Raw genomic sequence first — 114299 nt, forward strand, 5'->3', positions numbered from 1 at the left:
CTCGGTCCCTTTCTGTGGTCCTTTGTGCTTGAGCCGGACTCTGTCCGTCTCCCCGTCCGCTCCGCCACTACTTAAGAAGCCCAGTCGAAAGACTGGGCTTTTTTTCGTTTCACTTTCCCCGAATTGCCCCCTCTCTCTTTTATATCCCGCTGATTTATCACGTCATGGGGGTTGTGCCTCAAGCCTTTCCATCAGGGAGGGAGTTCGGCATACAATGCGCCTTTGGTGTCAGATGGGAGTCCCCCTATGTTTTGTCCGCGTTGTGGTTCCGGATCGCTGCAACAGCGCAGCGAGAAAGAGTTTGCCTGTGGCTGTGGTTTTCACTATTTCCAGAATGTGGCGTCGGCCGTGATGGTGGCGCTGTGCTGGCAGGACGAGCTGCTGGTCGCGGTGCGGGCCCGTGATCCCGGCCGGGGCTTGCTGGATCTGCCGGGCGGCTTCGTCGATCCCGGCGAATCGCTGGAGAAAGCCTTGGTGAGGGAGCTCAAGGAGGAACTGGGACTGGATCTGACGGGGGAGACGCCGCGCTACCTGGGCTCCTATGCTAACGTCTATCCCTATGACGAGGTGACCTATCACACCTGCGACACCGTCTTTCTGCTGGAGTTGGTAGACAAACCTTTGGTGGTGGCGGCCGACGATGTGGCCGCCTGCGAGTGGCGCAAGCTGGCCGGCCTTGCCCCTGCCGAGTTTGCTTTCCGCTCTACCGGCGCCGCCATCAGTCAATTGCAGCGGCTGCGGGGCTAACCGATAGCAGTGGTGACAGGGCGGAGCCGCTAGCCCGGCAGATGGAGGGTAACGATCAGGCCGCCCTCTTCACCGTTTCTGGCGTTGACCCGTCCGCCCTGGGCCTGGATCGCCTTGCGGGTGATGGCAAGGCCCAGCCCATAACCCTTGCCTGCGGCGGGGGAACCGATCCGCACGAAGGGATCGAAGATGCTGGAGAGCTTGCTCTCATCCACCCCCATCCCCTGATCCGCCACCTCGACGATGAACTCGTCGCCCTGCCGCATCAGGGTCAGGCGGATGGTCTGGCCCGTTTGCGAGAAGCGCAAGGCATTGCGCAGCACGTTATCGAGGGCCCGGCGGATCAGCTCCGCCTGTCCGCAGACCGTGTATTCCCGGGGTTCATCCACCCAGGTTTTGATCTCGACGCCCATGTGCTGCGCCTCGTAGCGGGCATCGCTCACCACGGCGTCGACCAGCCCCTGCAGATCGTAATACTCCTCGCCGTCTCGCTCGCCATGGCCGGCGCGGGTGAGGGTCAGCAGCTCGCCGATCATCTTGTCCATGCGCTGGGTCTCGAGCTGGATCCGCTCGAGGGATCCCTCGATCCTGGCCGGATCCTGCTGGGCGAGGCCGATGGCCAGCTGCAACCTGGCAAGGGGGGAGCGCAGCTCGTGGGAGACGTCGTGCAGCAGTTGCTCGCGGCTCTCCACCAGCAGTTGCAGCCGCTCGGCCATGGCATCGAAGTCGCGGGCCGCATCGCTGATCTCGTCGTGGCGCCGCCGCATGGCGGGGTAGAGGCGCACTGCCAGATCCCCTTGGGCGAGGCGCTCGAATCCCTGCCGGAAGCGGTTCATGGGGCGGGTCAGGTGCCAGGCGAGCAGGGCGCTGAAGAAGAGGCCGCCAAGTCCGCCGATCCACCACATGGGCGGTGGCATGTTGAGCCAGTTGCGGCGGGGCTGGGGCGGTGCCAGCAACTGCTGCAGGCCGGCACTGTCGTAGTCGAGCCGGTAGTGCCGGCCATCGGCTCCCAACAGGATGCGGCCGCCCTGTGTTGTGGATTGCTCTGCTGCGACCGGTTCAAGCTGCAGCAGCCTTCGTTCCCGGGCCGGCCAGCTGGCCTGCAGGGCAGCAACCGCAGCCGGTCCCTGCCGCTGCAACAGGCTGGCGGCGGCTGCCAGCTGACGCTCGGCCAGCTGGTTGGCCATCCGCTGCTCCGGCGGCCCTTCGTGGCGATAGAGGCTGAAGGCCACCCACAGCAGCTGGCTCATCATGATGATGGTGAACCAGAAGCCGAACAGGATCTTCCAGAACAGGCGCCCCTTGAGGATCATGCCAACCGGTATCCTATGCTGCGCACCGTCTCGATGCCGACGGCTTCGCCCGCCAGGGCCTGCAGCTTCTGACGGATATTGCAGATGTGCACGTCGACACTGCGATCATAGGGCTCGCGCGGGCGGCCGAGCCCGTGCAGGGAGAGCTCATCCTTGCTGACCACCCGCTCTGGGGATCGCAGCAGCAGTTCCAGCAGGTTGAACTCGGTGGCGGTCAATTCCAGCGGCTGCGCCTGCCAGTGACACTGACGGCTGGCGGGGGAGAGCACCAGCTCACCAAGGCGCAGACCCTGCTCTTTGCCCGGATGGGCGGGGGCAGGCTCGACCCGGCGCAGCACTGCCCTCAGCCTGGCCACCAGTTCCCGTGGGTAGCAGGGCTTGGGCACATAGTCATCGGCCCCCATCTCCAGCCCGATCACCCGATCGATGTTGTCTCCCTTGGCGGTGAGCATGATGACGGGGATCCGGCTGTCGCGGCGAATGTGGCGCAGCACCTCGCTGCCGTTCAGATCGGGCAGCATGATGTCGAGCACCACGGCGGCATAGTTGCCGGAGAGGGCGTGCTGCACGCCGCTCTTGCCGGTCAGCACATGGGTGGTGGCAAAGCCTTCGCCAGCCAGGTATTCGCTCAGCATGGTGCCAAGCTCCAGATCGTCGTCCACCAGCAGGATCTTCATCGCTCTTCTCCGTCTCGGGTTGGCGCCATTTTCCCGTGTCCGTCTCCACCTGACAGCTGCTTTTACGCAATCCTTACACTGCCCTGCAAGAGGCTTAACCGGACATTGGAGTAGATTGCCCGGGTCTGTTTTACCCTCTGTTTCAGCCAAGGATATCCGCGATGGCCCGTGCCCGTCTCCTCGTTGTTCGCCTGCTGCTGCCCGCCCTGGTGCTGGTCGGTGCCGGCTGGCTGTTGCTGCCCTCCACTGCGGCACCAACCGCCTCTTACATCACGGCCCCGGTCGAGCGGCGGGATCTGGAGCAGAGCGTGCTGGCCGACGGCACCCTGCAGGCCCAGAAGCTGGTGAGCGTGGGGGCCCAGGTGTCGGGGCAGATCAAGGCGCTGCACGTGGCGCTGGGGGATGAGGTGAAGCAGGGCGATCTGCTGGTCGAGATCGACGATCTCACCCAGCAGAACGCCCTCAAGGATGCCGACGCCGCCCTCGACAACGTACAGGCCCAGCTGGCCTCGCGCCGGGCAACTCTGCGCAACAACCAGCTGGCCTTCGAGCGCCAGCGCAAGGTGCTGGCCCGGGGATTGGGCAGCCAGGCCGACTACGACAGCGCGGAGGCGACCCTGACGGCCACCCGCGCCGACATCCGGGCGCTGACGGCGCAAGCGGTGCAGGCCCGCATCGCGGTCGACACCGCCAGAGTGAATCTGGGTTATACCCGCATCGTCTCCCCCATGGCGGGCACCATAGTGGCGATCCCGGTGGAGCAGGGGCAGACGGTCAACGCGGTGCAGAGTACCCCGACCATGGTCAAGGTGGCGCGGCTCGACACCATGACGGTGGAGGCGCAGATCTCGGAGGCGGACGTGATCAGGGTGAAGGCCGGCCTGCCCAGCTATTTCACCGTGCTGGGGGCACCCGAGCAGCGCTATCAGGCCCGTCTGCGCGCCATCGAGCCCGCCCCCGACACCATCAACGACGACACGACCAGCAGCAGTTCGACCAGCACGGCCGTCTACTACCACGGTCTGTTTGAGGTGGAAAACCCGCAGCGGGCCCTGCGCATCGGCATGACGGCCCAGGTGCACATAGTGCTGGCGACCGAGCGCAACGCCCTGGTGATCCCGGCCATCGCCCTGAGCGAGGGGCGGGTGCAGGTGGTGGATGAGGCCGGCCGCCCACAATGGCGGCAGGTGAAGGTGGGCCTCAACAACAAGGTGGATGCCCAGATCCTGGTGGGGTTGACCGCCGGGGAGGCCGTGGTGGTGAGTCAGCTGACGGCCCAGCGCCAGCAGAGCGGGCGAATGGGCCCACCGATGGGGATGTGACCATGAGGGAACCACTGTTGCAACTGAGCGGGATCCGCCGCCATTTTGGTGACGGGGAGCGACGCGTCGAGGTGCTCAAGGGGATCGACCTGACCATCGCGCGGGGCGAGATGGTGGCGATCGTCGGCGCCTCCGGCTCCGGCAAATCGACCCTGCTCAATATTCTGGGCTGCCTAGATCAGCCGAGCGAGGGTAGCTACCGGGTGGCCGGACGGGAGACGGGCCGGCTGACGGCCGATGCGCTGGCGACCCTGCGCCGCGAGCACTTTGGCTTCATTTTTCAGCGCTATCACCTGCTGGGGGATCTCAGTGCCCGCGACAACGTGGCGCTGCCTGCGCTCTATGCCGGATTGGCCGGCGATGCGCGCAAGGCGAGGGCCGAGAGCCTGCTGCAGCGGCTCGGGCTCGGCAGCCGGCTCGACTACAAGCCGAGCCAGCTCTCCGGCGGCCAGCAGCAGCGGGTCAGCATTGCCCGCGCCCTCATCAACGGCGGTCAGGTGATCCTGGCGGACGAACCGACCGGCGCCCTCGACAGCCAGAGCGGGGCCGAGGTGCTCGGTATCCTGGGCGCGCTCCATCGGCAGGGCCACACGCTGGTGCTGGTGACCCACGACATGGCGATCGCCGAACAGGCCGAGCGGATCATCGAGCTCAAAGATGGCGAGGTGGTGGCCGACCGTCGTCGCCAGCCGACACCGCCGTCCCCTGCGCCTACCACTCCCCGTACCGACACCGAGGAACGCGGCGCTCTGGCCGGGCGGCTCGGCGCCGCCTTCAAGATGGCGCTGCTGGCCATGCGGGCCCAGCGGATGCGCACCTTCCTCACCATGCTCGGCATCATCATCGGTATCGCCGCCGTGGTGTCGGTGGTGGCGCTGGGGCGTGGCTCCCAGCAGCAGGTGCTGGCCAACATCAATGCCATGGGTACCAGCACCCTGGAGATCTTCCCCGGCAGCGGCTTCGGCGATCGGCGGGCCGAGGCGGTCCAGACCCTCAGGGTGGAAGATGCCGAGGCCCTCGCCGGGCTCGGCTATGTGCACAGCGTGACCCCCAGTCTGGCCACCAGCGTCACCCTGCGTCGGGGCAGCCAGGCGGTGCTGGGTTCGGTGAACGGGGTGGGGGAGCAGTTCTTCCAGGTGCGCGGCTACCGATTGTTGCAGGGCATGCTGTTCGATGCCGCCAGCGTGACCGCTCTGGCGCAGGAGGTGGTGATCGACGAGAACAGCCTGGCGCGCCTGTTCAGTGCGGGGGAGTCGCCGCTCGGTCAGGTGATCCTGCTGGGGAGCCTGCCGTGCCGGGTGATCGGGGTGGTGGCCCGCAATCAGAGCGGCTTTGGCAGCGACGAGAACCTCAATGTCTGGATCCCCCATACCACGGCCATGACGCGGATGCTGGGCCAGAGCCACCTGCGCAGCATCAGCGTGCGGGTGCAGGACGAGGTGGCGCTGGCCGCCGCCGAGGATGGCATCAGCCGCTTGCTGCGTGAACGGCACGGCGCTCAGGATTTCTTCGTGCTCAACACCGACAGCATCCGCCAGGCGATCACCAGCACCAATGCCACCCTGACCCTCTTGATCGCCATGATTGCGCTCATCTCCCTGGTGGTGGGCGGCATCGGGGTGATGAACATCATGCTGGTGTCGGTGAGCGAGCGCACCCGCGAGATTGGGGTGCGGATGGCGGTGGGGGCCAGAACCGGCGACATACTGCAGCAGTTCTTGATCGAGGCGGTGCTGGTCTGCCTGCTGGGCGGGGCGGCCGGGGTGCTGCTCTCCCTGCTGATCGGTGTCTTGTTCGAGCACTTCAGCAGCCAGTTCACCCTGAGCTACTCCCTGGACGCCGTGCTGATGGCCTTCTTCTGCTCGAGCCTCATCGGCGTGCTGTTTGGCTTCTTCCCGGCACGGCGGGCGGCGCGGATGGACCCCATCCACGCACTGGAGCGGGAGTAGGCACTCTCTTCGGCGCCCGCGGCGCCACCCCATTCGCCGGCGCTGCCGAGGGCTCATCCCGCCTCGGTGGCCTGGCGAGTTGGCCGGACGGCACCCTGTGCCAGTCCGGCAGCCTGAACCGTGTCATCGACGTGACACAGCCTGCTCTGCGCGGGTTTTCAACCGGGCCCCTGGCCCGGTTCTTTTTCTCATGCGAAAAAAAGGCGCCACCCGAGGGGGACGCCTGAAAGGTCAAACCTTGCGGTTTGCGGACCAACGGAACCAAGATTTCACACACATCACACTCTCAGCACTTCTGGCAGGCTCAGCCCTGCCACTTGCCTCCTTCCACTATCACGTCGTTGGGATCGGTATCGGCGCTCAGTTTGTCGCGCACATACTGGTCGTAGAGTTTCAGCAGGTACTTCTCTTCCCCCAGCTTGGCGAGGCGGTCGTTGACCCAGTCACGCAGCTCAATATTGCCCTTCTTCACCGCCGGCGCGATGGGGTCTTCCGAGCCCAGCTTCTCGGGCAGCACCCGATAGCCCGGGTTCTCCTTGGCCCAGCTGAAGAGCACCAGGTTGTCCTGGGCATAGGCGTCGCCACGGCCCTGGGTCAGTGCCTGCAGGGATTCGGTGTTCTTCTCGAACTTGAGCACCTTCCAGTCCGGGTGGTTGCGGGTCAGCCAGATGTCGGCCGTGGTGCCGGTGGTGACGATAAGCCGCTTGCTGGCCAGATCATCCAGTTGCTTGGCCGGACTCCCTTGTGGCACCAGCACCTGTACCGCCACTCGCAGGTTCGGGTTGGTGAAGTCCACCACCTGCCGCCGCTCCGGGGTCACCGTCATGTTGGCGAGGATGAGATCCACCTTGTCGCTCTGCAGGAAGGGGATGCGACTGGCGGGCTCGACCGCCACGAACTCGACCTTGTTCTCGTCCCCCAGCAGATCCTTGGAGAAACGGCGACCGAGGTCGGTGTCAAAGCCGACGTAGTTGCCCTTCTCGTCCACATAGCCAAACGGGGGCTTGTCGGTGAAGACGCCGACGATGAGCTTGTCGCGCGCCTTGATCTTGTCGAGGGAACCGTCCGCCGCATGGGCGGCGCCGCTGGCGAGACCCAGTCCCAACAAGGCACTGAACAGAACCGAGGTGATTTTTTTCATGCTGACTCCTTTCGTTTGATGACATTTGTATAAGAAAACTTGGCGAGGAACTGGCGCGCACGCTGGCTCCTGGGATTGTCGAAAAATTGGTGGGGCGCGGCCTGCTCCAGGATGTGGCCGCCGTCCATGAAGACGATGCGATCGGCCACCGCCTGGGCGAAGGCCAGTTCGTGGGTGACGATGAGCAGGGTCATGCCGCTGCCGGCGAGATCGCGGATCACCTCCAGCACCTCCTGCACCATCTCGGGATCCAGCGCAGCGGTTACCTCGTCAAACAGCATCACCTGCGGGTTCATGCACAGGGCCCGCACGATGGCGATGCGCTGCTGCTGGCCGCCGGAGAGCTGGCGTGGATAGTCGTGGCGCCGCTCCCACAGGCCGATGCGGGTCAGCAGCTGCTCCGCCTGCAGCAGGGCCTCCTGCCGCTCTCGTTTTTGCACCTGAAGGGGGCCGAGCAGCACGTTCTCCAGCACCGTCAGGTTGGGGAACAGGTGATAGCTCTGGAACACCATGCCGATCCGCTGGCGTACCCGTTGCCAGTCGGTGCTGGCATCCAGCCGCTCTCCATCGAAGCGAATGTCGCCCCCCTGAATCGGTTCGAGCCCGTTCAGGGTGCGCAGCAAGGTGCTCTTGCCGCAGCCGCTCGGCCCCAGGATGACGATCACTTCCCCGGCGTTCACCGTGAGGCTGACCTCGTCCAGTACCCGGTTTTGGCCGAATTGTTTGCTGACAGCATTGAGCTCAAGCAGAGGTGTCATACCGCATTACCCCATTGTTGCTCCAGCCGGCGCGAGGCGAGCGAGAGCGGATAGCAGACCAGAAAAAAGAACAGGAACAGCAGACCGTAGATGAGCAGCGAGCCATAGGTGCGCTCGATGATCTGCTGGCCCACCTTGATCACCTCCACCACCCCGATCAGCACCGCCAGCGAGCTGGTCTTGATGATGCGGGTGTAGATGTTGATGGTCGGCGGCGTCAGCCGTTGCAGCGCCTGGGGCAGCAACACGTGGCGATAGAGCTGCCAGCGGGAGAGCCCGAGCGCCAGGCCGGCCTCCTGCTGACCGCGGGCGAGGGAGTTGAGGCCACCGCGCACCACCTCTCCCACCTCGCTGGCGCCCCACAGGGCCAGCACCAGCACGGCGCACCAGAAGGCCGGGATGTCCAGGCCGAAGAAGATCGGCAGCCCGAAGAAGAAGAGGTAGAGCCAGACCAGCACGGGCACCACCCGAAACAGCTCCAGATATACCCGCAACACTCCCCGAGTCAGCCTTCCCCCCTGCTGGGCCAGCACGCCGTAACCGACCCCGCCCAGGGTGGCGAACAGGATGGCGAGCAGCGAGATGGCAAGGGTCTGACCCGCGCCCACCGCCAGCAGCGGCAGCGCCTGAGTCAGCTGCTCAGTGACCGGACTGGCCATATTGAGCCCTCCTTTCTGGTGCATGGGTGGCGAACGGTAGCAGCAGGACGATCGCTGCCTGCATCAGTGGCTCAGTGACCGGACTGACCATATTGATCCCTCCTTTCCTGCACCTCGGTGGCGAGTGATAGCGGTAGCAGGACGATCGATGCCTGCATCAGCGATTCAGTGACCGAACTGACCATGTTGCAGCCTCCTTTCAACGACGCGCAGGGCGAGCGATAGCGGCAGAAAGATCAGCACGCACATCAAGGTCAGCACCGCCAGCATCTCGTAGGTCTTGTAGTAGAGGGCGATGTAGTTCTTGGTGGTGTAGAGCAGCTCCGGCACCGCCACCGCCGAGGCCACCGTGGTTTCTTTGAGCAGAAAGATGAAGTTGGCAAACAGCGCTGGCAGGCTGGCGAGCCAGGCCTGGGGCAACTGCACGTGGCGCAGCAGTTGCCAGCGGGAGAGGCCGATGGCTCGCCCCGCCTCCAGCTGGCTGGGGGGGACCGCCTGAATGCCCGCCCGCAGCGCTTCGGTCAGGTAGCCGCCGCCGAGGAAGGTCATGGCGATCACCGCCGTGGCAAAGCCCGACAGAGACAGGCCGAGCGCCGGCAGCCCGAAGTAGAGAAAGAACAGCTGGATCAAGAGCGGCGTGTTGCGGGCCAGCTCCACATAGGCGCGGATCACCCTGTTCAGCCAGGGCCTGTGCAGGCTTTGCAGCGTCACATTGAGCAGCGCCACGGCGAGCGAGGTGAGGATCACGATGGCGCCGAGCTGCAGGGTGATCCAGACCGATTGGCCGAACGCCGGCAGGGTGGTGAGAACAAAGGACCAGTCGAAGCTCATGCCGGGATCCTCCCGTCGCGGCGCAGCCGCTGGGGCACGACAGTGATGGCGTCCGGGTACTTGATGCCGGCGCCGGTGTTGAGCACCACCACCCGCTCGCCCCCCTGGATCCAGCCCGCTTCCCGCAACTGGCGGGCGGCGGCGAAGGCGGCCGCCCCTTCCGGGCAGACGAAGCAGCCCTCCTGGGAGGCGAGCTGACGCAGCTCACGCTGGATGGCGCCGTCTTCCACCGCAACGGCGCAGCCCTCGGTGCGATAGAGGGCATCCAGCACCAGAAAATCCCCCAGCGCCTTGGGTACGTTGATGCCGAACGCCAGGGTCTGGGAGTCGGGCCAGAAGCGCGACTCGCGCTCCCCCTGCTGCCAGGCCTGGACGATGGGGGCGCAGCCACTCGCCTGCACCGCCACCAGGCGCGGCAGCGGCCCCTGCACCCAGCCCAGCTCCTGCAATTCCCGCAGCGCCTTGTAGATGCCGATGAGGCCGACCCCGCCGCCGGTGGGGTAGAGGATGACGTCCGGCAGGGTCCAGCCGAGCTGCTCGGCGATTTCAAACCCCATGGTCTTCTTACCCTCGATGCGATAGGGCTCCTTGAGGGTGGAGGCATCAAACAGCCCCTGCTGCGCCACCGCCTCGGCCACCTGGCGACCGGCGTCGCTGATGAGGCCGTCCACCAGATAGAGGCGGGCACCGGCCAGGGCGCTCTCCAGCCGGGTGATGGCAGGGGCCGCCTGGGGCTGGACTATGGTGCTGCGCAAGCCGGCGCGGGCGCCGTAGAGTGCCCAGGCCGCGCCGGCGTTGCCGTTGGTGGGCATGGCGAAGTGGGTGACGCCGAGTTCGCGGGCGCGGGAGACGCCGACCGCGGCACCGCGGGCCTTGAAGGAGCCGGTGGGGGTGAGGCTCTCATCCTTCATCCAGAGATCCGGAATGCCGACCTGCTTGCCGAGGCGTGGCAGCGGCAACAGCGGGGTGAAGCCTTCCCCCAGGGTGACCACCTGGGCGGGGTCGCGCACCGGCAGCAGCTCGTGGTAGCGCCACAGGCTGGCGGGACGACCCAGCAGGGCGGCCGGATGCCAGGCCTGCTTCAGGGCCTCGAGGTCGTAGCTGGCCAGCAAGGGGGCGCCGACCGGGCTCAGCTGCTGGGGCTGATCGGCATCCACAATCTCGCCGGTCTTGCTGCAACGCAGATGTGATAGGTAGCTGTACGGCATGCTTTATCCTGAATGAGTCGAGATGGTCAGTCGCTTATTCCATCCTGTGACCCAAGTGCCGGATAACAAACAAAATAAACTGGCAAACCTAAGCGAAAAAATTCATATGACTCCGATTGTTCAGGGTTGTGGCGGTTGCCCGCTCATGTTGCCTGGTCACCCGCTGGGGGGTTGGGCCGTCCGGCACTCTTTGCTAACCTGCCCGCTTCACCCGAAATCGCAGGGAGCCGCATCGATGCGAGCCATTGTCAGCCTGCTGGCCCTGTCACTGCTGTGTGCGTGCAGTGGCCAGTCAACCAAAGAGGATGCCATGTCAGGGAAAGCGCGCCTTCACTACCCCGTCACCCGCCAGGGTGAGCAGGTGGATCACTACTTCGGCCAGGCCGTGGCCGACCCCTATCGCTGGCTGGAGGATGATCGCAGCCCCGAGACCGAGGCCTGGGTCAAGGCCCAGAACGCCGTGACCCGGGACTATCTGGCTGAGATCCCGTATCGCGCCGCCATCAAGGAGAAGCTGGCCGCCTCCTGGAACTACGCCAAGGAGGGGGCGCCGTTTCGCGAGGGGCGCTACCACTACTTCTTCAAGAACGACGGCCTGCAGAACCAGAACGTGCTGTGGCGCCAGCTGGAGGGCAAGCCGGCCGAGGTGTTCCTCGATCCCAATACCCTCAGCCCCGACGGCACCACGGCGCTGGATCAGCTGAGCTTCTCCCGCGATGGCCGCATCCTGGCCTACTCCTTGTCGCTGGCCGGCAGCGACTGGCGCGAGATCCACCTGATGGACGTACAGAGCAAGCAGCCGCTGGAGGCGCCGCTCAAGGACGTGAAGTTCAGCGGCATCAGCTGGCTCGGCAACGAGGGCTTCTTCTACTCGAGCTACGACAAGCCAGATGGCAGCGAGCTGTCGGCCAAGACCGATCAGCACAAGGTCTATTTCCACCGGCTCGGCACGGCGCAGGAGGATGACCGGCTGGTGTTCGGCGCCATCCCGGCCCAGCACCACCGCTACGTGGGGGCGACCGTCACCGAAGATGACCGCTTCCTGCTCATCTCGGCGGCGAACTCCACCTCCGGCAACCGCCTCTATGTGAAGGATCTGAGCCAGGAGAACGCGCCGCTGCTGACGGTGCAGGGGGATCTGGATGCGGATGTGAGCCTGGTGGACAACCAGGGCAGCACCCTTTACCTGCTGACCAACCGGGACGCCCCCAACCGCCGGCTGGTGACGGTGGATGCCGCCAACCCGGGGCCGGCCCGCTGGCGGGATCTCATCCCCGAGCGTCAACAGGTACTGACGGTGCACAGCGGCAGCGGCTATCTGTTCGCCGAGTACATGGTGGATGCCACCGCCCGGGTCGAACAGTTCGACTATGAGGGCAAGCGAGTGCGCGAGGTGGCGCTGCCCGGCCTTGGCAGCGTCAGCGGCTTCAACGGCAAGCACGATGATCCCGCCCTCTACTTCGGCTTCGAGAACTATGCCCAGGCGCCCACTCTCTACCGGTTCGAGCCAAAGAGCGGCGCCATCAGCCTCTATCGCGCCTCGGCGGCGCCGTTCAAGCCAGCGGATTATGTCTCCGAGCAGCGCTTCTACCAGAGCAAGGACGGCACCCGGGTGCCGCTCATCATCAGCTACCGCAAGGGGCTGAAACTCGATGGCAGCAACCCGACCATCCTCTACGGCTATGGCGGTTTCGACGTGAGCCTGACCCCGAGCTTCAGTGTGTCGGTGGCCAACTGGCTGGATCTGGGGGGCGTCTATGCGGTGGCCAACCTGCGCGGGGGCGGCGAGTATGGCCAGGCCTGGCACCTGGCGGGCACCAGGATGAACAAGCAGAACGTGTTCGACGACTTCATCGCGGCGGCCGAGTACCTCAAGGCCGAGGGCTACACCCGCACCGATCGGCTGGCGATCCGTGGTGGCTCCAACGGCGGTCTGCTGGTGGGGGCTGTGATGACCCAGCGGCCGGATCTGATGCGGGTCGCCCTGCCGGCGGTGGGGGTGCTCGACATGCTGCGCTACCACACCTTCACCGCCGGGGCAGGCTGGGCCTATGACTACGGCACCAGCGCCGACAGCGAGGCGATGTTCGACTACCTGAAGGGCTACTCGCCGCTGCACCAGGTGCAGCCAGGGGTCAGCTACCCCTCGACTATGGTGACCACGGCGGATCACGACGATCGGGTGGTGCCGGCCCACTCCTTCAAGTTTGCCGCCACCCTGCAGACCGACAATGCCGGCCCCCATCCCCAGCTCATCCGCATCGAGACCAATGCCGGGCACGGGGCGGGCACGCCGGTGGCCAAGCTTATCGAGCAGAGTGCGGACATCTATGCCTTCACCCTGTACGAGATGGGCTATCAGCAGTTGCCGCGTCAGCCTTGATCCGGGCGAGACGGGCGCCAGCCATCCACTATCATCAGGGCCCTGCGGGGCCCTTTTCATTGCCGCGCGTTGGCAGGGCTGCGCTGGCAGGACTCGCTGCGACCATCCCTGTCTCGCCGCTGGCCCGTTTTGGCAGACGGGCCCCATCTGTCATCCCCCCGGTGGTATAGTCAGCAACAAGATCCGCATTCAAGGAGTCCATCGTGAAGAAGATCATCTACATCCTGCTGGGGTTGGCGCTGGCGGCCGTGGTGGCCATCGCCGCCCTGGTGTCCCTCATCGATCCCAATCAGTTCAAGCCCCAGCTGGTGGAACAGGTGCGCAAGAGCACCGGCCGCGAGCTGGTGATACAAGGGGATATCGGCTGGCGTTTCTGGCCAAGCCTCGGCCTCTCCCTCGAGCAGGTGGCGCTGCGTAACCCTGCCGGCTTTGCCGAGCCCGACCTGGTGCGCTTCACCCGCGGGGAGGCCTCGGTGGGCCTGCTGCCGCTGCTCTCCCACAAGCTTAAGATCGGCAAGGTGACCCTGAGCGGCGCCCATCTGTTTATCCAGACCAAGGCTGACGGCAGCTCCAACCTGAGCGATCTGCTCAAGGCCTCCGCCGAGCCCAAGGGGGAGGCGACGACCTCCGAGCCTGCCGCAACGACGCCCCCGCCCGCCAGTGACAAGCAACCCTGGCAGATCAGCCTGCAAGGGGTGGAGCTGCAACAGGCCAGCGCCCTGCTGCAGGACGATCGCAACGGCACCGTCTCCCACCTCGAACAGCTGGACCTGAACCTGGGCCAGCTGGCGGTGGATCAGTGGGTGCCGGTGACCCTGGCCGCCAAGGGGGCCCAGGGTGAGCTGGCGTTTGATCTCAAGGGGTCGGCCCAGCTCAAGCTGGCGCCCGATGTCAGCCGCAGCGAGCTGAAAGACGTCGCGCTGGCGGGGAGTCTGAGCGAACCGACCCAGCGGCTGGATGCCTTCTCCCTCAAGGCCGACCGGCTGGCACTGGGACAGTGGAGCAGCCTCACCCTCAGTCTGCAAGGGGCCCAGGGGGCGGCGGACAAGCCGACCCTGGCCGGTACGCTGGAGGGAACCCTCAAGGCGCGGCTCGATGAGAACCGGCAACTGCTGGAGCTGTCGGATGCCGTGCTGGCCGCCAAGCTCAGCGGCGATGCCCTGCCGCGCCCGCAGATGCAGGTGAAGCTGGCAGGCTTTGCCCGCGCCGAGCTGGGCAAACAGGCCGTCACCCTCAGCAACCTGGTGATGGGAGTGGATGATGCCCTGCTCAGCGGCAACGGCAGCGTGCAGCTGGGTGCCGTGCCCAGGGTAGGGTTCGACCTCAAGGGGGAGAAGCTTGACCTGGACAGTTGGCTCGGTCAGCCGGCCAAGGCGGCGCCTGCGACCGCCACCTCGGGTGCTGCAGCGCCGGCCGGGGCGCCGGCACAGACCACCGCGCCCGCCGCCAAGGCGCTCTCAACGCAAGAGCCCGACCTGGCCGCCCTCAAGGCGGTGGACCTGGCTGGCCGGCTGCAACTGGGCAGCCTGCGATTGAAGGGGCTGGATCTGAGCGCTGTCGATCTGCAACTGGCCCTGGCCGGTGGCCAGCTCACCCTCAAGCAGTTCAGCGCCGGGGTGGCCGGCGGCCAGGTGACCGCCAGCGGCGTGCTCGATGCCCGTCAGCAGCCGGCCCGCTATCAGGTGCACAAGCGGGTGCAGGGGGTCGATGTGCGGCCGCTGCTGCAGACCCTGGCCCAGACCGATTTGCTGGAAGGCAAGGGGGATCTGGAGGTCGAGGCGCAGGGCTCGGGACTCTCCGAACAGGCGCTGCGCAGCCGGATGCAGGGCAAGGTGAGCCTCAGACTGAGCGACGGTGCCCTGCACGGCATCAACTTGGCGGAGATGATCCGCGAGGCGCGGGCCACCCTGACTGGCAAGGGGGCGGATCAGGTGAAGGAGGTGCGCAAGACCGACTTCAGCGCGCTCACCGCCAGCTTCCGGATTGCTGACGGGGTTGCCAGGAGCGACGACATCCAGCTGTTTGCCCCCGCCCTGCGGGTGAAGGGGCAGGGCCAGACCGCCCTGGTGCCGGAGACCCTCGACTTCCTGTTCCTCACCTCGGTGGTGGAGAGCAGCAAGGGGCAGGGGGGCAAGACGGTGGACGAGCTCAAGGACATCACCATACCGGTGCGCATCGGCGGCCACTGGCAGGCACCGAGCTACCGGCTCGACGTGAAGGAATTGCTCAGCAACAACAAGCTGCTGGAGGAGAAGGCCCGCAAGGAGGCCGAGCGCGGTCTCAAGAAGCTGCTGGGTGACAAGGCCGACAACGAAGGGGTGAAGGGGGTGGCCGATCAGCTGCTCAAGGGCTTGTTCAAATAGCCCCAGCCTTTCGCGTTATCGCCATGCAGAGCCCGCCCCGTGCGGGCTCTGTGCATTGTGGGCCACTGGCGAGCAAGGTGTCTAAGCGGGATGCTGCCGGCGTCGGCAGCAAAAGAGAGGGGTGTTTGGGCCGGACAAAGATGGTATCACTGTGGTTTTACCAAGGAGCAGATGAATGAGTCGAAGTGAAATCGCAAGAGAGATATCCCATCCGGACTGGCCACTGGTCTGGCAGATCTACGGCAGCAGCTTTCCCCGCTACGAACAGCGCCAGCCGCAGCATCAAGAGCTCAAGATGGGAGACTCCCGCTTTCACTGTCAGCTCTTTTATCAGGGCGAGCAGCTGCTCGGCTTCATCTTCTGGTGGGACTGCGGCGAGCAGATCTACATCGAACACCTGGCCATCAACCCGGCCCTGCGCGGCCAGAACCACGGCTCACGCCTGCTTGCCGCCTTCTGCGAGACAGCGGGGCGCCCGGTCATCCTGGAGATAGACCCGCCAGAGGACGAGATCGCCCTGCGCCGGCTGCGCTTCTATCAGTCACTGGGTTTTTGCCTGAACGAGCATGATCACGTGCACCCGCCCTATCAGCCGGATTATCAAGGCCATGCGCTGCGGGTGCTGAGCTATCCGGCCCCGCTCGATGAGCAGGGCTATCGGCGCTTCAACAAGGTGCTGGTGGAGACTGTGATGGATCACGGCCCGGCCTGACACGGCAGCCATCCATCTCGCAGTGCCACCATGCGCGACATGACCAGGAGGGTCCATGAACAAACGGGTGCTGATCACCGGCGGAGGCAGAGGCATTGGCGCCGCCACTGCCCGCCATCTGGCGGGGCAGGGCTATCATCTGTGCCTCAACTATCGCCATGACAAGGCCAGTGCCGAGGCGCTGGTGGCCGAGATCCTGGCCTCCCATCCGGTCCGCTGCATCGCGGTGCAGGCCGATGTCGGGGTGGAGGCCGAGGTGGTGCGTCTGTTCGAGGAGATGGACGCGCGGCTTGGCCCCGTCACCCATCTGGTCAACAACGCCGGCAGGTTGCAGCCGCAGATGCGGGTGCTGGAGATGAGCGCCGAGCGCATCAACCAGACCCTGACCACCAATGTCACCAGCTGCTTTCTCTGCTGCCGCGAGGCGGTGCGCCGGATGACGGCGGGAGGCGCCATCGTCAATGTCTCCTCGGCCGCCGCCCGGTTGGGCTCGGCGGGGGAGTACGTGGACTATGCCGCCGCCAAGGGGGCCGTGGACGTGTTGACCAAGGGGTTGTCGCTGGAGGTGGCGGCCCAGGGGATCCGGGTCAACGGGGTACGTCCGGGTTTTATCTACACCGACATGCATGCCGACGGCGGCGAGCCAGGTCGGGTCGACCGGGTGAAGGGGCAGATCCCGCTGCAACGGGGCGGTCAGCCGGCCGAGGTGGCTGCCGCCATCGCCTGGCTGCTGTCTGATGAGGCTTCCTACGTCACCGGCACCTTCATCGACGTGGCCGGTGGGCGCTGACCCCGACCCGATGATAGATACAACAAGGGGCGCCTCGGCGCCCCTTCGGTTTATTCCCCCAGCAGCTGTTGCCAGACCGCCAGCACATGGCCGCGCTCCGGCAGCAGCCTGTCGTCGCCCACCTTGCGAGAGACCTCGGAGAGGTTGAGGCGATGGCCGAGGTTGCGGATCTCCAGATAGGCGTGCTTGAGCCCCTCTGCCTGCTCCAGGGTCAGCACCCCCGCCAGCACGCACTCATCGAAGATGCGCACGTTATCGGACCAGCGGGTGAGCGCCTCTGGTTCGCCGCAGGCGTGGGCCAGCACCAGGTACTGGGCGATGAACTCGATGTCCACCATGCCGCCGGGGGACTGCTTGAGGTCGAACTCGCCGGCACCCGCTTTCAGCAGGTGATCCCGCATCTTGTGGCGCATCTCGCGCACCTCGCGAGCCAGGGTCGGCAGTTCGCGCTCCTTGGCCAGCACGGCGCGGCGAATACGGGCAAACTCGGCGATCACCGCCTCATCGCCATAGATGGGACGGGCCCGTACCAGCGCCTGATGCTCCCAGGTCCAGGCCTCGTTTTGCTGATACAACTCGTAGGCCGACAGCGACGAGACCAGCAGGCCTGAGTCGCCGGAGGGGCGCAGCCGCATGTCGATCTCGTAGAGAATACCGGACGGGGTGCGGGTGCTGAACAGGTGCAGGATCCGCTGGGCCAGGCGCAGGTAGAACTGGCGGCTGTCGATGGGCTTGCGCCCGTCGGTGTAGCTGTTGGGGTCGCCGCCGTGCAGGAACACCAGATCGAGATCCGAGCCGTAGCCGAGCTCGATACCGCCCAGCTTGCCGTAGGCCACCACCGCAAAGCCGCGCTGGCCGCTCACCGCCACCTCGGGTGGCACCCCGTAGCGCTCGCTCATCTGGGCCCAGGCCTGATTGACCACCTCTTCGGTGATCGCCTCCGCCAGCCAGGTGAGGTGGTCGCTCACCTTCATCAGCGGCAGGGCGCCGGCGATGTCGGCCGCCACGATGCGCAGCAGCTGCACCTGCTTGAACTGGCGCAGCGCCTCCATCTGCTGCTCTACGTCCTCTTCGGGGATGCGCAGCAGGAACTGGCGCAGTTGGGGCTTGTACTGATCGAGCGGGGTGGGGTGATAGAGGTGCTGGGGATCGAGCAGTTCGTCCAGCAGGATGGGGTAGCGGGCCAGCTGCTCGCTCACCAGGTGGCTGGCGTCACAGAGCCGCACCAGCTGGCGCAGGGCACCCGGGTTCTCCGCCAGCAGCTGCAGATAGGCACTGCGGGTGAAGATGCGGGTCAGCAGCTCGCACACCCGCTCGAACAAACGGGCGGGTTGCTCGCTGGCGACCACCAGGCGCAGCAGTTCCGGCATCAGCCAGTCCAGAGCGATGCGCCCCTGCGGCCCCACCTGACGGCGCTTGTACTCCTCCTTGAAGCGCAGCAGGGCACCGCAGAGCGAGGCGGGCTCGGTCACCCCCTGCGCGGTCAGCAGTTTTTCCAGCTCGGCGGCGTCGAGCTCGGTGCGCCACAGATCGAGCCAGAGCTGCTCCAGATGGGCGGGTGCCTCTTTCTCTTCCCCCACCACGGCGGCGAACTCCTGATGGACGGCGGCCATCTCCTCATCGAGATGAGCCATAAAGGCGCCCCAGTCGGCAAAGCCGAGGGCGGCGACGAGCCGCTGGCGATCCCGCTCTTCGGTGGGCAGGGTCTGGGTCTGCTGATCGCCGATCTCCTGCAATATGTTCTCTACCCGACGCAGAAAGCGATAGGCATCCAGCAAGCGATCGCAATGGGCGGATTCGAGGGCGCCACATTGGGCGATGGCAGCCAGCGCTTCGGGCAGGTGGCGCACCCGCAGCGCAGGTTCACGACCGCCGCGAATCAGCTGCAGCGCCTGGGCGATAAACTCCACTTCACGGATGCCGCCAGCCCCCAGCTTGATGTTGCCCTCCAGTCCCTTGCGGCGCACCTCGGCGGCGATCATCGCCTTCATCTGGCGCAGGCCGTCGATAACGCCAAAGTCGATATAGCGGCGAAACACGAAGGGGCGCAGCATCTCGGCCAGCTCGACCGCGTGTTCGCACTGGGGCCCCAGCACCCGCGCCTTGACCATGGCGTAGCGCTCCCAGTTGCGGCCGTGGTGCTGGTAATAATCCTCCATGGCGGCAAACGAGATGGCGAGCGGCCCCGCGTCGCCAAAGGGGCGTAAGCGCATATCGACCCGAAACACCTGGCCGTCGACCGTGCTCTGGTGCAGGGCGTTGATGATGCGCTGGCCCAGTTTGATGAAAAATTGCTGGTTGGCGAGCTCGCGCCGCCCGCCGACCGTGTAGCCGTTCTCGGGGAAGGTGAAGATAAGATCGATGTCAGAGGAGAAGTTGAGCTCACCGCCCCCCAGCTTGCCCATGCCGAGAATGAGCAGCGGCTGCGGATTGCCGTCGCCATCCATCGGGGTGCCCAGCTCGCCGCACTGCTTGGCGTAGAGCCAGTCGCGGGCCGCGCAGATCAGCGTATCCGCCAGTCTGGTCAGGTGGATAAAGCTCTCTTCCACCGCCGCGTGACCGAGCAGCTCGCGCCAGGCGATCACCAGCATGCGGCTGCGACGGAACTGGCGCAGGATGCGCTTGAGCGCCTCCTCGTCGTCCACCTCGGCCAGCAGAGCGGTCAGATCGCGCTGGTAGGCGGGCCAGCGTTCGGAGCGCTCCAGATCTCCGGAGGCCAGAAGTTGCCCCAGCAACTCCGGCTGTTTGCAAAGGGAATCGGCGACAAAATCGGAGAGACCGAGCAGGGTCAGCAGGGTCTGGCGCACCGACTCGGGCTGGTTGCCATAGTCGGGGGCCAGTTCAATCAGCCGTTGCCAGTGGCGCTGGGCCAGCTCCTGCAGCAGGGGGGAGAAGGCGGAGAAAGAGGGAGAGTGCTGGGCCACGGTTGCCGTCCTTGTGATTAACGAAACTGCCGGATAAAACGCTGGCTGCCAATCTAGCACTGTCGGGCCCCCGCGTCACAGCGCAGGGGCGAGAAGCATGATCCGGCGGGAATTATCGGCAGCCAGTGATTCAGGTGCGCTGGTAGATATCGGGGCGGTAGATCTCCATCAGGCTGCCGGGGCCGGCGGGCGGCACGAAACCGAAACCGGCGTAGAGGCCGTGGGCGTCGGAGGTGGCGAGGGAGAGGCGACGCAATCCCTGCAACTCGGGATGGTCGAGCATGGCCGCCACCAGCGCCTTGCTGTAGCCGCAGCCGCGATGCTCGGGCAGGACAAACACGTCGGCCAGATAGCCAAAGGTGGCCTTGTCTGTGATGACCCTGGCGAAGGCGACCTGCTGAGCGCCGAGGTAGCCGCCAAAACAGAGCGAATGGTTGATGGCCCGCTGCAGGGTGGCAAGGGGAATGCCGCGACACCAGTAGGCTTCCTCAGACAAGAAGCGGTGGATCAGCGGCACGTCGAGCCGTCCCTTGTCGGCGCTGATTTCAAGCGCAAGTTCTGTGGTCTGCATCCTGGCTCCTTGCCGCGATGAGAAAAGAAAGGCCCCTCGTGGGGCCTTCCAGTCTAACCGGATTGCGACGTTCAACAACAGCGGCCCTGTGTCAGGCCAGCTTGAAGGCCTGAATGATGAGTGCTGTCCAGGGGCTGGCCCATCTCTTCCTGTCTGTGAGATGGCGCCCGTCAGGCCAGCTTGAAGGCCTGAATATGAGTATCCAGGGTCTGGCTGTGGCGCTCCACCAGTTCGGAGGCCTCCTGCAGCTCGCGCAGGACGACCACGGAACCCTCAACCACCTGCTTGACCTGTTCCAGGTTGCCGCTCATCTCCTCGGCCACCGAGCTCTGCTGCTCGGAGGCGGCGGCGATCTGGCGGTTCATGTCGGCCACCCCCTGTACCCGCTGCACTATGGTGGCGAGCTGGTCGCCGGCCTGGGTCACCTGCTCCACCCCCTTGTCGGCCTGCTGCACGCTCTGGGCCATCAATTCGGCGGCCTGGCGGGCGTTGCCCTGCAGCTGCTCGATCATCTTCTGGATCTCGACGGTGGCGGCCTGGGCCCGGTTGGCCAGTTCGCGCACCTCGGACGCAACCACCGCGAAGCCGCGGCCGGCCTCGCCGGCGCGGGCGGCTTCGATGGCGGCGTTGAGCGCCAGCAGGTTGGTCTGCTCCGAGATGCCGCGAATGGTATCCACGACGGAGCCAATCTGCTCGACCCCCTGTTCCACCTGATTGACCACGGTGGAGGAGCGCTGAATGTTGCCGGAGAGGGTGTCTATGGTGTTGACGGTGGCGGCCACGCAACGGCTGCCCTCCTCGGCCAGCAGGCTGGTCTCGGCAGTGGCGTGGGAGGCCTGCTCCGCATGGGCGGCCACCTCGCGAATGGCGCCCACCATCTGGCTCATGGCGCTGGCCAACTGCTCAATCTGGGTGAACTCCTCGCTGATGGCCTCGTTGGCCTCCTCCATGCAAAGGGTGACCTGGGAGGCGATGTCGTTGAGCTCCTTGCAGGCGACGCGCTGGGTGCCGAACACCTCCTTGAGGTTCTCCTGGGAGTGGGCCACCGCCTTGGCGATGTCACCGAACTCGTCACGGGACTTGAGCAGCACCCGGTGGCTCAGATCCTTGCGGGCGAAGCGCTCCAGCAGGCCCACCAGATAGTGCACCTGCTTGACCATCAGGCGCGAGCCGGTCAGCAGCAGCACCACGAACAGCAGCCCCATGATGGCGGTCTCCATCAACCCGGTCCAGAGCAGGCTGTTGGCGATAGTGTCCGCCTTGTCGGGCGCGATGCCTTCGCTGAGCAGTGTGGTTTCCAGATTGCTGGCGTCGAACCAGAGCTTGACCAGCAGCAGCACAGTACTGAACACCATGAGCAGTACCACTTTGGGTACCAGCCGGATATTGCTCATTCGCCTCTCCAGCGGGTTTAACTGCATAATATTTCTCCTTTTAATGACCGGTTTTCCTTTGTCCTCAGGACTATCGGCATTATCTTCCTTTTTATTAATTCGCACCGTGCCTAAAGTGGGAAAATGTATGCGACATCACTTAACTCATCTGCGCGCCATGGATCTGCTGATGGCGTTTCTGTCGGTGATCTCGGTTTTGCTGGTCACGGCCCGCTGGTGGGGACATGCCCAGCTCACCCCCCAGACCCTGCAGCTGTTCTATGACGTCGACAGCCTGATCTGCTACTTCTTCCTCGCCCACTTCGCCTATGGCTGGGCCCGAGCCCCCGACCGGATGGCCTTCTTCAAGGCCAACTGGTTCTATCTGCCGGGCAGCCTGCCGATGGTGGAGCAGCTGCGCTGGGCCCGGCTGCTGCAGCTGTGGCGGGTCTATCAGCTGTTCAAGGAGCACCCGGACCTCTGGGCCATGTTCCGTCGCGAGCGCAACGAGACCACCCTCTCCGGCATTCTGTTCCTGTTCTTCCTGCTGCTGGGGGTTGGTTCCGGGGTCATGTATCTGATCGAATCGGGCCAGCCCGGCAGCCAGATCCAGACGCCCTACGATGCCTTCTGGTGGACGCTGGTGACCCTGTCGACCGTGGGGTACGGCGATCTGGTGCCCAAGACGGAACAAGGGCGTTTCGTCGCCAGCCTGCTGATCCTGTTCGGGGTCGGCCTGTTTGGCGCCATCAGCGGTTTCATGGCCAGCCTGTTTCTGCAGCCGGGGCGGGGGGATGGCGAGCTGGAGAAGTGGCGCCATCACCAGAGTGCACAGCAGGATCTGTTGTTGCAGGAGCTGCGTGCCCTGCGGGACGAGGTGAAGGCACTGAAACAGAAATAGGCAGCGGCGTCCGGAATGGTCGCGTCGCGGCGCAGACAAGTTGCGAGCCAGCTCTCAGCTCGGGGGGCGCCACTTTTCTTTGCTTGTCCTTTGACCCGCAGGCGGCTTAACATTCGCCAGTCACCTAACCAAACGAAGAGAACCGATCGACCATGCGCGCCCTTCTCGGGATCCTGATCTGCTTGTGTGCCCAACAGGCACTGGCCGATACCCGTTATGTTTCAGACAACATCTTTACCTTTATTCACAATGGTCCGGGTACCCAGTACCGGATCCTTGGCAGCGTCAAGGCGGGTGAGCCGCTGGACGTCAAGGCAGTGAACAACGAAGCCGGTTTCACCCAGGTGGTGGATGGTCGTGGCCGTGAAGGCTGGATCAAGAGCAGCGAGCTGCAGGGCGAGATCAGCCTGCGCGAACGGCTGCCCCAGGTGCAAAAAGAGCTGGAAGAGGCCAAGGCTCGTCTGCTGAACCTCAACGGTGACAATGAGAAACGCTTCACCGAGAAGGATGGCAAGATCGCCGAGCAGAGCAAGGAGATCGCCAGCCTGAAGGCTCAGCTGGCCAGCCAGAGCGAGGAGATGGGCAATCTCAAAGAGCAGAACGACGCCCTGACCCAGAGCTACGACAACCAGGAGCACGACATGCAGATGGACTGGTTCATCCGCGGTGGTGCCATGGTGGGTGGCGGTATCCTGCTCGGCATCCTGTTGCCCATGCTGCCCCGTCGTCGCAGCCGCGGCGATCGCTGGATGAACTGACAACGGCTGTCGGAAGCAAAGTGAAGGGTCGCCATGGCGACCCTTCTTTTTTGTCTGGAGTAAAATTGTATACAAAATAAGGCCATGAATTTTGTATGGTTAGCATATGGCGCCGATATCGTGCGTCATATGAGCCAATCAGCGATCTTTGTTAATAATAGGCAACAATTTCATTTCATCTATGGGTCGATATTGTATACATTATCGGCGTTTCGGCGGCACGGCCGCCTTCGTCGATATCAGCCCTAGGGCGTACAGGAAGACCCCATATGTTCAAAGCTACCCAAGTGCTTGCCGCTGACTATGTTCCCTCCGATCTGGCCGCCCTGCGCGAAGCCATCACCCAGAACTACGTGGTGGATGAAAATGCCTATCTGGCCGAGCTGTCGGCCATGCTGCCGGGGGATGGCGCCTCGCTGGAACGGGTGACCCAGCGTGCCCGCACCCTGGTGACTAAGGTGCGCAAGGAGAGCGGCTCCGGCGACGGCATCGACGCCTTCTTGCAGGAGTACAGCCTGGATACCCAGGAGGGGATCATCCTGATGTGCCTGGCGGAGGCGCTGCTGCGCATTCCCGATGCCGAGACTGCCGATGCCCTGATCAAGGACAAGCTCTCCGGCGCCAACTGGTCGTCCCATTTTCGCAAGAGCGACTCCACCCTGGTGAACGCCTCCACCTGGGGGCTGATGCTGACCGGCAAGATCATCAAGCTGGACAAGAAGCTGGACGGCAACCCGGCCAACCTGCTGGGCCGCATGGTCAACAAGCTGGGGGAGCCGGTGGTGCGCTCCGCCATGTACGCCGCCATGAAGATCATGGGCAAACAGTTCGTGCTGGGGCGCGACATGAAGGAAGCCCTCAAGGCGAGCCGCAAGTCCCGCGAGAAGGGTTACACCCACACCTACGACATGCTGGGGGAGTCCGCCCTGACCCTGGCCGATGCCGACAAGTATTTCGGTGACTACCAGCGCGCCATCGAGGCGGTGGGCAACGAGCGCATCAGCGACGGCGGCCCGGCCCCTTCCATCTCCATCAAGCTGTCGGCGCTGCATCCGCGCTATGACGTGGCCAACCGCGAGCGGGTGCTCGGCGAGATGTGCGAGCGGCTGGTGGGACTGGTGCGCCTCGCCCGTGACAAGGACGTGGCCATCAGCATCGACGCCGAAGAGATGGACCGCCTCGAGCTCTCCCTCGATCTGTTCGAGCAGCTCTATCGCTCCGAGGCGAACCGCGGCTGGGGCAAGCTCGGCATGGTGGTGCAGGCCTACTCCAAGCGCGCCCTGCCGGTGCTCTGCTGGCTCACCGGGCTGGCCCGCGAACAGGGGGACCTGATCCCGGTGCGGCTGGTGAAGGGCGCCTACTGGGACAGCGAGCTGAAATATGCCCAGCAGGCAGGCCTGCCCGGCTATCCGCTGTTTACCCGCAAGGCGGGCACCGACATCTCCTACCTTGCCTGCGCCCGCTACCTGCTGAGCGAGCCGACCCGCGGCTTCATCTCGCCCCAGTTCGCCACCCACAACGCCAATACCGTGGTCAGCATTCTGGAGATGGCCGGCGATCGCCAGTTCGAATTCCAGCGTCTGCACGGCATGGGGGAGGAGCTGCACAACGCCGTACTGAACGAGCATCCCGGCCTGCATTGCCGTATCTATGCGCCGGTGGGTGCCCACAAGGATCTGCTGCCCTACCTGGTGCGTCGCCTGCTGGAGAACGGGGCCAACACCTCCTTCGTCCACAAGCTGGTGGATCCCAACACCCCGGTCGACTCCCTGGCCGAGCACCCGCTGCGCACCCTCAAGCGTTACTCCAGCCTGGCCAACGATCGCATTCCGCAGCCGGTGAACCTGTTCAGCGACCGCAAGAACTCCAGCGGCGTCAACATGAACATCGTTTCCATCCAGCGTCCCTTCTTCGCCAAGCTGAAGGAGCTGGAGAGCAAGCAGTGGCTGGCGGGCCCCATCATCGATGGCGAGACCCTCAAGCGCAGCGAGGCCCGCGTGGTGCTGAGCCCGCAGGATGTGAGCCTGACCGTCGGCAAGATCCACTGGGCCGACGAGCAGGCGGTGGAGCAGGCGCTGGCCTCGGCCCATGCCGCCTTCCCGCGCTGGCGCGAGACCCCGGTGAGCGAGCGTGCCGCGGCGCTGGAGAAGCTGGCGGATCTGCTGGAAGCGAACCGCGAGCAGTTCATCTCCCTCTGTACCCGCGAGGCGGGCAAGCTGCTGCAGGACGGCATCGACGAGGTGCGCGAGGCGGTGGACTTCTGCCGCTACTACGCGGTGCAGGCTCGTGGCCTGATGGGGCAGGCGACCCTGCTGCCGGGTTACACCGGCGAGATGAACGAGCTGTTCCTGCAGGGGCGTGGCGTGTTTGTCTGCATCAGCCCGTGGAACTTCCCGCTGGCGATTTTCCTGGGCCAGGTCGCCGCGGCGCTGGCCACCGGCAACACCGTGATCGCCAAGCCGGCCGAGCAGACCGGTCTCATCGCTCACCTGGCGGTGACCCTGGCTCATCAGGCCGGCATTCCCGGCGACGTGCTGCAACTGTTGCCGGGTGACGGCGCTACCGTCGGTGCCAAGCTGACGGCGGATGCCCGCATCGGCGGCGTCTGCTTCACCGGCTCCACCGAGACCGCCAAGCTCATCAACATGACCCTGGCCCAGCGCGATGGCGCCATCCTGCCGCTCATCGCCGAGACCGGCGGCCAGAACGCCATGATCGTCGACTCCACCGCCCTGCCGGAGCAGGTGGTGCGCGATGTGGTGAGCGCCGCTTTCCAGAGCGCCGGCCAGCGCTGCTCCGCCCTGCGGGTGCTCTACCTGCAAGAAGAGATCGCGCCGCGGGTACTGGAGATCCTCACCGGTGCCCTGCAGGAGCTCAAAGTGGGCAACCCGGCCGAGCACAACACCGACGTCGGCCCGGTCATCGACGCCGAGGCCAAGGCTGGGCTGGATGCGCACCTGGTGCACATGATCCCGCGTGCCCGCCTGATCGCCCAGGCGCCGATGCCGGCCGTGACTTTGGGGGGCCACTTCGTGCAGCCGACCGCGCTGGAGATCGGCTCCATCCGCGAGCTGACCCGCGAGCAGTTCGGCCCCATCCTGCACGTGGTGCGCTACGCCGCCCGGGATCTGGACAAGGTGATCAGCGATATCAACGGCACCGGTTACGGCCTGACGCTGGGGATCCACAGCCGCAACGAATCCCATGCCGAGGAGCTGGCGAGCCGCATCAACGTGGGCAACGTCTACATCAACCGCAACCAGATAGGCGCCATGGTCGGGGTGCAGCCGTTCGGCGGGCAGGGCCTCTCCGGCACCGGTCCCAAGGCGGGCGGCCCCCATTACCTGAGCCGCTTTGTGACCGAGAAGACCCGCACCATCAACACCACGGCGGTGGGCGGCAACGCCTCCCTGCTGGCGATGGGCGATGCCTGATCGACCGTGACCAACATCAGGCCGCCTGCGGGCGGCCTTTTTCATGGGCGTTCTCATGAGCATTGAAAAGCCGCCATCTTGGGGTCGCCACCCGGCTTGCCGCGTCTTAATATGGTGGCCGGTTGTCGCTTTCATCCGTCACCGCCGCACACCCCCGGGCGCGCATCCCGACCGACGTCACAACAAAGAGTGCTGCATCTATGCCATTAACCGAACAGGCCCGCTGGTTCGTACTGGGGGGCGATCACCTCGTCCTGCTGGATGACCAGGGGCGCATTCCACAAGGCCCCCGTGCCTGTCTGCCCAGCCACTTGCAGCATGCCGCCTTTGAGCGCTTTGACGAGTGGGACGGGCTGCCCTGCCTGCTGCTGGATCTGGGGGAGGCGGCCGACACCGCGACCCTGACTCCCCTGCGCCAACTGATGGTGGTCGGGGATGAAACGGGCTTTCAGCTAGCCGGCCGCGCCTGGCAACTCGCCACCTTTCGCCGCACCCACCGCTTCTGCGGCGAGTGCGGCGCCCCCATGAGCCCGAAGGCAGGGGAGTGGGCACAAGGGTGCCGCCATGGCCACCTGGTCTATCCGCGCATCTCCCCCTGCATTATCGTGGCGGTGCGCAAGGGGCCCGCCATCTTGCTGGCGGCCCACCGTCGTCACTATCAGGCCGAGGATCCCATGTATACCGTGCTGGCCGGCTTCGTGGAGGCGGGGGAGAACCTCGAGCAGTGCGTGACGCGGGAGGTGTTCGAGGAGAGCGGCATCCGGGTGACCAATGTGCGTTACGTGGCGAGCCAGCCCTGGCCGTTTCCCCATAGCCTGATGATGGGCTTTACCGCCGATTATGAGAGTGGCGAGATCCGGGTACAGGACGAAGAGCTGGTGGCGGCCGATTTCTTCGAGGCCGACGGGCTGCCAAGGCTGCCGCCCCACGGCACCATAGCGCGGCGGCTCATCTCGCTCTGCCTCGACGAGCAAGCCTGAGGGATGCAAAGAGGGGCGCTTGTTTGCGCCCCTTCACATCTTTGCACTCCAACGGCGGCGGCAGGCGTTTGAGCCGCCCCCCGCCGCGCACAAAGTGGTATCATATCCGCCATTTTATGCTGGATATGACTCAGGAACTGGGATGAAAGAGCTGAAGAACGATCGTTACCTGCGTGCCCTGCTGCGCCAGGAAGTGGACATGACCCCGGTATGGATGATGCGCCAGGCTGGCCGCTATCTGCCGGAATACAAGGCCACGCGCGCCCAGGCGGGGGATTTCATGTCCCTGTGCCGCAACGCCGAGCTGGCTTGTGAAGTCACCCTGCAGCCGCTGCGCCGCTATCCACTCGATGCCGCCATCCTCTTCTCCGACATCCTCACCGTGCCCGATGCCATGGGGCTGGGTCTCTACTTCGAACAGGGTGAAGGCCCGCGCTTCGAGCGTCCGATCACCTCCATGGCCGACGTGCAGGCGCTGCCGGTGCCGGATCCGGAAGATGAACTCGGCTACGTGATGAACGCGGTGCGCACCATCCGCCGCGAGCTCAAGGGCGAAGTGCCGCTCATCGGCTTCTCCGGCAGCCCCTGGACCCTGGCCACCTACATGGTGGAGGGGGGCAGCTCCAAGGCGTTCACCAAGATCAAGCAGATGATGTATGCAGAGCCCATGACCCTGCACCTGCTGCTCGACAAGCTGGCCGACAGCGTGATTGCTTATCTCAACGCCCAGATCAAGGCGGGTGCCCAGGCGGTCATGGTGTTCGACACCTGGGGCGGCGTGCTCACCCCGCGCGATTACCGCGACTTCTCCCTGCAGTACATGCACAAGATCGTCGACGGCCTCATTCGCGAGCACGACGGTCGCCGCGTGCCGGTCACCCTGTTCACCAAGAACGGTGGCCAGTGGTTGGAGCAGATCGCCGCCACCGGTTGCGATGCGCTGGGTCTGGACTGGACCACCGACATCGCCGACGCCAAGCGCCGGGTCGGCGACAAGGTGGCGCTGCAGGGCAACATGGACCCCTCCATGCTCTACGCCAGCCCGGCCCGCATCCGTGAAGAGGTCGCCTCCATCCTGGCCGGTTTCGGTCACGGCAACGGCCACGTCTTCAACCTGGGTCACGGCATCCATCAGGATGTGAACCCGGAACATGCCGGCGTGTTCGTCAACGCGGTACACGAGCTGTCCGCCCAGTACCACGGCCGCTGAGCACCGCCGACAGTACAGTGAACAACGGGGCCTGCGGGCCCCGTTTTGCTGTCTGCGGCGGGGGCTGCATCCTGACCGCCGCTCGGGTTACACTGCAACCCGGTAGCGGGCGGTCGACGGCAGGCGGGCACGGCAAGGTGCACCCGGGCCTGACGCCCCAAGGTCATGGCTGGAGGCAGGATGAGCAACAGGTTGTTGGATTGGGGTATCGACCTTGGCGGTACCAAGTGCGAATGCGTGGTACTGGAAGGGGACGAGGTGCTGCTGCGCCATCGCATTCCCACCGAGCGTGCCGGCGGTTATGACCACATGATCGGCCAGATCGCCAAACTGGTGGCAGAGTGCGCCGACAAGATCGGTCAGCGGCCGACCCTCATCGGCATGGGGACGCCGGGGGCGCGGGATCCGCAAACCGGCCTGATGAAGAACTGCAACACCACTGAGCTCAACGGCAAGCCGTTCAAGGAAGATCTGGAACGCCGGCTCGGCGTGCCCGTGCTGATCGCCAACGACGCCAACTGCTTCGCGCTGGCGGAAACCCATCTGGGGGCGGTGCGTCAGCACCATCCTGATGCCAAGGTTGTGTTCGGCATCATCATGGGCACCGGAGTGGGCTCCGGCATCGTCATCAACGGCCGCATCCTCAACGGTCACCACGGCATCGCTGGCGAGTGGGGCCACAACGTGCTCTCACCCGACGGCCCCGAGTGCTACTGCGGCAAGCGCGGCTGCGTCGAGACCTTCATCAGCGGCCCGGCGCTGGAGGCCTGGTACGAAGCCAAGGCCAAGCGTCACCTCTCGCTGGCCAAGATAGCGGCGGCGACGGCTCACGACCACGTGGCCAAGCTCACCATCGACCGGCTGCATCTGCTGTTTGGCCAGGCGCTGGCCAACGTGGTCAACATCCTGGATCCGGATGTGATCGTCATCGGCGGCGGGGTCGGCAACGTGCAGAGCCTGTACAGCGTGGGACGGGAGACTATTTTGCCCTTCCTCTTTAATCCCCGCTTCGCCACCCCCATTATTGCTCCAGCCCTGGGGGACAGCGCCGGGGTATTCGGGGCGGCACTGCTGGCCCGCGGTGAATTTCAGGATGCTCTACTGTCGTGAGTCAGCCATCCGCTTGTCCCTTTGTCCCAGCTAAGGACCCAGAGTTTTCATGATCAAGATTGCCATCAACGGGTACGGGCGGATCGGCCGCAACGTGCTGCGGGCCCTCTACGAGAGCGGCCGCGACAAGAACATCAAGATAGTGGCCATCAACGAGCTGGCCGCCCCCGAAGCCATGGTGCACCTGACCCGCTTCGACACCAGCCACGGTCGCTTCCACCATCCGGTGCAGCTGGCCGGCAACAGCATGCTGGTGGGGGAGGATCTCATCTCCCTGTTCGCCGAGCGGGATCCGTCGCGCTTGCCGTGGCGGGCGCTGGGGGTGGATGTGGTGCTGGACTGCACCGGGGTGTTCGGCTCGCGGGCCGATGCCGAGCTGCATCTGGCGGCGGGGGCGGGCAAGGTGTTGTTCTCCCATCCGGCCGAGGCGGACGTGGACGCCACCATCGTCTACGGGGTCAACCATCAGATGCTGACCGGGCGCGAGCGGATCGTCTCCAACGCCTCCTGCACCACCAACTGCGTGGTCCCCGTCATCGAAACATTGCATCGAGAATTCGAGATAAATTGTGGTACTATTACGACAATTCATTCGGCCATGCATGATCAGCAAGTCATCGATGCCTACCACAGCGACTTGCGTCGAACCCGTGCTGCCAGCCAGTCCATCATCCCGGTGGATACCAAGCTGGCCAAGGGGTTGGAGCGGATCCTCCCCCACTTCGCCGGCAAGTTCGAGGCGATCGCGGTACGGGTACCGACCATCAATGTAACGGCAATGGATCTCAGTATTACTGTTCGTAAAAAAGTGACGGTTACTGACGTAAATCAAGCCCTGCAACGGGCATCCAGAGGTACATTAAGCGGTATTCTGGATTACACGGAAGAGCCACTGGTCTCCGTAGACTTTAATCATGATGCTCACTCCTGCATCATTGATGGTACCCAGACCCGGGTCAGCGATGCCAACCTCGTCAAGATGTTGATGTGGTGTGATAACGAATGGGGCTTCGCCAACCGCATGCTGGATACCACCCGGGCCATGATGGCCGCAGGCTGAGAGCCTGCACCGGGCGCAAGGTTACTGTTTTTAACATTACCTGAAAATATAGAGGACTGAATATGTCTGTTATCAAGATGACTGACCTGGATCTGGCGGGCAAACGCGTTCTGATCCGTGCTGACCTGAACGTGCCGGTAAAAGACGGCAAGGTCACCTCCGATGCACGTATCGTGGCGACTCTGCCGACCATCAAGCTGGCTCTGGAAAAGGGCGCCAAGCTGATGATCACCTCCCACCTGGGTCGTCCGACCGAGGGTGAATACAACGAAGAATTCTCCCTGGCTCCGGTTGTCAACTATCTGAAAGACGCACTGTCCTGCCCGGTTCGTCTGGCCAAAGACTACCTGGATGGCGTAGAAGTCGCCGCCGGTGAGCTGGTTGTGCTGGAAAACTGCCGCTTCAACAAAGGCGAGAAGAAGAACACCGAAGAGCTGGCCAAAAAATACGCCGCCCTGTGTGACGTCTTTGTAATGGATGCGTTCGGTACGGCTCACCGCGCCGAAGGCTCTACCTACGGTGTGGCCCAGTTCGCACCGGTCGCCTGTGCCGGCCCGCTGCTGGCGGGTGAACTGGAAGCCCTGGGCAAAGCCATGCTGAAGCCTGAGCGCCCGATGGTTGCCATCGTTGGTGGCTCCAAGGTCTCCACCAAGCTGACCGTACTGGAATCCCTCTCCAAGATCGCTGACCAGCTGGTGGTCGGTGGTGGCATCGCCAACACCTTCATCGCTGCTGCCGGTCACAACGTCGGCAAGTCCCTGTGCGAGCACGACCTGATCGACACCGCCAAGAAACTGGCTGCCGAAACCAACATCCCGGTGACCACCGATGTTGTTGTCGGTGCCGAGTTCTCCGAGTCCACTCCGGCCACCATCAAGTCCGTCGCTGACGTGACCGACGGCGACATGATCTTCGACATCGGCCCTGACTCTGCCAAGGCCCTGGCCGACATCATCATGAACGCCAAGACCATCCTTTGGAACGGCCCGGTCGGCGTGTTCGAGTTCGACCAGTTCGCTGAAGGCACCAAGGTGATCGCCGAAGCCATCGCTGCTTCTCCGGCCTTCTCCATTGCTGGCGGTGGTGACACCCTGGCTGCCATCGACAAGTTCGGCATTGCCGACAAGGTCTCTTACATCTCCACCGGCGGCGGCGCCTTCCTGGAGTTCGTGGAAGGCAAGGTACTGCCGGCTGTTGCGATTCTGGAACAGCGCGCCAAAGCCTAATTGACCCGAGACGGGGGGCAAAAGCCTCCCGTTTCGTTTATCATGTGCCCGCTGTGCCGGTTCATGATGAACCCCCCATTTTTTATTAACGGCATACGAGAACAGGACGATTAAACATGTCTAAGAAAATTTTCGACTTCGTAAAACCCGGCGTGATCACTGGTGATGACGTTCAGAAAGTGTTCGCCATCGCGAAAGAGAACGGCTTCGCTCTGCCGGCCGTCAACTGCGTCGGTACCGACTCCGTCAACGCCGTACTGGAAGCTGCCGCCAAGGTGAAAGCACCGGTTATCGTTCAGTTCTCCAACGGTGGTGCCGTGTTCACCGCCGGTAAGGGTCTGAAACTGGAAGGCCAGCAAGCTGCCATCATCGGTGCCATCTCCGGTGCCAAGCACGTTCACGCCGTTGCCGAAGCCTACGGTGTACCGGTCATCCTGCACACCGACCACGCCGCCAAGAAGCTGCTGCCGTGGATCGACGGTCTGCTGGATGCGGGCGAGAAGCACTTTGCCGAAACCGGCAAGCCGCTGTTCTCCTCCCACATGCTGGATCTGTCCGAAGAGTCTCTGGAAGAGAACATCGACATCTGCTGCGAGTACCTGACCCGCATGGCCAAGATGAACATGACTCTGGAGCTGGAACTGGGTTGCACCGGTGGCGAAGAAGACGGCGTCGACAACAGCCACATGGACCAGTCCGCCCTGTACACCCAGCCGGAAGACGTGGCCTACGCCTACGAGCGTCTGTCCAAGATCAGCCCGCGCTTCACCATCGCTGCCTCCTTCGGCAACGTACACGGTGTTTACAAGCCGGGTAACGTCAAGCTGACCCCGTCCATCCTGGACGCTTCCCAGAAGTACGTTTCCGAGAAGTTTGGCATCCCTGCCAAGTCTCTGGACTTCGTATTCCACGGTGGTTCAGGTTCCACTCTGGAAGAGATCCGCGAGTCCATCTCCTACGGCGTGGTGAAGATGAACATCGACACCGACACCCAGTGGGCGACCTGGGAAGGCATTCTGGGCTTCTACAAGAAGAACGAAGCCTACCTGCAAGGTCAGCTGGGCAACCCGGAAGGCGCTGACAAGCCGAACAAGAAGTTCTACGATCCGCGTGTATGGCTGCGTGCTGGCCAGACTACCATGATCGCTCGTCTGGAGAAGGCTTTCTCCGACCTGAACGCCATCGACGTACTGTAATTCGTTACGGTAGTTTGATTGCATGAAAAGGCGCCCTGCAGGGCGCCTTTTGCATTGCAGCATGGCGGGGTCGCCAGCGGACGTGAGCAAGGTGTCTTTCGAGGCACCTTTTGCATTTCTGTGATCCCTGCGGGCTGGATTGGCGGCGGGTGGCTGAGTATTATCGATGACAGGCCGTTTATTTTAGTAAACGCAACGCTATCAAGGCAGGATGCTGAGCATGCAGGCAGGAAAGCACTACCCCCATCAGGAGCACGTAGCCTCCTATTACGCGGCTACCCGCAACGACAATCAGCAGTGGCCTGAGCTCAGTGGCGAACTGAATGCCGAGGTCTGCATCATCGGCGGCGGTTTCACCGGTCTCAACACCGCCATCAATCTGGCCGAAGCCGGCTACAAGGTGGTATTGCTGGAGGCCAACCGCATCGGCTGGGGCGCCTCCGGGCGCAATGGTGGTCAGCTCATTCGCGGTATCGGTCACGACACCAGCCAGTTCGCCCGCTGGATTGGTGAAGAGGGCGTGCGCGAGCTCGACCTGATGGGGCTGGAGGCGGTCGAGCTGGTGCGCGAGCGGATCGAGCGCTTCAACATCGACTGCGACCTGCGCTGGGGCTACTGCGATCTCGCCACCCGTCAGCGCCATCTGGCCGGGTTTGCAGAGGAGGCGGCGCATCTGGCGAGTCTCGGCTACCGGCATGAGGTGAAGCTGGTGGCACGGGAGGATATTCACAGTGTGGTGGGCTCGGATCGCTACATCGGCGGCATGATCGACATGGGCTCCGGCCACCTGCACCCTCTCAACCTGGCGCTCGGTGAGGCGCGCGCGGCGGCCAGCCTGGGTGTGGCCCTGTTTGAGCAGTCCAGAGTGGTACACATCGACTATGGCAATCGGCTGCAGGTCACCACGGCCCACGGCCGGGTCAGCGCCGACTACCTGGTGATCGGCTGCAACGCTTATCTCAACGACCTCAACCCCGAGCTGGGGGGCAAGGTGCTGCCGGCGGGCTCTTACATCCTCGCCACCGAGGTGCTGGAGAAGCGGCTGCGCCAGCGCCTGCTGCCGCAGAACATGGCGGTGTGCGATCAGAACGTGGCGCTCGATTACTACCGCCTCTCCGCCGACGGCCGGCTGCTGTTTGGCGGTGCCTGCAACTATTCGGGCCGGGATCCTCGTGACATCAAGGCCTTCATGCTGCCCAAGCTGCTGCGGGTGTTTCCCGAGCTGGCGGATACCGCCATCGAATTCCAGTGGGGCGGCATGATAGGCATCGGGGCCAACCGGCTGCCCCAGATCGGCCGTCTGCCGGAGCAGCCCAACGTCTTCTATGCCCAGGCCTATTCCGGCCACGGTCTCAATGCCACCCACATGGCGGGCAAGCTGGTGGCGGAGGCGATCAAGGGGGAGAGCCGGGGTTTCGATCTGTTTGGCAGCGTGCCCCACATGACCTTCCCCGGCGGCCCGGCGCTGCGCTCGCCCCTGCTGGCGCTTGGCATGCTCTGGTACCGCTTCAAGGATTTGTTCTAAGGGGAGCAGGGTCGGTACACCAGCTGGCTTGATCCTGCAGCTTCTTGCAGGAATAGAGAGGGCAGTCAAACGATCAGCGTCCGCCCATCCCGTGGGTTGAACGGGGCTGCGCGCCGGATAGTGAGGGGGGGAGGGCGGATACCCAGGCCTGCGTCAGCCCGGGTTACCTGGCCGGTTGCGTGTCAGTGTGCGGGCTCGGCCAGACGCCAGCCCTGCTCGGTTTTCATCATCCACACTTCGGCCTGCTGCGGCAGCACCTGGCCCGCCTCGAACTCGCCGTATTTGCGTTCCAGCTCCATCAGCCCCATCTCCTGCTGGAAGGGGCCGACCCTGTCATAGACCAGATCCTCGTCGTGCAACACCTGCAGCTGTTCCATCCCCTGCTTGAAGTGGAGCTGGTAGCTCACCTTGACCAGATAGACTCCTTCCATGCGCTCTTCCTTGTCCAGGATGGCGAAATCACTGATCTCGAACAGAGTGGCGTCGGTGTCTGCCTGCAACTTGGCGGTGACCTGGGTCCGGATTGCCTCTTCACCTGGACCTGCGTAACAGCCATACAGCCAGAGGGCCAGCAGGGGGATGAACCACTTTTTCATCAAAACTCCGGACGAACGAGACGGGAAAGCGCAAATATTGCCACGCTGTCGATCATATACAAGGGATTGCCGGAAAAATGGCGGTCAAACCAGGGGCCCGCACGGTTGCACGGGCCACCCGGCCTCAGCGCAGCTTGTCCAGCTGGCCGAGAAATTCGGCGGGCCCCATAAAGCCGGTGACCCGCTGGCCGCTTACCTCGTTGCCGGCACGGTCGAAGAAGATCAGGGTCGGCAGCCCCAGCACGTTGAGGCCGTTGAGCAGCTCCACATCGGCATCGTCGTTGGCGGTGACGTCTGCCTGCAGCAGCACCATCTGGCCGAACCGCTCGCGCACGGCGGGGTCGCTGAAGGTCTTGTGTTCGAACTCCTTGCAGGCCACGCACCAGTCGGCATAAAGATCGAGCAGCACCGGTGTGCCGCGGGCGGCGGCCAGCTGGGTCTTGAGATCGTCCAGCGTCTTGATGCGAATGAAGGCCGGTGCCTCGGTCTGAGCGGCAGTGCTGGCACCCTGGGGTGGCAGCAGCAGATCCTTGCCCACCACCACGGCGCTGATCATGGCCAGCAGCAGTACGAAGCCGCGCAGGCTGCGACCCACCGAATGGCCCTGATGCTGGTTGTGATGATAGAGGTAGCCGCACAGCAGCAGCCCCCAGCCGAGCCAGGCCAGGGTGGTGACCTGATCGCTCCACAACCGTGACAGCAGCAGGATGGGCACCGCCAGCAGCGCAAACCCGAACAGCTGCTTGATCACGTCCATCCAGGCGCCCGCCTTGGGCAGCAGCTTGCCGCCCGAGGTGCCGAGCAGCAGCAGTGGCAGCCCCATGCCGAGCGACAGGGCGTAGAGAGCCGCGCCGCCGAGCCAGAGATCGCCGCTCTGGGCCACGTAGATGAGGGCGCCAGAGAGCGGCGCCGTAGTGCAGGGGGAGCAGACCAGGCCGGAGATCATCCCCATGATGCCGACCCCGAGCACGGAGCCACCCTGCTGGCGGTTGGAGAGGCCGGACAGCCGGGTCTGCAGGCTGCTCGGCAGTTGCAGGGTGTAGAGTCCGAACATGGAGAGGGCCAGCAGCACGAACATCACCGAGAGGCCGATCAGCACGTAGGGATGCTGCAGCGCGGCCTGGAATTTCAAGCCGGCCGACGCCACCACCAGCCCGAGCAGGGTGTAGGTGACCGCCATCCCCTGCACGTAGACGAAGGAGAGCAGGAAGGCGCGGCGGGTGGAGAGGTGATGGCCGGCCCCGGCGATGATCCCGGTCAGGATGGGGTACATGGGGAAGACGCAGGGGGTGAAGGCGAGGCCGAGCCCGAGTGCGAAGAAGGCGGCGACGCTGAGCCAGAAGCCCTGGCTGCCGAGGGCGGCCGCCAGCTGATCCTGCTGGCTGCTGGCCGGTGTGGGCTGCTCAGGTTGCTCGCTCTGCTGGGCGGTGAGCGGCTGGATGCTGATCAGCTTGTCGGTGGGGGGATAGCAGAGGCCGTCGGTACAGCCCTGATAGCTGATCTTGACGCTGGCCTGCTGGCCAGCCTCGGTCAGGGTGACGGGGATCTGCAGCTCCCGGTAATAGACCTGGGTCTTGCCGAAGAAGTCATCTTCATGCTCGGTGCCGGCGGGCAGCACCGGCTCCTCGAAGGCGAGGTTTTCCCCCTTGAAGCGAAAGCTGTGGCGATAGAGGTAGTAGTCGTCGGCGATGCGCAGGCGCAGCAGCAGCCGATTGCCCTGCTGTTCGCTCTCGAGGACGAACGCCTCGTCCACTTTCAGAAATTTGGGCTGGGCGCTTGCTTCGATGCCGAGGGCGCTCAGCAGATCCGTGCTGCTGGCGCGGGCCGGCAGTGAGCCCAGGCCGGCCAGCAGGGCACAGAGCAACAACAGGGGGAAGAGCAGGCGAGACGGAGTCATGAGGTTTCCTGTTTTATCCAGTCGAGATAGGGCTGATGGCCCTGGCTTGTGGGCAGCGCCAGGATCTCCGGCACCTCATAAGGGTGATGAGCAAGAATGCACTGGCGCAGCGGCTCGAACAGGGCGGCGTGCGACTTGATGATGAGCTGGATCTCCGTGGCCCGTTCGATCTGGCCCTGCCAGCGATAGACGGAGGTGAGGCCGGGCAGCTGGTTGATGCAGGCCGCCAGCCGCTGGTTCAGCAGTTGTGCACAGATGAGGTCGGCACTGGCCTCATCCGGGCAGGTGCAAAGCACCAGAATGGTGTCGGTCATGGTGAAATATCTCGTCCGATCGGGGCGGCTCGGCGCCCGTAAACCAGTGGCTACTATACCTAGCGACGGGTCAAATAGCATCTGGCGCACTTTGCGGCTGCGACATGAAAATAAGTGGGGGGCATGAGATAGACGCTGTCAGGGCGACAAGGCAGAATGAGCGGGCTTGTTCCCATTCGACGTAAGGAAATGTATGACCCAACAGAATGAGCAGCAGAGAAACCGCATGTTGAGCCTGTTGCGCGAAGGTGAGCGCCGTATGTTGGTGCAACTGGCCGGTCTGCTGCGTACCAGTGCCGATGAAATCAATGCCGAGCTGGAAAAAGAGGAGTTGCTGGATACCCTCGAGCAACCGGTCACGGTGGAGTATCTCAACGGCGTGGTGCAGCACCATCTGTTCGAGCGCCTGCACAAGGGTGACATGGTCGCGGCCCAGCGGCTGTTGACCCAGTACCAGAGCGACATCGAGGCCATGCTGACGCAGGAGTCGGCCGAGGCAGAGACCCCGACCGAAGAGCTGAAGGCACAAGCCTGAACGCCGCGGCAGGCCCGCCGGGCTTGTCCTCCCCCAGCACCATCATGCCCCTTGCATGATGGTGCCTCGTTTTTCCTGCCGTTTTTTGCCGTGGTTCAACCCAGTGCGTTCTGCTGCCACTGGCCCGGGATCGGGTACACCTTGTCATAGCTCCAGTTGTAGATGAAGGCGTAGACCAGATAGAAGGTCACGAAGCCGATGTTGAGCGCCAGTGCCGCCAGCAGGGCGAGATCCAGCCACCAGGCGATGACCGGCAGGGTCAGCGCCATGAAGCCCCCTTCAAAGCCGAACGCATGGACCACGCGCTGCCACAAGGTCTTGTGCGGGTGCCCCTGGTACTTGAGCAGCAGCTTGTCGAAGCCGATGTTGTAGACATAGTTCCAGACGGTGGCCAGCACCGAGAACAGGATGGCCAGCGGCCCCATGTGGCTGAGCTCGATACCTGTGACCCAGCTGGCCAGGGGGGCGGCGATGAGCAGACCTATCACTTCAAAGCCGATGGCATGGCGGATACGGTCGTTGCGGGTACGCATAAATTCCTCTCTTTAAACAGGTATGTTGACTGACTGGTTGGCAATCTATCCCTATTTGTTGATAGTTTCACGTTGGTATCCATCGCTAAAATAGATAGATGACCGCATTTGCAGGAGCAGGACGATGAATCCATCGCTGGAACAACTGAGGGTATTGCTGGCCGCCGCACAGGCGGGCTCCTTTTCGGCGGCAGCGCGCCAGCTGGGCAAGGCGCAGTCGGTGGTCAGCACCGCCATCGCCAATCTGGAGATAGATCTGGGGCTCGAGCTGTTCGATCGCAGCGGCCGCTATCCGGTGCTGACCGAGGCGGGTGTGCGCATCAGCCAGGAGGCGGGCATTTTGCTGGCCCAGAGCGAGCGCTTGCAGGCCATCGCCGGCGAGCTGGCCACCGGCGTCGAGTCGCGCCTGACGCTGGCCATCGACGATGACTCCCACCTGCCCTGGCTCGGCTCCGTGCTGGAGGGGTTCGCCACCCGCTACCCGACGGTGGAGCTGGAGCTGCTGTTTCCGTTGATGGAGGATCTCACCGAGATGTTGACCAGTGGCCGCGCCCAGCTCGGCATCAGCTATCAGAAGGAGCATCCGCAGCGAGAGATCGTCGCCCGCTCGCTGGGGGGCGTGCCCATGCCGCTGGTGGTCTCCCCCGAGCATCCGCTGGCCCACAAGGCGCCGCTGCGGGAGAGCGATCTGCAGGGGGCGCGCCAGTTGATGGTGACAGGGCGGCGGGAAGGGACTGAGCGTCATCGCTTTCGCCTGTCGGCGCAGGTGTGGTGGGTCGAGGGGGATCTGGGGGTACTGGAGCTGGTCAAGCTGGGACTGGGCTGGGCGGCGGTGCCCGATTTTCTGCTGCACCGGCCGCTGGCGCGGGGCGAGGTGGTGGTGCTCAAGCCGGACTTCATTACCCAGCCGGAGCTGGCACTGGAGCTGCAGTGGCATCGCGCCCGCCCGCTCGGGCAGGCGGGACGCTGGCTGAAGGAGGCCCTGCTGGCGCGGGCGCGCTAGCAGAGCTCTTCGCTTACTCGGTCAGCTGATAGGGGAGGGGCTGCAGGCTCAGGCTTGAGCCCTCCTCCTGCTTGAGCCGGAAGCGGGCGTCGGCTTCGGTGTCTTTGGGCAGCACGGCGGTGAGCCACAGCTCGCCATCCTGCTGCCAGGCGTTGAGTACCATGCCGCTGCGGCGCCAGTTGTCACCGAGCTGGATCTCCAGGGGGTCGCCGCTGGCAACCGGCGTTGCAGCGGTGCCGCTCAGCACGAACAGGGCGCGGTTGTTGGCGCCACGATACTTGGCGCGGGCCACCGTCTCCTGCCCCATGTAGCAGCCCTTGGTGAAGCTGATGCCATCGAGCGCCTGCAGGTTGAGCATCTGGGGGATGTATTCACCCTGATGAACCGCCTCCAGATGGGGGATGCCGGCCTTGATCTCCAGTCCCCACCAGAGCGACTCGGAGCCGCTGGGCAGAGTCAGCGCCAGCGACTGTTCGCTGACCAGCAGCCAGCGATCGGCCTCGACCCGCACCGCCATGCCACCCTCGATGAGGCCGCTCTGCTGCAGGCCGTATTGCCCTGCAATCCAGCTATCGGTCCCCTGACCGGCCACGCCGACCGCCTGGCCGTGATTTTCGCTGATCTCGACCTTGGCAAAGATCGCGAACTTCTTGAGTTCGGGCAGCTGGCGGGCCAGCACCGACGGCTTGGTCAGCATCAGCAGGCGATCGCTCAGGCAGAGCAGGCGAAAATCGCTCCACAGCTTGCCCTTGGGATCGCAGTGACCACCCAGGGTGTGCTGGCCCGGCTGCAGGACGTTGACGTCACAGGTGACCTGGCCCTGCAGGTATTTGGCGCGATCCTGGCCGCTCAGGCTGGTGATGGCCAGATCGGTCAGAGGGAACAGGGTTGGCTCGGCGGGAAGGATTGGCAGGCTCACGATGGCATTCCAGAGACAGAAAGTATGTGACCTGCATGGTAAAGACGTAAGGAATGTTTGTCAGCCGGAAAATCCAGCTGTTACCATCGCCGGGTCTTTGTAAGGAGAGTTCCATGTTGAGCCCAATTGAAAAATCCCGCCTGAAGTGGGCCTGCCGCCGTGGCATGCTCGAGCTGGATGTGATCTTTATGCCTTTCTTCGAACACGAGTTCGACGGTCTGAGCGAGGCGGAGCAGCAAACCTTCATCCGCCTGCTGGAGTGCGAGGATCCGGAGCTGTTCCGCTGGAGCATGGGCCACGGCGTGCCGGAAGACCCCGCGTTTGCCGCCATGATCCCGCTGATCCTGGAGCGCAATCAGGCCCGCCACGATCGCCAGCGCTGATCTGCCCGTACGGGTGTCGATGCCCGTCACCGTCTCCAGGCAGCAGCGCCTGCTGCTGTTGTCGTTGTTTCTGCTGATCCTGTGGCCGCTCGCCGTCCTGATCCACGGCTGGCAGTGGGCACTGCTGCTACCCTGCTGGGCGCTGGGGTTGTGGCGTGCCTGGCTTGGCGCCAGCCGGATGACCGGTGTGCTGGAGTGGGATGGGCAGTGGCTCACCTGGCAGGGCCGTCGTTACCAGCTGGGGACCGGCAGCCGCATTTGGCCCGGGGTACTCTGGCTGCAACTGGTGGCGACGGAGCGTCCCGCCATCCGACTCTGGCTGTTCAGCGATGCGCTGGCACCGGCTCATTACCGCACGTTGGCTCGCGCCATCCACTTCTCCCAGCCGACCCGCTAGTTTCTCTTCCCCATAAAACAGATGACCTCGCCGGAGCGAGGTCATCTGGGGGGAGGATCGATTAATCCCTATCCATCGTCAGCAATGCTGGTTCATGGCGGGCAGGATCAATCCTTGTCCGGCGTCAGCACGGTTGGCTTGGAGTCCGGTTGCATGTCCGGGTAGTCCGGGTTGCAGCGGTGCAGGCCGCGGGACCCTCTGGCTCATTGCGAAGCGAAAGGATTAGTCCCGCTCCGGCGTCAGCACGGTTGGCTTGGAGTCCGGCTGCATGTCCGGGTAGTCCAGGTTGTAGTGCAGGCCGCGCGACTCCTTGCGTTGCAGGGCGCAGTTGACGATGAGTTCGGCCACCTGCAGCAGGTTGCGCAGCTCCAGCAGGTTGTTGGAGACCCGGAAGTGGGTGTAGTACTCCTGCACCTCCTGCTTGAGCAGGTCGATGCGGCGCTTGGCCCGGGCCAGACGTTTGTTGGTACGCACTATCCCCACGTAGTCCCACATCATCAGGCGCAGCTCATGCCAGTTGTGCTGGATCACCACCAGTTCGTCCGAATCTTCCACCTTGCTCTCGTCCCACACCGGCAGACGGGGCGGCTCCACGCTCATCGGCAGCTTGGCCAGAATGTCGGCCCCCGCCTGATGGGCATAGACCACACATTCGAGCAGGGAGTTGGAGGCCATCCGGTTGGCACCGTGCAGCCCGGTGTAGGTCACCTCGCCGATGGCGTAGAGGCCGGGGATGTCGGTCTGGCCGTTGTTGTCGATCATCACGCCGCCGCAGGTGTAGTGGGCGGCAGGGACGATGGGCATCGCCTCCTTGGTGATGTCGATGCCGACCGCGAGGCAGCGCTCATGAATGGTCGGGAAGTGCTTGATGATGAAGTCGGCCGGCTTGTGGCTGATGTCCAGATACATGCAGTCGGCGCCGAGCCGCTTCATCTCGTGGTCGATGGCGCGGGCGACGATGTCCCGTGGCGCCAGCTCGGCCCGTTCGTCAAACTCCGGCATGAAGCGGCTACCGTCGGGACGGCGCAGGTAGGCCCCCTCGCCGCGCAGGGCTTCGGTCAACAGGAAGTTGGGGTCGTCCGGGTGGAACAGGCTGGTGGGGTGGAACTGGTTGAACTCCAGGTTCGCCACCCGGCAGCCGGCGCGCCACGCCATGGCGATGCCGTCACCGGAGCTGACGTCCGGGTTGGAGGTGTACTGGTACACCTTGGAGGCGCCGCCGGTGGCCAGTGCCACGAAGCGGGCACGGATCACTTCGACCTGCTCGGCGTTGCGGTTCCAGACATAAGCACCCAGCACCCGGTTTCCCGGCAGACCCAGCTTGCGGGTGGTGATGAGATCGACCGCGTTGAAGCGCTCCATCAGCTGGATGTTGGGGTGAGCGCGCACCTGATCGATCAGGGTGAGCTGCACCGCCTTGCCGGTGGCATCCGCCGCGTGGAAGATGCGGCGATGGCTGTGGCCCCCTTCGCGGGTCAGGTGATAGTGGGATTCGCCCTCGGCGTCCTCCTCCTGATCGAAGGGGACCCCCTGCTGGATCAGCCACTGGATGGACTCGCGGGCGTTGCGGGCGGTGAACTCCACCACGGCCGGGTCACACAACCCGGCCCCGGCGTTGAGCGTGTCGCTCACGTGGGATTCGATGCTGTCGGTCTCGTCGAACACGGCAGCGATGCCTCCTTGCGCATAGAAAGTGGCCCCTTCACTGATGGGCCCCTTGCTCAGAACCAGGACTTTGGCCTGGTCTGCCAATCGCAACGCGAGAGACAAACCGGCGGCACCGCTGCCAATGATCAGTACGTCGCAAAGGTATTCAACACTTGCTTTCATAAGTATCATTGGCCTGGATTAAGAACTGGCACCATGGTAGCCCAAGCGAGGGTGGTGATGCAGCCTGCGTCACATTTTTTTCAATGCAAGCGAACTTTCCCTGATTCCTCCTGTCTGAACTTGTGCGCTTAGGAAGGGCCGGAAAAGAAAAACGATAACCTGATGGGGGTTTTACGGCTCTGATGAGCGACCAGAATCTACTGGACGAACAGCTGGTTGAACGGGTCCAGCGTGGCGATAAAAATGCATTCAACCTGTTGGTAAAAAAATACCAGCACAAGGTGGTCAACCTGGTGGCCAGGTATGTCAACAACCCGGGCGATGTACCGGATGTGGCGCAGGAGGCATTCATCAAGGCCTACCGTGCGCTGCCGACATTCCGTGGCGAGAGCGCGTTTTACACCTGGTTGTACCGGATCGCCGTGAATACGGCCAAAAATTATCTGACCTCTCAAGGGCGCAGGCCGCCCAGCAGTGACGTAGAGGCGGAAGAGGCAGAATACTATGGCGGTGGCGAAGCCTTGCAAGAGGTGGCTACCCCGGAAAACCTGACGCTGACCGACGAGATCAAGCGCACCGTGTTTTCTGCCATAGAAGCTTTGCCGGAAGACTTGAGGACAGCTATCACCCTTCGCGAACTGGAAGGGCTGAGCTACGAAGAGATTGCCGAAATCATGGATTGTCCGGTGGGTACGGTGAGATCCCGCATCTTCCGGGCGAGGGAAGCAATCGATAAAAAGCTGCAACCTCTGATCGAGAATTAACTGGGGAAAGACAGGTTAACTTATGGCAACTAAAGAGCAACTCTCGGCCCTGATGGACGGTGACTTGAGCGATGTTGAGGTTCTGAACGAGCTGGGAACGGATCCGGCTCTGCAAGATACCTGGTCTCGTTACCACCTGATTGGTGATGCCATGCGGGGGGACCTGCCGGTCAATCTGCAACTGGATCTGAGCGACAGCATCATGGCTGCGCTGGAAGATGAACCCACCATCCTGGCGCCCAAGCCGGTGGAGAGCAAACCTGCCGCACCGCAGTCGGGTACCGCCAAGGTTGTGCCGTTTCTGCGCCGTGCCGGCCAGCAGGTGGGGCAATACGCCATTGCCGCCTCGGTCGCTGCCGCCGTCATCTTTGGGGTGCAGCAGTATCAGGGGCAGGATGGTCTGCCGACCAACCCGGTACTCAACACTATCCCCGTTGGTGGCAGTGCTTCACCGGTGAGCGTGCACTACCCGCAGGATGGCAACCGGGCCACTGCCCGTCAGCAAGGGCTGAGCGAGCAGCAGATGCAGGAGCAGCGCGAGCGCATCAATGCTTTCCTGCGTGACCACCAGTTGCAACAGCGTCTGCTGCAAGACAAGCAGATTCAGGAATAACGGATTTAGGGATCAGAACGTGCGCCAGTCCAGCCGTATTTTGCTGGCCTCTCTCCTGCTGATCAGTGCCAAGGCCTCGGCCGACGACAAGTCGGCCGAGGCCTTGTTGCAGCAGATGCAGAGTGCCGTCTCGCAACAGAATTTTGAATTGTCCATGGTCAAGGCCCGCCAGGGGCGCCTCGAACCCATCCGCTTCAGCCATGGCGTGATCGATGGCAAGGAGGTGGCTCACCTCAGCTATCTCGATGGCAAGACCATCGAGTATCTGCAGCGCCAGGATGAGTACACCTTCTTCGAAAATACCCACGAACCCTACACCCTCAAAGGTGCCCGCTTCCCCGGTGTGTGGGCGAGCCTGGTCAGGATGCCACTGCCACGGGTGCTGGAGAGCTATGACCCCGTGCTGGCCGGTCGCAGCCGGGCGGCCGGGTTGGTGGCACAGGTCGTGCGTCTGGTGCCCAAAGAGGCCGACAAGTACGGCTTCGTGCTCTGGATCGACGAGCAGAGCCACCTGCTGGTGCGGGTGGACATGGTGGATCGGGAAGGCAATCTAGTGGAACAGGTGCTGGGGGTGGATCTGGACAGGCTGCCTGCCCCGGCGCCCTGGCTGGTGAAGCTGGCTGGCAGCAAGCTGCCTCAGGCACTGGCACTGGAAGACGCCTACCCGGCACCGCAGCAACAGCTGAACTGGCACCTGACCTGGTTGCCGGAGGGGTTCAAGGTGCTCTCGCGGGATCGGCATCAGCTGGTCACCACCAGCCTGCCGGTGGATTACATGATGCTCTCCGACGGACTGGTGGATCTCTCGGTCTACGTTGCCCGGGTCGATCCCAAGCAGGCGGTGCGCCAGCAGTTGATCCGCCAGGGGGCTACCTCGCTGGTGAGCTATGTCAACGACGTGGGGGTCGAGATCACTGTGGTGGGTGAGGTGCCGGCCGACACCGCCAAACGCATCGCCGAGTCGGTGCAACCGCTGGCCCGCAACGAGACCGTCCAGTAGTCGCCGATGCACTGTTGCTTGCCCAATCCAGACAGTCATGTTCAGATTGGGTCAATCTCTGTCTAGTTAATGTGGAACCGTCTTGTGAGTGGAATGAGCGAAGAGCTGGCAACCGTAGTGGCCATTGATGGGCAACATGCCTGGGTGGAGTGCGAACGGCGCTCCGCCTGTAGCGGTTGTCATCAACAGTCCAACTGCGGCACCGGCACGGTAGCCAAGGCGTTTCCGTTGCAGGCGCAGCGGCTGCGGGTGGCGCTTACCATCGAGGTGAGTGTCGGTCAGCAAGTGAGGCTCGGCATCCCCCAGGCGAGCATTCTGCAGGGGGCGGCGCTGGTCTACGTGCTGCCGCTGTTCTGTCTGCTGGCGGGAGCCCTGCTGGGGCAACTCTGGCTGGCTCCCTTGCTGTCGGCCGGGGAGGGGGTCACCATCCTCAGTTGCCTGCTGGGCGGCCTTATCGGATTTTCACTGGTTCGTTACTTTTCCAACCGGCTCGATCAGGGGGCTTATGGTCCCCGCATGCTGGGTGTGGTCCTGCCCACCCGCCACCTCTCCTGACACTGTCCAGGCCTGTATTTCTGGTGCTTCGTCGACTAAAGATTGGCCGTCGACCGGGTTATCCAGTAAAATCCTGCCTCCATATCCGGCCCTAACCTAATTTTGAGTGATTCTTGCTCGATGAAACACATTCGTAACTTTTCGATTATTGCGCACATCGACCACGGTAAATCGACCCTGTCGGACCGTCTGATCCAGACTTGTGGCGGCCTGTCCGACCGCGAGATGCAGGCTCAGGTGCTTGACTCCATGGACCTGGAGCGCGAGCGCGGCATTACCATCAAAGCACAGAGTGTGACCCTGAACTACCAGGCACAAGACGGTAACACCTACCAGCTGAACTTTATCGACACCCCTGGCCACGTGGATTTCTCCTACGAGGTCTCCCGCTCGTTGGCGGCCTGTGAAGGGGCGCTGCTGGTGGTGGATGCCGGCCAGGGGGTTGAGGCACAGACTCTGGCCAACTGCTATACCGCCATGGAAATGGATCTGGAAGTGGTGCCAGTGCTGAACAAGATCGACCTGCCGGCCGCCGAGCCGGAGCGGGTTGCCGAAGAGATCGAAGACATCGTCGGCATCGACGCGGTCGATGCGGTGCGCTGCTCCGCCAAGACCGGCCTGGGTGTTGACCTGGTGCTGGAAGAGATCGTGGCCCGGATCCCGGCGCCGGAAGGTGATCCGGATGCGCCGCTGCAGGCGCTGATCATCGACTCCTGGTTCGACTCCTATCTGGGTGTCGTGTCGCTGGTGCGGATCAAGAACGGTTCTCTCAAGAAGAACGACAAGATCAAGGTGATGAGCACCGGTCAGGTGTGGGGTGTCGATCGTATCGGTATCTTCACGCCCAAGCAGGTGGACACCATGGGACTGGGTTGCGGCGAGGTAGGTTGGGTTGTCTGCGGTATCAAGGACATCCACGGCGCGCCGGTGGGCGATACCCTGACCCAGGCCAAGAACGGTGCCGAGAAGGCGCTGGCTGGCTTCAAGAAGGTGAAACCGCAGGTTTATGCGGGTCTGTTCCCCATCTCCAGCGATGACTACGAGTCGTTCCGCGACGCCCTCGACAAGCTCTCCCTGAACGATGCCTCCCTGTTCTTCGAACCGGAGAGCTCCACCGCGCTGGGCTTCGGCTTCCGTTGCGGCTTCCTCGGCATGCTGCACATGGAGATCATCCAGGAGCGGCTGGAGCGTGAATACGATCTGGATCTGATCACCACTGCGCCGACCGTGGTCTACGAGATCGAGCTGACCGACGGTACCACCATCCACATCGACAGCCCGGCCCAGATGCCCGCCATCACCAGCATCAAGGAGATGCGCGAGCCGATTGCCGAGTGTCACATCCTGCTGCCGCAGGAGTACATGGGCAACGTGATCACCCTCTGTATCGAGAAGCGTGGCGTGCAGACCAACATGGTCTACCACGGCAAGCAGGTGGCGCTGACCTACGAGATCCCGATGGCTGAAGTGGTGCTCGACTTCTTCGACCGCCTGAAGTCCACCAGCCGCGGCTACGCCTCGCTGGACTATGGCTTCAAGCGCTTCGAGACCTCCGACATGGTCCGTCTGGACATCATGATCAACGGCGAGCGGGTCGACGCCCTGGCCATCATCACCCACAAGGAGAACGCCCAGTACCGCGGTCGCCAGGTGGTGGAGAAGATGCGCGAGCTGATCCCGCGCCAGATGTTCGATATCGCCATCCAGGCTGCCATCGGCAACCAGATCATTGCTCGCAGTACCGTCAAGGCCCTGCGCAAGGACGTGACTGCCAAGTGTTACGGTGGTGACGTGAGCCGGAAGAAGAAGCTGCTGAACAAGCAGAAAGAAGGTAAGAAGCGGATGAAGTCTCTGGGCCGTGTCGACGTGCCGCAGGAAGCTTTCCTCGCAATTCTCCACGTCGGAAAGGACTAATAGATGGCAAGCACGTTTTCCCTGATCCTGGTGGTGGTCTGCGCGATCACCGGTGTTATCTGGTGTCTGGACAAGATGATCTGGTCCAAGCAGCGGGCCGCCAAGATTGCCGTGGCCCGTGCCCACGGCGGCGCCCATCTGGACGAGAAAACCCTGGCCAAGGTGGCGCCGGTGCCGGTCTGGATCGAGCAGACCGCCGGGGTATTCCCGGTCATTACGCTGGTATTGATCCTGCGTTCGTTCATCTTTGAACCGTTCCAGATCCCGTCGGGCTCCATGATGCCCACCCTGCTGGTGGGCGACTTCATCCTGGTGGAGAAGTTTGCCTATGGCCTCAAGGATCCGGTGACCAACACCAAGTTCCTCGAGACCGGTGAGCCCAAACGCGGCGACGTGGTGGTGTTCAAGTATCCGCTGGATACCCGGGTGGATTACATCAAGCGTGTAGTCGGCATGCCGGGGGATCGGGTCATCTATCGCAACAAGGAGCTGATGATCCGGCCCAAGTGCGATGAGCAGGAAGGGAAAACGTGCCCGGGCTTCCAGAAGCTCGACGTCAAGTTTGAACAAAGGGGTGAATTTACCCAGATGGGGATCCCGCTTGACCGCTATACCGAGCAGTTGGGCGAGGTGTCTCACGAGACCCTGCGTAACCCGCTGATGCCCGATATGGTCGGCCGTTACTATCGCCAGCCCGGTACCTACCCAGACGAATGGGTAGTGCCGGAAGGCCAGTACTTCGTGATGGGTGACAACCGTGACAACAGTACCGACAGTCGTTTCTGGGGCTTCGTGCCCGAGCAGAACCTGGTCGGCAAGGCGGTCGCTATCTGGATAAGTTTTGAATTCGAGCGCGAAGAAGGCTCCCTGCTGCCAAGCTGGGTACCGACAGGGGTGCGCTTCAACCGCATTGGCGGAATCAAGTAAATGAACATCAAGATGAACAGACTGCAGTCCCGTCTCGGGCATGTCTTTCAGGATCAAGAACTGCTGACCCGGGCGCTGACTCACCGCAGCGCCGGTTCCCGTCACAACGAACGACTGGAATTTTTGGGCGACTCCATTTTGAGTCTGGTGATTGCCGATGATCTCTTCCACCGCTTCCCGCAGGCGGCGGAAGGGGATCTCAGCCGCATGCGCGCCACCCTGGTACGCGAGAAGACACTGGCCGAACTGGGCCGGGAGTTCGACCTCGGGGATCACCTGATCCTGGGGCCGGGCGAGCTGAAAAGCGGCGGTTTTCGCCGTGAATCCATTCTGGCCGACACGGTCGAGGCGGTGATCGGTGCCGTCTATCTGGATACCAATCTTGAGACGGTACGGACGCTGCTGCTGGGCTGGTACGCCAGCCGCCTGGACGAGATCAAGCCGGGCATAGAGCAGAAGGATCCCAAGACCCGTCTGCAAGAAATTCTGCAGGGAAGCCGCAAATCCCTGCCGACCTACACAGTGACCAACGTCAAGGGCGAAGCCCACAACCAGGAGTTCACCGTCCAGTGTGACGTGGAAGGCCTGGATGGTCCGCTGGTCGGGGTCGGCACCAGCCGTCGCAAGGCCGAACAGGCCGCTGCGCAGCAAGCATTGGAAAAACTGTCATGACAGATACTACCCATTCAACAAGGCGCGGTCTTTTGACACAACAGGCATTGGAAACACTGGCATGACAGATACCACTTATTGCGGCTTTGTCGCCATCGTGGGCCGCCCCAACGTGGGCAAGTCCACCCTGCTCAACAAGCTGCTTGGCCAGAAGGTCAGCATCACCTCGAAGAAGCCCCAGACCACCCGTCACCGGATTCTGGGGATCGACACCGAGGAGAACTACCAGACCATCTATGTCGATACACCGGGTCTGCACATCGAAGAGAAGCGGGCCATCAACCGCCTGATGAACCGCGCCGCCACCAGTTCGCTGGGGGACGTGGCCATGGTGGTGTTCATGGTCGACGGAACTCACTGGACCAAGGATGACGAGATGGTGCTGGGCAAGCTGCGCCACCTCAAGTGCCCTGTGGTGCTGGCGGTCAACAAGATCGACAACGTCAAAGAGAAAGAGGATCTGCTGCCGCACCTCGAGTGGCTGGGTCAGCAGATGAACTTCGCCCACATCCTGCCCATCAGTGCCGAGAAGGGCACCAACGTGGAGAAGATCCGCGAGTGGGCCAAGGATCTGCTGCCGGAGAACGTCCACTTCTTCCCGGAAGACTACGTGACCGACCGCTCCTCCCGCTTCATGGCCTCCGAGATCATCCGCGAGAAGCTGATGCGCTTCACCGGTGAGGAGCTGCCCTACTCGGTGACGGTGGAGATCGAGCGCTTCAAGGTGGAAGAGAACGGTCTCTACCATATCCATGGCCTCATCCTGGTGGAGCGCGATGGCCAGAAGAAGATGGTCATCGGCAACAAGGGTGAGAAGATCAAGACCATCGGCACCGAGGCGCGCCTCGACATGGAGCGGCTGTTCCAGAACAAGGTGCATCTCGAGCTGTGGGTCAAGGTCAAATCCGGTTGGGCTGACGACGAGCGCGCCCTGCGCAGTCTCGGCTACGGTGATGACTGATTGCTGACCCCGGCTTTCGTCATCCACAGTCGGCCCTATCGGGAGACCAGCCAGCTGGTCGAGGTTTTCACCCAGGATAGTGGCCGTTTTACTCTGGTGGCTCGCGGTTCTCGCGGGCCACGCTCGCCTCTGAAGGGGCTGTTGCAACCCTTTGCCCTGCTCACCATCGCCTGGCGTGGCAAGGGCGATCTCAAGAATCTCACCCAGGTCGAGTGCCCGGATCACTCCTTGCGGCTCGGCGGCGATCGCCTCTTCTACGGCCTCTATCTCAACGAGCTGGTCTACTACCTGCTGGAAGCCCACACCCCGTTCCCGGAAGTATTTGACGCCTATGCCCGCGCCATCATGGCGCTGGCCGACGGCGAGACGCCGGAGCTGCCCCTGCGCCGCTTCGAATTCCTGCTGCTGCAGGCGCTCGGCTACGCGGTGGATTTCGAATATGCCGCCGATGACGAGTCGCCGATCCAGCCCGAGCTGCTGTACGGCTTCGAGCGTGAATTGGGCTTTGTCGCTTGCGAGCGGGCGCCGGATCCCCGTACCCTGTTTCTCGGCGCGCACCTGCTGGCCTTTGCCGAGGGGCGCTTCGACAGTCCGCCCCTGCTGCAGGCGGCCAAGCGTTTCAGCCGGCTGGCGCTGCAGCCCTATCTGGGACGGCGCCAGTTGAAGAGCCGGGAGCTGTTTTTAAAACGCCGCAATAGCCTGGGTTAACCGCCCTGCGGCGTTACCCAACGCGGCAAGAATGTTACCTAGGTCCGATTACGCTGCGCTAATCGAACCTACGAGCTGCCACACACGTGACATATGGATATCGGCGCTGGCGCCAAGGCGGCAGTTGCACAGTTAACAGCGAAGAGTTTCAAGGAGTCCTCAATGAGTGAAATCTATCTGGGTGTGAACATCGATCACATCGCCACCCTGCGCAACGCCCGCGGCACCCAGTACCCGGATCCGGTACAGGCCGCCTTTGTGGCCGAGCAGGCCGGTGCCGATGGCATCACTGTGCACCTGCGCGAAGATCGCCGTCACATCACCGACCGTGACGTGGAGATCCTGCGCCAGACCATCCAGACCAGAATGAACCTGGAGATGGCGGTGACCGAAGAGATGATCGGCATCGCCTGCCGCATCCAGCCCCACTTCGTCTGCCTGGTACCGGAGAAGCGCACCGAAGTGACCACCGAGGGTGGTCTGGACGTGGCCGGCCAGCTGGACAAGGTGACTGACGCGGTGGCCCGCCTCTCTGCTGTCGGCGCTCAGGTATCCCTCTTCATCGATGCGGATCCGCTGCAGATCGATGCCGCCGCCGAGAGCGGTGCTCCTTTCATCGAGATCCACACCGGCCGTTACGCCGATGCCACCACGGATGCCGCGCGCAACGCCGAGTTCAAGCGCATCGCCGCCGGTGCCTCCTACGCCGCCGGCAAGGGCTTGAAGGTCAATGCCGGCCACGGCCTGCACTACCACAACGTCAAGGCCATCGCTGCCATCCCCGAGCTCTATGAGCTCAACATCGGCCACGCCATCATCGGCCGCGCCGCCTTCGACGGCTTGGCCAAGGCGGTCAGCGACATGCGTCTGCTGATGCAGGAAGCCCGTCAGGGGATCTGAGCTGTCGGCAGGGGATGAGCCCTGCGGCACGAAGAGAAAAGGGACGCCACGGCGTCCCTTTTTGTCAGGTCAAACTTGGTCTGGGTCAGGATTTTTCCGCGCCAGCGGGTTTGGCTCCGGCCGGGGTCAGCTCCAGGGTGATCAGCTCCAGCGGCGCCAGGGTGATGAGGCGGGGGGCATCGAGGGTGGCCGGCACGCTGGCATTGCTGCCGTAGCGCGGCTGCACCGTGAAGCGGGTGGCCTCGCCCGCCGGGATCTCCAGCTGGCGCTGAGGCTCCAGCAGGAATGTCTGCGGCTGGCTGGAGGGGTTGCGCAGGGTGATGAAGGCGCGGCTCGGACTCCAGGCCGCCCAGCCATACACCGCCAGCAGGGTGGGATCGCCGCCGATCCAGTGGCTGTCGAACAGCACGGCCTGGTTCTGCTGTGACCAGAGTGCCGCCTTGGCCAGCAGGTCCCAGTTCTGGCCGCTCAGCAGTTCCGGCGTGAGATAGAGCTCCTGCAACTGGGTGCCGGTGGCGAAATAGCTCCAGGCCTGATCGGCGAAATCCTGCGGTGACTGCCGATCCAGATGCTTGGCCTGTTTGGCATAGACCAGCCCGTGCAGCATCAGTGAGTTGAGCGGGAACAGGGGGCCGTTCTTGACGATGGAGCGATAGGTCTCGGCATCCCGGTAGGTGATCCACTGCTGCACCCTGGAGCCGGGTCCGTAGAAGTTGATGTCATCGCCGCCGCGCCAGATGGAGTCGGCAAAGAACAGCCAGGCGGGGGAGGCGGTGGTGCCGGTGGTCAGGTTGATGAACACCTTCGGATTGGCGGCCCGCGCATCCGCAATCAGGTGGATGGCGGCATCGAAGTCGCTGGTGAAGCGGCTCCCCTCGATCAGCTTGTCCGCATTGCCGGTCCCGTCGAACTTGAAGTGGGTGACTCCCTGATCCTTGATGAGCGACATCACCTTCTGGTGGAAGTTCTGGTAGTAGACCGGACCGGAGAGGGCGAACTTGCCATCGCTCAGCTCATAGCCGAACTCGGCGGCATGGGAGACCCGCTCATCCCTTGGCTTGTTGTAGCCACCCCAGGGGGAGAGCCAGATCCCGAGCTGGGCATGGTAGCGTTCGGCCGCGCGCTTGAGCTTGCTGAAGCCGTTGGGGAAATCCTTGCTGAAACCCCAGTTGCCCAGTCGATCGTCCCAGCCATCGTCAAACAGAAAGCCGTTCATGGGCACGCCGCGCCGGCTGATCAGTGCCTCGCCGAACTGATCGATGCGCTTGAGTGCTTCGGCCTCCGTGTAGGGATTGAAGAAGCCGATGTCGAGCCAGGAGTTGTAATGCAGATAAGGAGCGTAGGGGCGATCGCGGGCCTCGTTGAGGAAGCGGTTGAAGTCGCGCCTGAGCTGACCCTCGCCAAAGGTGCCGACATAGGTGCGATAGCTGAGCGGCTTGCCCTGGGCGAGCGGCAGCTTGAGCGGGATCAGCTGGCTGACGCCACCCTCGTAGGCCCGGGTATTGACCAGCGGATTCTGGGGGGTAATGAAGAAGCTGTCGCTGACAATGGGCGAGCTGTTGATGGCGCCATAGACAAACGGCGCCTGGGAGTGGAAGGGAAGCATGGAGAAGCCGTTGATCTTTTTGCCGTTCTTGAGGGTGTCGAGGGCAAAGTCGATGCTGGCGTAGCGCTTGTCCCGGCCCAGCCGGATGGCGCTCTTGACCACGAAGTCGGCATTTTCCAACGCCATCTCGATCCGGTCACCGCTCTTGGTGAATGCGGTGACCTTGAAATCGGCGGAGGGGGTCAGCCGATCATCCGTCCCCTTGATGTCGAACAGGTTGTCTGAGCGAATGAGATCGCCGTTGGCGGTATTGGTGAAGGTCAGTTCCCGGAACTTGCCGGCATCGGTTTCGACCTTGATACGGTACTGGTCACCCTCCAGCGACAGGGTTTCGGCCTGGGCGAAGGGGGTCAGCATGAGCAGCAGCGTCATGGCGGTACGTGCGTGCATGGTTGTCTCCACGTGTTGATGTGAGTGAGGTGTGAGTCGGCAGAACCTCGCCTGTGATACCGGGATGGAGGCAGGCCCGCCGCAGCGGGCCCGGCTCGGGGATTACAGCTTGCCGTCGCTCATGCACATGCGGATCTTGGCGGCGACCACCTCCTCCATGGCGGCCATGGCGGGCACCAGATACTGGCGCGGGTCGCTGGCGTCGGGGTGGGAGGCCAGGAACGCCTTCATGGCGTCGGAGAAGGCGATCTTGAGCTCGGTGGCCACGTTGACCTTGCACACTCCGAGCTCGATGCAACGGCGCACGTCCCGGTCGGGAATGCCGGAGGCACCGTGCAGCACCAGCGGCACCGCTACCCTGGCCCGGATGGCGGCGAGGCGCTCGAAGTCCAGGCGCGGCTCCTCCTTGTAGAGGCCGTGGGCCGTGCCGATGGCGACGGCCAGGGAGTCGATGCCGGTGCGCGCCACGAACTCGGCCGCCTTGTCCGGGTTGGTCAGATGGGCGTTGGCGGCGTCCACGATGAGGTCATCCTCCTGGCCGCCGAGCTGGCCCAGTTCGGCCTCCACGCTCGCCCCCATGCGGTGGCAGAAGGTGACGACCCGCTGCACCTTGGCGACGTTCTCCTCGAACGAGAGGTGGGAGGCGTCGATCATGGCGGAGTGGATGCCGGCCTCGACCTTGTAGTGGATATCCTGCTCGTCCTCGTGGTGGTCCAGATGCAGTACCAGCGGAATGCGGTACTGGTGGGCGGCCGAGGCGCAGATGGAGACCAGGTACTCGACCCCCGCGTGGCGGTAGGTACCCGGCGTGGCGGCCAGGATGACCGGGGAGCTCAGCTTGGCGGCGGTGCGGGCCACCACCTCGACGGTCTCCAGGTTGTGGATGTTGAAGGCGGGCACCGCATAGCCGCGGCGCTGGGCATCTTTAAGCATTTCGTGGGACGAGATCAGATACATGAGGACTCCTTGGCACCCTGGCGGGCACCAGCTTCAGGGAAAGAGAGCGGGGTTGGGGCGGGGAGGATCTCCCGGCCCGCCACCCAGATATGTTGTTGATTGAGTTCCGCGGTCAGGGCGAGCAGATTGGCCTGCTTGCCGACGGCCAGCGAGCCGAGGCGATGTGCCATCCCCAGCATCCGGGCCGGTGCCAGCGAAGCCATGTGGATGGCCTCCTCCAGCGGCACGCCGGCCAGCTGCACCATGTTGCGCACGGCGCCGAGCAGGGTGAGGGTGCTGCCCGCCAGGCCGCCGGTGTCGGTGCGCACCACGCCGTCCTTCATCTCCACCCGGTAGTCGCCGAGCAGGTAGTGACCGTCCGGCATGCCGGCGGCGCGCATGGCATCCGTGATGAGCAGCAGGCGATCCCTGGCGCAGCAGTGACAGAGTCTGAGCACGCTCGGGTGAACGTGGTGGCCGTCGGCGATGAGCTCCAGCCAGGCATCGGGATGCACCAGCCCCGCGCCGACCATGCCGGGTTCTCTGTGGTGCATGCCGCGCATGCCGTTGAAGCAGTGCACCAGCCCGGAAGCCCCCGCCGCCAGCGCCGCCATGGTGGTGTCGTGGTCGGCGGCGGAGTGACCCAGCATCACCCGGATGCCGGCCTGCTTGAGATGACGGATGGCGGCCAGCGCCCCGGCCTTCTCGGGGGCGAGGGCGACCACCTTCAGGGTGCCTCGTGCCACCTGTTGCAGCCGGTCGAGCTCCGCCAGATCCAGCTCCCGGAACAGGGCCGGGTCATGGGCACCCTTGTTGTCCGGGGTGAAGTAGGGTCCCTCCAGATAGCTGCCGAGCAGCTGTGCACCCGGCAGGGGACTGGCCATGGCATCGGCGATGCGACCCAGGGTGCTAAGGATGGCGGGCAGCGGGGCGGTGACCGTGGTGGCGAGGAAGGCGCCCACCCCTTCTGCCGCCTTGGCAAGGGAGAGGCGGGCCAGGGCGTCGGCCGCCTCGTCCATCACGTCGACGCCGGCCCCGCCGTGGACGTGGCCATCGATGAGGGCGGGCACCAGCAGCTCGACCTCCCGCACCGGGTCGTCGGCCGGGATGGGGCCGATGGCGGTGATGACGCCCCCTTCATGGGTCAGTACCTGATGTGTCAGCCAGCCCTGCTCGGTCAGCAGGCGGCGGGCGCGGATCCGCTCTGCCATCTAGATCCCCTCCTCGGCCAGCGTCTCGGCCCGCTCGCGCGCCAGCTCGTCCACCAGGCTGGTGAGGCCGCGATGACCGCAGCACAGCGCTTGTTCGCGAAACTGGGACGGGGTCAGCTCGCCGCGCTCCATCACCATCTCCAGCAGCAGCTGCAGATTGGTGCCAGTGACCACCTCCCGCCCAGGCTGGCGCAGCGCCAGGGTGGAGGCGACCCGAAACGGGGTTCCCCCCAGCAGGTCGGTCAGAAAGACCACGCCATCCCCTCGTTCCACCTGAGTCAGAGCGGTTTCGCACTGATCCTGCAGCAGGGCCGTGGTGGAGGACTCGGGAAAGTCGATGGCGACCACCGCCTCCTGCTCGCCGAGGATCTGCAGCATGGCCTGTTCCATGCCGCTGGCGAAGCCGCCATGTCCGCAAATGATGATGCCCAACATAATCTGTTCCTTTACAGCAAAGGGCCGGCCTGGTGCCGGCACCGGATTAGAGGAAGCCTGCAAACTTGCCGACGATGCCGAGCACGACCGTGATGACGATGAGGCGCAGCGGACTCCAGCCGCGGCGGATCAGCCCATACATGGCCAGGGTGTAGAGCAGCGGCAGGAAGGCGGGCATCAGCTTGTCGAGCACGTCCGCCTGCAGCTTCACCACCGCATCGCCGGCGGTGATCTCCAGGGTGGTGCCGAGTCGCACATAGGTGGCGACTAGGGCGCCTATCACCGTCATGCCGACGATGGAGGCGGCATGGCCCACCTTGCGGGTGTTGGCCTTGATGAGCGGAATGGCGGCCACCCCCATGCGGCAGGCGTAGTGCGCCAGCCCGAAGCGCAGGCCGAAGTGCACCAAGTTGAACAGCAGGAAGAAGACCACAGCCCCCATGATGGAGCCTTGCAGGGCCAGGTCGGCGCCGATGCCGCCGCAGATGGGCAGCAGGGTGAGCCAGAACATGGCATCGCCGATCCCGCCGAGCGGGGCACCGACCGCGATCTTGGTGCTCTGGATGCTGTTGACGTTCTGCTTGGAGCGCTCCATCGCCAGCACTATCCCCATCACGAAGGTGACCAGGAAGGGGTGGGTATTGAAGAAACCCATGTGGCCCTTCATCGCCCGGGAGAGATCCTTGGGGTTGCTGTGGATCTTTTGCAGTGCCGGCAGCAGGCCGTAGAGCCAGCCGGAGGCCTGCATCCGCTCGTAGTTGAAGGAGGCCTGCAGCAGCAGGGAGCGCCAGGCGAAGCGGTTGATGTCCTGGCGGGTCAGCTCGGCCCCCAGTTGTTGATCTTCGTAGACGTCGTCGGAGACGGCGCGGGTCGGGTGCGGCTCGGCCGTCTGGGCCAGCCGGGTGGCGGTGTTGTTAGATGCCATCTTCAGTTTCCTCCTGGATGGGGCGGGCTTGTGGCGCCGGGTCCTTGCGCATGAAATCGATCAGAGCCATGGCCAGGGCGGCCGCGGCGATGGCCAGCACCGGCAGCTTGAGCCAGGCGGCGGCGACGAAACCGAGGATGAAGTAGGGGATGTAGATGTTCTTCATCATGATCTTGAGCAGCACGGCGAAGCCGATGGCGGGCATGATGCCGCCGGCGACGCCGAGGCCGTCGATGAGACGGGCGGGCAGCACGTCGATGGCGGTCTTGGCGTGTTCGGCCCCGAAGTAGGTGGGCAGGAAGGCGCACAGGAAGTAGAAGGAGCCCAGCGCCAGCAGCGCCAGGTAGTTGACCCGCTCGATGCCGCGCACATCCCCCTGTTCCGCCATCCGGTCACAGCGGGACATGACCCCCGACATCACCGAGAAGAGGAAGGTGATCCCCATCTGGACCGCCACCGCGAACGGTACCGCGACCCCGACCGCCACATCCGGCTTGACCCCGGTGGTGATGGCGAAGGTGGCGCCGACTATGGTGCCGATGATGACGTTGGGCGGTTGCGCCCCCGCCAGCGGGGCCAGCCCCATCCAGACCAGCTCCAGGGTGCCGCCCACCAGAATGCCGGTGGGCAGGTCGCCGAGGATCAGGCCCACCAGCGGGCCCAGTACCACGGGCCGATGGAAGTGGGTCAGGCCGTTGAACAGGTCAAGCCCGGCGAAGAACGCCAGCATGCCCAGCAAGAGCCCTTGCAACAAACTGATTTCCATCACAATTGTCCTTAATCAGATGAGGTTGAAAATGTCCTGTGCCGGTTCGGTCGGCACCCCTTGGACAAAGCAGGCGACGTGGGCGTCCTGCAGGGCGCGAAACGCCGCTATGTCCGACTCGTCCACCGATACCGTCTTGTGGATCTGACGCTTGCCGTCGGCGTAGTGCATGTTGCCGACGTTGATGCGGGGGATGGGCACCCCGCCCTCCACCAGGGTGCGAAAGTCCGCCGGACTCTTGCACACCAGCAGGATCTTCTGGCGATCGGCGGCCTTGCCAATGTTGTCGATCACCTTCTGCAGCGGCCAGAAGCGCACTGCGATGCCTTCCGCCAGCACCATCTCCATCAGGTTCTGCTGGATAGGGTCCTCTGCGACTTCGTCATTGGCGACCAGCACCAGATTGGCGCCGGCGAAGCCGACCCATTGCACGCCGACCTGACCGTGGATCAGGCGCTCGTCGATACGGCTCAGCACTATGTTCGGCATCAGACGCCTCCTTGCTGGTTGAACGGATAGATGTTGACCCCCTGCACGACCCGGTTGACCCGCCCGCTCGGGCAGGGATTGTCCGGGGTGATGCCCAGCACCAGCGCGGTGTGGAAGGCGTAGTACTGGGCGTAGAGCAGGTAGCAGAGCGCCAGCTCGGCGTCGTCGCCGTTGAGGGGGGTGGGCAGGTAGATGTGTTCGCCGGCGCTGATGAGCGGATCCGGCCGGTCGGCCAGGGCGACCACCCGGGCGGCATGGCCGTCCTGGCGCAGCTCGCCGAGCAGGTCCAGATCGTACTGGCGGGTATAGGGATCGTTGGACACCATCAGCACGATCAGGGTCTGCCGATTGATGGCCGACTTGGGCCCGTGGCGAAAGCCGGTGGGGGAGTCGTGCATGGCCATCACCTGGCCGGCGGTGAGCTCCAGCAGCTTGAGGGCCGCCTCCTGGGCCACCCCCTGCAGGCTGCCGCTGCCAAGGTAGATGACCCGCTCCGGCAGCGGCCGATCCCACTCGGGCACCTTCAGCTCGGCCTGGGGCAGAATGGCATCCCCCAGCGCGATGAGCGGCTGGCTGGCGATCGGGTTGAACTGGCGTGGCAGGAACACCGCCAGACAGCTCAGCATCATGCTGGTCAGGCTGCTGGTCATGGCAAAGCTGCGGTCGTGGGTCTGGGGCGGCATCAGCAGCGCCAGGGAGCGGGCATCCTTCTGGCAGCGGCGATAGAGCTCCCCCTCACCGTTGCAGGTCAGCACCAGGTGGTGGCACTCGCTCAGCAGCTGGCTGGCCAGCTCCACCGCCGCCACGCTCTCCGGGCTGTTGCCGGAGCGGGCGAAGGAGATGAGCAGGGTCGGGCAGTCCTGTGCCAGGTATTCGCCCGGATCGGTGACGATGTCGGTGGTGGCGATCGCCTCGAAGCGGCCGTTGAGGCGGGCACTGAGATAGGGGGCGAGGGCACGGCCGGCAAAGGCGGAGGTGCCGGCGCCGGTCAGGATCACCCGCAGGTTGCCCCGCGACAGCAGGGGCAGCAGGAAGCGCTCTATGGTGGCGCGGCACTCCTCCACCATGGTGAGGGTCTCCCGCCAGGTGGCGGGTTGCTGGCGAATTTCACGGGCGGTGGCCAGGCCGTTGGCCGACCGCAGCGCCTCTTCTGGATAACCAAGGATCATCTCTACAACTCCTTATACAACCGGGGTCAGCCGGGAGTGGCTGGCGGGGGTGGCGCTGCAGGCCACCGCGTATTGGCGCAGCACCTCCTGCACCTGATCGAGAATGAGGTCGTGAACCCGGGGCGACAGCGTGCCCTGGCGCACCTTGCGGTATTGCAGCGGCAGGTGCTGGCTGAGCAGCGGCAGGGGAATGGGTTCGGCGGCCAGGTTGGCCAGCAGCCGGGCGTAACAGTCATCGACCCGGCTGTCGGGCCAGTAGTAGCGAATGCGATCGGAGTAGCTGTAGCCGCGGGCCAGCCGGCACTCGTTGGGGCTGCCCTGATAGTGGCTGCGCCAGAAGTCGGGGCGATCCAGCATGGTCTCTTCCAGCACCTGGCGCAGGCCCGAGCAGGCCTTGGCCACCACCAGCTCCTCCTCGATGGCGGCAAGGGCAAACAGCGCCTCGCGCAGGGCAAAGGTGAGGGCGGGGCCGACCTTGAGGATGGCGAAGTGATCGCGCACCAGCTGGCGGTAGGCGTCCGGGGTCTGGTAATCGGTGGAGTGGGCCTCGAACACCAGATGGGGATAGGCCTCGATCATCCGGCTCAGGGGGGCGGCCCGCTCGGGGCGGTAGTCGATGACGTGGGTGTGGTCGAACTCCACGCCGGGCTGCACCACCAGACCGATCACCCGCGGCCAGAGCTGGGCCAGTCCGGCCTGCTCGAAGGCCTGCTGGTGGGCAGCCAGGGTGTGGCGCGCTGCCTCCGGCGTGGTGACCGCCAGCTCGGCCAGCTCTTCGTGGGCGCCGCCTGGCACCGGCACTTCGGTGCCAATCACGTAGACCAGGTCGCTGTGGCCAAACTGCCGGATGGCGGTCTGCTCGGCCACGTTTGCCAGCCGGGCGGCGCGCGCCGCCACCAGCTCGTCAGTCAGCGGCACCGGATCCCCCTGGCAGGACATGCTGCAGTCGAGGTGGATCTTCTTGAAGCCAGCCGCGACATAGCTGGCGATGAGATCCTCGGCGTGGGCCATGGCCTGTGCGGCGGGCTCGCTCTGCCAGCGGTTGGGGCCGAGGTGATCCCCACCCAGTACCAGCCGCTGCACGGGAAAGCGGCACTCGGCGGCGAGCCGGTGCAGCAGGTCACGAAAATTGGCCGGCGTCATGCCGGTGTAGCCGCCAAATTGATCCACCTGATTGGAGGTGGCCTCGACCAGCAGCAGCTGGTCCCCTTGCGCCGCCAGTCGCAGGGCCGCCTCCAGCACCAACGGATGGGCGGAGCAGACGGCGTAGATCCCGACCTGCTCCCCCTGCTTGTGTTGTGCGACCAGATCCAGCATTGATTTCATTTCCCTCTTCCTCTTGGCCTGAACAAGATGCTTTGCTTTCGATTTCTTTCTTTACCCTAGGCGTACGGCGCTCGAAACGAAATAAAAGCGTGTTCACATCTTGAGCAAGATCACAAAAAGAAATGAATCGAAAGGGGTGTGGCTGTTTTAGGGAGTCTGACGGCACTTTTCAATTCAATGAAAGCTTGATTTGCCATCGAGGCTGAGTGTTAATAGGGAAACGTAACGAAGTGAAAGCTCTACTTTCACCACAGGACTCCGGCAGAGAGACTATGCAAATCACCGAAAAGAGCGTGCTCGGCACCAGCGAGCGACGGGAGCGTATCATTCAACAGCTGCGCAGCAATGGCAGCGTTCAGGTCAACGAGCTGGCCGGCCACTATCAGGTCTCCACCGTCACCATCCGCAACGATCTGGCATTTCTGGAGAAACAGGGGGTGGCGGTGCGCGCCTACGGCGGCGCCCTGTTGTGTGAATCCGGCCAGCCGGTGGCCGAGCGCACCATCGCCGACAAGAGCGTGCTCAACACCCCGGTCAAGCAGCGCATCGGCGCCATGGCGGCGAGCCTGGTGCAGCCGGGTTGCCGCCTCATTCTCGACTCGGGTACCACCACCCTGGAGGTGGCACGCCACCTGCGCGATCACCAGGAGATAGTGGTGATGACCAACGGCATGAACGTGGCGAATGCCCTGCTGGAGGCGGAAGGGGTGGAGCTGCTGATGACGGGCGGCCACCTGCGCCGCAAGTCGCTCTCCTTCTACGGCGCCCAGGCGGATCTCTCCCTGCAGAACTATCACTTCGATCTGCTGTTTCTCGGGGTGGATGGCATCGATCTGGAGCGCGGCGTCAGCACCCATCACGAAGACGAGGCCAGGCTCAACCGCTGCATGTGCCACGTGGCCGAGCGGATCATCGTCGTGACCGACTCCAGCAAGTTTGGCCGGTTGAGCCTGCACAAGATCATCGATACCCGGCGCATCCACACCCTGATCACCGACGACGCCATCGCGGCCGAGACCCTGGCCGGTCTGCGCCAGGCCGGGATAGAGGTGCTGCTGGTGGAGGCCTGAGCCTGCACTCGACTGAGAATGCGAAAGAGGGACGCCGCGGCGTCCCTCTTTCGTGGTCGGGGGCAAAGCTCAGCGTTGCTCGGGAAAATAACGCTCGAGCAGGGCAGTGAGGATGGCCTGGCTCTCGGCATCCGCTTCACCGCTGACCAGGGCGGGCCGGAAGTGGAGCTGAAAGGCGCGCAGGGCGGCGCGGCTCTGCTCGTCCCAGTTGCCGCTCGGGGCGATGCCGTAGCCGTAGCGGGCCAGCCGTTGCTGCCAGCCGAGGGCATCCCAGGCCGGTGCCGGCTGCTGGCGCAATTCGGCCAGCCGGGTTTCGTCGGGCCAGGCTCCCACCCCGTAGTGCAGGGCCAGCTCGCGCCAGGGGAAGTGGGGGCCGGGATCCTGCTTGCGCTCGGGGGCGACATCGCTGTGAGCCAGCACCTGGGTGGGGGGGATCTGGTAGCGCCCGACCAGCTTGCGGGTGAGGGCGCCGAGGGCGGCTATCTGTGCCTGGGTGTAGGGCTGCCAGCGCCGCTGGTGGGCGGGCAGCAGCTCGTCTTGTGGCGGGTAGCCGAGATTGACGATCTCGATGCCGAGCGAGCTGGCGTTGAGCCCCGCATATTGGTGCCAGCGACTGCGGCCGGCATGCCAGGCGCGCTGGCTGTCGGGCACCAGCTGGTAGACTGGCAGTGGCCGTTCATGGGTATCGCGCGGGATCAGGTAGTGGGCGCTCACCTGATGGGCCGGCTCGGTCAGCAGGCGCAGGGAGTGGCCATCGTCTTCGTCCGTGTAGTGCAGGATCAGAAAGGCGATGCGCTCGTTCTGGCTGGCGCTTTGATAGTCGTTGTTGAGCCGATAGGGGGCGGGCTGGCAGGCGCAGAGCAGCAGGGCGAGGCAGAGCGCAAACCCGTGGCAACGAGTGCGCGGGAGGTGAATACCCAGTTGCCATGGCCGGCGCCACCCACCGGCCGCCTGCTGGCGGGATGACGGTGAGTGCAGACGCCGGCCCATGGTTCAGCCGCGATACTTGGCGGTGAGACCGATGAGGAAGTTGCGCAGGATCTGATCCCCGCAATCCTGATAGTGCTTGTGGTCCCGTGAACGGAACAGGGCGCTCAGCTCGGATTTGGAGAGGTTGAAGTGGGCCAGCTTGAGGGTGCCCAGCATGTCCTCTTCCTTGAAGTTGAGGCCGATGCGCAGCTTGCGCAGGATCATGTTGTTGTTGATCCGGTTCGGGATCACCTGGGCCGGCGCATCTTCCCGTGCACCGCGGCGCACCAGGATGAAGCCGTCGAGGAACTGGCTCAGGGCCGAATCCGGACAGGCGGCAAAGCCCGCTTCCTGCTCTTCCCCTTCTTCCGCCTCTTTGATCAGCCAGCCGTGCAGCTGGGCATGGGTGACGGTCAGGTTGCCCTTGGCAAACATGTCGACCATCTGGTCGTTGCTGATGCTGAGGGCGTAGCGCAGGCGGCGCAAAATATCGTTGTTGGTCATGTCGACTCCTGTGGAAACGGCGCAACTTTACCATCTGGCGGGGCCCGCGTCAGAAAAAGCGGGTTGCCCGGTTCAGGATAGATAGCGTGGCGCCTCCTGGCGTACCTGCTCCATCGCATCCTGCAGCTCCAGCAGCTCGGGCTCGAGTTCGGCCACCGGCACCCCGTCGCGCAGCTGCTGTTCCAGTTGGGAGAGCAGCCGCTGTAGGCCGGGGACGCCGGAATAGGCGCAGCCGCCGTTGAGGCGATGGAGCTGGGCCAGCACCTCGCTATCCTCCACCTGACCGGCAAGCGCCGCCTCCAGCACCGGATCTACCTCGTCGAAACTGGCCATCAGCATGGTCAGCATCTCCTTGGCCAGATCCAGCTTGCCCGCCGCCTGACGCACCGCCAGCGCCCAGTCTATCTGCTGGCTGGCGTGATTCTGGTGGCGACGATGGGCAAAGTCGGTGATGAGCTTGGCCAGCATGGCCTCGTCGATGGGCTTGGCCAGGTAGTCGTCCATGCCCTGGCGGATCAGCCGCTCCCGCTCGCCGGGAATGGCGTGGGCGGTGACCGCGACGATGGGCGTCTCGGTGTTGAGCGACTGGCTGCGAATCGCCTGGGTGGCGCTGATGCCGTCCATGATCGGCATTTGGATATCCATGAAGATGATGTCGAACGGCTGGCTCTGGGCCAGTCTGACCGCCTCCTTGCCGTTCTTGCACACCACCACCTGACTCACCATCTCCTTGAGCATGGCGGCGATGAGCTTGAGGTTGGCGGCGTTGTCGTCCACCGCCAGTACCTTGATCTCCTGCACGCTGCGCGGGGAGGGGGTCGGCAGCGGGGCGCTGCGGACCGCCTCGGGGGAGAGCAGGGCGTGCAGCAGCTTGCGATGGTTGATGGGCTTGGAGAGACAGTGCTGGGCGCCGTGGGCCAGCATGGCCTCGTAGAGCGAAGGCTCGTGGCTGCTGAGCAGCACTATGGTGTTCTGCTGACGATCCAGCCCGTCGAGGCGCGCCACCACCTGCTGCGGACTGTGCTGGGTACCGCTGCCGATGATCACCATGTCCTGGCTGCTCATTTCGGGCCAGGGGGCGTCGCTGGCGAGGGATTGCACCTCCAGCTGCCACTCCGCCAGCAGGGCGCAGAGGGCGGAGTGGCTGAAGGGATCCGGCTCCAGCAGCCAGACCCGCTTGCCCTGGATGCGGTCCAGCGGCAGCTTGTCGGTCTGGGGCAGGGGAGAGACCTCCAGATCCAGGCTGAAGGAGAAGACAGAGCCCTTGCCGAGCTCCGATTCGAACCGGATCTGGCCACCCATCTGCTGCACCAGCTTCTGGGTGATGACGAGGCCCAGGCCGGTGCCGCCATAGCGGCGGGAGATGGAGGAGTCGGCCTGGTTGAAGGCCTGGAACAGCTGGCGTTGCTGCTCTTCCGAGATGCCGATGCCGGTGTCGCGGATCAGCACGTTGAGCCGCACCTTGCTGCCGCTGGCACTGCCGATCTGCTCGATGCGCACATCCACGTTGCCGTGCTCGGTGAACTTGATGGCGTTGCCGGTGAGGTTGGTCAGCACCTGCTGCAGGCGCATGGGGTCGCCGGTGAGGTAGTCCGGCACCTCGGCATCCACCTGCAGGGAGAGCTCCAGCTGCTTGTCGTGGGCGCTGGGGCCCAGCAGGTGCATGGTCTCGTTGAGGGTGTCGCGCAGGCTGAACGGGATGTGCTCCAGCTGCAGCTTGCCCGCCTCCAGCTTGGAGAAGTCGAGGATGTCGTTGATGATGCCGAGCAGGTTGCGGGCCGACTTCTCGATGGTCTGCATGTAGTCGGTCTGGCTCGGGGTCAGGCTGGTCTTGAGCAGTTGGCGGGTAAAGCCGATGACCCCGTTGAGCGGGGTGCGCAGCTCGTGGGACATGTTGGCGAGGAACTCCGACTTGACCCGCGCCGCCTCCTGCGCCCGTTTCTTGGCCATGTCGAGCTCGACGTTCTGGATCTCGATCTGCTCCAGCGTCTCGCGCAAGTCAGAGGTGGCCTGATCGATGTTCTGCTGCATCTCCTCGTGGTATTCCGAGAGCGCCTTGGCCATGGCGTTGATGCCGTTTTTCAGCATGTCCAGTTCGCCGGTGAGCTGGCCGCTGACCCGGGTATCGAGCCGCCCCTCCCTGATCTTGTGCACCGCCTGCACCATGTCGGTGATGGGCTGGGTCACGCTCTTGACCAGCCTGAAGCCGAACAGGGTACTGAAGGCGATGCCGATGAGCACCATGATCACCGCGAAGAAGGTATCGCGGTATTGCAGGATCATGGCCCGATCGGTGGTCATCTGCATGGAGATGTAGCCGATCATCGGCGGCTCCACGTCGCTTGGCAGCGGGAAGCCGTCCATGCTGGTCTCGGCCTGGATCGGGGTGCGCAGTATGATGTCGTCGCCATAGAGGGTGACGCTGGTGAGCTCGGGGATCTGGCTGCCGTCCGGCAGCCGCAGCCGGGTGAAGTCTCTGTGGTAGTTGGACGTCACGAACAGCTGGTTGTCCTGGGTGAAGACGGCGATGGACTTGATGAGCGGCGAGTTCTTGCGGTGAGTGAGGCCGATCAGCCGCTTGAGCGACTCGCGGCTGTGCTGGGTCATCCCGTATTCGCTGGCGATGGCCAGCGGCTCTATGATGTTGATGCCCTGATCGATGAGGTTGTTTTCCAACTGCTGGTAGCGGTGGAAAGTGAAATAGCCGGCCATCAGGCCACCGATGATCAGGGTCGGCAAGATGGTAAAGGCCAGCACACGCGCCCGAAGGCCGTATTTGGTCATGCGGATGGTCCCCCGATGAGCAGGGTTGGCAATGGTGTAAACGAGCGGGAGCGGGCCCACAGGCCGTATTTGGTCATACTATTATTCTTGTGGGACAATAGCCTGCTGCAGATTCCACAATCATGACATAGCCACCTATAGGCACCAAGTTTTATGGCCCAGTTTTTCAAGCCCCAAAAGAAATCCACCCAGCCCCAACGCATTGAATTTACGGTAGACAGTCTGGATCACCACTGCGTCGGAATCGGCCGCCACCAGGGCAAGGCGATCTTCATCGAAGGGGCGCTGCCCGGTGAGCAGGTCAAGGCCCGCATCCTCGAAGACAAGAAGCAGTATGCCCACGCCGCCCTGCAACAGGTGGTGACCCCGGCGGCCAATCGCATCGCCCCCTTCTGCAGCCACTACCGCGAGTGTGGCGGCTGCAGTGCCCAGCACCTGGCCGAAGCGGATCAGCGCGCCGCCAAGGAGGCCGGCCTGGTCAGCCTGTTCGAGCGGCTCGGCAACATCCAGCCTCCGGCGCTCGAGCCCGTGCTGGGCGGAGAGTCCCGCGCCTATCGCCGGGTCTGCCGGCTGGCCATCAAGTTCGACAAGAACGGCCGCTGCACCCGGGTGGGCTTTCGTCGCCGCCAGTCGAACGATCTGGTGGAGATCGGCGGTTGCCCGGTGCTGGCCGAACCGCTCTCCGTGCTGATCACCCCGCTGCGCGAGTGTCTCAACCGTCTCAAGAGCCAGCGCGAGCTGGGCCATGCGGAGCTTATCCAGGCCGAGCAGGGGATCCTGATGCTGCTGCGTCATACCGGCCGGCCGACCGAGGCGGATCGGGCGCAGCTGATCGAGTTTGCCAAGACGCAGGGGATCGACCTCTATCTGCAGGCGGCCGACGAGCAGATTGAGCCGCTGCACCAGCAGTTTGCCCCCTCCTACTCGCTGGATGGCCTGTCTCTTGCATTCGCTCCCGGTGACTTCATTCAGGTCAACGCGCCGGTCAACCAGCGCATGGTGGAGCAGGCACTCTCCTGGCTCGAGGCGGGCAAGGATGACAAGGTGCTCGATCTGTTCTGCGGCATCGGCAACTTCACCCTGCCGCTGGCCCGTCAGGCCCGCGAAGTGGTGGGGGTAGAAGGGGAGCTGGCCATGGTGGCGCGCGCCGAAGAGAACGCCCGTCGCAACGGCATCAACAATGCCCGTTTCTACAAGGCGGACTTGAGCGGCGACATCGCCGGCATGTCCTGGGCACGGGAAGGCTTCGATCTGGTGCTGCTGGATCCGGCCCGTCCCGGTGCGTTCGAGGTGATGGAGCACGTCGTGAAACTTTCACCCAGACGGGTGGTCTACGTTTCCTGTAATCCGGTCACCTTGGCGCGCGACAGCCAGGTGCTGGTGAAAGGGGGCTATCGGCTGGTGCGCCTCGGCATGCTCGACATGTTCCCCCACACCGGCCATCTGGAGTCCATGGCACTGTTCGAGCGCAAGTAACGGGCGCTGCGGGGCAGATGAAACGCTATGGCCAAAGGGGCGTCGGCTCGCCAGGTTGGGTGGCATCTGCCCGGTCCATAACGCTGTCTGGGCGGCCATGATTGGGGTAATCTAGACCCTCGTAAATCGGCAGGGGCTGGCGGAGAACTCTATTGTCTTTCTTGACAATATGCCTTGAAAAAATCTCCGCATATCCCCATTTGAGGCATTCTCATGAGGGGGAGGAGGCGACAGCCTTCGGCCCAATAATTTAAAGGATTGATACCATGGTTGCGGTTCGCGATATTCATTTGAAAGACAACTTCACCCTGGAGGAGTGGGTCAGCTCGCTCACCCTGAGTGACAGTGACAAGGATCAGCTGCGAACCGTCTACCAGTACTGTCTGACGCTCGGTGACGAAGCGCTCACCAACCGCCTGCTGGTACGCGGGGTCGAGATGGTGGGCATCCTGCTGATGCTCAGCATGGATCTCGGCACCCTCAAGGCCGCCATCATCTACCCCTTCGTCGAAGCCGGTCTCATCAGCCAGGAGCGGATGGACGAGGACTTCGGCCCCAAGATCGCCAAGCTGGTGGAAGGGGTGCTGGAGATGGAGGCCATCCGCTCCCTGCAGACCCTGCACCGCAGTGAAACCTCGCCGGAACAGGTCGACAACGTGCGCCGCATGCTGCTCGCCATGGTCGAGGATGTGCGCGCCGTGGTGATCAAGCTGGCGGAGCGGATCGCCTGCCTGCGGGAAGCGAAGAAGGCGGATGAAGAGACCCGGGTGCTGATGGCCCAGGAGATCACCAACATCTACGCGCCGCTGGCCAACCGGCTCGGCATCGGTCAGCTCAAGTGGGAGCTCGAGGATCTCGCCTTCCGTTACCTGCACCCGGATACCTACAAGCAGATCGCCAGGCAGCTCGACGAGAAACGGCTCGATCGGGAGCGCTACATCCGCGAGTTCGTGCAGTCCCTGCGTGATGCCCTGAAAGAGGCGGGGGTCGAAGCCGAGGTCTACGGCCGGCCGAAACACATCTACAGCATCTGGCGCAAGATGCAGAAGAAGCACCTCGAATTCAACGAACTGTTCGACGTGCGCGCGGTGCGGGTGGTGACCAAGCGGCTGCAGGATTGCTATGCGGCGCTCGGCATCGTTCATACCCACTTCCACCACATCCCCCGCGAGTTTGACGACTATGTCGCCAACCCCAAACCCAACGGCTACCAGTCCATCCACACAGTCGTGGTGGGGCCCGAGGGCAAGACGGTGGAGATCCAGATCCGTACCGACCAGATGCACCAGGATGCCGAGCTTGGTGTGGCGGCGCACTGGCGCTACAAGGAAGGGGCTCAAGCCGGCGGCAAGGCCAACACCTTCGAAGACAAGATCGAGTGGCTGCGCAAGTTGCTCGCCTGGCAGGAGGATCTCTCCGAGAGTGGCTCCCTGCTCGAAGACCTGCGTAGTCAGGTGTTCGAGGACAGAGTCTACGTCTTCACCCCGAAAGGGGATGTCATCGACCTGCCGGCGGGCGCCACCCCGCTCGATTTTGCCTATCACGTGCACAGCATGATTGGCCACCGCTGCATCGGCGCCAAGATTGACGGCCGCATCGTGCCGTTCACCTATGCGCTGCAGACCGGCGATCAGGTGGAGGTGATCACCCAGAAGGAGCCGAACCCGAGCCGCGACTGGATGAACCCCAACTCCGGCTTCCTGCGCTCCAGCCGGGCGCGGGCCAAGGTGGCCACCTGGTTCAGAAAGCTGGATCGGGACAAGAACATCGCCGCCGGCAAGGAGTTGCTGGAGAAGGAGCTGGACAGGCACAACCTGACCCTCTCCAAGGTGGACAAGGTGGTGCTGGAGCGCTTCCATGCCGACGAGCTGGAAGATCTGCTGGCCGGTATCGGCAGTGGCGACATCCGCATCAACCAGCTGCTGAACTACTTGGACACCCGCTACAACAAGCCGACGGCGGAAGAGGAAGATCGCCGCCTGCTGGAGAAGCTGGAGCAGAAGGCCAACGTACCGTTCCGGCCCAAGCCCAAGGATCACATAGTGGTGGAAGGGGTCGGCAACCTGATGACCCACATCGCCCGTTGCTGCCAGCCCATTCCGGGGGACGGCATTCAGGGCTTCATCACCATGGGTCGTGGCGTCTCCATCCACCGGGAGGATTGCGAGCAGCTCAAAGAGCTCTCCCGTCGCAACCCGGAGCGGCTGATCGACGCGGTATGGGGGGAGAACTACTCCGGTGGCTACGGCCTCACCATCCGTATCCTCTCCAACGACCGTTCCGGCCTGCTGCGCGACATCACGACTGTGCTGGCCAACGAGAAGATCAACGTGATGGGGGTGCGTTCGCGCTCCAACGTGCGCGAGCAGACCGCCGAGATCGACATGGAGCTGGAGATTTACAACATCAACGCCTTCAACCGGGCGTTGGCCAAGCTCAGTCAGCTCAACGACGTGATCAGCGCCAAGCGCCTCTGATTGTCATCAACAACCAACTCGTGACCGACCGCCAGGTCGGTCACTGGTTTTCCCCTGCGTTACGAATCAAGAAGCGAATATCCCATGTCCCAACGTTACGACCTGCCTCAACTGCTCGACATCATGGCCAGATTGCGCGACCCGAATGGGGGTTGCCCCTGGGATCTGAAGCAGAGCTTCCAGACCATAGTGCCGCACACCTTGGAGGAGGCCTACGAGGTAGCCGATGCCATCGAAACCCAGGATTGGGACGGATTAAAGGGTGAACTGGGCGATCTGCTGTTTCAGGTGGTGTTCTACGCGCAGCTCGGCAAGGAACAGGGGCTGTTCGATTTTGCCGATATCGTCGATACGGTGAGCGAGAAGCTGATCCGCCGCCATCCCCATGTTTTCTCCGATGCCGACCTTGGCGACGAGCAGGCGGTTAAGGTGAACTGGGAGGCAGAAAAGGCCAAGGAGCGGGCCGCACTCGACAAGGAGAGCGTGCTCGACGACATCCCCCTCTCGCTGCCGGCCCTGACCCGTGCCGCCAAGATCCAGAAGCGCTGCGCCACCGTCGGCTTCGACTGGAAGACGCTGGGTCCGGTGGTGGACAAGATCCACGAGGAGATCGACGAGGTGATGGAAGAGGCGCTGATGGCCGACGTGGACGAAGCGCGGGTGAGCGATGAGCTCGGCGATCTCTTGTTCGCCACCGTCAATCTGGTGCGCCATCTGGGCAAGGATCCGGAGCAGGTATTGCGGGGCGCCAACGCCAAGTTCGAACGCCGGTTTCGTCAGGTTGAGCAGTTTATCGCCGCAGAAGGGCTGAAAGTGAGCGATTGTTCGCTGGAAAAGCTCGATGCCGCCTGGGACAGGGCCAAGGAAACCGAACAAAGTTGATTTGGCGCAAGATGGGGGCGCCGGGAGCCTGATAGATTTTTGTTCATTGTTTGGGAGAGGGGGTTTTGGTATACTGTTTCCCCGTCCTGCTTCATCCCCGAAGCACCCCTTAAAATTCCCTAAACTTCTTTCAGGTTCAGCATGACGACAAAATATATTTTTGTAACTGGTGGCGTTGTTTCATCCCTCGGCAAAGGCATTGCCGCAGCTTCTCTGGCAGCCATTCTGGAAGCCCGTGGTCTGGATGTGACCATCATGAAACTGGACCCCTATATCAACGTGGATCCGGGCACCATGAGCCCGACCCAGCACGGTGAAGTGTTCGTAACCGAGGACGGGGCCGAGACCGATCTGGACTTGGGCCACTACGAGCGTTTCATCCGCACCAAGATGACCCGCCGCAACAACTTCACTACCGGTCGCATCTATGCAGACGTGCTGCGTAAAGAGCGCCGTGGTGACTATCTGGGCGCCACCATTCAGGTGATCCCGCACATCACCAACGCCATCAAGGAGCGGGTGATTGCCGGTGCCGAAGGCCATCAGGTTGCCATCGTCGAAGTGGGCGGTACCGTAGGTGACATCGAGTCCCTGCCGTTCCTCGAGGCCATTCGTCAGCTGGCTGCCGAAGTGGGCCGCAACAATGCCATGTTCATGCACCTGACGCTGGTTCCTTACCTGGCTGCCGCCGGTGAAGTGAAGACCAAGCCGACCCAGCACTCCGTCAAAGAGCTGCTCTCCATCGGTATCCAGCCAGACGTGCTGATCTGCCGCTCCGACCGTGCCATTCCGGCCGTTGAGCGCGCCAAGATAGCCCTGTTCTGCAACGTGCCGGAGCGCGCCGTCATCTCCATGAAAGACGTCGACTCCATCTACAAGATCCCGGCACTGCTCAAGTCCCAGAATCTGGACTCCTACTTCACCGAGCGTTTCGGTCTGGAGTGCAAGGAGGCCGATCTGGCCGAGTGGGAACAGGTCATCTATGAAGAGGCCAACCCGACCGCAGAAGTGACCATCGGCATGGTCGGCAAGTACGTATCCCTGCCGGATGCCTACAAGTCCGTCAACGAGGCGCTCAAGCACGGTGGCCTGAAGACCCGTCTGTCCGTCAACATCAAGTACATCGATTCCCAGGACATCGAGACCCGTGGCGCCGAGCTGCTGGAAGGTCTGGACGCGATCCTGGTGCCGGGTGGCTTCGGTGAGCGTGGCGTGGAAGGCAAAATTCAGGCAGCCCAGTATGCTCGCGAGAACAAGATCCCTTACCTGGGTATCTGCCTCGGCATGCAGGTCGCCATGATCGAATTCGCCCGCAACGTGGCAGGCATGGAAGGGGCTCACTCTTCCGAGTTCAAGAAGGATTGTGCCTATCCGGTGGTGGGTCTCATCACCGAGTGGGTGGATGACGAAGGCAACGTCGAGACTCGTACCGAGAAGTCCGATCTGGGCGGTACCATGCGTCTGGGTTCCCAGCTCTGCCACCTGGTGGAAGGTTCCAAGGTGCGCCAGATGTACGGCAGCCCGACCATTTACGAGCGCCACCGTCACCGCTATGAAGTGAACAACAAGTTGCTGCCGCAGATTGAAGCAGCAGGCCTGAAAGTGACCGGTCTCTCCGCCGACAAGAAGTTGGTGGAAATTATCGAGATCCCGGATCACCCTTGGTTCGTGGCCGCGCAGTTCCACCCGGAGTTCACCTCGACTCCCCGTGATGGCCACGCCCTGTTCGCCGGTTTTGTGAAGGCGGCAGGCGAGTATCAGAAGCGTAATCTGAAGTAATTGAAAATAAATGCGGTTGGGGCCCTGTGCCGCAGCCGCTTTTTTTGGCATATTTTTGTTGTTTTTTTACGAAACCTGAGGAAATACACATGTCCAAGATCGTTAAAGTGATCGGTCGTGAAATCATCGACTCCCGTGGTAACCCGACCGTTGAGGCCGAAGTTCACCTGGAAGGTGGTTTTGTTGGTATGGCAGCCGCTCCGTCTGGCGCGTCCACCGGTTCCCGCGAAGCGCTGGAACTGCGTGACGGCGACAAGAGCCGTTTCCTGGGTAAAGGCGTGCTGAAAGCCCTCGAAGCCGTAAACGGCCCGATCGCTCAAGCTCTGCTGGGTAAAGATGCCAAGGACCAGGCCACTGTCGACCAGATCATGATCGACCTCGACGGTACCGAGAACAAATCCAAGTTCGGCGCTAACGCCATCCTGGCTGTTTCCCTGGCCAACGCCAAAGCTGCCGCTGCTGCCAAAGGCATGCCGCTGTACGCCCACATCGCCGAGCTGAACGGCACCCCGGGTGTCTACTCCATGCCGCTGCCGATGATGAACATCATCAACGGTGGTGAGCACGCCGACAACAACGTCGACATCCAGGAGTTCATGATCCAGCCGGTTGGCGCCAAGACCCTGAAAGAAGCTGTCCGCATGGGCGCCGAAGTGTTCCACAACCTGGCCAAAGTGCTGAAGTCCAAGGGCTACAACACTGCCGTTGGTGACGAAGGTGGTTTCGCTCCGAACCTGAAATCCAACGCCGAAGCGCTGGAAGTGATCGCCGAAGCCGTTGCCGCTGCCGGTTACAAACTGGGCACCGACATCACCCTGGCTATGGACTGCGCTGCTTCCGAGTTCTACGACGCAGAGAAGAAAGAGTACAACCTGAAAGGCGAAGGTCGTGTCTTCACCTCCAACGGTTTCTCCGACTTCCTGGCTGACCTGACCACCAAGTTCCCGATCGTCTCCATCGAAGATGGCCTGGACGAATCTGACTGGGACGGTTTCGCCTACCAGACTGCTGAACTGGGCAAGAAAATCCAGATCGTTGGTGACGACCTGTTCGTAACCAACACCAAGATCCTGAAGCGCGGCATCGACAACGGCATCGCCAACTCCATCCTGATCAAGTTCAACCAGATCGGTTCCCTGACCGAAACTCTGGCTGCCATCAAGATGGCCAAAGACGCTGGCTACACTGCTGTCATCTCCCACCGTTCCGGTGAGACCGAAGACGCTACCATCGCCGACCTGGCCGTGGGTACCGCTGCTGGCCAGATCAAGACCGGTTCCATGAGCCGTTCTGACCGTGTTGCCAAGTACAACCAGCTGATCCGTATCGAAGAAGCGCTGGGTGCCAAGGCTCCGTTCCGTGGTCTGAAAGAAGTGAAGAACCAGGCTTAATTTTCGCCTGCTTCCACGTTTTGCAAAGCCCCGCCAATCGGCGGGGCTTTTTCGTTTCTGCCGCCGCCGCGGCGGGTTTCTGCATTTTTTATTCCGGCCCAACCCATCCGGGGCACAGGCTTTCTTTTGTCTTGCCTGCGAATATGGGAAACTAGGCCGCTTGAAGGAGACTCAGTGCATGCGGCTACTCACTCTTATCCTGCTTCTCCTGTTGGGGGGGCTTCAATATGACCTCTGGCTGGGGAAGAACGGCCTGTCTGACTATCATGAGCTGTCCGATGCCATCACCCGGCAGCAGCAGGACAATCTGGTACTCAAGGATCGCAACAACCTGATTTATCGCGAGATCGACGATCTGACCTCGGGCCTGGAAGCCATCGAGGAGCTGTCGCGCAACGATCTTGGCTACATCAAGCAGGGCGAGACCTTCTATCGGATCATCCCCAAGGACAAAGACAAGGGTTCCAGCTCCGGAGACGCAGCCTACGATGACTGATCTCCGCCCCGAGCTGACCGCCATCGTCCCGGCCGCGGGCATCGGCAGCCGAATGGGGGCCGAGTGCCCCAAACAGTATCTGCAGTTGGCGGGTCGAACCATTCTGGAGCATACCCTGACCCGGCTGCTCTCCCACCCGGCCATCGCTCAGGTGATCGTGGCGCTGGCTCCCCATGACCGCTGGTTCGACACCCTGGCTGTGGCCGCCGATCCGAGGATCCTGCAAGTGGAAGGGGGCGCCGAGCGGGCTTTTTCCGTGCTCAATGCGTTGCATGTGGCCGCAGGGGAGTGGGTGCTGGTGCACGACGCTGCCCGCCCTTGCCTGACCCACGGCGACCTCGATGCGCTGATTGCCACCGCCATGGCCTGTGATGGCGCCATCCTCGGCAGCCGGGTGCGCGACACCATGAAGCGCTCCGACGGAGCGGGCAACATCCTTGCCACCGTCGATCGCGAGCAACTCTGGCATGCCCTGACCCCCCAGATGTTTCCCACCCGTCCTCTGCTGCGAGCACTGGAAGAGGGGCTGGCGCTGGGGGCTACCATCACCGACGAGGCCTCCGCCATGGAGCGTGCCGGTTTCACGGTGCGGATGGTGGAAGGACGAGCCGACAATATCAAGGTGACCCGGCCGGAGGATCTCTCTTTGGCGGGGCTCTATTTGCAGCAACAGAACGCGCGCCAGCCGGCGCAACCCGATTCACCCACAGAGGAGCTGGCATGATCCGGATTGGACATGGTTTTGATGTACACAAGTTTGGTGGGGTTGGCCCCTGCATGCTGGGCGGGGTGGCGGTGCCGTATGAGCAGGGCCTGCTGGCGCACTCCGATGGTGACGTGGTGCTGCACGCGGTGAGCGATGCGCTGCTCGGCGCTATCGGGGCCGGCGATATCGGCCGTCACTTTCCCGATACCGCCGCCGAGTTCAGGGGGATCGACAGCCGCATCCTGCTGCGGGACGTGTTTGCCCGGGTACAGCAGTCGGGCTATGCCATCGGCAACCTGGATGTGACCATCATTGCCCAGGCACCCAAGATGGCGCCGCATATCGCAGCCATGTGCGCCGTGCTGGCCGCCGATCTGCAATGTGATTTGAACCGGGTGAACGTCAAGGCGACCACCACCGAACAGCTGGGATTCACGGGGCGCAAGGAAGGGATCGCCACCGAAGCCGTCGTCTTACTGGTGAAACAATAATGCTGGAACAACTTGCCTATCTGCACGGGGCGCCGACTGCCCGCGGCATCCTCAAGGCGCAAGCCGCCGATTTCGTGGTCAATGAAGATCTCGGATTTGAACCCTGCGGCGAGGGGGAGCACATCTTCGTCCGGGTGCGTAAAACCGGGGAGAATACCGCCTGGGTGGCTGGCCTGCTGGCCGATGCGGCCGGGGTCAACCGCAATGCGGTGACCTGGGCCGGGCTGAAAGATCGCCACGCGGTGACCGAACAGTGGTTCGGCATTCATCTGCCGGGCAAGGCAGAACCTGATCTCTCCGTCATCGAGAGCGACAGCATCCAGATCCTGCAGGTGAAGCGCCACAACAAGAAGCTGCGGGTCGGCTATCTCAAGGGCAACCACTTCATCCTGCGCCTCACCGGGCTGGAGCAGGCCGACGGTCTGGAATCCCGCCTGCAGGCCATCGCTGAGCAGGGGGTGCCCAACTATTACGGCGAGCAGCGTTTCGGCCGGGGCGGCAACAACCTGGAGGCGGCCAAGGCGATGTTCGCCGGCAAGCGGATCAAGGATCGCAACAAGCGCTCTCTCTATCTCTCCGCTGCCCGCAGCATGCTGTTCAATGCCATCGTCAGTGCCCGCATAGAGCAGGGACTGGCCCATCAGCTGCTGGCTGGCGACTGTGTGATGCTCAAGGGCAGCCACTCCATCTTCAGCGAAGAGGGCGTGACCCCTGAGCTGGAGGCACGTCTCGCCTCAGGCGACGTGCAGCTCACCGCGCCCCAGTGGGGCCGTGGCCGGTTGGCCAGCCAGGGTGCCGCCGCCGAGTTCGAGCAGAGCGTGCTGGCCCCCTATCACGATTGGTGTGACGGCCTGGAAAAAGCCGGGCTGGACCAGGACCGCCGCCCGCTGCTGCTCAAGCCGCAAGCCATGAGCTGGCAGCTGGAGGGGGCCGTGTTGACCCTGTCGTTCTTCCTGCCGGCCGGGGCGTTTGCCACCAGCGTGGTGCGCGAGTTAATGCAGGCCGAAGAGGCCGATCATGGTTTCAGGAATCAGTCCGATGAGAATTCTGGTCAGTAATGATGACGGTGTGCATGCGGAGGGCATAAGAGCCCTCAGCGAGGCGCTGGCTGCCTGTGGCGAGGTCATCGTGGTGGCACCGGATCGCAATCGCAGCGGGGCGAGTCATTCCCTGACGCTGGAAGTGCCGCTGCGGGTCACCCGCATCGCCGAAACCGGATATCATGCGGTGAAGGGAACGCCGACCGACTGCGTGCACCTGGCGGTCAACGAGCTGGTGCGCCCGGAGCCCGACATGGTGGTGGCCGGCATCAACCACGGCGCCAACCTGGGTGATGATGTCATCTACTCGGGCACGGTGGCGGCGGCAACCGAGGGACGCCACCTCGGCTTCCCCTCGCTGGCCATCTCGCTGGTAGGCAAGACCCATTTCGCCACGGCGGCCCACTACGCCGCTCAGCTGGTGAGGGGCATGATGGTACACCCGCTGCCCGCCGATCAGATCCTCAACGTCAATGTGCCGGACCTGCCCCTCGACCAGATCAAGGGGATCAGGGTGACGCGCCTTGGCAACCGCCATCGGGCGGAGTCGGTCATATGCAGCGAGGATCCCCGTGGCCAGCCCATCTACTGGATTGGCCCTCCCGGCAGCCAGCAAGATGCGGGCGAAGGCACGGATTTCGCCGCCATCGAGCAGGGCTACGTCTCGATCACCCCCCTGACCATCGATATGACTGCCTACAGCAGTCTGGCGGGGCTGGGGGCTTGGTTGGACCTGCAGGGATGAAGGTGTGATAGTACAGCGCCTGTTAAACCAGCTGATCGCGCAGGACATTCGCGATTTCCGCGTACTCGCGGCGATTGCCAAGGTGCCGCGCCAGCTGTTCGTGGATGAAGCCATGGCCCACAAGGCCTGGGACAATACGGCGTTACCCATCGGCCACGGTCAGACCATCTCGCAACCCTACATGGTGGCGCGGATGACCGAGCTGCTGATCCAGAACGATCCGGCCCATGTGCTGGAGATCGGCACTGGCTCGGGTTATCAGACGGCGGTGCTGGCTCATCTAGTGGAGCACGTCTATACGGTGGAGCGGATCAAGTCGCTGCAGTTCCAGGCCAGGCGCCGGCTGCGTCAGCTCGATCTGCACAATGTCTCCGCCAAGCACGGCAATGGCTGGCTGGGCTGGCCCAACAAGGGACCCTTCGACGCCATTCTGGTGACGGCGGCCGCCAGCGAGGTGCCGACGGCCCTCACTGACCAGCTGGCTGACGGTGGCCGGCTGGTATTGCCGGTGGGGGACAGCCAGCAGACCCTGCAACTGATTGAGCGGTCGGGCTCCCAGCTGACCAGCCGGATCCTGGAGCCGGTCCGTTTCGTCCCCCTGATTGACGGAGATGTCGAGTGAAGTTGTTTTCCCGCCTCTATGTGCTGGTGATGCAGTGGGCACGCCACAAGTATGCCCCCTGGTATCTGGCGATCACCGCCTTCATCGAGTCGGTGTTCTGGCCCATTCCGGTGGACGTAATGCTGGCCCCCATGGCGCTGGCCAGACCGCACAAGGCCTGGCACTACGCCGCACTGGCGACCCTGTTCTCCGTGCTGGGTGCGCTGTTCGGCTATCTGCTCGGTTATGCCCTGTGGGAGCCGGTGGTCCAGCCGCTGGTGGTCTCGGTGGGTTATGAAGACAAGATTGCCCTGGCCCGGCAATGGTTCGAACAGTGGGGCATCTGGGTGATTTTTATTGCCAGTTTCACGCCGATCCCCTACAAGGTGTTTACCGTGACGGCCGGCCTGTTGCAAATGGCACTGCTGCCCTTCATCGTGACCTCGCTGATCGGGCGTGGCATGCGCTTTTTCCTGGTGGCAGGCCTGATGTGCTGGGGGGGCGAGAAGATGGAGCGCAAGCTGATGCACTATGTGGATGTGCTGGGTTGGCTCTGTATTGGTTTGGCCGTTGTGGCCTATTTCTGGTTTAGTCGTTAAAGGATCCACTATGCGTTCGCGTGTTTGGCAAGGAAGCAGTGTCGTCGTGTTGTCATGGCTGCTGCTCGCTTGCTCTTCCAGTAAGACTGCTGCTCCGGTACAAGGATTGGGCAATGATGGTCTCGTCTCTACCATTCCGGCTCGCCAGATGGCGGCCCAGCCCGCCATTCAGGGCAACAGCTACACGGTGAAAAAAGGGGACACCCTCTACTCCATCGCCTTCAATTCGGGCAATGACGTGCCCTCGCTGGCCAGTCTCAACGGCATCAGCCCCCCCTACAACATCTATCCGGGACAGCAGATCAGGCTCGATGCCTCCGGCAGCACCATGGCCGTGACGCGCAGTGCCGGCACCTATCAGGTCCGTCCAGGGGATACGCTGAGCAGCATTGGCCGTCAGTTTGGCATGTCGAATCAGACACTGGCACAAAGCAACAATCTGCAGGCGCCCTACGCCCTGCAGGTCGGGCAGGTGCTGAATGTGCAGTCCACCGGCAGCGGCAGTGGCCAGATGGTGGCGGCGACTCGCCCGGTGGTGACCCAGAGCTCCGGCCCCAAACCCCTGGCGCCGGCGACCTCAGGTACGACCACTCCATTTATCAAACAGAAAACGATTGCTCAGCCATCTTCAAAAGAATACGCTCAGGTAAAAGAACAAAAATCAGACAATTCCTACAGCAAGCTATCTTGGCACTGGCCTACCAAGGGCCGGATCGTCGAAGGTTTCTCTGTTGCAGAACAGGGTAACAAGGGCATAGATATCGCCGGTCAGAAGGGGCAACCCATCTACGCGGCGAGCGGCGGCAAAGTCGTCTATGCCGGTAGCGCACTGAGGGGTTATGGCAAGCTGATCATTCTCAAGCATGATGATGACTACCTCTCTGCTTACGCCCACAACGACGAGTTGCGAGTGAAGGAAGGGGACAGCGTCAAAGGCGGATCAGTCATTGCCAACATGGGTAGCACGGACGCGCCGGATGTGCGATTGCACTTTGAAATCCGGTACAGAGGCAAGTCGATTAACCCGATGAGCCATTTGCCAAAGCGTTAGACCCAGAGAGTTAAGTCTTACTCTGGTGCCGGTCAGGGAGACACGCCATGAGCCAAGAACAACTGGTTATGCAGGATGCAGAGTTAGAGTTCGACGAAGAGCTGGAGACCCACGAAGAGGAAGAGGTTCAGGAAGTCGCGGCCGAGGCCGAAGAGACGATTTCCGATGAACTGATGGCACCTGAACTGAACAAGGTGATGGACGCCACCCAGCTCTATCTCGGGGAGATTGGCTTCTCCCCGCTGCTCACCGCCGAAGAAGAAGTCTATTACGCCCGTCGTGCCTTGCGAGGTGACAAAGCTGCCCGCAAGCGCATGATCGAGTCCAATTTGCGACTGGTGGTCAAGATCGCCCGTCGCTACAACAATCGCGGCCTGGTGTTGCTCGATCTCATCGAAGAGGGCAACCTCGGCCTCATCCGCGCAGTCGAGAAATTCGATCCCGAGCGCGGTTTCCGTTTCTCTACCTATGCCACCTGGTGGATCCGTCAGACCATAGAGCGGGCCATCATGAATCAGACCCGTACCATTCGTCTGCCCATTCATGTGGTCAAGGAGCTGAACGTTTATCTGCGCACCGCCCGCGAACTCTCCCATCGGCTCGATCATGAACCGACGGCAGAAGATATCGCCTTCGCGCTGGATCGCTCGGTAGACGATGTGAATCGCATGCTCAAGCTCAACGAGAAGATCACCTCGGTCGATACCCCTATCGGTGGCGATCGCGACAAGGCGCTGCTGGATGTGCTCTCCGACGAGCGCGGCATGGGGCCTGAGCTGGAGTCCCAGGATGACGACATGCGCGCCAGCATAGTGCACTGGCTGGAGGAGCTGAACCCCAAACAGCGCGAGGTGCTGGCCCGTCGCTTTGGTCTGCTCGGCTATGAGCCGGCGACTCTGGAAGACGTGGGCGCCGAGATTGGACTGACCCGCGAGCGGGTTCGCCAGATCCAGGTAGAAGGGCTGCGCCGCTTGCGGGAGATCCTGCTGGGGCAGGGGCTTTCCATCGAGGCGCTGTTCCGTACCAACTAAGGGTTGCTAGAGAGTGGAGATACTTACCAAGCAAAACAAAAAGGGGCCAAAGGCCCCTTTTTCATGCTGGCAGGATCCGCTGGATCAAACCGGATCCAGGGTATCCAGCGGCCAGCGCGGCACTGCCTTGACCGCCAGTGGCTCGAATACCCCGGCTTTCAGGCGCTGCATGCCGGCATAGGCGATCATGGCGCCATTGTCGGTGCAATATTCGGTACGCGGGTAGAACACTTCCCCCTTGAGGCTCTCCATCAGCTCGGCCAGCTGGGCGCGCAGGTGACGGTTGGCGCTGACGCCGCCCGCTACCACCAGGCGATTGAGGCCGGTCTCCTTCAAGGCACGGCGACACTTGATGGCCAGGGTGTCGACCACCGCGTCTTCAAACGCTCGGGCGATATCGGCACGGGTCTGTTCATCATCACCGTTGGCTGCGATGGTATTGGCAGCGAAGGTCTTGAGACCGGAGAAGCTCATGTCGAGCCCGGGGCGGTCGGTCATGGGACGCGGGAAGGTGAAGCGCCCAGCGGTGCCCTTCTCCGCCAGCCGGGAGAGCAGCGGGCCACCTGGGTAATCCAGTCCCATCAGCTTGGCCGTCTTGTCAAACGCCTCGCCTGCAGCATCATCGATCGACTCGCCCAGCAGCTGGTAGCTGCCGATGCCATCAACCCGAACCAGCATGGAGTGACCGCCGGAGACCAGCAGCGCCACGAAGGGAAATTCGGGGGCTCGCTCTTCCAGCATGGGCGCCAGCAGGTGGCCTTCCATGTGGTGCACGGCAATGGCTGGTTTGTTCCAGGCCATCGCCAGCGAGCGGCCTATGGTGGCCCCCACCAGAATGGCGCCAACCAGGCCCGGACCTGCGGTGTAGGCGATGCCGTCGATGTCGTCCTTGCCCAGTCCCGCTTCTCGCAACGCGGCCTGGATCAAGGGGATCGTCTTGCGGACGTGATCCCGGCTGGCCAGCTCGGGAACGACGCCGCCGTAGTCCGCATGCAGCTTGACCTGGCTATACAACTGGTGGGAAAGGATCCCTTTTTGATCGTCGAAGATCGCGATCCCGGTTTCGTCACAGGATGTCTCTATGCCCAATACACGCATTGCTAAAAAATTTCACTGCTAAAATGAGACGGCTATGGTAACCTTCGCGGGTTTTTTAAACCAGAGCGATCTCTGCGGGTTTACTTTCATTCCCTGTCCAGAGTATAATTTCGCACCATTTTAAGACATGCTGATCGATTGAAGGTCAGCTAACAATTTATCACTGAGGTGAAAGGCACATGCCAGTAATCAAAGTCCGTGAAAATGAGCCGTTTGACGTTGCTCTGCGTCGCTTCAAGCGTTCTTGCGAAAAAGCCGGTATCCTGTCCGAAGTTCGTAGCCGTGAGTTCTACGAGAAGCCGACTACCATTCGCAAGCGTGCCAAAGCGTCTGCCGTTAAGCGTCACGCCAAGAAGCTGTCCCGCGAAAACGCACGTCGTATCCGCCTGTACTAATCAAGGGTTCATGCCGTGTCGCTGAAGGATCAACTCAAGGATCAACAAAAACTCGCCATGCTTGCCAAAGACAAGGCTCGCTTGGGAGCGATCCGTTTGTTGATGGCTGAAATCAAGCAACGTGAAGTTGATACCCGTGTCGAGCTCAATGATCAGGATATCCTCGCTGTGGTGACCAAAATGGTCAAACAGCGTCGTGATTCCATCAGTCAATTCGAAGCTGCCGGTCGCCAGGATCTTGCCGACAAAGAGTCCGCAGAGATCGTTGTGTTGCAGGAGTTCCTGCCGCAACAGCTGACCGCAGCCGAAATTGCCGCACTGATTGAGCAAGCCATCGCTGAAAGTGGTGCTGCCGTCATGGCTGACATGGGCAAAGTCATGGCTGTCTTGAAGCCGAAAATTCAGGGGCGTGCCGATGTCGGCGCAGTCAGTGCTCAGGTGAAAACCCGCTTGGCGTAACAGGCAACTCTCTTGTTTGGTCAAAGAAGCCGTGCTTCCCTGGGAATGCGCGGCTTTTTTATTTTCTATGCAATGAAACAGGACGGTTATGGCAGGCAGGATCCCACAATCCTTCATCGATGATCTGCTCGTACGCACCGATATCGTCGAGTTGATCGACTCGCGGGTGCGGCTGAAGAAAGCCGGTAAGAACTACCAGGCTTGCTGCCCTTTTCATAACGAAAAAAGCCCCTCTTTTACTGTCAGTCAGGAGAAGCAGTTCTATCACTGCTTCGGCTGCGGCGCTCACGGCAATGCCATCGGCTTTGTCATGGAGTATGACGGGCTCGAATTTCCCGATGCCATTGAGGAACTTGCCAGCCTGCATGGCATGCAGGTTCCCCGTGAGCAGACAGCAGGTGGGGCCAGCAGCAGCCAACCTGCGGTCAGCAAGGATCTGTTCGAGCTGATGAACCAGATTGCCCGCTTCTACGAGAGCAATCTCAAGAACGCGCCGCAGGCGGTGGAATACCTGAAGGGGCGCGGTCTGACTGGTGAAGTGGTCAAGCGCTTCAACATCGGGTATGCCCCTGCCGATTGGGATCAGGTGCGTCGGCGCTTTGGCGCCAGCCGGGAGCACGAGCAGTTGCTCATCTCGGGCGGCATGCTGATCACTCGTGACAGCGGACCCGGCAGCTATGATCGCTTTCGCGATCGCATCATGTTCCCGATCCGTGACAAGCGTGGCCGGGTCATCGGGTTCGGTGGCCGGGTGCTGGGGGAGGGGACGCCCAAATACCTGAACTCGCCGGAAACACCCATCTTCCACAAGGGACGGGAGTTGTTCGGCCTGTACGAGGTCAAGCAGGCACACAAGGATCCGCGCCGGATCCTGGTGGTGGAAGGCTATATGGATGTGGTGGCGCTCGGCCAGTACGACATCGATTATGCGGTGGCGGCACTGGGTACCGCGACCACCAGCGACCATATCCATACCCTGTTTCGCACCACGGCCGAGGTCGTCTGCTGCTACGACGGCGACAACGCCGGTCGGGAAGCGGCCTGGCGGGCGCTGGACAATGCGCTTTCCCATCTGCAGGACGGCCGTGAACTCAAGTTCGTGTTTTTGCCGGATGGGGAGGATCCCGACTCGCTGGTGCGCCAGATCGGCAAGGAGGGATTTGAAGCTCTGCTCGACCAGGCCCAGCCGTTCGCTGACTTCATGTTTGAACGCCTCGGACGCGATGCGGCACTTTCCGGTGAGGCGGGCAAGTTCGAAGTGGCCAACAAGGCCGCCGAGCTGATCCGGCGAGTCCCGGAAGGTTTCACGCGCGAGGGATTGATCACCCGCCTTTCCAGCATGATGCGCTGGGGCGAGAACAAGCAGCGGATCGCCGAACTGTTTGCCCGCAACAGTCAGCCGAAGGCCGAGGTCAACAAACCCAAGGCGGCCAAGCTGACGCCGCTGCGCCGGGCATTGGCACTGATGGTGCAGTATCCGGCGATCACGGCCGAGCTGCCGGCCATGCCTGAACTGGCTGGACTGCGCCTGCAGGGCATCCGATTCTTGCTGCAGTTGCATCAACAGATCCTGACTCAGCCCGGGGTCACGACGGGCATCCTGCTGGAGCACTGGCGTGGCACCAAAGAGGGAGAGATCCTGGCGCAACTGGCAATGCACGATCTATTTGAAGAGGTAAAACTCGACCAGGAGCCGGATATTCTGGGAGAATTGCAGGATACTTTCGTCGGTTTCATCAACCTGTTCCTGAAGCAGCGCATCGAGGAATTGCAGGCCAAGGTGGCGCAGGAAGGGCTAAGCTCTGAGGAAACTCAAGAGCTGATGATGCTGATCAGAGAGGTGCAAATTGAGAAAAGAAATGAGAGTGGGGCTTGATATTTGAGTGATTAACCCCAATATGAATACCGTTGCCCGAATCGACGGGATTAAAAGCAAACATTTTATAACCGCCTGGCCCCGACAATACTGCGGGCAGGGGTTTCTCATGACCGACGCCGCAACCAGACATAGCATGTCTGGCGGTTTTCTATTAGAATTGGCTATTTGCGCAGCAGCGCACTGTACGCGCAACCTAGCAACACCAACCGGATGAGTTCTATGGAGCAAACCCCGCAGTCTCAGCTTAAACTCCTCGTTGCCAAAGGTAAAGAACAGGGCTACCTGACCTATGCCGAGGTGAACGATCACCTCCCGCAAGACATTGTCGACTCTGACCAGATCGAAGACATCATCCAGATGATCAACGACATGGGCATTCAAGTGGTGGAAAACGCCCCGGATGCCGATGACCTTATCATGGCTGAAGGTGGTACCGCCGATGAGGACGCTGCCGAAGCAGCGGCCCAGGCACTGGCATCTGTTGAATCCGAGATTGGTCGTACGACCGATCCCGTCCGCATGTACATGCGGGAAATGGGTACCGTCGAACTGTTGACTCGCGAAGGCGAAATCGACATCGCCAAGCGCATCGAAGACGGTATCAACCAGGTACAAAGCTCCGTCGCCGAGTACCCGGAAGCGATTACCTATCTGCTTGAGCAATACGACAAATACGAAGCGGAACAGCTGCGTCTGTCCGACATCATTTCCGGCTTCATCGATCCCAACGAGACCGATGACGTCGCGCCGACCGCTACTCACATCGGCTCCGAGCTCAGCGAAGAAGATCTGGCTGACGAAGATGAAGACGAAGATGAAGACGAAGACGGTGATGGCGATGACTCCGACGATGATGGTGACGGTGGTCCGGATCCGGAAGTCGCTCGCGAGAAGTTTGGTGATCTGCGCGCCCAGTACGAAGTAACCCGTCTCTCCATTCAGCAGAATGGTCGTGCGCACGAAGATACTCAGGCTGCGATTGCTCAGCTGGCCGATGTATTCCGTCAATTCCGCCTGATGCCCAAGCAGTTCGATCGCCTGGTCAACAACATGCGCGAGATGATGGAGCGCGTCCGCGTGCAGGAACGCATCATCATGAAACTCTGCGTTGAGCAGGCCAAGATGCCGAAGAAGACCTTCGTTGCGGCCTTCACCAACAACGAGTGCGAAACTGCCTGGTTCGAATACCAGAAGCAGGCCGGCAAGGCCTGGTCACCGCGTCTGGTCGAGATGGACGAAGATGTGCTGCGCGCTATTGGCAAGCTGCAGCAGATCGAGGAAGAGACCGGTCTGTCCATCGCCCAGATCAAGGACATCAACCGTCGCATGAGCATCGGTGAGGCCAAGGCCCGCCGCGCCAAGAAAGAGATGGTCGAGGCCAACTTGCGTCTGGTTATCTCCATCGCCAAGAAGTACACCAACCGTGGCCTGCAGTTCCTGGATCTGATCCAGGAGGGCAACATCGGTCTGATGAAGGCGGTAGACAAGTTTGAATACCGTCGTGGCTACAAGTTCTCGACCTATGCGACCTGGTGGATCCGTCAGGCCATTACCCGCTCCATCGCGGATCAGGCCCGTACCATCCGTATCCCGGTACACATGATCGAGACCATCAACAAGCTCAACCGTATCTCCCGTCAGATGCTGCAGGAGATGGGTCGTGAACCGAACCCGGAAGAGCTGGCCATGCGCATGGGCATGCCGGAAGACAAGATCCGCAAGGTATTGAAGATCGCCAAAGAGCCCATCTCCATGGAGACGCCCATCGGTGATGATGAAGATTCCCACTTGGGCGACTTCATCGAAGATACCACCCTGGCTCTGCCAGCGGATGCCGCCACCAGCGAGAGCCTGCGCAACGCCACCCGCGAAGTGCTGGCTGGCCTGACCGCCCGCGAGGCCAAGGTACTGCGCATGCGCTTCGGTATCGACATGAACACTGACCACACCCTCGAGGAAGTGGGCAAGCAGTTCGACGTTACCCGTGAGCGTATTCGTCAGATCGAAGCCAAGGCGCTGCGCAAGCTGCGCCACCCGAGCCGCTCCGAAGTACTGCGCAGCTTCCTGGACGAGTAATCCCGGGCGGGTCCAACCCGTAACCGCTGTCAAAAAGCCCCGCCATGCGGGGCTTTGTTTTATCCGTGGCGACGGGGGCGTGAAGATGAGTCACGGAACCGCTTGAATATGGATGAAATCTCGCCAAGTGGTTGATATGCCTATGGACGGGGTATCCGCCATCCCCTATAATCCACGCCGCAAACCAGTATCAATGGCCCCTTAGCTCAGTTGGTCAGAGCAGTCGACTCATAATCGATTGGTCGTGGGTTCAAGTCCCCCAGGGGCCACCATTTTCAGACAAAGCCGCTCTCTTGAGCGGCTTTGTCGTTTCTGCCGTTCACCGGCGCCGGCCCTCAGGCATGCGCTCCATAGTACGGTCTATAGAGCAGCACAAACAGCCAGAACTGGGCAAGGTTTCGCGCAGTGAGGCATCGCAGAGCCTTGCTGTGGCGGCCTTCTGAACGAGGAAGGGATAGCCTTAGCCTCTCGTCCGAGCCTGCCGGGCAGGTTGGTCATGTGATCATGCTGTTCGGCTTGTGCGCGATGGGCTGCTCGCGCCTTTTCTTGGCGTTGAGGGATGGCATGGTTTGGGATGTGCCTGAACATGGTGCCAGGTCATCAGCCTGCTGAACGGCCGGTTGGACGCGGTGGCATGACGCCATAAAAAAGGCCTCCCGCCGATGGTGGGAGGCCTGGTTCAGTGCTTCAGGGTCTGGTGACCGAGCGTATGGAGTCTTACTGGGCGTTCAGACTATAAGCCAGCGTCTGGTCGTTGAAGCGGACCACATAGACACCGACCAGTGCCGTGGTGATGTCGGCGCCGGCCAGCTCGGCGACACCGTCCCTGTTGGTGTCGCCATAGTTCTGGGTCCAGTCGCCCTTGACGTCGAACTTGAAGCGCTGACCGCCGTTGCCATCGCCGCTACCGGTGAAGGTGACGCTGGCCTGCCAGAGGTGATCGCCTACCAGCGACATGGGGGTGGAGCCCCAGTTGTTGGCGGTGCCGCGAATGTTGAGGCTGGCGAAGTTCTTCGTGTAGCCGACGCTGACCGGGGTCAGGCTGTATTGCAGGGTCTGATCGTTGAAGCGCACCCGATACTGGCCGGTGACCGAGGTGAGGATGTCACTGCCGGCCAGTTCGGCCACCCCATCCTTGTTGGTGTCACCATAGTTCTTGCTCCAGTCCCCCTTGACGTCGAACTTGAAGCGCTGGTTTGCCTGACCATCGAAGGTGACCAGAGCCTCCCACTGATTGTCGGCGACCAGTGTCATGGCAAGGGAGCCCCAGGCATTGGGAGTACCGCGGAAATTCAGGGTGGGCAGCACGCTGGCGTAGGTGCCGTTGTCGTCGATGACGGTCACGGTAGCGCTGGCACTGGCGGTCAACCCTTCTGCATCGGTCACGGTGACCGTCACGGTATGGGTGCCCGGGGTATCGAACCGGACCGTCTCCGTGGCGGCGGTGCCACCGCTGGACCAGCTGTAGCTCACCACGCCCCCGTCGTCGCGGGAGGCGGAGGCATCGAACACCACGCTCTCACCCGCCTTGACGCTGAGGGTCTTGGGAGAGAGGGCGGCCACCGGCGCCTGGTTGCTGGTGAGGGGGGTGACCGTGTAACGCAGATCGCTTTCGTTCAGGGTGATGCGGTAGCTGCCCGCCCCGCTGACCAAGATATCCTTGCTGCTGCCCTTGTCGGCGATGCCATCCCCTTCGTTGTCGCCGTAGTTTTCGGCCCAGTTGCCGAAGACGTCGAACTTGAAGCGCTGGGCGCCGGTGGCATCACCGTTGCCGGTCAGGGTGAGGGTGGCTGACCAGACACGGTTGGCATCGACGGTCATGGGGGTATTGCCCCAGGCGTTGTGGGTACCGCGCAGGTTCATGCTGCTGAACTTGGTGCCCGGCAGGGCGGAGCCACCGCAGGGGCTGGCCTTGGTGCAACCGGCGATGATGGCGGCCGCCTTCATGCCGGGCACGTTCAGGCTGGCCTTGCCACTGCCATCGACGGTGACATAGCCGCCGCTGCAGTAGTCGTTGCCGCCCAGCAGGTTGCAGTACTCGCCGGCCGGCAGCGCGGTCTGCAGCGAGGCTACCAGGCTGCCGCTCTCGTTGTTGATGGCGACGAAGCCCTTGTCACCACGGCCGAAAGCGATCTGGTTGTTGCCGTTGTCCCACCAGTTGCTGACCGGCTGGCCTTCGGTCCGGTTGTGGAACAGGGCCATGTTCATGATGGTCGGCCGGCGCTGCTCGCAGTTCCACTGGCTGTCCGTGCAGGGTGTGCTGCCCGGCGCCCCCTTGTCGGTTTCATAGGTGCTCATGTTTTCGAAGCGATAGCCCGACATCACCTGCTTCCAGCCATAGGGCCAAGCCAGCATGAAGGTGTTGGCCAGATCGTAGCGAGCGCCGCTCATGAAGGTGAGCATGCCACCCCCACCGTGGCCGCGTTCGCGGTCGTGGTTGACCACGAAGACGAAGGCCTTGTTGGAGGGGAGCAGGCCCCAGCTCTCGCCCAGCGTCTTGAGGTTCTTGATCTGGCCGTTGAAGTTGGCGGCGAGATCGGTGCCGTATTTGAAGTCGGTGACAGTATCGATGTAGGTGTAGCGCCCGGGCTGGATGTCGGGAGACTCCCCGCCTGCGCCGATCACCTCCAGGTAGGCCTTGGGGTTGCCCGCCTTGTCGAGGATGGCCTTCACCTCGGTCGGGGCCATGTGCTTGGCCGCATCGATACGAAAGCCTGCCACACCCCAGCCGAGCAGGGTCTTCATGTAGGTGGCGATCTGATCCTGCACGTAGGGAGAGCCGGTATTGAGGTCCGGCATTCCGTAGAGGGCGCCGTTCCAGACGTTGTTGCTGTCGCCGTAGTTGGTGATGTCGCCGCTGTGGTGGAAGTCGTTGTAGCCGAACTGGGGATACTGGTACTGCCCCGCGTTGTAGCTGCCGCCACCGGTGGCGGTGCCTGAGCCAGATGCCAGCTGGTTGAAGACCGCGTCGGCATAGACCTTGACCCCGGCTGCGTTGCAGCGGGCGATCATGCTTCTGAGTTCCGCTTCGCTACCGCCGAAACTGTTGAAATTCTTGAAGCTGACGGGTTGATAGACGGTCCACCAGACCTGGCTGCCCTGCTTGTGCTCGGCCGGTGGGGTGATTTGGACTCCCCCGAATCCCTTTGGCCCGAGCACGGTTTCGCACTCGTTGGCGATATCGTTGAACTTCCATTGGAACAGGTGAACCATGACCCCTTCGGCGGTGGCAGTGTGGCTGAAAGAGCCGAGTGCCGCCGTCAGCAGGGCGGTTCGAAGCAGTGTGCTGTGCATGACGATTTTCCCTTCGATCTTGTTATTGACATATCACTGTCGTGTAGTCGAACGGACAACGAACAACCTCGTTCAGCTCAGTAGCATTCATGAAATTGAAGTGGTTGAAAATCGAACAGCCTGAATTAATTAAGAAATGTGAATGAAAATGCTTTCATGGCCCCTAGCGATGCAAGTGGCGAAAGAGAGGGCAAGAGCCGGGGACAGGCGGGTAGTGTGGGAGCAGGGGAGTGGCAGAGCAATGAACAGGGGCCCAGCAGGGCCCCATGAGTATTCAGGCGTCGGATTCCTGCGGCAAGGCCCGGGCCTTGTCACGGCGCCTTGGCAACATGCGTTTCACCAGATTGCTGCGCTGGCGCCAGGAGGTGAACAGGATGGCCAGCAGGTGCAGCGCTATCATGCCCTGCAGGGCCCAGGTACACCAGACGTGCCAGTCGTCCGCTCCCAGCTCGAACCCCATCTCGGTATTCTGGAACCAGCCGGTGCCGGCGGTGGCCAGGATCAGCAGCCAGAGTGTCCAGACCGCCAGCTTGCCGCTGCCGTGGTGACCGGGGGCCGGTGGCGTGCGCTCGCGCAGCTCCACCGCTTGCTGGCGAAAATCTGCCCGGCTTGGGATGAGGGCTCGCAACCGGGCATGGCCCTTGGCAAACGAGAGCCCCCACGCCAGGCGCAGGCTGATCAGGGCGATGGCCAGGTAACCCAGCCGTTCGTGCCACTCCTCACCCGCCTCGTTGAGCCAGAGGTTGCCGATACAGATGGCCGCCACACCCCAGTGGGTGAGGCGGACCAGACTATCCCAGTGGAAGGGATCAGCCTTTTTGCTTGGCATATTTGTGGTACTCCTTCTTCAGGTCGTTGACCTTGGCCAGGTGCTCGCGCGCCTTGGCTTCGTCACCCGCCTTGAGGGCTGCCAGGCTGGCATCCAGTTCGGTCTGTACTTCGTTCATGCCTTCCAGGAACTTCTCTTTCTTGGCAGCCGGCATGTTCTTCTGCTTGGCGATGTCGAACTGCGCCTTCATCTCGTTGATGTATTTTTCCATGGTGGCGGCATCGTCAGCCTTGACCGCCTGCTTGTAGTTGAAGCCGATCTTCTTCATCGGCTGTTCCAGCTCACCGGCCATGGCGGGCAGGGTCATCAGGCCAAACATCAGGGGCAGCAGCAGGGGGCGAACAGTTTTCAACATGGGATTTCCTTATTTAAACGACATGCTTATCGATTCTATATGGCTTCTTATGAACCCTTGTTTGGATTCATCACAGGCATGATGCCATGACAGTGCGTGAACTGTTTGTGAATATTGCTGTTTTTTGTCACAAAGGGTAACAGGGAAGGGGGAGATGTAAGGGAGTTGCTCAGTCAAGCGAACCAGGCCATTCGGGCCATCTGCCGGCTGCGTGACCGCGAGATAACACCAGATGAAGAGAGGGCCCTTGCGGGCCCTGTTGATTACTGCTGCTGTTCACGCTCGATGGCGCGCCAGCCGATGTCGTGGCGGTAGAAGACGCCGTCCCACTTGATGCGACCCGCCAGCTGATAGGCCCGCTTTTGCGCCTCGGCCACGCTGTGACCGAGGGCAGTGGCGCACAGCACGCGGCCACCGGCGGTCACCACGGTATCGCCTTCCAGCTGCGAGCCGGCGTGGAATACCTTCTCGCCGCTCGCCTCTTCCACCGGCAGGCCGCTGATGGGCTTGCCCTGCTGGTAGTCGCCGGGGTAGCCGCCCGCCGCCAGCACCACGCCGATGGCGACGCGGGGGTCATAGATGGCTTCGACCTGATCCAGCTTGCCGGCGCAGGCCGCCAGGCAGAGCTCCACCAGATCGGAGCGCATGCGCAGCATGATGGGTTGGGTCTCGGGATCGCCAAAGCGGCAGTTGAACTCGATTACCTTGGGGTTGCCCTGGCCGTCGATCATCAGACCGGCGTAGAGGAAACCGGTGTAGACGTTGCCCTCGGCCGCCATGCCGCGCACGGTCGGCATGATCACCTGCTCCATCACCTTGCGGTGCACGTCGGCCGTGACCACGGGAGCGGGGGAGTAGGCGCCCATGCCGCCGGTGTTGAGGCCGGTATCGCCATCACCCACCCGCTTGTGATCCTGGCTGGTAGCCATCGGCAGCACATGCTCGCCGTCCACCATGACGATGAAGCTCGCCTCTTCCCCGTCCAGGAACTCCTCGATCACCACCCGGGCCCCGGCGTCGCCAAAGGCGTTGCCGGAGAGCATGTCGCGTACCGCCTCTTCCGCCTCGCTCAGGGTCATGGCAACGATGACCCCCTTGCCGGCGGCCAGGCCGTCAGCCTTGATGACGATGGGAGCGCCCTTCTCGCGCAGGTAGGCCAGCGCCGGCTCCACCTCGGTGAAGTTCTGGTACTCGGCAGTCGGGATGGCGTGGCGGGCCAGAAAGTCCTTGGCAAACGCCTTGGAGCCTTCCAGCTGGGCGGCGGCGGCGGTCGGGCCGAAGATGGCCAGCCCCTCGGCGCGGAACGCATCGACCACCCCTTTCACCAGCGGTGCTTCCGGCCCGACGATGGTCAGACCGATGCGCTGCTCCTTGGCAAACGCCAGCAGGGCCGGGATGTCGGTGGCGGAGATGGCCACGTTCTCGATGCTCCCTTCATGGGCGGTGCCGGCATTGCCGGGGGCGACGAAGACCCGGGTCACCAGGGGGGATTGCTTGGCCTTCCAGGCCAGGGCGTGTTCACGGCCGCCGTTGCCAATGATCAGTACTTTCATCGTATCGCTCGCTTCTATTCGGGGTCACGGGCGGGCCAAAAGCCTGCGCCGGTGAAAATAGCCAGGTGAAAAGAGACAACAAAAGGGCCGCCGACGGCGGCCCTGATCCATCAGTGACGGAAGTGGCGCATGTTGGTGAACAGCATGCACATGCCGTGTTCGTCGGCGGCGTCGATCACCTCCTGATCGCGCATCGAGCCACCGGGCTGGATGACGCAGGAGATGCCGGCTGCCGCGGCGGCGTCGATGCCGTCGCGGAACGGGAAGAAGGCATCGGAGGCCATGACGGAGCCCGCCACGGTCAGCCCTTCATCCTCGGCCTTGATGCCGGCGATCTTGGCCGAGTAGACGCGGCTCATCTGGCCGGCGCCGACGCCGATGGTCTGGCCGTCTTTGGCATAGACGATGGCGTTGGATTTGACGAACTTGGCCACCTTCCAGCAGAACAGCAGGTCGTTCAGTTCGGCCTCGGTGGGCTGACGCTTGCTGACCACGGTTAAATCCCCGAGCGTCACCATGCCAAGGTCGCGCTCCTGCACCAGCAGGCCGCCGTTGACGCGCTTGAAGTCAAAGCCTTGTGCCGGCGCGGTCCACTGACCGCACTCGAGCAGTCGCACGTTCTGCTTGGCGGCGACCGCATCGCGGGCCGCCTGGCTGACGGTGGGGGCGATGATCACCTCGACGAACTGGCGCTCGACGATGGCCTTGGCGGTGGCGCCATCCAGTTCACGGTTGAAGGCGATGATGCCGCCAAACGCGGAGGTGGGGTCGGTCTGCCAGGCGCGCTCGTAGGCGCTCAGCAGATCGCTGCCGATGGCCACGCCGCACGGATTGGCGTGCTTGACGATGACGCAGGCCGGCTGGTCGAACTCTTTGACGCACTCCAGCGCCGCGTCGGTGTCGGCGATGTTGTTGTAGGAGAGGGCCTTGCCCTGCAGCTGGGTGGCGCTCGCCACCGAGCCCGGTGCGGCCTGCTCCTCGGCATAGAAGGCGGCGGCCTGGTGGCTGTTCTCGCCGTAGCGCATGTCCTGCTTCTTGATGAACTGGCTGTTGAAGGTGCGCGGGAAGCGGGACTCCTCGTCACCCTCCTTGTTGTCACCGTAGGAGGGAACCATGGTGCCGAAGTAGTTGGCGATCATGCCGTCGTAGGCAGCGGTGTGTTCGAAGGCGGCAATGGCCAGATCGAAACGGGTCGCCAGTTTCAGGCTGTTGCCGTTGCCATCCATCTCGCGGATGACGCGGTCATAGTCGGTGGCCTTGACCACGATGGCCACATCTTTGTGGTTCTTGGCGGCGGAGCGAACCATGGTCGGGCCGCCGATGTCGATGTTCTCGACCGCATCGGCCAGGGTACAACCTGGCTTGGCGACGGTGGCGGCGAAGGGATAAAGGTTGACCACGACCATGTCGATGGGGGAGATAGCGTGCTGGGCCATGATGGCGTCGTCTTGCTCGCGCCGGCCGAGAATGCCGCCGTGGACCTTGGGATGCAGGGTCTTGACCCGGCCGTCCATCATCTCGGGGAATCCGGTGTAGTCGGAGACCTCGGTCACCGGCAGACCCGCCTCGGCCAGCAGCTTGGCAGTACCACCGGTGGAGAGCAGGGCCACGCCGCGCTCGTTGAGTGCCTTGGCAAATTCCACGATGCCAGTCTTGTCAGACACACTCAGCAGTGCACGGCGAATGGGTCGAGCTTGTTCCATCACACTATCGTCCTCAGCATAACGGGGACCGTTCCATGGGAGGCGAGGCTCAACACAGAGAGTCCCCAAATAAATGGAAGTGGGGGATTTCGCAAACCGCTCTCGCCTGAAACCTGCCGCCAGGCAAAAGCGTTTTAGGAAATACCCGCTTGACGCGTCGCTCTCTTGTGGGCGCGTATTCTACACAAAAAATGTGACCCGTGGTGGATTTTTTAAAGTGACAAAGCCTTGCCTGGCGCGGTGTTAAACGTTTTCTGGTGGTTTTTTGTGAAACGTTTGTCTTTTCAGTGTCTTGATGGCAAAAGGGTGGCCGCATCCTCTTTCCCGCTGCCGACTGGCAATCGTCCGGCAAAGGGGCGATAGTGGGTGCCGGTTGTGGTTCTTGACTCATTTGGGAGGGAGAAAGGCATGTATCGGATCGGGGAGCTGGCCAAGGCGTGCGGGGTGAAGGCGGATACTCTGCGCTTTTACGAGAAAAACGGTCTCATCTCGCCGGGCATTCGCAACGAGTCCGGCTATCGCCTCTATGGCGAGCAGGACAAGCGGCGGCTGGAGTTCATCATCCGCGCCAAGTCGGTGGGGTTCTCGCTGGCCGACATCGGCGAGCTGCTGGATCTCGACACCAACAAGGCCAAGGTCACCTGCCAGGAGGTGAAGGCGGTGGCCGACACCAAGCTCGAACAGGTGGAGCAGAAGATCGTCGAGCTGACCCGTTTTCGCGACAACCTGCGGGAGCTCTCCAACATCTGCTGCGGCGGCCCGCGCTCGGCGGAGCACTGCGCCATCCTCGAGACGCTGGAGTCCGGGGCCCCCTCCCGCCATGAGCATCACGACCATGAGCACTGAGCTGCGTCGGCCCCGGGTATCCGCCTTTCTCGCCCTCTCTCTCGACGGCTTCATTGCCGGGGAGGGGGGCGATCTGGCCTGGCTTGAACCCTACAACGGCGACTCTCAGGATGAGACCGGCTACAGCGCGCTGATGGCCAGTACAGACACCCTGCTGATGGGGCGCAACAGCTACGACACTGTGCTCGGCTTTCCCGAGTGGTTTTATGGCGACAAGCCGGTGGTGGTATTGACCCACAGACCCGCCGCTCCCCGTGAGCATGTCTCTTTTCGGCAGGGGGCGCTGGCGCAGGTGCTGGACGAGCTGTGGCAGGCGGGCAGCCGCCATCTTTATCTGGATGGCGGCGAGCTGGTCAGGCAGGGGCTGCAGGCCGCGCTGGTGGACGAGCTGATCCTGTTCTGGGTGCCGGTCACCCTGGGGCGTGGGGTGCCGCTCTTTGCTGGATCCCTGCCCGGCGTGCTGAGGCCTGTGTCCAGTACCGTGCTGCCAAGCGGGCTGGTGCGGGTCGTCTATCAACCGGCCTGAGGAGCCCGCCGACACTCTTGCAGGCGGGCCGGGAGAGGTGCACAATCGGCACGTTTTTTCGCCGCCTGCCCCGGATCTGTGGTGGCTGGGGCGATGGGCAAACACGACAATCCCATCAAGGAGCCGATATGGCCAAGAAGAAGGTGACCCGGGTCACCACCGAGCCCGCCTGTGAACATCTGCGCGGCATCATTCAGGACAACCACCTCAAGGCACTGGTGACCTCCCCCCTGTTCCAGGCCCGGGTCGAACCGAGCAAGAAAGGCAAGGGCAGTTATCAGCGCAAGGCCAAGCACGGCAAGCGGTGGGAGCCCGGCCAACAGCAGATGGTACGCGTCTGCTGCTGAGCGGGTTTCTGCTTTGGCACCTGTCCACGATCTTGCTGCGAGGCCGTGATCAAGGCTCATGTGCTGCTCGCAATCCTCATGTGTACTTACACACTCCGGTTCCTGCGCTGCTCTTCACCTTGCTGACAGCCTCTCGTGACAGACCGTGAACTGGTTCTTGGAACCAAAACAATCAGGGCGCCAATGGCGCCCTGATTGTTTTTCTATTCGCTGGTGCTGATTCACCCTCTTGCCGCAAGAGAGTGAACCCGTATTCACTCGTCCATAAAGAGTTCGAGCAGCACGTTGAGATAGCGATGGCCGAGAGGGGTGAGCTGCCAGCTGTCGCCGAGATCCTCGATTAGCTCCTTGCTCTGGGCGATGTCCAGCACCGTCTCCACCCGCTCCAGCGGCAGACCGGTGTAGGCCTCGAACTCCGTCTTGGGGGCCGGTTCAAACAATCTGAACCGGTTCATGAAGTACTCGAGCGGCAGATCGTCCGCGCTCACCTGCCACTGCTCGTCCAGATAGGGGCGGCTCGGGTCCAGATAACCTTTCGGGTGCTTCACCTTGGCGGTGCGCAGGATCTGCTGGTTGGCTACATCCGTCACCTTGCCGTGGGCGCCGCAGCCGATCCCCAGATAGTCGCCGAAGCGCCAGTAGTTGAGGTTGTGGCGGCACTGGTAGCCTGCCTTGGCATAGGCCGAGATCTCGTATTGCTGATAGCCCTGGGCGGTGAGCATGGCGTGGCCCTGCTCGTAGATGTCCCACAGAGTGTCATCTTCCGGCAGTTTGGGCGGCTTGGAGGCGAACGCCGTGTTCGGCTCTATGGTGAGCTGATACCAGGAGAGGTGCGGCGGCGCGCAGTCGATGGCCTGCTGCAGGTCGTAGAGGGCATCGTCCAGGCTCTGATCCGGCAGGCCGTGCATCAGATCCAGGTTGAAGGTGGGCAGTTTGATGGCGTGGGCCAGTTCGGCGGCCTTGCGCGCCTCCTCGGGGCCGTGGATGCGGCCGAGGCGGGTCAGCTTCTCCTGCTGGAAACTCTGCACCCCGATGGAGATGCGGTTGATGCCGGCCCGCTGGAAGCCGGCGAACTTGTCCGCCTCCACCGTGCCCGGGTTGGCCTCCATGGTGATCTCGCAGTCCGCCGTCAGGGGAATGCGTTCGCGCACCCCGTCCAGCAGCGCCTGCATGGCCTCCACGGAGAGCAGGCTCGGCGTGCCGCCGCCGATAAAGATGGAGGAGAGCGGGCGCCCCTGGGCCCAGTGCAGGTCTTGCTCCAGATCCTCCAGCAGGGCCGCCACATACTCGAGGTGGGGCAGCTCCCCCTTCTGGGCGTGGGAGTTGAAGTCGCAGTAGGGGCACTTCTGGACACACCAGGGCACGTGGATATAGAGGGAGAGGGGCGGCAGTTGCAGCATGGGGTTTCCAGTATTCAACAATCAAAAGGGGTCGGGTTGCCCTTGTCGTCGATGACAACGGGCCGGGGCGCCGCGAACGAAACGGGGGCCGACGGCCCCCATTGTAGATGACAACGCGGCGGGAGACAGCGCTTTAGTTGACCGCCGCCAGGGCCGCTTTCAGCTTGGCCAGCGCCTGACCGCGGTGGCTGAGCTGGTTCTTGAGCTCGGCCGGCATCTGGGCCGAGGTGCAGTCATGGTCGGGGACGAAGAACACAGGGTCATAGCCGAAGCCGTGCTGACCGCGCGGCTCGTCGATGATCATCCCTTCCCAGCTCGCCTGGCAGATGATGGGGGTGGGATCATCGGCGTGGCGCATGTAGACCAGCACGCACCAGAAGCGGGCGCTTTTGAGATACTCGGGGGCGCCTTTCAGCTCGCCCAGCAGTTTGTCGATGTTCTCCTTGTCGCTGGCACCCTCACCGGCAAAACGGGCGGAGTAGACGCCGGGGCGGCCGTGCAGCAGATCCACTTCCAGGCCTGAGTCGTCGGCAACCGCCGGCAGGCCGGTGACGCGGGCGGCATGGCGGGCCTTGATGATGGCATTCTCGACGAAGGTGGTGCCGGTCTCGTCGGCATCGGAGACCGCAAACTCGCTCTGTGGGATCACCTGGATCTTCATATCGGCCAGCATGGCGGCCAATTCTTTCACCTTTTTCTGGTTCCCTGTTGCCAGGACAAGCTTGTTCATCGAGCACCTCCACAAAAATAATCTGCGCATTCTATGCGGGGCTAGCGCCCAGGAAAAGCGCCAATTGCCCTGGATCACCCTCGCCGGGGTCATGGCAAGATGTGGATAAAATGAATGTTTCCTGAATGGAATAACAGAAGTGATTAAATACCATTTCAATTCATTACTGTGAGTCAGTAGACTCGCGCCCCAATCCATTTCCCCCATGCCACGAGGTGACTGATGCCATTGATTCTTCTGCTTGTCCTACTGGTGCTGTTCAGTCCGCTGGCCATCGACATCTACCTGCCCGCCATTCCGCAGATGGCTGAGCAGCTGGGCGCCGAGGTGACCCTGATGCAGGGCACCATTACCTGGTTCCTGTTCAGCATGGGACTGGGGCAACTGCTGGTAGGGCCGCTGGCCGACCGCTACGGCCGCAAGCCCATCGCCCTCGGCGGCGTGCTGCTCTACGGTCTGAGCGCCCTGGGTGCCGGCTTTGCCGCCAGCCTTGGCGAGCTGATGCTGGCGCGGGTGCTGCAGGGCCTCGGCGCCTGTGCAACCTCGGTGGCCGCCTTCTCGGTGGTGCGTGACAGCTACGGCCCCAAGAGGAGCGGTCAGATGATCTCCTACCTGAACGGTGCCATCTGCTTCATTCCGGCGCTGGCTCCCCTGCTCGGTGGCTGGCTCACCGCCAAGGCGGGCTGGTCGGCCAACTTCTGGTTTATGGCCGGTTATGCGGTCATCGTCGGCAGCTGGCTGCTGTGGCGGATGCCGGAAACCCGTCCGGAAGAGACCCGCAGCGGCGGCCCGCTCATCAGCTGGTCGCGCTACAGCCCGGTGCTGCGCTCCCCGAGCTTCCTGTTCAACGCGACGCTGTGCATGCTGGCGATGGCGGTGATCCTGGCCTATGTCACCGCGGCGCCGGTGCAACTGATGGTGAGGCTGGGGCTGGACATGAGCGGCTTCAGCTACTGGTTTGCGGCCAACGCGGCGCTCAACATCCTGGCCTGCTTCCTGGCGCCCCGTTTCATCGCCAGGGTGGGGCCAAGACGCACCCTGCGCATCGGCCTGCTGGTGCTGCTGCTCTCCGCCATCTCCCTGAGCCTGTCGATGCACATCGATCATCCGTTGGCCATGATGGGCCCGGTATTCCTCTCCAGCATCGGCTTTGCCATGATCCTGGGCTCTGCCGCCGGCATGGCGCTGGCACCATTCGGTCACTGCGCCGGTACCGCCGCCGCCCTGCTCGGCCTGTTCCAGATGAGCGGATCCGGTGCGCTGGTGGGCTTTATCGGCGCGCTGATGCACGACCCGCTGAACCAGCTGGCGCTGCACATGTGGCTGTTGCTGCCCCCGCTGGTGGTGCTGATGACCCGCCAGGGCCGGCGCTTGTGTTTGCAATAAATCCTGTGCTCTGATGGGCACACTCAGGGGGCCTTGGGCCCCCTTCTCTTTTGGCAGGCCAAAGGTTCGCCTGCATCTCATGACACAGCTACCCGTGGAGAAAACCGGATGAGCCACACAATCAATGCCGCCCTGGTGGGCTACGGCTTTGCAGGCCAAACCTTTCACGCCCCGTTTCTGACCAGCACGCCCGGGCTCTCCCTCGGCTGGGTGGTGAGCCGCGATGCCGCCAGGGTGCAGAGCGATCTGCCCGGCTGCCGGGTCGGTTCGCTGGCCGAGGTGCTGGCAGACCCTTCGGTCGATCTGGTGGTGATCGCCACTCCCAACGACACCCATGCCCCCATCGCCCGCGAGGCGCTGCTGGCCGGCAAGCACGTGGTGATCGACAAGCCGTTCGCCCTGGACCTGGCCGAGGCGCAGGCGCTGGTGGAGCTGGCGCAGAAGCAGCAGCGACTGCTCAGCATCTTCCACAACCGGCGCTGGGATGGTGACTTTCTCACCGTGCGCCGCCTGCTGGCGGAGGGGGCGCTGGGGCAAGTTGCCCAGTTTGAATCCCACTTCGACCGTTATCGCCCCGAGGTGCGTCAGCGCTGGCGCGAGGCGGGTGGCCCGGGCTCCGGCCTCTGGTTCGATCTGGGCCCCCACATCCTCGATCAGTCGCTCCAGCTGTTCGGTCAGCCGGACTGGCTGCAGGCGGATCTGGCCCAGCAGCGCCCCGGCGCGCTGGCAGATGACTACTTCCACGTGGTGCTCGGCTATGGCGAGATGCGGGTCGTGCTGCACGGCAGTTGCCTGGTGTCGGCCACCATGCCGCGTTTCGTCATCCACGGCAGCGAGGGCTCCTTCATCAAGTTCGGTATGGATGTGCAGGAGGAGCAGCTCAAGCTCGGCAAGCGGCCGCCGGCGGCAGACTGGGGAGTGGACAACGAACCCGGCCAGCTCAGCCGGATCCGCGATGGTCAGCTGCAGCAGCAGAGCGTGGCCGGCGAGGCGGGGGATTACGGCGCCTACTATCGCGGCGTCTGCGCCGCCATCCGCGGGGAGGGGGAGAACCCGGTGCCGGCCGGCGAGGCGCTGGCGGTGATGGCGTTGCTGGACATGGCCCGCGACAGCGCCCGCGAGGGGAAACGACTGGCTTGTCAGATCTTGTCTGACTGAGGCGCAGTCCGCGGGTGGTTGTCGGCACCATGCAATAGCCGTTTATTGCCAGCCATCACGGGGCCTGTGGCGTTTTATTGTACAAAACTGCGCCGTTTACAGTGTTTTGTATTAATGTTTGTCGCTGTAGTAGTTCTTTTCATCCAGCCAACGAGAAAATATCATTGTGATACTCGTTTTCATTGGGCGCGTATGGGGATATATTTCGCGCGCCTCTTGGCTCCCGGCATATGGTTTTTTCACCGGGTGAAAGGATGCACTGTGATGGTTGTACCGACCATCTCTCCATATTTTTCTGAGGGTATGCACATGAACAAAGTACTGGTAGCCGGTATCCTGGGTCTGATGTTGACCGCTTGTGGTCAGAAAGAAGAAGCCGCCGCACCGGCCGCTACTCCGGCCGCCGACGTTGCTGCAACTGTTGAGAAAGCCGCTAGCGAAGCCACCTCTACCGTAGAGAAGGCTGCTTCCGAAGCGACTGCAACCGTTGAGAAGGCTGCCGCTGACGTAGCCACCAAGGCAGAAGCCGCAGTGAGCGATGCCAAGGCCAACTAAGCCTGCACCTCATCTGAAAAAACGGGCCCGAAGGTGACTTCGGGCCCGTTTTTTATGTCCGCTCTGGTCAGCTTCCCGCCTTGGGCTGGACACTCGCCGGCTAGCACGCCGGATTGAGGCGGGAGGTGAGGATGTGATCCTCCCAGCGGCCGTTGATCATCAGGTACTCTTTGGCGTACCCCTCCCGCTCGAAGCCGAGCCGCTCGAGCAGGGCGCCGCTGCGCTGATTGGCCGGCATATAGCCGGCCATGATGCGGTGCAGGCCGTGCTCCCGGAACAGATAGTCGATGCCGGCCCCGACGATCTCCTGCATCAGCCCCTGTCCCTGGTGGGCCTGATCGATGGCGTAGCCCAGGTGGCAGGCCTTGAAGGCCCCCATCAGGATGTTGGTGAAGTTGCAGGTGGCGATCACCTGCTCGCCATCCGGCTCGAGCGCCACCAGGTGCACCCCGCTGCCGTTGAAGAACTGGCCGTAGCTGTCGCGCAGCCGGCCGTGCCAGTGGCTCAGGGTATAGAAGCTCTCGTCCCGGCTGGGCTCCCAGGGGGTGAGGTGAGCGCGGTTGCGCAGATAGAAATCCAGCATCAGATCGGCCCGCTCGGGAGGCAGTACGGTGAGCTGGCTGCGGGCCGTGCACAGGTGTGGCAGTGCCATCAGTGATCCCTCTGCCCAAGCCACTCGTCGCGCAGCAGGCTGTAGTGAACGTGATCCACGACTCTGTCGGCCAGCCGCTCGGCACGGCGGGTGATCCCCTCCTGCTGCATGCCGAGGCGCTCGCAGACGGCCCGGCTGGGCTCGTTGTCGATGGCGGCGCTGATCTCCACCTTCTCCATCCCCATCTCCTCGAAGGCGTGATGGATCAGGGCCTGGCAGGCGCGGGTGATGATGCCGTTGCCCTGCCAGCGCTCGGCCAGCCAGTAGCCGATGCTGACCTTGGCCAGCGCCTTGTCGATCTGGTTGTAACCGATGACACCGACCACCTCCCCCTGATACTCGATGGCGGTGGTCAGCCCCTCGCCGCGGGCGAATTTCTCGATGGCGTGGCGGATGAAGGTGGCGCTGTCGGCGGGTTGCTGAATGTAGGGGGGCCAGGGTAGCCACTGGGTCAGGTAGTCGCGATTCTCCCGACAGAGGGCAAAGAGTTCGCTGGCCATGTCGGGCTGCAGGAACAGCAGCGCCAGCTCGTCATCCAGTTGCCATGAAAACATCCGCACCTCCCGTTGCCGCAGGGGCCCGCAATGGGCCGTCGAACCGCCAATGTAGCCAATCAACCCCTTGTTAGCCAAGGACTTTCAGCCGTTATCAAGGCTGCGCTATCCCCATATGGAGGGGCGGCTCCGACCGTCATTGGGGCGCCTTGTCATTGTTCGGCCTTTCCTGGTGTTATTCGCCATTTTTTCGGCTCTTTACGCTACCAAAAACAGGCAACAGCAGATTCTGCTATGGATTCATGCTGGGCTGTCACATATGACAGGCAGCAATTCCGATCGCGCCAACTAGTGTAGGAGCGCTGGGCAACGGACCCGGCGTGTAATCTTCATCGACTTAAGGAAAAGACGGATGAACAAAGTCTATTTGGCCGTGGTATTGGCCTGCTGGGGAAGCGCAGCCTTGGCTGCAGAACAGGTTGACGTACATCAGGTTGCCGGCATTCAGGGAGCACCGAGCGGTGCCGCCGGCGTCAGCGCGCTGGCCGGGGATGGCGAGTTCCGCCAGGTGCGGGCAGTCAAGCTGCCCAACGGCCAGCAGCGGGTGCGCTATGAGCAGACCTGGCACGGTATCCCGGTCTGGGGTCAGGTGCTGGTGGCCGAGCAGTCCCTCGGTGGCCAGATCAGTCAGGTCTCCGGCCAGATCCTGCGCCAGATCGATGCCGATCTGGCCAGCCCGACCGCGACCCTGTCGCCGGCCGATGCCGCCAGCAAGGCGCGGGCCGGGGCCAAGGGCAGCAACGAGCGGGTCAAGCTGTTCGTGATGCAGGATGACGCGGGTCAGGCCAAGCTGGTCTATCTGGTCTCCTGGCTGGCGGCGAGCGAAGAGCCGAGCCGTCCCTTCGTGATGATCGATGCCCAGACCGGCAACGAGCTCAAGCGCTGGGAAGGGATCAACCACAAAGATGCCACCGGCCCGGGCGGCAACATCAAGACCGGCAAATACTTCTACGGCTCCGACTTCGGCCCGCTGCAGGTGGATGACAACTGCCGTATGACCAGTGCCAACGTCGACACCCTCAACATGAATCACGCCACCACGGGCGGCACCATCCACCAGTTCACCTGCCCGGAGAACACGGTCAAGGAGATCAACGGTGCCTACTCGCCCCTCAACGATGCCCACTACTTCGGCAACGTGGTGTTCGACATGTACCGCAACTGGTACAACACGGCGCCGCTGACCTTCAAGCTGAAGATGCGGGTGCACTACAGCCGCAACTACGAGAACGCCTTCTGGGACGGCAGCCAGATGACCTTCGGTGACGGTGCCACCACCTTCTATCCGCTGGTGAGCCTGGACGTGGCAGCCCACGAGGTGAGCCATGGCTTTACCGAGCAGAACTCGGGGCTGGTCTACTCCGGTCAGTCAGGCGGCATCAACGAGGCCTTTTCCGACATGGCGGGGGAGGCGGCCGAGAACTACATGAAGGGCAGCAACGACTGGCTGGTGGGCGCCCAGATCTTCAAGGGCAACGGCTCCTTGCGCTACTTCGAGGATCCGACCCGGGATGGCAGCTCCATCGGCCACGCCAGCGACTACTACGATGGCATCGACGTGCACCACAGCTCGGGTGTCTACAACCGCGCCTTCTACCTGCTGGCCAACACCAGCGGCTGGAATACCCGCAAGGCCTTCGAAGTGTTCGTGCTGGCCAACCGTCTCTACTGGGGCGCCAACACCACCTTCGATCAGGGCGCCTGTGGCGTGACCAAGGCGGCGACCGATCTCGGTTACAGCGTGACCGACGTGGCGGCTGCCTTTACCACGGTCGGGGTCAATGCCACCTGTGGCGGTACCACTCCGCCTACCGGCAGCGTGCTGCAAAACGGGGTACCGGTGAGCGGTCTCTCCGCCGCCAAGGGTGGCAAGCTGAACTTCACCATCGACGTGCCGGCCGGCAAGAGCCAGCTGGTTATTGCCAGCAGCGGCGGTACCGGCGATGCGGATCTGTATGTGAAGTTCGGCAGCGTGCCGACCAGCAGCAGCTATGACTGCCGCCCCTACAAGAGCGGCAACGCCGAGACTTGCACCCTGAACTCGCCCAAGGCGGGGACCTGGAACGTGCAGCTGAGCGCCTACAGCGCCTTCTCTGGGGTGACCCTCAAGGCCAGCTACTGAGCCTGAGTCACCGTAACAGAGACAGAGCGCCGGATTTGTCCGGCGCTTTTTTTATGCGGATTTGCCCGCCCAGCGCCGGGCCAGGGTACGGGCGGCCTCCAGCACCCGCTCCTTGGCGGGATTGGGCCGTTTGCCGCTGCGCCAGGCCATCATCACGTCCCAGTGATCCGGCGGCAGATCCACCACGTCCAGCTGCACCAGCCGGCCAAACTCCAGATCCCGGGCGATGGCGAGCGCCGGCATCAGGGTGATGAAGCCGTGCTCCAGCGCCAGCTCCCGCGCCGCGCTGGCGGGCTGGATGGCGTGCAGCGGGCTCGCCACCTGGCGCAGCAGGCGCAACTGCAGGATCAGCTCGTCGCAGCCGGTGCCCCACTGCTGGGGGGCCAGCCGCTCGTTGGCGATGTCCTGCAGGGTCAGGCCCTGCCGCCCGGCCAGCGGATGGGTGGCACAGGCTACGGCTATGATGGGGGAGCGATAGAGCAGCTCGAGCTGGATGCCGGCGATGGCGGGACACTTGAGGATGAAGCCGACGTCGGTCTCGCCGGTCAGCAGCTCCTGCATGATGATGCCGGAGTGATCCGTGTTGCAGCGGATCTCGAAGGTCTCGTCGACCAGTGCCAGCAGCAGGGGGCCAAACACCACGGTCGTCAGGGAGGGCAGGCAGGCGAGCCGGATGCGCGGCAGGGCGGGCGCTCCCTGCATTGCCAGGCGGCCCCCTTCCAGTGCACTCAGTGCCGCACTCGCGGCAGGCAGGAACTGCTCGCAGGCCGGGGTGGGGGTGGCGCCGCGCCGATGGCGACGAAACAGGGGCTGGCCCAGATCCTGTTCCAGCACGGCGATCCGCTGGCTCACCATGGGTTGTGACCAGCCGCGCACGGCGGCCGCCTTGCTGAAGCTGCCGCGATTGACCACATCCAGCAGCAATTGCAGATCGTCGAGGGTCATAGCCATAACATAATCCAATATAAAATATAGCCAGTTGTCGGCTACCACTATATCTGGCGTCCTTCCAGAATAGCAGTATCAATCGTTGTGCTTTGGCATATTGCCATATCGGTTCAGGGGCTCGTTGCACCTTGAGCCCGTTTGGTGACGGCGTCATTCGGGCGATGAGACGAATTAATCGGAATGTCATCAGAAAAGCAAGGGACGGGTAGTCATGGTGGAGCGGGCGAGGCGGTTGGGGCGGTGGTTTTTGGCGTTGGATTCCCTGTTGGTGATCCTGGGGTTCTTCGTGGTGATGCCCATGATCAGCCTGCGCTTCGTGGATCAGCTCGGCTGGGCGGCCGGGGTGGTCGGGCTGGCGCTGGGATTGCGCCAGCTGACCCAGCAGGGGCTGGGCATTCTGGGCGGCTCGCTGGCGGACAAGTTCGGCGCGCGGCCGCTCATCGTGGGCGGCATGCTGCTGCGGGCGGCGGGGTTTGCCAGCCTGGCCTATGCCCAGAGCGGGCTGGAGCTGATCCTCTCCTGCGTCATCTCGGGGCTGGGAGGCTGCCTGTTCGATCCGCCCCGCGCCGCACTGGTGATCAAATTCACCCGGCCCCGTCAGCGGGGGCGCTACATCTCGTTGCTGATGATGCTGGAGAGCGCCGGCGCCGTGGTGGGGGCCCTGCTCGGCAGCTGGCTGCTCAACTTCGACTTCGAGTATGTCTGCCTGCTGGGGGCCGGCCTGTTTGTCTGCGCCGCGCTGTGCAACCTGCTGATCCTGCCTGCCTACAAGCTCTCGGTGCGACCGACCCCGATCCGCGCCGGTCTCGGCCAGGTGCTGGCGGACAAGGCGTTCTGCCGGCTGGTGCTTATCCTGAGCGGCTACTACGCGCTCTGGGTCCAGGTGATGCTGATCTTCCCCATTCTGGTCAAGCAGATGGCGGGCACCACCACGGCGGTGGGCTGGATGTATACCCTGGAGACCGCCATCTCGCTGGCGCTGCTCTATCCGCTGGCGCGCTATGGCGAGCGCCACTTCAAGCTGGAGAGCCGCTTGATGGCGGGGGTGCTGCTGATGACCACCGGCATCGGGCTGGTGGCCTTTGCCAATACCCTGCCTGCGGTATTCATGCTGCTGGCCTGCTTCTACCTGGGGATCGTCATCGCCGAACCGGCGCGGGAGACGCTGATGACCAAGCTCGCGCAGCCGGGGGCTCGCGGCAGCTACATGGGCTTCAGCCGGCTGGGACTGGCGCTGGGGGGCATGACGGGTTACGTGGGGGGCGGTGCGCTGCATGACTACGCCATGCTGCAGGGACAGCCCTGGTTACCCTGGCTGGTGTTGGGCACGGTCGGGGTGACGACCTTGCTGCTGCTGGTAAACTGCTTTCACCGCGAGCCGAGTCTGGCGCGGGTCAACATCTGACGGGCAATAAAAAAACCGGCCGCTGGGCGGCCGGTAAAAAATACAGTAGGCAATTCAGGGAAGACTTAGAAGTTGTACTGCAGGGCCACGGCGACCACGTCGTCGGTGTTTTTGCCCAGCGAGTTGGTGTGGGTACCGTTGACGTTGTCCAGCAGGTTGATCTTGTAATCAACGTAGGCGTTGAAGTTGTCGGTGAAGTTGTACCAGGCACCGATGGAAACGTACTCGGTGGCGGTGTCATCGATGCCGCGAGCGTTGTCCTTCACATCGGTGCGCAGGTAGGCCAGGGACGGCTTGAACTTGCCGAAGGCGTACTGGGCGACGGCTTCGTAGCCATCCATCTTCTCGGCGTAGCCGTTGAAGGTGCTGACGTACATGTGGTCTTCACCGTGGGAGTAGGTGGCAGCCAGGTAGAGGTCGCCGACAGCGTACTTGGCACCGACACCGTACAGCTTGGCGTCGCGGTCACCACCGAAGGCGGCGTTGGCGGCCTGCTCGTCGGTCTTGCCGGCCTGGTTGTAGGCGGTACCCAGGCTCAGGCCCATGTCGAAGTCATAGTTGGCGGACACGGCGAAGCCTTCAGCGGAACCCTTCGGATTCCAGGTGCTGTTGGTGCCGGTCAGGTTGGAGCGATCGGCATTCTGCGGATCGTTGTTGCCGGTGAACTGGGCACCCAGGGTCAGGCCCTGATAGGTGTAGATGTACTGGGCCAGGCCGTTGGTACGACCGGTACCGAACACTTCGGTGTCTTTGCCCAGACCGTCACCACCCCACTCTGGCAGCACGTCGGTGTAGTTGTTCACGGCTTTGGTGAACAGACCATCCTGACGGCCGTAGCTGAAGGCACCGAAACGATCGTGCTTGATGCCGGCGTAGGCATAACGCAGCTCGTCGTTGTCGGAGCCGGAGACCGGCAGGTTGTATTCAGCAAAGCCGAACGCGGTCAGCTCGTTGTCGATCTTGGTTTCGCCGGCAACGTGCAGACGCAGGTAGCTCTGGTCACCTTCAGAACCGTTGTCATCAGTGCCGTAGTACATGCCTTGAGCGCGACCACCGATGTCGAGTTTGGTGTCGTTCTGGTTGTAGACGGTAGCGGCTTGCGCACCACCGGCCAGCAGCACGCTGGAGATGGCCATGGTCAATGCTGTCTTTTTCATTGTTCGTTCCTCTGGTGTAAACACTGTCGGACCTGTGCTCGGCCCTGTTGATCGGTTTCTGTTCCGATGCCCCAGAGTAGATCTGCGAACCTTGATAGAAACTGAAGCGCACAAGGATTAATTAATGATTTGACCTGAAAAGCAGGCATAAAAAACGGCCCGAACAGGGCCGTTTGCATATTTGTGGAATTAAATGCTGGTTAGAGCATCATGCCACCGAAGAAGAAGCCCAGCGCCACGGCGATGGCGATGGTGGCGACACCCGGTACGAAGAAGGGGTGATTGAATACCGCTTTGCCGATACGGGTGGAGCCGGTGTCATCCATTTCGACCGCGGCCAGCAGGGTCGGGTAGGTCGGCAGCACGAACAGGGCGCTTACGGCGGCGAAGGAGGCGATGGCGGTCAGCGGGCTGACACCCAGTGCCAGAGCGGCCGGCATCAGGGCCTTGGTGGTGGCGCCTTGTGAGTAGAGCAGCATGGCGGCGAAGAACAGCACCACGGCCAGCAGCCAGGAGTACTGGTTCAGCAGGTCGCCGGCGATCAGCTGGATGGTGTCCATGTTGCCTTTCACGAAGACGTTGCCCAGCCAGGCCACGCCCAGTACGCAGATACAGGCGGACATGCCGGACTTGAAGGTCGGCATGTTGGTGACCTGGGTGGCGTCCAGCTTGCAGACCAGGGTCATGATGGTGGCCGCGGCCAGCATGATGCCCATGATGGCGCCATCACGGGGGATCGGCGGGTTGGCGATCAGGCCCACTTTACCGGAGATGGCGGTGGCGTAGGCCATCACGGCCACGATGGAGGCGATGAAGATCCAGACCGACACCTTGGCGTAAGGCTTGAGCTCCAGCTTGGTGGTGCCGCGCAGCTTGATCAGCCCCTTGGCCTTGCGCTCCAGGTAGACTTCGTCCTGGTCGAGCGGCTTGCCCAGCATGTTGGCGACGAAAGCGCCGAGGATGCAGGCGATGAAGGTGGAGGGGATGCAGATGGCCAGCAGGGTCAGGTAATCCACGCCAAACGGCTCAAGCATGCCGGAGAAGGCAACCACGGCCGCGGAGATGGGCGAGGCGGTGATGGCGATCTGGGAGGCGATGACGGCGATGGAGAGCGGACGGGACGGGCGAATGCCCTGTTCCTTGGCCACTTCGGCGATCACCGGCAGGGTGGAGAACGCGGTGTGACCGGTACCGGCCAGCATGGTCATCAGATAGGTGACGACCGGCGCGGCGAAGGTGATGTATTTGGGGTTCTTGCGCAGGGCTTTCTCGGCCAGGGAGACCAGATAGTCCATGCCACCGGCCAGTTGCATACAGGCAATGGCACAGATGACGGACGCGATGATCATGATCACGTCCCAGGGGATGTAGGTGACCAGCTGGTCGCTGGGAATTGGCATCCCCAGACCCCAGGTCAGTACCAGTACCCCCAAACCACCGGCAAAGCCGATGCCGATGCTGCCTATCCGGGCCCCCAGATAGATAGCGGCGAGCACGACAAGTAACTCGATTCCAATCATAGCGAACACTCCATTTTCCAGTTTTTTTAGGTTTTATTTGGCAGAAAAGCCAATTCCCGATGGGGCTGGGCAAGACCTATCGGGAACTGACTTTATGGGCCGGGATAAACCCGGCCCATTTGCTCGCTTATACGGTGGCTTCGCGGGTATAACGCTTGGCTTTGTATTGCGGGTTCATCAGGTTCTCGATGGAGAGAATTTCATCCAGCTGCTCGGCGGTCAGCAGGCCGCGCTCCAGCACGACTTCACGGACGTTCTTGCCAGTCTGGGCACAGATCTTGCCGACGATGTCGCCTTCGTGGTGGCCGATGAAGGGGTTCAGGTAGGTCACGATACCGATGGAGTTCAGCACGTGGTTCATGCAGATTTCCGGGTTGGCGGTGATGCCTTCCACGCACTTCTCGCGCAGGGAGATGCAGGCTTTTTCCATCAGGCTCAGGGATTCGAACATCGCCTGACCGATCACCGGCTCCATGACGTTCAGCTGCAGCTGACCGGCTTCGGCGGCGAAGGTGATGGTGACGTCGTTGCCAAAGACCTTGAAGCAGGACTGGTTGACCACTTCCGGAATGACCGGGTTGACCTTGGCCGGCATGATGGAGGAGCCAGCCTGCATTTCCGGCAGGTTGATCTCTTTGAGTGCGGTACGCGGGCCGGAGGAGAGCAGACGCAGGTCGTTACAGATCTTGGAGAGCTTCATCGCCATGCGCTTGATGGCGCCGTGCAGCATCACGTAGGCGCCGCAGTCGGAGGTCGCTTCGATCAGATCTTCCGCCGGAACATAGGCACGACCGGTGATCTCGGCCAGGCGCTTGATGGCCAGGGCGGAGTACTCGGGCGGGGTGTTCAGGCCGGTACCGATGGCGGTGGCGCCCAGGTTCACTTCCAGCAGCAGCTCCTGGCAACGCTTGATGGACTTGATCTCTTCGCGCAGGGTGACGGCGAAGGCATGGAACTCCTGACCCAGGGTCATCGGCACCGCATCTTGCAGCTGGGTACGACCCATCTTCAGGATGCCCTTGAACTCGGCGGCCTTGGCATCGAAGGTGGCGATCAGCGCTTCCAGTGCGTGCAGAGTGGTGTCGGTGCTGTTGACCACGGCGACGCGGAAACCGGTGGGGTAGGCATCGTTGGTGGACTGGCACTTGTTGACGTGGTCATTGGGGTTGATGACGTCGTAGCGGCCCTTGGCCAGGCCCATGATTTCGAGGGCGATGTTGGCCAGGACTTCGTTGGTGTTCATGTTGACGGAGGTGCCGGCTCCACCCTGGTAAACGTCGACCGGGAACTGGTCGAAGCATTTGCCGGTGTTCAGCATCAGGTCGCAGGCTTCTACGATCTTGTCAGCAATTTCAGGACGGATGGTACCCAGTTCGCCGTTCGCCAGGGCGGCGGCCTTCTTGGTCAGTACCATGCCGCGGACGAATTCCGGAACGTCAGAAATCTTCTGAGTGCTGATCTTGAAGTTCTCAACGGCGCGCAGGGTATGCACACCGTAGTAGAGATCGTTGGAAACTTCTTTGGTGCCCAGCAGGTCTTCTTCAATGCGGACGTTCTTGATGTCGCTCATTGTAATGCCTCAGAAATCAGATAAATGGAAACGATCCTCACCGAGTGGTCGCGAGTTCCTTACGCACGGTTCATCCTGAAGCACCACACATCGAGTGGGGCGGTTGGGAGCTTTTTTGCTCCCTTAATTACTGGCGTCGATATTACCCCAATTGAGGTATCTGATATTAGACCTGGATCACTAAATTTGAGACAACCTCAAATAACTTGTGGTCATTAAACAGATATTGCAATCAACCGATTTACTTTGACAGAACAATGACTTCAATCACAGTCTGGCAGGCCGGTTTTTCTGTGGATCCGGCGTCTTGTCACCCTGTGGACTTGAAAAATGCGCGTCACCCCCCATTTTAATCAACAGGAACCGATACCATGGCGGGTTGGCAACGGCATCAGCGGTTGTGGCTCTTCGCCAGCGGTTCATTCACATTCATCCGCACTGAGGTTGTTATGGGCAAGTTGTTTCTATTGTTGGTCGGCCTGGTGGTGCTTGAGCTCACCGTGATGATCGAAGTCGGCTCCGTGATCGGTGCCTTGCCGACCGTCGGCTTGCTCATTCTGACGGCGGTGCTGGGCTCCTCGCTGGTGCGTAGCGAAGGGATCAAGACCCTGTTCAACGCGCAGCAGAAGATGCAGCAGGGGGAGATGCCGGGACGTGAGGTGATGGGGGGCATGATGCTGGCGCTGGCCGGTCTGCTGCTGATCATCCCGGGTTTCGTGACCGACTTCTTCGGCATCCTGCTGCTGCAGCCCTGGCTGCGCAACAAGCTGGCCGACAAGCTGATCGGCAGCAACCAGTTCAAGATGCAGATGGGCGGTTTTCAGGCCCGCCAGCAGCCGTTTGACGAGGTGTCGGGCAATGACCAGCCGGGTCAAGCTCCGCGCAGCGGTACCACCATCGAAGGGGAGTTCGAGCGCAAGGAGTAACTGCTGCGCTTACTTTCCTGCCATCAGGGCCTGCCCTGATGGCACAACTGCTCGAAGCGGTGGCGGGCATACCACCAGGCCAGGGTGCCCGCCGCCAGATTGGCCACGAGAATTCCCAGATAGATCCCCTGCTCCCCTCCCAGTTTCGCCCCCAGCCAGGCCCCTGGCAGCAAGAAGACAAACAGCCGCAACCCGTTGAACAGGAAAGAGACGCTGGAAGCCCTCACGCCATTCAAGGCGGACGCGAGCAGCATCACCATGCCCTGAAAGCCGTAACCGATGGGCACCAGGTGCAGATAGAGCACGATGAGGCGCACCACCTGCGGATGGCTGCTGAACAGCTCGGCGATGAAGGGGGCCAGCAGCCAGGTCAGTGCGTATACCGCCAGCTGGAACAGCAGGGCAAAGCGCATGCAAAACTGCAGCGCCGCCTTGGCACGGGCCGGGTTGCCCGCCCCGCAGTTCTGCGAGATGAAGGGGGCCAGCACGGAGGAGAGCGCCATCATCACAATAAGCAGCAGAGCCTCCACTCTCGATGCGGCGCCGTAAGCAGCCACCACTTCCGTTCCCAGTCCGGCGAAGATGGTCATCAGCACGGCGTTGGCCAGCGGATTGAGCATGTTGGTAAAGGAGGCGGGCACCGCCACGTGCAGCAGGGCGCGCCAGTGGGCCAGCAACTGCGGGCGCGGGGAGAGGCGCCAGCGCAGCAGTCCTTCCCGGTGACGCAATATATAGAGGCTGACCAGCATGGCCATCAGCCAGGAGAGGGAGGTGGCGATGGCGGCGCCGCGGATCCCCCATGCGGGGAAGGGGCCTATGCCGAAGATGAGCAGGGGATCCAGCACGCCGTTGACCAGCCCGGCCACCGTCATCACCAGGCTGGGGGTCTTGGTATCGCCGGTGGCCCGGATGGCGGCATTGCCCACCATGGGCAGCACCAGCATGGGGACGGTCAGATACCAGATCAGC

102 protein-coding genes and 1 tRNA gene (1 of these 103 running past the window's edge) are annotated in these 114299 nt (G+C 62.8%); 60 read left to right on the forward strand and 43 right to left on the reverse strand.

Annotated elements, in window-relative coordinates; all coding sequences use genetic code 11:
• Positions 1–246 precede the first annotated feature (246 nt).
• Positions 247–747, forward strand: coding sequence for an NUDIX domain-containing protein (locus ACB032_RS19825; RefSeq protein ID WP_371138605.1), 501 nt, complete (start codon positions 247–249; stop codon positions 745–747).
• A 29-nt stretch (positions 748–776) separates the two neighbouring features.
• Here ACB032_RS19825 and ACB032_RS19830 read toward each other — a convergent pair whose 3' ends face one another.
• Both ACB032_RS19830 and ACB032_RS19835 read right to left on the reverse strand, forming a co-directional pair.
• Positions 777–2060, reverse strand: a complete 1284-nt coding sequence (locus tag ACB032_RS19830) for an ATP-binding protein (RefSeq protein WP_371138606.1) — start codon at positions 2058–2060, stop codon at positions 777–779.
• A complete protein-coding gene (locus ACB032_RS19835) occupies positions 2057–2737 on the reverse strand; it encodes a response regulator transcription factor (RefSeq protein WP_043162626.1) in 681 nt (226 codons plus the stop codon). Before ACB032_RS19835 ends, ACB032_RS19830 begins: the two co-directional genes overlap by 4 nt.
• Positions 2738–2898: 161 nt before the next feature.
• On the opposite strand from ACB032_RS19835, the gene ACB032_RS19840 reads away from it, so the two are divergent.
• Both ACB032_RS19840 and ACB032_RS19845 read left to right on the forward strand, forming a co-directional pair.
• Entirely contained in the window at positions 2899–4059 is a 1161-nt protein-coding gene (locus ACB032_RS19840; protein ID WP_371138607.1) for an efflux RND transporter periplasmic adaptor subunit, read from the forward strand.
• 2 nt (positions 4060–4061) lie between these two features.
• The gene (locus ACB032_RS19845; RefSeq protein WP_371138608.1) at positions 4062–6008 is read left to right on the forward strand and encodes a MacB family efflux pump subunit; all 1947 of its coding nucleotides are present in this window, start codon (positions 4062–4064) and stop codon (positions 6006–6008) included.
• Between the two features lie 304 nt (positions 6009–6312).
• Here ACB032_RS19845 and ACB032_RS19850 read toward each other — a convergent pair whose 3' ends face one another.
• The 5 genes from ACB032_RS19850 to ACB032_RS19870 form a co-directional block, all read right to left on the reverse strand.
• Positions 6313–7149: a transporter substrate-binding domain-containing protein gene (locus tag ACB032_RS19850; protein ID WP_371138609.1), complete on the reverse strand. Its 837-nt coding sequence runs from the start codon at positions 7147–7149 to the stop codon at positions 6313–6315.
• Positions 7146–7907 carry an amino acid ABC transporter ATP-binding protein gene (locus ACB032_RS19855; RefSeq protein ID WP_371138610.1) on the reverse strand — a complete coding sequence of 254 codons (762 nt, stop codon included), beginning with the start codon at positions 7905–7907 and terminating at the stop codon, positions 7146–7148. Before ACB032_RS19855 ends, ACB032_RS19850 begins: the two co-directional genes overlap by 4 nt.
• A complete protein-coding gene (locus tag ACB032_RS19860) occupies positions 7904–8566 on the reverse strand; it encodes an amino acid ABC transporter permease (RefSeq protein WP_161646621.1) in 663 nt (220 codons plus the stop codon). The genes ACB032_RS19855 and ACB032_RS19860 overlap by 4 nt, the downstream gene beginning before the upstream one ends.
• Positions 8567–8731: 165 nt before the next feature.
• Complete coding sequence (locus ACB032_RS19865; protein WP_270814678.1) at positions 8732–9397, reverse strand: amino acid ABC transporter permease; 666 nt, start codon at positions 9395–9397, stop codon at positions 8732–8734.
• Entirely contained in the window at positions 9394–10605 is a 1212-nt protein-coding gene (locus ACB032_RS19870) for a threonine synthase (protein WP_016349494.1), read from the reverse strand. The genes ACB032_RS19865 and ACB032_RS19870 overlap by 4 nt, the downstream gene beginning before the upstream one ends.
• 235 nt (positions 10606–10840) lie before the next feature.
• On the opposite strand from ACB032_RS19870, the gene ACB032_RS19875 reads away from it, so the two are divergent.
• The 4 genes from ACB032_RS19875 to ACB032_RS19890 all read left to right on the forward strand — a co-directional run bounded on the left by ACB032_RS19875 (position 10841) and on the right by ACB032_RS19890 (position 16853).
• Positions 10841–12988 carry a prolyl oligopeptidase family protein gene (locus tag ACB032_RS19875; protein WP_371138611.1) on the forward strand — a complete coding sequence of 716 codons (2148 nt, stop codon included), beginning with the start codon at positions 10841–10843 and terminating at the stop codon, positions 12986–12988.
• A 203-nt stretch (positions 12989–13191) separates the two neighbouring features.
• Positions 13192–15351 (forward strand): AsmA family protein, encoded by a 2160-nt coding sequence (locus ACB032_RS19880; RefSeq protein ID WP_371138612.1) that lies wholly within the window; start codon positions 13192–13194, stop codon positions 15349–15351.
• Between the two features lie 175 nt (positions 15352–15526).
• Positions 15527–16063, forward strand: coding sequence for a GNAT family N-acetyltransferase (locus tag ACB032_RS19885; protein ID WP_201887486.1), 537 nt, complete (start codon positions 15527–15529; stop codon positions 16061–16063).
• 55 nt (positions 16064–16118) lie between these two features.
• Positions 16119–16853 carry an SDR family oxidoreductase gene (locus ACB032_RS19890; protein ID WP_371138613.1) on the forward strand — a complete coding sequence of 245 codons (735 nt, stop codon included), beginning with the start codon at positions 16119–16121 and terminating at the stop codon, positions 16851–16853.
• Between the two features lie 50 nt (positions 16854–16903).
• Here the strand turns inward: ACB032_RS19890 and glnE are convergent, their stop codons facing one another.
• The 3 genes from glnE to ACB032_RS19905 all read right to left on the reverse strand — a co-directional run bounded on the left by glnE (position 16904) and on the right by ACB032_RS19905 (position 21769).
• A complete protein-coding gene (gene glnE / locus ACB032_RS19895; RefSeq protein WP_371138614.1) occupies positions 16904–19777 on the reverse strand; it encodes a bifunctional [glutamate--ammonia ligase]-adenylyl-L-tyrosine phosphorylase/[glutamate--ammonia-ligase] adenylyltransferase in 2874 nt (957 codons plus the stop codon).
• 130 nt (positions 19778–19907) lie between these two features.
• Positions 19908–20348: a GNAT family N-acetyltransferase gene (locus tag ACB032_RS19900; RefSeq protein WP_371138615.1), complete on the reverse strand. Its 441-nt coding sequence runs from the start codon at positions 20346–20348 to the stop codon at positions 19908–19910.
• A gap of 170 nt (positions 20349–20518) precedes the next feature.
• Entirely contained in the window at positions 20519–21769 is a 1251-nt protein-coding gene (locus tag ACB032_RS19905; protein ID WP_029302409.1) for a methyl-accepting chemotaxis protein, read from the reverse strand.
• Positions 21770–21800: 31 nt separating this feature from the next.
• On the opposite strand from ACB032_RS19905, the gene ACB032_RS19910 reads away from it, so the two are divergent.
• The 10 genes from ACB032_RS19910 (at position 21801) to ACB032_RS19955 (ending at position 35121) form a co-directional block, all read left to right on the forward strand.
• Positions 21801–22622, forward strand: a complete 822-nt coding sequence (locus ACB032_RS19910; protein WP_080973092.1) for a potassium channel family protein — start codon at positions 21801–21803, stop codon at positions 22620–22622.
• 152 nt (positions 22623–22774) lie between these two features.
• Entirely contained in the window at positions 22775–23380 is a 606-nt protein-coding gene (locus ACB032_RS19915; protein WP_011704726.1) for a TIGR04211 family SH3 domain-containing protein, read from the forward strand.
• 269 nt (positions 23381–23649) lie between these two features.
• On the forward strand, positions 23650–26814 hold the full coding sequence (gene putA, locus ACB032_RS19920) for a bifunctional proline dehydrogenase/L-glutamate gamma-semialdehyde dehydrogenase PutA (protein WP_371138616.1): 3165 nt from the start codon (positions 23650–23652) through the stop codon (positions 26812–26814).
• A gap of 200 nt (positions 26815–27014) precedes the next feature.
• Complete coding sequence (gene nudC / locus ACB032_RS19925; protein WP_371138617.1) at positions 27015–27794, forward strand: NAD(+) diphosphatase; 780 nt, start codon at positions 27015–27017, stop codon at positions 27792–27794.
• Between the two features lie 142 nt (positions 27795–27936).
• Entirely contained in the window at positions 27937–29004 is a 1068-nt protein-coding gene (gene hemE, locus ACB032_RS19930) for a uroporphyrinogen decarboxylase (RefSeq protein ID WP_024943205.1), read from the forward strand.
• A gap of 180 nt (positions 29005–29184) precedes the next feature.
• Complete coding sequence (locus ACB032_RS19935; RefSeq protein WP_024946154.1) at positions 29185–30114, forward strand: ROK family protein; 930 nt, start codon at positions 29185–29187, stop codon at positions 30112–30114.
• A 49-nt stretch (positions 30115–30163) separates the two neighbouring features.
• On the forward strand, positions 30164–31174 hold the full coding sequence (epd, locus tag ACB032_RS19940; protein WP_371138618.1) for an erythrose-4-phosphate dehydrogenase: 1011 nt from the start codon (positions 30164–30166) through the stop codon (positions 31172–31174).
• Between the two features lie 62 nt (positions 31175–31236).
• Positions 31237–32400 (forward strand): phosphoglycerate kinase, encoded by a 1164-nt coding sequence (locus ACB032_RS19945; protein ID WP_011704731.1) that lies wholly within the window; start codon positions 31237–31239, stop codon positions 32398–32400.
• 116 nt (positions 32401–32516) lie between these two features.
• Positions 32517–33596, forward strand: coding sequence for a class II fructose-bisphosphate aldolase (gene fbaA, locus ACB032_RS19950; protein ID WP_011704732.1), 1080 nt, complete (start codon positions 32517–32519; stop codon positions 33594–33596).
• 220 nt (positions 33597–33816) lie between these two features.
• A complete protein-coding gene (locus tag ACB032_RS19955; protein ID WP_371138619.1) occupies positions 33817–35121 on the forward strand; it encodes an NAD(P)/FAD-dependent oxidoreductase in 1305 nt (434 codons plus the stop codon).
• Positions 35122–35303: 182 nt separating this feature from the next.
• Here ACB032_RS19955 and ACB032_RS19960 read toward each other — a convergent pair whose 3' ends face one another.
• From ACB032_RS19960 to cutA, 3 genes are all read right to left on the reverse strand, one after another.
• Positions 35304–35717: a hypothetical protein gene (locus ACB032_RS19960; RefSeq protein WP_044799226.1), complete on the reverse strand. Its 414-nt coding sequence runs from the start codon at positions 35715–35717 to the stop codon at positions 35304–35306.
• Between the two features lie 124 nt (positions 35718–35841).
• Positions 35842–37614 (reverse strand): protein-disulfide reductase DsbD, encoded by a 1773-nt coding sequence (locus tag ACB032_RS19965; protein WP_049046255.1) that lies wholly within the window; start codon positions 37612–37614, stop codon positions 35842–35844.
• Positions 37611–37928, reverse strand: a complete 318-nt coding sequence (gene cutA / locus ACB032_RS19970) for a divalent-cation tolerance protein CutA (protein ID WP_039214661.1) — start codon at positions 37926–37928, stop codon at positions 37611–37613. Before cutA ends, ACB032_RS19965 begins: the two co-directional genes overlap by 4 nt.
• Positions 37929–38121: 193 nt before the next feature.
• Here cutA and ACB032_RS19975 point away from each other — a divergent pair, with 193 nt between their 5' ends.
• Complete coding sequence (locus ACB032_RS19975; RefSeq protein ID WP_029302400.1) at positions 38122–38463, forward strand: hypothetical protein; 342 nt, start codon at positions 38122–38124, stop codon at positions 38461–38463.
• A 95-nt stretch (positions 38464–38558) separates the two neighbouring features.
• Here ACB032_RS19975 and ACB032_RS19980 read toward each other — a convergent pair whose 3' ends face one another.
• Positions 38559–38996: a PACE efflux transporter gene (locus tag ACB032_RS19980; protein WP_011704738.1), complete on the reverse strand. Its 438-nt coding sequence runs from the start codon at positions 38994–38996 to the stop codon at positions 38559–38561.
• A 124-nt stretch (positions 38997–39120) separates the two neighbouring features.
• Here ACB032_RS19980 and ACB032_RS19985 point away from each other — a divergent pair, with 124 nt between their 5' ends.
• A complete protein-coding gene (locus tag ACB032_RS19985; RefSeq protein ID WP_011704739.1) occupies positions 39121–39999 on the forward strand; it encodes a LysR family transcriptional regulator in 879 nt (292 codons plus the stop codon).
• Positions 40000–40012: 13 nt separating this feature from the next.
• On the opposite strand, the gene ygfZ is transcribed toward ACB032_RS19985, so the two are convergent.
• A complete protein-coding gene (gene ygfZ, locus ACB032_RS19990) occupies positions 40013–40918 on the reverse strand; it encodes a tRNA-modifying protein YgfZ (RefSeq protein WP_044799228.1) in 906 nt (301 codons plus the stop codon).
• 113 nt (positions 40919–41031) lie between these two features.
• Here ygfZ and ACB032_RS19995 point away from each other — a divergent pair, with 113 nt between their 5' ends.
• Positions 41032–41301: a succinate dehydrogenase assembly factor 2 gene (locus tag ACB032_RS19995; protein ID WP_011704741.1), complete on the forward strand. Its 270-nt coding sequence runs from the start codon at positions 41032–41034 to the stop codon at positions 41299–41301.
• A gap of 19 nt (positions 41302–41320) precedes the next feature.
• Positions 41321–41698 (forward strand): protein YgfX, encoded by a 378-nt coding sequence (locus tag ACB032_RS20000; protein ID WP_044799229.1) that lies wholly within the window; start codon positions 41321–41323, stop codon positions 41696–41698.
• A gap of 222 nt (positions 41699–41920) precedes the next feature.
• Here ACB032_RS20000 and nadB read toward each other — a convergent pair whose 3' ends face one another.
• On the reverse strand, positions 41921–43528 hold the full coding sequence (nadB, locus tag ACB032_RS20005) for an L-aspartate oxidase (protein WP_371138620.1): 1608 nt from the start codon (positions 43526–43528) through the stop codon (positions 41921–41923).
• A 182-nt stretch (positions 43529–43710) separates the two neighbouring features.
• Between nadB and rpoE the strand changes: the two genes are divergently transcribed.
• The 10 genes from rpoE to pdxJ all read left to right on the forward strand — a co-directional run bounded on the left by rpoE (position 43711) and on the right by pdxJ (position 52542).
• A complete protein-coding gene (gene rpoE / locus ACB032_RS20010) occupies positions 43711–44292 on the forward strand; it encodes an RNA polymerase sigma factor RpoE (protein ID WP_005309371.1) in 582 nt (193 codons plus the stop codon).
• Positions 44293–44314: 22 nt separating this feature from the next.
• Entirely contained in the window at positions 44315–44905 is a 591-nt protein-coding gene (locus tag ACB032_RS20015) for an RseA family anti-sigma factor (RefSeq protein ID WP_045790600.1), read from the forward strand.
• A gap of 19 nt (positions 44906–44924) precedes the next feature.
• Positions 44925–45905, forward strand: coding sequence for a MucB/RseB C-terminal domain-containing protein (locus ACB032_RS20020; protein ID WP_016349517.1), 981 nt, complete (start codon positions 44925–44927; stop codon positions 45903–45905).
• A gap of 93 nt (positions 45906–45998) precedes the next feature.
• Positions 45999–46460, forward strand: coding sequence for a SoxR reducing system RseC family protein (locus tag ACB032_RS20025; protein WP_011704746.1), 462 nt, complete (start codon positions 45999–46001; stop codon positions 46458–46460).
• Positions 46461–46580: 120 nt separating this feature from the next.
• Positions 46581–48374, forward strand: coding sequence for a translation elongation factor 4 (lepA, locus tag ACB032_RS20030; protein ID WP_016349519.1), 1794 nt, complete (start codon positions 46581–46583; stop codon positions 48372–48374).
• Positions 48375–48377: 3 nt separating this feature from the next.
• Entirely contained in the window at positions 48378–49301 is a 924-nt protein-coding gene (gene lepB / locus ACB032_RS20035; protein ID WP_016349520.1) for a signal peptidase I, read from the forward strand.
• Positions 49302–49973 (forward strand): ribonuclease III, encoded by a 672-nt coding sequence (gene rnc / locus ACB032_RS20040; RefSeq protein ID WP_011704749.1) that lies wholly within the window; start codon positions 49302–49304, stop codon positions 49971–49973.
• A 61-nt stretch (positions 49974–50034) separates the two neighbouring features.
• Positions 50035–50934, forward strand: coding sequence for a GTPase Era (gene era, locus ACB032_RS20045; protein WP_011704750.1), 900 nt, complete (start codon positions 50035–50037; stop codon positions 50932–50934).
• Entirely contained in the window at positions 50935–51642 is a 708-nt protein-coding gene (recO, locus tag ACB032_RS20050) for a DNA repair protein RecO (protein ID WP_371138621.1), read from the forward strand.
• A gap of 162 nt (positions 51643–51804) precedes the next feature.
• Entirely contained in the window at positions 51805–52542 is a 738-nt protein-coding gene (gene pdxJ, locus ACB032_RS20055) for a pyridoxine 5'-phosphate synthase (protein ID WP_257689874.1), read from the forward strand.
• A gap of 85 nt (positions 52543–52627) precedes the next feature.
• Here the strand turns inward: pdxJ and ast are convergent, their stop codons facing one another.
• The 9 genes from ast to kbaZ all read right to left on the reverse strand — a co-directional run bounded on the left by ast (position 52628) and on the right by kbaZ (position 61795).
• Complete coding sequence (gene ast / locus ACB032_RS20060; protein ID WP_371138622.1) at positions 52628–54538, reverse strand: thermostable cytotonic enterotoxin Ast; 1911 nt, start codon at positions 54536–54538, stop codon at positions 52628–52630.
• 102 nt (positions 54539–54640) lie between these two features.
• On the reverse strand, positions 54641–55495 hold the full coding sequence (locus ACB032_RS20065) for a tagatose bisphosphate family class II aldolase (protein WP_371138623.1): 855 nt from the start codon (positions 55493–55495) through the stop codon (positions 54641–54643).
• Positions 55486–56685, reverse strand: coding sequence for an N-acetylglucosamine-6-phosphate deacetylase (gene nagA / locus ACB032_RS20070; RefSeq protein WP_371138624.1), 1200 nt, complete (start codon positions 56683–56685; stop codon positions 55486–55488). Before nagA ends, ACB032_RS20065 begins: the two co-directional genes overlap by 10 nt.
• Positions 56686–57120, reverse strand: coding sequence for a PTS galactosamine/N-acetylgalactosamine transporter subunit IIA (agaF, locus tag ACB032_RS20075; protein WP_010635027.1), 435 nt, complete (start codon positions 57118–57120; stop codon positions 56686–56688).
• Positions 57121–57166: 46 nt separating this feature from the next.
• Positions 57167–58045, reverse strand: a complete 879-nt coding sequence (gene agaE / locus ACB032_RS20080; protein ID WP_371138625.1) for a PTS N-acetylgalactosamine transporter subunit IID — start codon at positions 58043–58045, stop codon at positions 57167–57169.
• Entirely contained in the window at positions 58035–58811 is a 777-nt protein-coding gene (gene agaW, locus ACB032_RS20085) for a PTS N-acetylgalactosamine transporter subunit IIC (protein WP_371138626.1), read from the reverse strand. The genes agaE and agaW overlap by 11 nt, the downstream gene beginning before the upstream one ends.
• A 15-nt stretch (positions 58812–58826) precedes the next feature.
• Positions 58827–59300 (reverse strand): PTS N-acetylgalactosamine transporter subunit IIB, encoded by a 474-nt coding sequence (gene agaV, locus ACB032_RS20090; protein WP_005309404.1) that lies wholly within the window; start codon positions 59298–59300, stop codon positions 58827–58829.
• Complete coding sequence (locus ACB032_RS20095) at positions 59300–60469, reverse strand: SIS domain-containing protein (protein ID WP_371138627.1); 1170 nt, start codon at positions 60467–60469, stop codon at positions 59300–59302. Before ACB032_RS20095 ends, agaV begins: the two co-directional genes overlap by 1 nt.
• Positions 60470–60481: 12 nt before the next feature.
• Positions 60482–61795, reverse strand: coding sequence for a tagatose-bisphosphate aldolase subunit KbaZ (gene kbaZ, locus ACB032_RS20100; protein WP_324017700.1), 1314 nt, complete (start codon positions 61793–61795; stop codon positions 60482–60484).
• 272 nt (positions 61796–62067) lie between these two features.
• Here kbaZ and ACB032_RS20105 point away from each other — a divergent pair, with 272 nt between their 5' ends.
• Positions 62068–62865: a DeoR family transcriptional regulator gene (locus ACB032_RS20105; RefSeq protein WP_005309410.1), complete on the forward strand. Its 798-nt coding sequence runs from the start codon at positions 62068–62070 to the stop codon at positions 62863–62865.
• A gap of 69 nt (positions 62866–62934) precedes the next feature.
• Here ACB032_RS20105 and ACB032_RS20110 read toward each other — a convergent pair whose 3' ends face one another.
• From ACB032_RS20110 to barA, 3 genes are all read right to left on the reverse strand, one after another.
• Positions 62935–63855, reverse strand: coding sequence for an N-acetylmuramoyl-L-alanine amidase (locus ACB032_RS20110; protein ID WP_324017701.1), 921 nt, complete (start codon positions 63853–63855; stop codon positions 62935–62937).
• Between the two features lie 3 nt (positions 63856–63858).
• Positions 63859–64338, reverse strand: coding sequence for a DUF1456 family protein (locus ACB032_RS20115; protein ID WP_011704763.1), 480 nt, complete (start codon positions 64336–64338; stop codon positions 63859–63861).
• Positions 64339–64410: 72 nt separating this feature from the next.
• Positions 64411–67122 (reverse strand): two-component sensor histidine kinase BarA, encoded by a 2712-nt coding sequence (barA, locus tag ACB032_RS20120; protein ID WP_024946174.1) that lies wholly within the window; start codon positions 67120–67122, stop codon positions 64411–64413.
• A 153-nt stretch (positions 67123–67275) separates the two neighbouring features.
• On the opposite strand from barA, the gene rlmD reads away from it, so the two are divergent.
• The 14 genes from rlmD to rpoS all read left to right on the forward strand — a co-directional run bounded on the left by rlmD (position 67276) and on the right by rpoS (position 81887).
• Complete coding sequence (gene rlmD / locus ACB032_RS20125) at positions 67276–68598, forward strand: 23S rRNA (uracil(1939)-C(5))-methyltransferase RlmD (protein ID WP_060390863.1); 1323 nt, start codon at positions 67276–67278, stop codon at positions 68596–68598.
• 266 nt (positions 68599–68864) lie between these two features.
• The gene (gene relA / locus ACB032_RS20130; RefSeq protein WP_011704766.1) at positions 68865–71075 is read left to right on the forward strand and encodes a GTP diphosphokinase; all 2211 of its coding nucleotides are present in this window, start codon (positions 68865–68867) and stop codon (positions 71073–71075) included.
• Between the two features lie 84 nt (positions 71076–71159).
• A complete protein-coding gene (gene mazG, locus ACB032_RS20135) occupies positions 71160–71957 on the forward strand; it encodes a nucleoside triphosphate pyrophosphohydrolase (protein ID WP_011704767.1) in 798 nt (265 codons plus the stop codon).
• Positions 71958–72098: 141 nt separating this feature from the next.
• The gene (gene pyrG / locus ACB032_RS20140) at positions 72099–73736 is read left to right on the forward strand and encodes a glutamine hydrolyzing CTP synthase (protein ID WP_017410643.1); all 1638 of its coding nucleotides are present in this window, start codon (positions 72099–72101) and stop codon (positions 73734–73736) included.
• An 89-nt stretch (positions 73737–73825) separates the two neighbouring features.
• Positions 73826–75127: a phosphopyruvate hydratase gene (eno, locus tag ACB032_RS20145; RefSeq protein ID WP_011704769.1), complete on the forward strand. Its 1302-nt coding sequence runs from the start codon at positions 73826–73828 to the stop codon at positions 75125–75127.
• A 178-nt stretch (positions 75128–75305) separates the two neighbouring features.
• Positions 75306–75623 (forward strand): cell division protein FtsB, encoded by a 318-nt coding sequence (gene ftsB, locus ACB032_RS20150; protein ID WP_011704770.1) that lies wholly within the window; start codon positions 75306–75308, stop codon positions 75621–75623.
• Positions 75616–76347, forward strand: coding sequence for a 2-C-methyl-D-erythritol 4-phosphate cytidylyltransferase (gene ispD, locus ACB032_RS20155; protein ID WP_371138628.1), 732 nt, complete (start codon positions 75616–75618; stop codon positions 76345–76347). Before ftsB ends, ispD begins: the two co-directional genes overlap by 8 nt.
• A complete protein-coding gene (gene ispF, locus ACB032_RS20160) occupies positions 76344–76820 on the forward strand; it encodes a 2-C-methyl-D-erythritol 2,4-cyclodiphosphate synthase (RefSeq protein ID WP_324016039.1) in 477 nt (158 codons plus the stop codon). Before ispD ends, ispF begins: the two co-directional genes overlap by 4 nt.
• Positions 76820–77878: a tRNA pseudouridine(13) synthase TruD gene (gene truD / locus ACB032_RS20165; RefSeq protein WP_043125122.1), complete on the forward strand. Its 1059-nt coding sequence runs from the start codon at positions 76820–76822 to the stop codon at positions 77876–77878. Before ispF ends, truD begins: the two co-directional genes overlap by 1 nt.
• The gene (gene surE / locus ACB032_RS20170; RefSeq protein WP_029305164.1) at positions 77859–78605 is read left to right on the forward strand and encodes a 5'/3'-nucleotidase SurE; all 747 of its coding nucleotides are present in this window, start codon (positions 77859–77861) and stop codon (positions 78603–78605) included. Before truD ends, surE begins: the two co-directional genes overlap by 20 nt.
• A 4-nt stretch (positions 78606–78609) precedes the next feature.
• Entirely contained in the window at positions 78610–79227 is a 618-nt protein-coding gene (locus ACB032_RS20175; protein WP_011704775.1) for a protein-L-isoaspartate(D-aspartate) O-methyltransferase, read from the forward strand.
• Positions 79224–79805: a YqaA family protein gene (locus tag ACB032_RS20180; RefSeq protein WP_371138629.1), complete on the forward strand. Its 582-nt coding sequence runs from the start codon at positions 79224–79226 to the stop codon at positions 79803–79805. Before ACB032_RS20175 ends, ACB032_RS20180 begins: the two co-directional genes overlap by 4 nt.
• 10 nt (positions 79806–79815) lie before the next feature.
• Entirely contained in the window at positions 79816–80856 is a 1041-nt protein-coding gene (locus tag ACB032_RS20185) for a LysM peptidoglycan-binding domain-containing protein (RefSeq protein ID WP_371138630.1), read from the forward strand.
• A 47-nt stretch (positions 80857–80903) separates the two neighbouring features.
• Positions 80904–81887: an RNA polymerase sigma factor RpoS gene (rpoS, locus tag ACB032_RS20190; RefSeq protein ID WP_011704778.1), complete on the forward strand. Its 984-nt coding sequence runs from the start codon at positions 80904–80906 to the stop codon at positions 81885–81887.
• Between the two features lie 84 nt (positions 81888–81971).
• Here the strand turns inward: rpoS and tsaD are convergent, their stop codons facing one another.
• Positions 81972–82985: a tRNA (adenosine(37)-N6)-threonylcarbamoyltransferase complex transferase subunit TsaD gene (gene tsaD / locus ACB032_RS20195; protein WP_371138631.1), complete on the reverse strand. Its 1014-nt coding sequence runs from the start codon at positions 82983–82985 to the stop codon at positions 81972–81974.
• Positions 82986–83164: 179 nt separating this feature from the next.
• Here tsaD and rpsU point away from each other — a divergent pair, with 179 nt between their 5' ends.
• The 5 genes from rpsU to ACB032_RS20220 all read left to right on the forward strand — a co-directional run bounded on the left by rpsU (position 83165) and on the right by ACB032_RS20220 (position 88066).
• Entirely contained in the window at positions 83165–83380 is a 216-nt protein-coding gene (gene rpsU / locus ACB032_RS20200) for a 30S ribosomal protein S21 (protein WP_005309452.1), read from the forward strand.
• A gap of 15 nt (positions 83381–83395) precedes the next feature.
• Positions 83396–83839, forward strand: a complete 444-nt coding sequence (locus tag ACB032_RS20205; RefSeq protein WP_016349543.1) for a GatB/YqeY domain-containing protein — start codon at positions 83396–83398, stop codon at positions 83837–83839.
• Between the two features lie 88 nt (positions 83840–83927).
• Complete coding sequence (gene dnaG / locus ACB032_RS20210; protein ID WP_024946181.1) at positions 83928–85715, forward strand: DNA primase; 1788 nt, start codon at positions 83928–83930, stop codon at positions 85713–85715.
• A gap of 183 nt (positions 85716–85898) precedes the next feature.
• On the forward strand, positions 85899–87794 hold the full coding sequence (rpoD, locus tag ACB032_RS20215; RefSeq protein ID WP_263642045.1) for an RNA polymerase sigma factor RpoD: 1896 nt from the start codon (positions 85899–85901) through the stop codon (positions 87792–87794).
• A 195-nt stretch (positions 87795–87989) separates the two neighbouring features.
• Positions 87990–88066 (forward strand) — tRNA-Ile (locus tag ACB032_RS20220).
• A 445-nt stretch (positions 88067–88511) separates the two neighbouring features.
• Here the strand turns inward: ACB032_RS20220 and ACB032_RS20225 are convergent.
• The 5 genes from ACB032_RS20225 to purH all read right to left on the reverse strand — a co-directional run bounded on the left by ACB032_RS20225 (position 88512) and on the right by purH (position 95528).
• Positions 88512–91088 (reverse strand): alpha amylase C-terminal domain-containing protein, encoded by a 2577-nt coding sequence (locus tag ACB032_RS20225; RefSeq protein WP_371138632.1) that lies wholly within the window; start codon positions 91086–91088, stop codon positions 88512–88514.
• A gap of 274 nt (positions 91089–91362) precedes the next feature.
• Entirely contained in the window at positions 91363–91917 is a 555-nt protein-coding gene (locus ACB032_RS20230) for a cytochrome b/b6 domain-containing protein (RefSeq protein WP_029302376.1), read from the reverse strand.
• Positions 91898–92272: a cytochrome b562 gene (locus ACB032_RS20235; protein ID WP_011704785.1), complete on the reverse strand. Its 375-nt coding sequence runs from the start codon at positions 92270–92272 to the stop codon at positions 91898–91900. Before ACB032_RS20235 ends, ACB032_RS20230 begins: the two co-directional genes overlap by 20 nt.
• A 263-nt stretch (positions 92273–92535) precedes the next feature.
• A complete protein-coding gene (gene purD / locus ACB032_RS20240; protein ID WP_011704786.1) occupies positions 92536–93825 on the reverse strand; it encodes a phosphoribosylamine--glycine ligase in 1290 nt (429 codons plus the stop codon).
• Positions 93826–93935: 110 nt separating this feature from the next.
• Positions 93936–95528, reverse strand: a complete 1593-nt coding sequence (gene purH / locus ACB032_RS20245; protein WP_371138633.1) for a bifunctional phosphoribosylaminoimidazolecarboxamide formyltransferase/IMP cyclohydrolase — start codon at positions 95526–95528, stop codon at positions 93936–93938.
• Positions 95529–95936: 408 nt separating this feature from the next.
• Here purH and zntR point away from each other — a divergent pair, with 408 nt between their 5' ends.
• From zntR to ACB032_RS20260, 3 genes are all read left to right on the forward strand, one after another.
• The gene (gene zntR / locus ACB032_RS20250; protein WP_005309469.1) at positions 95937–96374 is read left to right on the forward strand and encodes a Zn(2+)-responsive transcriptional regulator; all 438 of its coding nucleotides are present in this window, start codon (positions 95937–95939) and stop codon (positions 96372–96374) included.
• Positions 96364–96900: a dihydrofolate reductase family protein gene (locus tag ACB032_RS20255; RefSeq protein ID WP_371138634.1), complete on the forward strand. Its 537-nt coding sequence runs from the start codon at positions 96364–96366 to the stop codon at positions 96898–96900. The genes zntR and ACB032_RS20255 overlap by 11 nt, the downstream gene beginning before the upstream one ends.
• Positions 96901–97028: 128 nt before the next feature.
• The gene (locus ACB032_RS20260) at positions 97029–97247 is read left to right on the forward strand and encodes an alternative ribosome-rescue factor A (RefSeq protein ID WP_044799252.1); all 219 of its coding nucleotides are present in this window, start codon (positions 97029–97031) and stop codon (positions 97245–97247) included.
• A gap of 254 nt (positions 97248–97501) precedes the next feature.
• Here the strand turns inward: ACB032_RS20260 and hemW are convergent, their stop codons facing one another.
• Positions 97502–98647 (reverse strand): radical SAM family heme chaperone HemW, encoded by a 1146-nt coding sequence (gene hemW / locus ACB032_RS20265; protein ID WP_371138635.1) that lies wholly within the window; start codon positions 98645–98647, stop codon positions 97502–97504.
• A 133-nt stretch (positions 98648–98780) separates the two neighbouring features.
• Complete coding sequence (gene rdgB, locus ACB032_RS20270) at positions 98781–99377, reverse strand: RdgB/HAM1 family non-canonical purine NTP pyrophosphatase (protein ID WP_021470186.1); 597 nt, start codon at positions 99375–99377, stop codon at positions 98781–98783.
• Positions 99378–99599: 222 nt separating this feature from the next.
• Between rdgB and ACB032_RS20275 the strand changes: the two genes are divergently transcribed.
• From ACB032_RS20275 to ACB032_RS20285, 3 genes are all read left to right on the forward strand, one after another.
• On the forward strand, positions 99600–100763 hold the full coding sequence (locus ACB032_RS20275; protein WP_371138636.1) for a multidrug effflux MFS transporter: 1164 nt from the start codon (positions 99600–99602) through the stop codon (positions 100761–100763).
• Positions 100764–100871: 108 nt separating this feature from the next.
• On the forward strand, positions 100872–101921 hold the full coding sequence (locus ACB032_RS20280) for an oxidoreductase (RefSeq protein ID WP_323939099.1): 1050 nt from the start codon (positions 100872–100874) through the stop codon (positions 101919–101921).
• Positions 101922–102230: 309 nt separating this feature from the next.
• A complete protein-coding gene (locus tag ACB032_RS20285) occupies positions 102231–102476 on the forward strand; it encodes a hypothetical protein (protein WP_005309486.1) in 246 nt (81 codons plus the stop codon).
• A gap of 100 nt (positions 102477–102576) precedes the next feature.
• Here ACB032_RS20285 and rimJ read toward each other — a convergent pair whose 3' ends face one another.
• Positions 102577–103128 (reverse strand): ribosomal protein S5-alanine N-acetyltransferase, encoded by a 552-nt coding sequence (rimJ, locus tag ACB032_RS20290; RefSeq protein ID WP_323939100.1) that lies wholly within the window; start codon positions 103126–103128, stop codon positions 102577–102579.
• Positions 103128–103682, reverse strand: a complete 555-nt coding sequence (locus tag ACB032_RS20295) for a GNAT family N-acetyltransferase (protein ID WP_017764725.1) — start codon at positions 103680–103682, stop codon at positions 103128–103130. The genes rimJ and ACB032_RS20295 overlap by 1 nt, the downstream gene beginning before the upstream one ends.
• Positions 103683–104034: 352 nt before the next feature.
• On the opposite strand from ACB032_RS20295, the gene ACB032_RS20300 reads away from it, so the two are divergent.
• Positions 104035–105804, forward strand: a complete 1770-nt coding sequence (locus ACB032_RS20300) for a M4 family metallopeptidase (RefSeq protein WP_371138637.1) — start codon at positions 104035–104037, stop codon at positions 105802–105804.
• A gap of 51 nt (positions 105805–105855) precedes the next feature.
• On the opposite strand, the gene ACB032_RS20305 is transcribed toward ACB032_RS20300, so the two are convergent.
• Positions 105856–106755 (reverse strand): LysR family transcriptional regulator, encoded by a 900-nt coding sequence (locus tag ACB032_RS20305; RefSeq protein ID WP_024946193.1) that lies wholly within the window; start codon positions 106753–106755, stop codon positions 105856–105858.
• A gap of 208 nt (positions 106756–106963) precedes the next feature.
• Here ACB032_RS20305 and mdtH point away from each other — a divergent pair, with 208 nt between their 5' ends.
• Positions 106964–108157: a multidrug efflux MFS transporter MdtH gene (gene mdtH / locus ACB032_RS20310; RefSeq protein ID WP_011704798.1), complete on the forward strand. Its 1194-nt coding sequence runs from the start codon at positions 106964–106966 to the stop codon at positions 108155–108157.
• A gap of 65 nt (positions 108158–108222) precedes the next feature.
• On the opposite strand, the gene ACB032_RS20315 is transcribed toward mdtH, so the two are convergent.
• From ACB032_RS20315 to aspA, 3 genes are all read right to left on the reverse strand, one after another.
• Positions 108223–109314 carry a porin gene (locus ACB032_RS20315; RefSeq protein ID WP_113995956.1) on the reverse strand — a complete coding sequence of 364 codons (1092 nt, stop codon included), beginning with the start codon at positions 109312–109314 and terminating at the stop codon, positions 108223–108225.
• Positions 109315–109514: 200 nt separating this feature from the next.
• Positions 109515–110834, reverse strand: coding sequence for an anaerobic C4-dicarboxylate transporter (locus ACB032_RS20320; RefSeq protein WP_371138638.1), 1320 nt, complete (start codon positions 110832–110834; stop codon positions 109515–109517).
• A gap of 127 nt (positions 110835–110961) precedes the next feature.
• Positions 110962–112404 carry an aspartate ammonia-lyase gene (gene aspA, locus ACB032_RS20325; RefSeq protein ID WP_371138639.1) on the reverse strand — a complete coding sequence of 481 codons (1443 nt, stop codon included), beginning with the start codon at positions 112402–112404 and terminating at the stop codon, positions 110962–110964.
• Positions 112405–112853: 449 nt separating this feature from the next.
• On the opposite strand from aspA, the gene ACB032_RS20330 reads away from it, so the two are divergent.
• Positions 112854–113330 (forward strand): FxsA family protein, encoded by a 477-nt coding sequence (locus ACB032_RS20330; RefSeq protein WP_162484564.1) that lies wholly within the window; start codon positions 112854–112856, stop codon positions 113328–113330.
• A gap of 23 nt (positions 113331–113353) precedes the next feature.
• On the opposite strand, the gene ACB032_RS20335 is transcribed toward ACB032_RS20330, so the two are convergent.
• Positions 113354–114299, reverse strand: the 3' portion of a protein-coding gene (locus ACB032_RS20335) for an MATE family efflux transporter (RefSeq protein WP_324017709.1). The gene runs 455 nt beyond the window's last position; the window shows 946 of its 1401 coding nt (coding positions 456–1401); the start codon falls outside the window, past its right edge; it ends in the stop codon at positions 113354–113356.

Source organism: Aeromonas sp. S5(2024) (assembly GCF_041403025.1).
Classification (GTDB): domain Bacteria; phylum Pseudomonadota; class Gammaproteobacteria; order Enterobacterales; family Aeromonadaceae; genus Aeromonas; species Aeromonas hydrophila.

Bases quoted from the DNA above. Each gene is read 5' to 3' on its own strand.
- dnaG (WP_024946181.1), top strand. From the start codon at position 83,928: ATGGCAGGCAGGATCCCACAATCCTTCATCGATGATCTGCTCGTACGC.
- ACB032_RS19840 (WP_371138607.1), top strand. From the start codon at position 2,899: ATGGCCCGTGCCCGTCTCCTCGTTGTTCGCCTGCTGCTGCCCGCCCTG.
- zntR (WP_005309469.1), top strand. From the start codon at position 95,937: ATGTATCGGATCGGGGAGCTGGCCAAGGCGTGCGGGGTGAAGGCGGAT.
- mdtH (WP_011704798.1), top strand. From the start codon at position 106,964: ATGGTGGAGCGGGCGAGGCGGTTGGGGCGGTGGTTTTTGGCGTTGGAT.
- ACB032_RS19975 (WP_029302400.1), top strand. From the start codon at position 38,122: ATGACCCAACAGAATGAGCAGCAGAGAAACCGCATGTTGAGCCTGTTG.
- ACB032_RS19955 (WP_371138619.1), top strand. From the start codon at position 33,817: ATGCAGGCAGGAAAGCACTACCCCCATCAGGAGCACGTAGCCTCCTAT.
- hemE (WP_024943205.1), top strand. From the start codon at position 27,937: ATGAAAGAGCTGAAGAACGATCGTTACCTGCGTGCCCTGCTGCGCCAG.
- ACB032_RS20280 (WP_323939099.1), top strand. From the start codon at position 100,872: ATGAGCCACACAATCAATGCCGCCCTGGTGGGCTACGGCTTTGCAGGC.
- ispF (WP_324016039.1), top strand. From the start codon at position 76,344: ATGATCCGGATTGGACATGGTTTTGATGTACACAAGTTTGGTGGGGTT.
- rnc (WP_011704749.1), top strand. From the start codon at position 49,302: ATGAACATCAAGATGAACAGACTGCAGTCCCGTCTCGGGCATGTCTTT.
- ACB032_RS20330 (WP_162484564.1), top strand. From the start codon at position 112,854: ATGGGCAAGTTGTTTCTATTGTTGGTCGGCCTGGTGGTGCTTGAGCTC.
- ACB032_RS19905 (WP_029302409.1), bottom strand. From the start codon at position 21,769: ATGCAGTTAAACCCGCTGGAGAGGCGAATGAGCAATATCCGGCTGGTA.
- ACB032_RS19965 (WP_049046255.1), bottom strand. From the start codon at position 37,614: ATGACTCCGTCTCGCCTGCTCTTCCCCCTGTTGTTGCTCTGTGCCCTG.
- ACB032_RS20065 (WP_371138623.1), bottom strand. From the start codon at position 55,495: ATGTATCTGATCTCGTCCCACGAAATGCTTAAAGATGCCCAGCGCCGC.
- era (WP_011704750.1), top strand. From the start codon at position 50,035: ATGACAGATACCACTTATTGCGGCTTTGTCGCCATCGTGGGCCGCCCC.
- tsaD (WP_371138631.1), bottom strand. From the start codon at position 82,985: ATGCGTGTATTGGGCATAGAGACATCCTGTGACGAAACCGGGATCGCG.
- ACB032_RS19900 (WP_371138615.1), bottom strand. From the start codon at position 20,348: ATGCAGACCACAGAACTTGCGCTTGAAATCAGCGCCGACAAGGGACGG.
- ACB032_RS20305 (WP_024946193.1), bottom strand. From the start codon at position 106,755: ATGGCTATGACCCTCGACGATCTGCAATTGCTGCTGGATGTGGTCAAT.
- ACB032_RS20235 (WP_011704785.1), bottom strand. From the start codon at position 92,272: ATGTTGAAAACTGTTCGCCCCCTGCTGCTGCCCCTGATGTTTGGCCTG.
- ACB032_RS19985 (WP_011704739.1), top strand. From the start codon at position 39,121: ATGAATCCATCGCTGGAACAACTGAGGGTATTGCTGGCCGCCGCACAG.
- ACB032_RS19845 (WP_371138608.1), top strand. From the start codon at position 4,062: ATGAGGGAACCACTGTTGCAACTGAGCGGGATCCGCCGCCATTTTGGT.
- ACB032_RS19915 (WP_011704726.1), top strand. From the start codon at position 22,775: ATGCGCGCCCTTCTCGGGATCCTGATCTGCTTGTGTGCCCAACAGGCA.
- rimJ (WP_323939100.1), bottom strand. From the start codon at position 103,128: ATGGCACTGCCACACCTGTGCACGGCCCGCAGCCAGCTCACCGTACTG.
- agaE (WP_371138625.1), bottom strand. From the start codon at position 58,045: ATGGCATCTAACAACACCGCCACCCGGCTGGCCCAGACGGCCGAGCCG.
- ACB032_RS19960 (WP_044799226.1), bottom strand. From the start codon at position 35,717: ATGAAAAAGTGGTTCATCCCCCTGCTGGCCCTCTGGCTGTATGGCTGT.
- fbaA (WP_011704732.1), top strand. From the start codon at position 32,517: ATGTCTAAGAAAATTTTCGACTTCGTAAAACCCGGCGTGATCACTGGT.
- ACB032_RS20260 (WP_044799252.1), top strand. From the start codon at position 97,029: ATGGCCAAGAAGAAGGTGACCCGGGTCACCACCGAGCCCGCCTGTGAA.
- putA (WP_371138616.1), top strand. From the start codon at position 23,650: ATGTTCAAAGCTACCCAAGTGCTTGCCGCTGACTATGTTCCCTCCGAT.
- ACB032_RS19890 (WP_371138613.1), top strand. From the start codon at position 16,119: ATGAACAAACGGGTGCTGATCACCGGCGGAGGCAGAGGCATTGGCGCC.
- ACB032_RS19865 (WP_270814678.1), bottom strand. From the start codon at position 9,397: ATGAGCTTCGACTGGTCCTTTGTTCTCACCACCCTGCCGGCGTTCGGC.
- ACB032_RS19935 (WP_024946154.1), top strand. From the start codon at position 29,185: ATGAGCAACAGGTTGTTGGATTGGGGTATCGACCTTGGCGGTACCAAG.
- ispD (WP_371138628.1), top strand. From the start codon at position 75,616: ATGACTGATCTCCGCCCCGAGCTGACCGCCATCGTCCCGGCCGCGGGC.
- relA (WP_011704766.1), top strand. From the start codon at position 68,865: ATGGTTGCGGTTCGCGATATTCATTTGAAAGACAACTTCACCCTGGAG.
- ftsB (WP_011704770.1), top strand. From the start codon at position 75,306: ATGCGGCTACTCACTCTTATCCTGCTTCTCCTGTTGGGGGGGCTTCAA.
- ACB032_RS20285 (WP_005309486.1), top strand. From the start codon at position 102,231: ATGAACAAAGTACTGGTAGCCGGTATCCTGGGTCTGATGTTGACCGCT.
- ACB032_RS20225 (WP_371138632.1), bottom strand. From the start codon at position 91,088: ATGCACAGCACACTGCTTCGAACCGCCCTGCTGACGGCGGCACTCGGC.
- mazG (WP_011704767.1), top strand. From the start codon at position 71,160: ATGTCCCAACGTTACGACCTGCCTCAACTGCTCGACATCATGGCCAGA.
- ACB032_RS19855 (WP_371138610.1), bottom strand. From the start codon at position 7,907: ATGACACCTCTGCTTGAGCTCAATGCTGTCAGCAAACAATTCGGCCAA.
- ACB032_RS20110 (WP_324017701.1), bottom strand. From the start codon at position 63,855: ATGGGCCGGCGTCTGCACTCACCGTCATCCCGCCAGCAGGCGGCCGGT.
- ACB032_RS20015 (WP_045790600.1), top strand. From the start codon at position 44,315: ATGGCAACTAAAGAGCAACTCTCGGCCCTGATGGACGGTGACTTGAGC.
- ACB032_RS20275 (WP_371138636.1), top strand. From the start codon at position 99,600: ATGCCATTGATTCTTCTGCTTGTCCTACTGGTGCTGTTCAGTCCGCTG.
- nagA (WP_371138624.1), bottom strand. From the start codon at position 56,685: ATGGCAGAGCGGATCCGCGCCCGCCGCCTGCTGACCGAGCAGGGCTGG.
- ACB032_RS19885 (WP_201887486.1), top strand. From the start codon at position 15,527: ATGAGTCGAAGTGAAATCGCAAGAGAGATATCCCATCCGGACTGGCCA.
- ACB032_RS19980 (WP_011704738.1), bottom strand. From the start codon at position 38,996: ATGCGTACCCGCAACGACCGTATCCGCCATGCCATCGGCTTTGAAGTG.
- rpoE (WP_005309371.1), top strand. From the start codon at position 43,711: ATGAGCGACCAGAATCTACTGGACGAACAGCTGGTTGAACGGGTCCAG.
- ACB032_RS19860 (WP_161646621.1), bottom strand. From the start codon at position 8,566: ATGGCCAGTCCGGTCACTGAGCAGCTGACTCAGGCGCTGCCGCTGCTG.
- ACB032_RS20095 (WP_371138627.1), bottom strand. From the start codon at position 60,469: ATGATCCTTGGTTATCCAGAAGAGGCGCTGCGGTCGGCCAACGGCCTG.
- lepB (WP_016349520.1), top strand. From the start codon at position 48,378: ATGGCAAGCACGTTTTCCCTGATCCTGGTGGTGGTCTGCGCGATCACC.
- epd (WP_371138618.1), top strand. From the start codon at position 30,164: ATGATCAAGATTGCCATCAACGGGTACGGGCGGATCGGCCGCAACGTG.
- surE (WP_029305164.1), top strand. From the start codon at position 77,859: ATGAGAATTCTGGTCAGTAATGATGACGGTGTGCATGCGGAGGGCATA.
- ACB032_RS20295 (WP_017764725.1), bottom strand. From the start codon at position 103,682: ATGTTTTCATGGCAACTGGATGACGAGCTGGCGCTGCTGTTCCTGCAG.
- ACB032_RS20185 (WP_371138630.1), top strand. From the start codon at position 79,816: ATGCGTTCGCGTGTTTGGCAAGGAAGCAGTGTCGTCGTGTTGTCATGG.
- cutA (WP_039214661.1), bottom strand. From the start codon at position 37,928: ATGACCGACACCATTCTGGTGCTTTGCACCTGCCCGGATGAGGCCAGT.
- ACB032_RS19825 (WP_371138605.1), top strand. From the start codon at position 247: ATGTTTTGTCCGCGTTGTGGTTCCGGATCGCTGCAACAGCGCAGCGAG.
- ACB032_RS19850 (WP_371138609.1), bottom strand. From the start codon at position 7,149: ATGAAAAAAATCACCTCGGTTCTGTTCAGTGCCTTGTTGGGACTGGGT.
- rdgB (WP_021470186.1), bottom strand. From the start codon at position 99,377: ATGAACAAGCTTGTCCTGGCAACAGGGAACCAGAAAAAGGTGAAAGAA.
- agaW (WP_371138626.1), bottom strand. From the start codon at position 58,811: ATGGAAATCAGTTTGTTGCAAGGGCTCTTGCTGGGCATGCTGGCGTTC.
- purH (WP_371138633.1), bottom strand. From the start codon at position 95,528: ATGGAACAAGCTCGACCCATTCGCCGTGCACTGCTGAGTGTGTCTGAC.
- rlmD (WP_060390863.1), top strand. From the start codon at position 67,276: ATGGCCCAGTTTTTCAAGCCCCAAAAGAAATCCACCCAGCCCCAACGC.
- ACB032_RS19875 (WP_371138611.1), top strand. From the start codon at position 10,841: ATGCGAGCCATTGTCAGCCTGCTGGCCCTGTCACTGCTGTGTGCGTGC.
- hemW (WP_371138635.1), bottom strand. From the start codon at position 98,647: ATGCTGCAACTGCCGCCCCTCTCCCTCTATATCCACGTGCCCTGGTGT.
- ACB032_RS20105 (WP_005309410.1), top strand. From the start codon at position 62,068: ATGCAAATCACCGAAAAGAGCGTGCTCGGCACCAGCGAGCGACGGGAG.
- ACB032_RS19870 (WP_016349494.1), bottom strand. From the start codon at position 10,605: ATGCCGTACAGCTACCTATCACATCTGCGTTGCAGCAAGACCGGCGAG.
- ast (WP_371138622.1), bottom strand. From the start codon at position 54,538: ATGCACGCACGTACCGCCATGACGCTGCTGCTCATGCTGACCCCCTTC.
- kbaZ (WP_324017700.1), bottom strand. From the start codon at position 61,795: ATGAAATCAATGCTGGATCTGGTCGCACAACACAAGCAGGGGGAGCAG.
- ACB032_RS20025 (WP_011704746.1), top strand. From the start codon at position 45,999: ATGAGCGAAGAGCTGGCAACCGTAGTGGCCATTGATGGGCAACATGCC.
- eno (WP_011704769.1), top strand. From the start codon at position 73,826: ATGTCCAAGATCGTTAAAGTGATCGGTCGTGAAATCATCGACTCCCGT.
- barA (WP_024946174.1), bottom strand. From the start codon at position 67,122: ATGACCAAATACGGCCTTCGGGCGCGTGTGCTGGCCTTTACCATCTTG.
- ACB032_RS20230 (WP_029302376.1), bottom strand. From the start codon at position 91,917: ATGCCAAGCAAAAAGGCTGATCCCTTCCACTGGGATAGTCTGGTCCGC.
- ACB032_RS20000 (WP_044799229.1), top strand. From the start codon at position 41,321: ATGCCCGTCACCGTCTCCAGGCAGCAGCGCCTGCTGCTGTTGTCGTTG.
- pyrG (WP_017410643.1), top strand. From the start codon at position 72,099: ATGACGACAAAATATATTTTTGTAACTGGTGGCGTTGTTTCATCCCTC.
- pdxJ (WP_257689874.1), top strand. From the start codon at position 51,805: ATGAGTGAAATCTATCTGGGTGTGAACATCGATCACATCGCCACCCTG.
- nudC (WP_371138617.1), top strand. From the start codon at position 27,015: ATGCCATTAACCGAACAGGCCCGCTGGTTCGTACTGGGGGGCGATCAC.
- aspA (WP_371138639.1), bottom strand. From the start codon at position 112,404: ATGAGCGACATCAAGAACGTCCGCATTGAAGAAGACCTGCTGGGCACC.
- ACB032_RS19835 (WP_043162626.1), bottom strand. From the start codon at position 2,737: ATGAAGATCCTGCTGGTGGACGACGATCTGGAGCTTGGCACCATGCTG.
- ACB032_RS20255 (WP_371138634.1), top strand. From the start codon at position 96,364: ATGAGCACTGAGCTGCGTCGGCCCCGGGTATCCGCCTTTCTCGCCCTC.
- ACB032_RS20115 (WP_011704763.1), bottom strand. From the start codon at position 64,338: ATGACCAACAACGATATTTTGCGCCGCCTGCGCTACGCCCTCAGCATC.
- ACB032_RS19995 (WP_011704741.1), top strand. From the start codon at position 41,032: ATGTTGAGCCCAATTGAAAAATCCCGCCTGAAGTGGGCCTGCCGCCGT.
- agaF (WP_010635027.1), bottom strand. From the start codon at position 57,120: ATGTTGGGCATCATCATTTGCGGACATGGCGGCTTCGCCAGCGGCATG.
- purD (WP_011704786.1), bottom strand. From the start codon at position 93,825: ATGAAAGTACTGATCATTGGCAACGGCGGCCGTGAACACGCCCTGGCC.
- ACB032_RS20300 (WP_371138637.1), top strand. From the start codon at position 104,035: ATGAACAAAGTCTATTTGGCCGTGGTATTGGCCTGCTGGGGAAGCGCA.
- truD (WP_043125122.1), top strand. From the start codon at position 76,820: ATGCTGGAACAACTTGCCTATCTGCACGGGGCGCCGACTGCCCGCGGC.
- lepA (WP_016349519.1), top strand. From the start codon at position 46,581: ATGAAACACATTCGTAACTTTTCGATTATTGCGCACATCGACCACGGT.
- rpsU (WP_005309452.1), top strand. From the start codon at position 83,165: ATGCCAGTAATCAAAGTCCGTGAAAATGAGCCGTTTGACGTTGCTCTG.
- agaV (WP_005309404.1), bottom strand. From the start codon at position 59,300: ATGCCGAACATAGTGCTGAGCCGTATCGACGAGCGCCTGATCCACGGT.
- nadB (WP_371138620.1), bottom strand. From the start codon at position 43,528: ATGAAAGCAAGTGTTGAATACCTTTGCGACGTACTGATCATTGGCAGC.
- ACB032_RS20320 (WP_371138638.1), bottom strand. From the start codon at position 110,834: ATGATTGGAATCGAGTTACTTGTCGTGCTCGCCGCTATCTATCTGGGG.
- ACB032_RS20315 (WP_113995956.1), bottom strand. From the start codon at position 109,314: ATGAAAAAGACAGCATTGACCATGGCCATCTCCAGCGTGCTGCTGGCC.
- ACB032_RS19945 (WP_011704731.1), top strand. From the start codon at position 31,237: ATGTCTGTTATCAAGATGACTGACCTGGATCTGGCGGGCAAACGCGTT.
- rpoS (WP_011704778.1), top strand. From the start codon at position 80,904: ATGAGCCAAGAACAACTGGTTATGCAGGATGCAGAGTTAGAGTTCGAC.
- ACB032_RS19830 (WP_371138606.1), bottom strand. From the start codon at position 2,060: ATGATCCTCAAGGGGCGCCTGTTCTGGAAGATCCTGTTCGGCTTCTGG.